General features: G+C 47.6%; 105 protein-coding genes, 1 tRNA gene, 8 pseudogenes and 1 CRISPR repeat array (2 of these 115 running past the window's edge). Of the genes and pseudogenes, 67 read left to right on the forward strand and 47 right to left on the reverse strand.

From position 1 onward, the window contains the following. Nucleotides 1–303, reverse strand: partial view of a diguanylate cyclase domain-containing protein gene (locus SPI9445_RS24715; protein ID WP_017304068.1) — the 5' portion only. Its footprint begins 4,827 nt before the window's first position; 303 of the gene's 5,130 nt are visible here — the first part of the coding sequence; the start codon lies at nt 301–303; its stop codon lies off the left edge, out of view. A 176-nt stretch (nt 304–479) separates the two neighbouring features. Next, nucleotides 480–596 (reverse strand): annotated as a pseudogene (locus SPI9445_RS31990) (transposase); the annotation flags it as partial. Nucleotides 597–706: 110 nt separating this feature from the next. On the opposite strand from SPI9445_RS31990, the gene SPI9445_RS0107230 reads away from it, so the two are divergent. Further along, nucleotides 707–2,281: an ArnT family glycosyltransferase gene (locus SPI9445_RS0107230; protein ID WP_017304070.1), complete on the forward strand. Its 1,575-nt coding sequence runs from the start codon at nt 707–709 to the stop codon at nt 2,279–2,281. A gap of 133 nt (nt 2,282–2,414) precedes the next feature. Here SPI9445_RS0107230 and SPI9445_RS31995 read toward each other — a convergent pair. Then, nucleotides 2,415–2,831, reverse strand: a pseudogene (locus SPI9445_RS31995) (RNA-guided endonuclease InsQ/TnpB family protein); the annotation flags it as partial. Between the two features lie 2 nt (nt 2,832–2,833). Between SPI9445_RS31995 and SPI9445_RS0107240 the strand changes: the two are divergent. Continuing rightward, a complete protein-coding gene (locus SPI9445_RS0107240) occupies nt 2,834–4,288 on the forward strand; it encodes a phosphoglucomutase/phosphomannomutase family protein (protein WP_017304072.1) in 1,455 nt (484 codons plus the stop codon). On the opposite strand, the gene SPI9445_RS28300 is transcribed toward SPI9445_RS0107240, so the two are convergent. Both SPI9445_RS28300 and SPI9445_RS0107245 read right to left on the reverse strand, forming a co-directional pair. Further along, nucleotides 4,226–4,546, reverse strand: a complete 321-nt coding sequence (locus tag SPI9445_RS28300) for a DUF2499 domain-containing protein (RefSeq protein WP_071525343.1) — start codon at nt 4,544–4,546, stop codon at nt 4,226–4,228. The two genes, SPI9445_RS0107240 and SPI9445_RS28300, sit on opposite strands and share 63 nt — an antisense overlap. 97 nt (nt 4,547–4,643) lie before the next feature. Next, a complete protein-coding gene (locus SPI9445_RS0107245; protein WP_017304073.1) occupies nt 4,644–5,534 on the reverse strand; it encodes a sigma-70 family RNA polymerase sigma factor in 891 nt (296 codons plus the stop codon). A gap of 856 nt (nt 5,535–6,390) precedes the next feature. On the opposite strand from SPI9445_RS0107245, the gene SPI9445_RS0107250 reads away from it, so the two are divergent. The 6 genes and pseudogenes from SPI9445_RS0107250 to SPI9445_RS0107270 form a co-directional block, all read left to right on the forward strand. After that, nucleotides 6,391–7,830 carry an ABC transporter substrate-binding protein gene (locus tag SPI9445_RS0107250; RefSeq protein WP_017304074.1) on the forward strand — a complete coding sequence of 480 codons (1,440 nt, stop codon included), beginning with the start codon at nt 6,391–6,393 and terminating at the stop codon, nt 7,828–7,830. A 47-nt stretch (nt 7,831–7,877) separates the two neighbouring features. Further along, the gene (locus tag SPI9445_RS0107255; RefSeq protein ID WP_017304075.1) at nt 7,878–8,786 is read left to right on the forward strand and encodes a carbohydrate ABC transporter permease; all 909 of its coding nucleotides are present in this window, start codon (nt 7,878–7,880) and stop codon (nt 8,784–8,786) included. A 2-nt stretch (nt 8,787–8,788) separates the two neighbouring features. After that, complete coding sequence (locus SPI9445_RS0107260) at nt 8,789–9,664, forward strand: carbohydrate ABC transporter permease (protein WP_017304076.1); 876 nt, start codon at nt 8,789–8,791, stop codon at nt 9,662–9,664. A 154-nt stretch (nt 9,665–9,818) separates the two neighbouring features. Next, nucleotides 9,819–10,142, forward strand: a pseudogene (locus SPI9445_RS32000) (ATP-binding cassette domain-containing protein); the annotation flags it as partial. Between the two features lie 291 nt (nt 10,143–10,433). After that, nucleotides 10,434–10,787: a TOBE domain-containing protein gene (locus tag SPI9445_RS32005; RefSeq protein ID WP_420329820.1), complete on the forward strand. Its 354-nt coding sequence runs from the start codon at nt 10,434–10,436 to the stop codon at nt 10,785–10,787. Nucleotides 10,788–10,812: 25 nt separating this feature from the next. Next, nucleotides 10,813–11,004: pseudogene (locus SPI9445_RS0107270) on the forward strand (RNA-guided endonuclease TnpB family protein); the annotation flags it as partial. 167 nt (nt 11,005–11,171) lie between these two features. Here SPI9445_RS0107270 and SPI9445_RS30380 read toward each other — a convergent pair. From SPI9445_RS30380 to SPI9445_RS31600, 3 genes are all read right to left on the reverse strand, one after another. Beyond that, complete coding sequence (locus SPI9445_RS30380) at nt 11,172–11,333, reverse strand: hypothetical protein (protein ID WP_017304079.1); 162 nt, start codon at nt 11,331–11,333, stop codon at nt 11,172–11,174. 154 nt (nt 11,334–11,487) lie between these two features. Next, nucleotides 11,488–11,775 (reverse strand): hypothetical protein, encoded by a 288-nt coding sequence (locus tag SPI9445_RS29805; protein ID WP_017304080.1) that lies wholly within the window; start codon nt 11,773–11,775, stop codon nt 11,488–11,490. A gap of 77 nt (nt 11,776–11,852) precedes the next feature. Beyond that, complete coding sequence (locus SPI9445_RS31600; protein ID WP_017304081.1) at nt 11,853–14,636, reverse strand: filamentous hemagglutinin N-terminal domain-containing protein; 2,784 nt, start codon at nt 14,634–14,636, stop codon at nt 11,853–11,855. Nucleotides 14,637–14,859: 223 nt separating this feature from the next. Between SPI9445_RS31600 and SPI9445_RS32010 the strand changes: the two are divergent. From SPI9445_RS32010 to SPI9445_RS0107295, 3 genes and pseudogenes are all read left to right on the forward strand, one after another. After that, nucleotides 14,860–14,943 (forward strand): annotated as a pseudogene (locus SPI9445_RS32010) (helix-turn-helix domain-containing protein); the annotation flags it as partial. Between the two features lie 87 nt (nt 14,944–15,030). Further along, complete coding sequence (gene gor, locus SPI9445_RS0107290; protein WP_017304082.1) at nt 15,031–16,380, forward strand: glutathione-disulfide reductase; 1,350 nt, start codon at nt 15,031–15,033, stop codon at nt 16,378–16,380. A 185-nt stretch (nt 16,381–16,565) separates the two neighbouring features. Further along, nucleotides 16,566–16,934, forward strand: a complete 369-nt coding sequence (locus SPI9445_RS0107295; protein WP_017304083.1) for a single-stranded DNA-binding protein — start codon at nt 16,566–16,568, stop codon at nt 16,932–16,934. Here the strand turns inward: SPI9445_RS0107295 and SPI9445_RS0107300 are convergent. Next, nucleotides 16,931–17,659 carry an SIMPL domain-containing protein gene (locus SPI9445_RS0107300; protein ID WP_017304084.1) on the reverse strand — a complete coding sequence of 243 codons (729 nt, stop codon included), beginning with the start codon at nt 17,657–17,659 and terminating at the stop codon, nt 16,931–16,933. The two genes, SPI9445_RS0107295 and SPI9445_RS0107300, sit on opposite strands and share 4 nt — an antisense overlap. A gap of 101 nt (nt 17,660–17,760) precedes the next feature. On the opposite strand from SPI9445_RS0107300, the gene surE reads away from it, so the two are divergent. The 3 genes from surE to SPI9445_RS0107315 all read left to right on the forward strand — a co-directional run bounded on the left by surE (nt 17,761) and on the right by SPI9445_RS0107315 (nt 19,543). Then, complete coding sequence (surE, locus tag SPI9445_RS0107305; RefSeq protein WP_026079599.1) at nt 17,761–18,438, forward strand: 5'/3'-nucleotidase SurE; 678 nt, start codon at nt 17,761–17,763, stop codon at nt 18,436–18,438. 92 nt (nt 18,439–18,530) lie between these two features. Further along, entirely contained in the window at nt 18,531–19,118 is a 588-nt protein-coding gene (locus tag SPI9445_RS0107310; protein ID WP_017304086.1) for a hypothetical protein, read from the forward strand. A 2-nt stretch (nt 19,119–19,120) separates the two neighbouring features. Further along, nucleotides 19,121–19,543, forward strand: coding sequence for a hypothetical protein (locus SPI9445_RS0107315; protein WP_017304087.1), 423 nt, complete (start codon nt 19,121–19,123; stop codon nt 19,541–19,543). 204 nt (nt 19,544–19,747) lie between these two features. Here the strand turns inward: SPI9445_RS0107315 and SPI9445_RS0107325 are convergent, their stop codons facing one another. Next, nucleotides 19,748–20,002 carry a Txe/YoeB family addiction module toxin gene (locus tag SPI9445_RS0107325; RefSeq protein WP_017304089.1) on the reverse strand — a complete coding sequence of 85 codons (255 nt, stop codon included), beginning with the start codon at nt 20,000–20,002 and terminating at the stop codon, nt 19,748–19,750. Next, the gene (locus tag SPI9445_RS0107330) at nt 19,999–20,250 is read right to left on the reverse strand and encodes a type II toxin-antitoxin system Phd/YefM family antitoxin (RefSeq protein WP_017304090.1); all 252 of its coding nucleotides are present in this window, start codon (nt 20,248–20,250) and stop codon (nt 19,999–20,001) included. The genes SPI9445_RS0107325 and SPI9445_RS0107330 overlap by 4 nt, the downstream gene beginning before the upstream one ends. A gap of 333 nt (nt 20,251–20,583) precedes the next feature. On the opposite strand from SPI9445_RS0107330, the gene SPI9445_RS27415 reads away from it, so the two are divergent. Further along, the gene (locus tag SPI9445_RS27415; protein ID WP_017304091.1) at nt 20,584–20,781 is read left to right on the forward strand and encodes a hypothetical protein; all 198 of its coding nucleotides are present in this window, start codon (nt 20,584–20,586) and stop codon (nt 20,779–20,781) included. Between the two features lie 69 nt (nt 20,782–20,850). On the opposite strand, the gene SPI9445_RS0107340 is transcribed toward SPI9445_RS27415, so the two are convergent. Beyond that, nucleotides 20,851–21,090, reverse strand: coding sequence for a type II toxin-antitoxin system RelE family toxin (locus SPI9445_RS0107340; protein ID WP_164674482.1), 240 nt, complete (start codon nt 21,088–21,090; stop codon nt 20,851–20,853). Nucleotides 21,091–21,340: 250 nt separating this feature from the next. On the opposite strand from SPI9445_RS0107340, the gene SPI9445_RS0107345 reads away from it, so the two are divergent. Both SPI9445_RS0107345 and SPI9445_RS31345 read left to right on the forward strand, forming a co-directional pair. Beyond that, complete coding sequence (locus SPI9445_RS0107345) at nt 21,341–22,438, forward strand: NACHT domain-containing protein (protein ID WP_017304093.1); 1,098 nt, start codon at nt 21,341–21,343, stop codon at nt 22,436–22,438. A 107-nt stretch (nt 22,439–22,545) separates the two neighbouring features. Then, a pseudogene (locus SPI9445_RS31345) lies at nt 22,546–22,653 on the forward strand (IS200/IS605 family transposase); the annotation flags it as partial. 226 nt (nt 22,654–22,879) lie between these two features. On the opposite strand, the gene SPI9445_RS0107355 reads toward SPI9445_RS31345, so the two are convergent. After that, nucleotides 22,880–23,617, reverse strand: coding sequence for a biliverdin-producing heme oxygenase (locus tag SPI9445_RS0107355; RefSeq protein ID WP_017304095.1), 738 nt, complete (start codon nt 23,615–23,617; stop codon nt 22,880–22,882). A 209-nt stretch (nt 23,618–23,826) separates the two neighbouring features. On the opposite strand from SPI9445_RS0107355, the gene SPI9445_RS0107360 reads away from it, so the two are divergent. From SPI9445_RS0107360 to SPI9445_RS0107380, 4 genes are all read left to right on the forward strand, one after another. Further along, a complete protein-coding gene (locus tag SPI9445_RS0107360; protein WP_017304096.1) occupies nt 23,827–24,150 on the forward strand; it encodes a phasin family protein in 324 nt (107 codons plus the stop codon). An 18-nt stretch (nt 24,151–24,168) separates the two neighbouring features. Further along, nucleotides 24,169–24,735 (forward strand): FKBP-type peptidyl-prolyl cis-trans isomerase, encoded by a 567-nt coding sequence (locus SPI9445_RS0107365; RefSeq protein ID WP_017304097.1) that lies wholly within the window; start codon nt 24,169–24,171, stop codon nt 24,733–24,735. 132 nt (nt 24,736–24,867) lie between these two features. Beyond that, nucleotides 24,868–25,185, forward strand: coding sequence for a 2Fe-2S iron-sulfur cluster-binding protein (locus SPI9445_RS0107375; protein WP_017304099.1), 318 nt, complete (start codon nt 24,868–24,870; stop codon nt 25,183–25,185). A gap of 96 nt (nt 25,186–25,281) precedes the next feature. Then, nucleotides 25,282–25,464: a hypothetical protein gene (locus tag SPI9445_RS0107380; RefSeq protein ID WP_017304100.1), complete on the forward strand. Its 183-nt coding sequence runs from the start codon at nt 25,282–25,284 to the stop codon at nt 25,462–25,464. A gap of 175 nt (nt 25,465–25,639) precedes the next feature. On the opposite strand, the gene SPI9445_RS0107385 is transcribed toward SPI9445_RS0107380, so the two are convergent. Further along, entirely contained in the window at nt 25,640–26,662 is a 1,023-nt protein-coding gene (locus tag SPI9445_RS0107385) for an alpha-E domain-containing protein (RefSeq protein WP_017304101.1), read from the reverse strand. Nucleotides 26,663–26,761: 99 nt separating this feature from the next. Further along, a complete protein-coding gene (locus tag SPI9445_RS0107390) occupies nt 26,762–28,204 on the reverse strand; it encodes a circularly permuted type 2 ATP-grasp protein (protein ID WP_017304102.1) in 1,443 nt (480 codons plus the stop codon). 170 nt (nt 28,205–28,374) lie between these two features. On the opposite strand from SPI9445_RS0107390, the gene SPI9445_RS0107395 reads away from it, so the two are divergent. The 7 genes from SPI9445_RS0107395 (at nt 28,375) to SPI9445_RS0107425 (ending at nt 34,926) form a co-directional block, all read left to right on the forward strand. Then, nucleotides 28,375–29,433, forward strand: a complete 1,059-nt coding sequence (locus SPI9445_RS0107395) for a YihY/virulence factor BrkB family protein (protein ID WP_017304103.1) — start codon at nt 28,375–28,377, stop codon at nt 29,431–29,433. Nucleotides 29,434–29,443: 10 nt separating this feature from the next. Beyond that, nucleotides 29,444–30,268 (forward strand): prolipoprotein diacylglyceryl transferase, encoded by an 825-nt coding sequence (lgt, locus tag SPI9445_RS0107400; RefSeq protein WP_017304104.1) that lies wholly within the window; start codon nt 29,444–29,446, stop codon nt 30,266–30,268. A 126-nt stretch (nt 30,269–30,394) separates the two neighbouring features. Next, nucleotides 30,395–31,558, forward strand: coding sequence for a magnesium/cobalt transporter CorA (gene corA / locus SPI9445_RS0107405; protein ID WP_202803653.1), 1,164 nt, complete (start codon nt 30,395–30,397; stop codon nt 31,556–31,558). Next, nucleotides 31,555–32,208 (forward strand): sulfite exporter TauE/SafE family protein, encoded by a 654-nt coding sequence (locus SPI9445_RS27420; RefSeq protein WP_017304106.1) that lies wholly within the window; start codon nt 31,555–31,557, stop codon nt 32,206–32,208. The genes corA and SPI9445_RS27420 overlap by 4 nt, the downstream gene beginning before the upstream one ends. Before the next feature lie 27 nt (nt 32,209–32,235). Then, on the forward strand, nt 32,236–33,492 hold the full coding sequence (locus SPI9445_RS0107415; protein WP_017304107.1) for an RNA-guided endonuclease InsQ/TnpB family protein: 1,257 nt from the start codon (nt 32,236–32,238) through the stop codon (nt 33,490–33,492). Nucleotides 33,493–33,539: 47 nt separating this feature from the next. Beyond that, nucleotides 33,540–33,890 (forward strand): TSUP family transporter, encoded by a 351-nt coding sequence (locus SPI9445_RS0107420; protein WP_017304108.1) that lies wholly within the window; start codon nt 33,540–33,542, stop codon nt 33,888–33,890. Nucleotides 33,891–33,906: 16 nt separating this feature from the next. After that, a complete protein-coding gene (locus SPI9445_RS0107425) occupies nt 33,907–34,926 on the forward strand; it encodes an ABC transporter permease (RefSeq protein ID WP_017304109.1) in 1,020 nt (339 codons plus the stop codon). Between the two features lie 124 nt (nt 34,927–35,050). Here the strand turns inward: SPI9445_RS0107425 and SPI9445_RS0107430 are convergent, their stop codons facing one another. Continuing rightward, on the reverse strand, nt 35,051–36,121 hold the full coding sequence (locus SPI9445_RS0107430) for a glycosyltransferase family 4 protein (protein ID WP_100227134.1): 1,071 nt from the start codon (nt 36,119–36,121) through the stop codon (nt 35,051–35,053). A 376-nt stretch (nt 36,122–36,497) separates the two neighbouring features. Between SPI9445_RS0107430 and yidD the strand changes: the two genes are divergently transcribed. From yidD to SPI9445_RS31605, 6 genes are all read left to right on the forward strand, one after another. Next, a complete protein-coding gene (gene yidD, locus SPI9445_RS28315) occupies nt 36,498–36,920 on the forward strand; it encodes a membrane protein insertion efficiency factor YidD (RefSeq protein WP_017304111.1) in 423 nt (140 codons plus the stop codon). A 144-nt stretch (nt 36,921–37,064) separates the two neighbouring features. Beyond that, a complete protein-coding gene (pds, locus tag SPI9445_RS0107440; RefSeq protein WP_017304112.1) occupies nt 37,065–38,480 on the forward strand; it encodes a 15-cis-phytoene desaturase in 1,416 nt (471 codons plus the stop codon). A 228-nt stretch (nt 38,481–38,708) separates the two neighbouring features. Beyond that, the gene (gene crtB / locus SPI9445_RS0107445; RefSeq protein ID WP_026079601.1) at nt 38,709–39,635 is read left to right on the forward strand and encodes a 15-cis-phytoene synthase CrtB; all 927 of its coding nucleotides are present in this window, start codon (nt 38,709–38,711) and stop codon (nt 39,633–39,635) included. 171 nt (nt 39,636–39,806) lie between these two features. After that, entirely contained in the window at nt 39,807–40,529 is a 723-nt protein-coding gene (locus SPI9445_RS0107450) for a pyridoxine 5'-phosphate synthase (protein WP_052646661.1), read from the forward strand. A 96-nt stretch (nt 40,530–40,625) separates the two neighbouring features. After that, a complete protein-coding gene (locus tag SPI9445_RS0107455; RefSeq protein WP_017304115.1) occupies nt 40,626–40,961 on the forward strand; it encodes an MgPME-cyclase complex family protein in 336 nt (111 codons plus the stop codon). A gap of 57 nt (nt 40,962–41,018) precedes the next feature. Beyond that, on the forward strand, nt 41,019–41,144 hold the full coding sequence (locus tag SPI9445_RS31605; protein WP_272943228.1) for a hypothetical protein: 126 nt from the start codon (nt 41,019–41,021) through the stop codon (nt 41,142–41,144). 130 nt (nt 41,145–41,274) lie between these two features. On the opposite strand, the gene SPI9445_RS0107460 is transcribed toward SPI9445_RS31605, so the two are convergent. The 4 genes from SPI9445_RS0107460 to SPI9445_RS0107475 all read right to left on the reverse strand — a co-directional run bounded on the left by SPI9445_RS0107460 (nt 41,275) and on the right by SPI9445_RS0107475 (nt 44,510). After that, the gene (locus tag SPI9445_RS0107460) at nt 41,275–42,432 is read right to left on the reverse strand and encodes a 1-acyl-sn-glycerol-3-phosphate acyltransferase (protein WP_017304116.1); all 1,158 of its coding nucleotides are present in this window, start codon (nt 42,430–42,432) and stop codon (nt 41,275–41,277) included. Between the two features lie 42 nt (nt 42,433–42,474). Further along, nucleotides 42,475–42,864 (reverse strand): ribonuclease H family protein, encoded by a 390-nt coding sequence (locus SPI9445_RS32015; RefSeq protein ID WP_026079603.1) that lies wholly within the window; start codon nt 42,862–42,864, stop codon nt 42,475–42,477. A 556-nt stretch (nt 42,865–43,420) separates the two neighbouring features. Continuing rightward, nucleotides 43,421–43,918 (reverse strand): GNAT family N-acetyltransferase, encoded by a 498-nt coding sequence (locus SPI9445_RS0107470; RefSeq protein ID WP_017304118.1) that lies wholly within the window; start codon nt 43,916–43,918, stop codon nt 43,421–43,423. Between the two features lie 130 nt (nt 43,919–44,048). Next, the gene (locus SPI9445_RS0107475; protein ID WP_017304119.1) at nt 44,049–44,510 is read right to left on the reverse strand and encodes a hypothetical protein; all 462 of its coding nucleotides are present in this window, start codon (nt 44,508–44,510) and stop codon (nt 44,049–44,051) included. A gap of 381 nt (nt 44,511–44,891) precedes the next feature. On the opposite strand from SPI9445_RS0107475, the gene hemC reads away from it, so the two are divergent. From hemC to SPI9445_RS0107530, 9 genes and pseudogenes are all read left to right on the forward strand, one after another. Next, nucleotides 44,892–45,854 carry a hydroxymethylbilane synthase gene (gene hemC, locus SPI9445_RS0107480; RefSeq protein WP_017304120.1) on the forward strand — a complete coding sequence of 321 codons (963 nt, stop codon included), beginning with the start codon at nt 44,892–44,894 and terminating at the stop codon, nt 45,852–45,854. A 134-nt stretch (nt 45,855–45,988) separates the two neighbouring features. After that, nucleotides 45,989–47,452 (forward strand): glycogen synthase GlgA, encoded by a 1,464-nt coding sequence (gene glgA, locus SPI9445_RS0107485; RefSeq protein ID WP_017304121.1) that lies wholly within the window; start codon nt 45,989–45,991, stop codon nt 47,450–47,452. A gap of 342 nt (nt 47,453–47,794) precedes the next feature. After that, nucleotides 47,795–48,484 (forward strand): two-component system response regulator RppA, encoded by a 690-nt coding sequence (rppA, locus tag SPI9445_RS0107490; protein WP_017304122.1) that lies wholly within the window; start codon nt 47,795–47,797, stop codon nt 48,482–48,484. Then, on the forward strand, nt 48,471–49,907 hold the full coding sequence (locus SPI9445_RS0107495) for a sensor histidine kinase (protein WP_017304123.1): 1,437 nt from the start codon (nt 48,471–48,473) through the stop codon (nt 49,905–49,907). The genes rppA and SPI9445_RS0107495 overlap by 14 nt, the downstream gene beginning before the upstream one ends. An 86-nt stretch (nt 49,908–49,993) precedes the next feature. Beyond that, complete coding sequence (locus SPI9445_RS24750; RefSeq protein WP_202803655.1) at nt 49,994–50,326, forward strand: hypothetical protein; 333 nt, start codon at nt 49,994–49,996, stop codon at nt 50,324–50,326. 332 nt (nt 50,327–50,658) lie between these two features. Next, a pseudogene (locus SPI9445_RS32020) lies at nt 50,659–50,854 on the forward strand (FAD-dependent oxidoreductase); the annotation flags it as partial. A 744-nt stretch (nt 50,855–51,598) separates the two neighbouring features. After that, nucleotides 51,599–51,829: a type II toxin-antitoxin system CcdA family antitoxin gene (locus tag SPI9445_RS0107520; RefSeq protein WP_017304128.1), complete on the forward strand. Its 231-nt coding sequence runs from the start codon at nt 51,599–51,601 to the stop codon at nt 51,827–51,829. 405 nt (nt 51,830–52,234) lie between these two features. Continuing rightward, entirely contained in the window at nt 52,235–53,947 is a 1,713-nt protein-coding gene (locus SPI9445_RS0107525; RefSeq protein ID WP_017304129.1) for an ATP-binding protein, read from the forward strand. A 159-nt stretch (nt 53,948–54,106) separates the two neighbouring features. Then, a complete protein-coding gene (locus tag SPI9445_RS0107530; RefSeq protein WP_017304130.1) occupies nt 54,107–54,343 on the forward strand; it encodes a NifU family protein in 237 nt (78 codons plus the stop codon). A gap of 120 nt (nt 54,344–54,463) precedes the next feature. On the opposite strand, the gene SPI9445_RS0107535 is transcribed toward SPI9445_RS0107530, so the two are convergent. Further along, entirely contained in the window at nt 54,464–55,762 is a 1,299-nt protein-coding gene (locus SPI9445_RS0107535; protein ID WP_017304131.1) for an ATP-binding protein, read from the reverse strand. A 276-nt stretch (nt 55,763–56,038) separates the two neighbouring features. Here SPI9445_RS0107535 and SPI9445_RS27425 point away from each other — a divergent pair, with 276 nt between their 5' ends. Genes SPI9445_RS27425 through SPI9445_RS0107550 form a run of 3 tightly spaced genes read left to right on the forward strand, consistent with a single transcriptional unit; the run spans nt 56,039 to nt 58,238 of the window. Continuing rightward, on the forward strand, nt 56,039–56,887 hold the full coding sequence (locus tag SPI9445_RS27425; RefSeq protein ID WP_017304132.1) for a hypothetical protein: 849 nt from the start codon (nt 56,039–56,041) through the stop codon (nt 56,885–56,887). Nucleotides 56,888–56,896: 9 nt separating this feature from the next. Beyond that, nucleotides 56,897–58,021, forward strand: a complete 1,125-nt coding sequence (locus tag SPI9445_RS0107545) for a THUMP domain-containing class I SAM-dependent RNA methyltransferase (RefSeq protein ID WP_017304133.1) — start codon at nt 56,897–56,899, stop codon at nt 58,019–58,021. Continuing rightward, entirely contained in the window at nt 58,008–58,238 is a 231-nt protein-coding gene (locus SPI9445_RS0107550) for a hypothetical protein (protein ID WP_017304134.1), read from the forward strand. Before SPI9445_RS0107545 ends, SPI9445_RS0107550 begins: the two co-directional genes overlap by 14 nt. 177 nt (nt 58,239–58,415) lie before the next feature. Here the strand turns inward: SPI9445_RS0107550 and SPI9445_RS0107555 are convergent, their stop codons facing one another. Further along, nucleotides 58,416–61,556 carry a type I restriction endonuclease subunit R gene (locus SPI9445_RS0107555; protein WP_017304135.1) on the reverse strand — a complete coding sequence of 1,047 codons (3,141 nt, stop codon included), beginning with the start codon at nt 61,554–61,556 and terminating at the stop codon, nt 58,416–58,418. A gap of 475 nt (nt 61,557–62,031) precedes the next feature. Then, nucleotides 62,032–63,174 (reverse strand): restriction endonuclease subunit S, encoded by a 1,143-nt coding sequence (locus SPI9445_RS27430; RefSeq protein ID WP_017304136.1) that lies wholly within the window; start codon nt 63,172–63,174, stop codon nt 62,032–62,034. 145 nt (nt 63,175–63,319) lie between these two features. On the opposite strand from SPI9445_RS27430, the gene SPI9445_RS0107570 reads away from it, so the two are divergent. Further along, nucleotides 63,320–63,553: a ribbon-helix-helix domain-containing protein gene (locus tag SPI9445_RS0107570; RefSeq protein WP_017304137.1), complete on the forward strand. Its 234-nt coding sequence runs from the start codon at nt 63,320–63,322 to the stop codon at nt 63,551–63,553. 188 nt (nt 63,554–63,741) lie between these two features. Here SPI9445_RS0107570 and SPI9445_RS0107575 read toward each other — a convergent pair whose 3' ends face one another. After that, nucleotides 63,742–64,089, reverse strand: a complete 348-nt coding sequence (locus SPI9445_RS0107575; RefSeq protein WP_017304138.1) for a type II toxin-antitoxin system RelE/ParE family toxin — start codon at nt 64,087–64,089, stop codon at nt 63,742–63,744. Continuing rightward, complete coding sequence (locus SPI9445_RS0107580; RefSeq protein ID WP_017304139.1) at nt 64,079–64,324, reverse strand: type II toxin-antitoxin system RelN family antitoxin; 246 nt, start codon at nt 64,322–64,324, stop codon at nt 64,079–64,081. The genes SPI9445_RS0107575 and SPI9445_RS0107580 overlap by 11 nt, the downstream gene beginning before the upstream one ends. Before the next feature lie 282 nt (nt 64,325–64,606). Between SPI9445_RS0107580 and SPI9445_RS0107585 the strand changes: the two genes are divergently transcribed. The 3 genes from SPI9445_RS0107585 to SPI9445_RS0107595 all read left to right on the forward strand — a co-directional run bounded on the left by SPI9445_RS0107585 (nt 64,607) and on the right by SPI9445_RS0107595 (nt 65,742). Next, nucleotides 64,607–65,134 (forward strand): hypothetical protein, encoded by a 528-nt coding sequence (locus SPI9445_RS0107585; RefSeq protein ID WP_026079604.1) that lies wholly within the window; start codon nt 64,607–64,609, stop codon nt 65,132–65,134. A gap of 81 nt (nt 65,135–65,215) precedes the next feature. Further along, nucleotides 65,216–65,560 carry a hypothetical protein gene (locus SPI9445_RS0107590; RefSeq protein WP_017304141.1) on the forward strand — a complete coding sequence of 115 codons (345 nt, stop codon included), beginning with the start codon at nt 65,216–65,218 and terminating at the stop codon, nt 65,558–65,560. Continuing rightward, nucleotides 65,557–65,742, forward strand: coding sequence for a hypothetical protein (locus SPI9445_RS0107595; protein ID WP_017304142.1), 186 nt, complete (start codon nt 65,557–65,559; stop codon nt 65,740–65,742). Before SPI9445_RS0107590 ends, SPI9445_RS0107595 begins: the two co-directional genes overlap by 4 nt. A gap of 228 nt (nt 65,743–65,970) precedes the next feature. On the opposite strand, the gene SPI9445_RS0107600 is transcribed toward SPI9445_RS0107595, so the two are convergent. The 7 genes from SPI9445_RS0107600 to SPI9445_RS0107630 form a co-directional block, all read right to left on the reverse strand. After that, nucleotides 65,971–66,192, reverse strand: a complete 222-nt coding sequence (locus SPI9445_RS0107600) for a hypothetical protein (RefSeq protein WP_017304143.1) — start codon at nt 66,190–66,192, stop codon at nt 65,971–65,973. 61 nt (nt 66,193–66,253) lie between these two features. Further along, complete coding sequence (locus tag SPI9445_RS0107605; protein ID WP_017304144.1) at nt 66,254–66,586, reverse strand: XisI protein; 333 nt, start codon at nt 66,584–66,586, stop codon at nt 66,254–66,256. 40 nt (nt 66,587–66,626) lie between these two features. Then, on the reverse strand, nt 66,627–66,962 hold the full coding sequence (locus SPI9445_RS0107610) for a XisI protein (RefSeq protein WP_017304145.1): 336 nt from the start codon (nt 66,960–66,962) through the stop codon (nt 66,627–66,629). Between the two features lie 40 nt (nt 66,963–67,002). Beyond that, nucleotides 67,003–67,338 carry a XisI protein gene (locus tag SPI9445_RS0107615; protein WP_017304146.1) on the reverse strand — a complete coding sequence of 112 codons (336 nt, stop codon included), beginning with the start codon at nt 67,336–67,338 and terminating at the stop codon, nt 67,003–67,005. After that, nucleotides 67,326–67,742 carry a XisH family protein gene (locus SPI9445_RS0107620; protein ID WP_017304147.1) on the reverse strand — a complete coding sequence of 139 codons (417 nt, stop codon included), beginning with the start codon at nt 67,740–67,742 and terminating at the stop codon, nt 67,326–67,328. The genes SPI9445_RS0107615 and SPI9445_RS0107620 overlap by 13 nt, the downstream gene beginning before the upstream one ends. Continuing rightward, nucleotides 67,742–69,358, reverse strand: a complete 1,617-nt coding sequence (locus tag SPI9445_RS0107625) for a class I SAM-dependent DNA methyltransferase (RefSeq protein WP_017304148.1) — start codon at nt 69,356–69,358, stop codon at nt 67,742–67,744. The genes SPI9445_RS0107620 and SPI9445_RS0107625 overlap by 1 nt, the downstream gene beginning before the upstream one ends. 125 nt (nt 69,359–69,483) lie before the next feature. Continuing rightward, nucleotides 69,484–71,379 (reverse strand): alpha/beta hydrolase, encoded by a 1,896-nt coding sequence (locus tag SPI9445_RS0107630; protein ID WP_164674483.1) that lies wholly within the window; start codon nt 71,377–71,379, stop codon nt 69,484–69,486. Between the two features lie 346 nt (nt 71,380–71,725). Here SPI9445_RS0107630 and SPI9445_RS27435 point away from each other — a divergent pair, with 346 nt between their 5' ends. From SPI9445_RS27435 to SPI9445_RS0107645, 3 genes are all read left to right on the forward strand, one after another. After that, on the forward strand, nt 71,726–75,151 hold the full coding sequence (locus SPI9445_RS27435) for a PAS domain S-box protein (protein WP_083883505.1): 3,426 nt from the start codon (nt 71,726–71,728) through the stop codon (nt 75,149–75,151). A 370-nt stretch (nt 75,152–75,521) separates the two neighbouring features. Continuing rightward, the gene (locus SPI9445_RS0107640; protein WP_033374331.1) at nt 75,522–76,898 is read left to right on the forward strand and encodes an ABC transporter substrate-binding protein; all 1,377 of its coding nucleotides are present in this window, start codon (nt 75,522–75,524) and stop codon (nt 76,896–76,898) included. Nucleotides 76,899–76,959: 61 nt separating this feature from the next. Then, on the forward strand, nt 76,960–79,101 hold the full coding sequence (locus SPI9445_RS0107645) for a sensor histidine kinase (RefSeq protein WP_100227071.1): 2,142 nt from the start codon (nt 76,960–76,962) through the stop codon (nt 79,099–79,101). A gap of 245 nt (nt 79,102–79,346) precedes the next feature. Beyond that, a CRISPR array of direct repeats spans nt 79,347–81,505; the repeat unit is 37 nt; unit sequence CTTGAAATGAGCTATAATGCCTATGAGGTATTGAAAC. Nucleotides 81,506–81,813: 308 nt separating this feature from the next. Here SPI9445_RS0107645 and clpS read toward each other — a convergent pair. The 8 genes from clpS to SPI9445_RS0107685 all read right to left on the reverse strand — a co-directional run bounded on the left by clpS (nt 81,814) and on the right by SPI9445_RS0107685 (nt 88,836). After that, nucleotides 81,814–82,113, reverse strand: coding sequence for an ATP-dependent Clp protease adapter ClpS (gene clpS / locus SPI9445_RS0107650; protein WP_017304153.1), 300 nt, complete (start codon nt 82,111–82,113; stop codon nt 81,814–81,816). A 164-nt stretch (nt 82,114–82,277) separates the two neighbouring features. Then, nucleotides 82,278–82,354: transfer RNA gene (locus tag SPI9445_RS0107655), tRNA-Met, on the reverse strand. A gap of 114 nt (nt 82,355–82,468) precedes the next feature. Continuing rightward, entirely contained in the window at nt 82,469–82,867 is a 399-nt protein-coding gene (locus SPI9445_RS0107660) for a hypothetical protein (protein WP_017304154.1), read from the reverse strand. Nucleotides 82,868–82,961: 94 nt separating this feature from the next. After that, complete coding sequence (locus tag SPI9445_RS0107665; RefSeq protein ID WP_017304155.1) at nt 82,962–83,756, reverse strand: Uma2 family endonuclease; 795 nt, start codon at nt 83,754–83,756, stop codon at nt 82,962–82,964. Between the two features lie 72 nt (nt 83,757–83,828). Next, complete coding sequence (locus SPI9445_RS0107670) at nt 83,829–84,707, reverse strand: Uma2 family endonuclease (RefSeq protein WP_017304156.1); 879 nt, start codon at nt 84,705–84,707, stop codon at nt 83,829–83,831. Between the two features lie 197 nt (nt 84,708–84,904). Continuing rightward, entirely contained in the window at nt 84,905–85,702 is a 798-nt protein-coding gene (locus tag SPI9445_RS0107675; RefSeq protein ID WP_017304157.1) for a DODA-type extradiol aromatic ring-opening family dioxygenase, read from the reverse strand. Between the two features lie 4 nt (nt 85,703–85,706). Beyond that, on the reverse strand, nt 85,707–86,297 hold the full coding sequence (locus SPI9445_RS0107680; protein ID WP_017304158.1) for a hypothetical protein: 591 nt from the start codon (nt 86,295–86,297) through the stop codon (nt 85,707–85,709). Nucleotides 86,298–86,322: 25 nt separating this feature from the next. After that, nucleotides 86,323–88,836: a phospholipid carrier-dependent glycosyltransferase gene (locus tag SPI9445_RS0107685; protein ID WP_017304159.1), complete on the reverse strand. Its 2,514-nt coding sequence runs from the start codon at nt 88,834–88,836 to the stop codon at nt 86,323–86,325. Between the two features lie 393 nt (nt 88,837–89,229). Here SPI9445_RS0107685 and SPI9445_RS24770 point away from each other — a divergent pair, with 393 nt between their 5' ends. Next, a complete protein-coding gene (locus SPI9445_RS24770; RefSeq protein ID WP_017304160.1) occupies nt 89,230–89,919 on the forward strand; it encodes a hypothetical protein in 690 nt (229 codons plus the stop codon). Between the two features lie 373 nt (nt 89,920–90,292). Here SPI9445_RS24770 and SPI9445_RS0107695 read toward each other — a convergent pair whose 3' ends face one another. Beyond that, nucleotides 90,293–91,735, reverse strand: coding sequence for a hypothetical protein (locus SPI9445_RS0107695; protein ID WP_164674484.1), 1,443 nt, complete (start codon nt 91,733–91,735; stop codon nt 90,293–90,295). 175 nt (nt 91,736–91,910) lie between these two features. Here SPI9445_RS0107695 and argS point away from each other — a divergent pair, with 175 nt between their 5' ends. Next, a complete protein-coding gene (gene argS / locus SPI9445_RS24775; protein WP_017304162.1) occupies nt 91,911–93,983 on the forward strand; it encodes an arginine--tRNA ligase in 2,073 nt (690 codons plus the stop codon). Nucleotides 93,984–94,143: 160 nt separating this feature from the next. After that, entirely contained in the window at nt 94,144–95,031 is an 888-nt protein-coding gene (locus SPI9445_RS24780) for a DNA adenine methylase (protein ID WP_017304163.1), read from the forward strand. Nucleotides 95,032–95,034: 3 nt separating this feature from the next. Here SPI9445_RS24780 and SPI9445_RS28320 read toward each other — a convergent pair whose 3' ends face one another. Beyond that, a complete protein-coding gene (locus tag SPI9445_RS28320) occupies nt 95,035–96,081 on the reverse strand; it encodes a helix-turn-helix domain-containing protein (protein WP_017304164.1) in 1,047 nt (348 codons plus the stop codon). Nucleotides 96,082–96,305: 224 nt separating this feature from the next. On the opposite strand from SPI9445_RS28320, the gene SPI9445_RS0107720 reads away from it, so the two are divergent. The 3 genes from SPI9445_RS0107720 to SPI9445_RS0107735 all read left to right on the forward strand — a co-directional run bounded on the left by SPI9445_RS0107720 (nt 96,306) and on the right by SPI9445_RS0107735 (nt 100,825). Further along, nucleotides 96,306–97,712 carry a coiled-coil domain-containing protein gene (locus SPI9445_RS0107720; protein WP_017304165.1) on the forward strand — a complete coding sequence of 469 codons (1,407 nt, stop codon included), beginning with the start codon at nt 96,306–96,308 and terminating at the stop codon, nt 97,710–97,712. Between the two features lie 220 nt (nt 97,713–97,932). Then, the gene (locus tag SPI9445_RS24790) at nt 97,933–100,239 is read left to right on the forward strand and encodes a substrate-binding domain-containing protein (protein WP_017304167.1); all 2,307 of its coding nucleotides are present in this window, start codon (nt 97,933–97,935) and stop codon (nt 100,237–100,239) included. A gap of 91 nt (nt 100,240–100,330) precedes the next feature. Beyond that, a complete protein-coding gene (locus tag SPI9445_RS0107735; protein ID WP_017304168.1) occupies nt 100,331–100,825 on the forward strand; it encodes a DUF427 domain-containing protein in 495 nt (164 codons plus the stop codon). 72 nt (nt 100,826–100,897) lie between these two features. Here the strand turns inward: SPI9445_RS0107735 and mutL are convergent, their stop codons facing one another. Next, on the reverse strand, nt 100,898–102,583 hold the full coding sequence (gene mutL, locus SPI9445_RS0107740) for a DNA mismatch repair endonuclease MutL (protein WP_017304169.1): 1,686 nt from the start codon (nt 102,581–102,583) through the stop codon (nt 100,898–100,900). 414 nt (nt 102,584–102,997) lie between these two features. Here mutL and argZ point away from each other — a divergent pair, with 414 nt between their 5' ends. Next, nucleotides 102,998–105,118: a bifunctional arginine dihydrolase/ornithine cyclodeaminase gene (gene argZ / locus SPI9445_RS0107745; protein ID WP_017304170.1), complete on the forward strand. Its 2,121-nt coding sequence runs from the start codon at nt 102,998–103,000 to the stop codon at nt 105,116–105,118. A 543-nt stretch (nt 105,119–105,661) separates the two neighbouring features. Here the strand turns inward: argZ and SPI9445_RS0107750 are convergent. Both SPI9445_RS0107750 and SPI9445_RS0107755 read right to left on the reverse strand, forming a co-directional pair. Beyond that, nucleotides 105,662–106,090 (reverse strand): pentapeptide repeat-containing protein, encoded by a 429-nt coding sequence (locus SPI9445_RS0107750; RefSeq protein ID WP_237747938.1) that lies wholly within the window; start codon nt 106,088–106,090, stop codon nt 105,662–105,664. A gap of 285 nt (nt 106,091–106,375) precedes the next feature. Then, nucleotides 106,376–107,533, reverse strand: a complete 1,158-nt coding sequence (locus SPI9445_RS0107755; RefSeq protein ID WP_017304172.1) for an FAD-dependent oxidoreductase — start codon at nt 107,531–107,533, stop codon at nt 106,376–106,378. A 189-nt stretch (nt 107,534–107,722) separates the two neighbouring features. Between SPI9445_RS0107755 and SPI9445_RS0107760 the strand changes: the two genes are divergently transcribed. The 7 genes and pseudogenes from SPI9445_RS0107760 (at nt 107,723) to SPI9445_RS0107790 (ending at nt 113,632) form a co-directional block, all read left to right on the forward strand. Further along, complete coding sequence (locus SPI9445_RS0107760) at nt 107,723–108,607, forward strand: endonuclease/exonuclease/phosphatase family protein (RefSeq protein ID WP_017304173.1); 885 nt, start codon at nt 107,723–107,725, stop codon at nt 108,605–108,607. Nucleotides 108,608–108,754: 147 nt separating this feature from the next. Then, nucleotides 108,755–109,348 (forward strand): annotated as a pseudogene (locus tag SPI9445_RS32030) (uracil-DNA glycosylase family protein); the annotation flags it as partial. A 114-nt stretch (nt 109,349–109,462) separates the two neighbouring features. After that, nucleotides 109,463–109,975: a uracil-DNA glycosylase gene (locus SPI9445_RS32035; RefSeq protein WP_083883595.1), complete on the forward strand. Its 513-nt coding sequence runs from the start codon at nt 109,463–109,465 to the stop codon at nt 109,973–109,975. 115 nt (nt 109,976–110,090) lie between these two features. Then, nucleotides 110,091–110,834, forward strand: a complete 744-nt coding sequence (locus SPI9445_RS0107775) for a hypothetical protein (RefSeq protein ID WP_017304175.1) — start codon at nt 110,091–110,093, stop codon at nt 110,832–110,834. Nucleotides 110,835–110,924: 90 nt separating this feature from the next. Continuing rightward, a complete protein-coding gene (locus SPI9445_RS0107780) occupies nt 110,925–111,656 on the forward strand; it encodes a hypothetical protein (RefSeq protein ID WP_017304176.1) in 732 nt (243 codons plus the stop codon). A gap of 91 nt (nt 111,657–111,747) precedes the next feature. Beyond that, a complete protein-coding gene (devC, locus tag SPI9445_RS0107785; RefSeq protein ID WP_017304177.1) occupies nt 111,748–112,911 on the forward strand; it encodes an ABC transporter permease DevC in 1,164 nt (387 codons plus the stop codon). 19 nt (nt 112,912–112,930) lie between these two features. After that, entirely contained in the window at nt 112,931–113,632 is a 702-nt protein-coding gene (locus SPI9445_RS0107790; RefSeq protein ID WP_017304178.1) for a DevA family ABC transporter ATP-binding protein, read from the forward strand. A 23-nt stretch (nt 113,633–113,655) separates the two neighbouring features. Here the strand turns inward: SPI9445_RS0107790 and cheB are convergent, their stop codons facing one another. Both cheB and SPI9445_RS31065 read right to left on the reverse strand, forming a co-directional pair. After that, the gene (gene cheB, locus SPI9445_RS0107795; RefSeq protein WP_017304179.1) at nt 113,656–114,798 is read right to left on the reverse strand and encodes a chemotaxis-specific protein-glutamate methyltransferase CheB; all 1,143 of its coding nucleotides are present in this window, start codon (nt 114,796–114,798) and stop codon (nt 113,656–113,658) included. 86 nt (nt 114,799–114,884) lie between these two features. After that, nucleotides 114,885–115,343, reverse strand: the end of a protein-coding gene (locus SPI9445_RS31065; RefSeq protein ID WP_202803656.1) for a hybrid sensor histidine kinase/response regulator. 957 nt of this gene lie beyond the right edge of the window; the window shows 459 of its 1,416 coding nt (coding positions 958–1,416); the start codon falls outside the window, past its right edge — the gene reads right to left on this strand; it ends in the stop codon at nt 114,885–114,887.

Here is a 115,343-nt window from a genome sequence, read left to right on the forward strand (position 1 = left end):
AGGCATCCCTTGTCCCTGATAGAGATCATGAAGCGATCGCGCCCCAAAATCTTCTAAAACCAACACATAACCATTACCATAGCGTTCTAAACCATACGCTTTGAGGATGCGCTCATGGTCTATCTGGTTCGAGAGGGTGTATTCTTGGCGTAAACCCGCTAATTCTTGAACCGTGGGGTATTGAGCCGTGAGAAATTTCAGGACGACAGGCCATTGGTCAGCTTCTCGGACACCGCGATAAATGAGGGTAGATGGGCTTTCATAGAGACGTTGACCCAGTGTGTATCCTGCAAGATTGGTCATGGTGGGTGAGTTCAGTTCATTACTGGTTTTTTCTCTTATTATTAACCCCGGATCAGGATCTCTGCGGTATTTTTCCAGACTTGTGGCTCCGTTGTTATTCTTCAGTCCGAGGAATTTCCGTTTCCCAACAAGGGCAAGCAATCTAGACCCGTGCAGAGTGCTGAAGCAATCAATGGGTTATCTATCCAGTAGCGCAAGCACTTGTTTTGAATGAATTGGCTAGTACGAATGGCTTCATCTAGGGCTTGATATTGCTTGTCTTTCTCTTTGAACTTGAACTCGTATACAATCATGGGATGAACCACTTAAAGGTACCTTATCTTAGAATACAAAGCATAAAGTCGTCCGAAAAGGACGAGGTTTTAGACCCAATTTTTTGATAATTTATAAGCTTTTTTCCAAATTGACAGGTTTCTCCTTAAAAACACTATTCCCTCGCTCTCCTTGGCAGTGGTGCCTAGGGCTCACCCTAGCAGCACTGTGTCTGTGGACAATTAACCTCGGAGGAGTTCCCTTCAGAGATTGGGATGAAGGCTACCATGCTTTTACAGCCCGGGAAGTTTACCGCACAGGCAACTGGTGGCATTTAACTAATTTTGGTCAACCCTATTTTGCCAAACCCCCTCTACCCTACTGGGTCATCACCCTGGGCTATCATTTAACGGGACAGATTAACGAATGGACTACTAGACTCCCCTTGGCCGTGGTGACAGCGTTGGGTGTGCCTCTGTTGTATGGGGTGGGGCGAGAACTGTTTAAACCCCCGGTTTATGGTCTATTCATCGGCGCCGTATATTTAACCTTGCTCCCGGTGGTGCGTCATGGCCGTTTAGTTATGTTAGATGGTTTGATTAATACCTGCCTCATCGGGGCGCTCTTTTGTTTGTTACGCGGGCGCTCCTCCCCACCCTGGGCGCTGGGGGTGGGCTTATTCTTGGCCTGCATTGCCCTAACTAAAGGGGTGTTAGTTTTCGCCTTGGGGGGCATTTTAATCCTATTTCTGCTCGTCTCCCGCCAGTGGGAAACCCTGAAAAACCCCTATCTCATGGTGGGGATTGTCCTAGGTTTAGTGCTAACGGGCATTTGGTACGACTCCCAGCTACAAAAGTATGGTCAGGTCTTTTTTGAGGTTCACATCCTCTCCCAGAACTTAGACCGCCTCTCAGATGCTGTAGAGGGCAATTCTGGACCGCCTTGGTATTATCTCATTGAGCTATTAAAGTATGGTTTTCCTTGGTTGCTGTTTCTCCCCGGTGGCCTCCAACAAGCTTGGCAAGAACGGCGAGAACTTTGGGCGGTGTTGGTGGGGGTGGGAACGGTGAGCTATTTGGGACTCATTAGCTTGATGGGAACTAAACTGCCTTGGTATATCTTGCCCTACTATCCTTTTTTTGCTTTGACGGTGGGGGTATATCTGACCCGACTTTGGCAGGAAAAACCTCGTTATTCCCGCTTTTGGTGGGGGTTCTTAGTTTTTTTGGCGGTGGATGGATTGGGAGGCATGGTGTACTTTTGGCTCGCTGATCCCCAAGTTCCCTTAATCCTCATGGCGGGGGTATTATCGGTTACGATGGGCGGGGTGGCTTGGCTGATGGGGCGACAGGATCGGCGGTTTCTGCCTGTGTTATTTGTGGGGATGTATGGTGTGTTAAGTCTGTTAATGCTCTCTAGGAGTTGGAACTGGGAGGTGAATGAACAGTTCCCGGTGAGGGGGATTGGGGCAATGATTCGGGAAAATACGCCCCCGGAACAGGTGGTGTATACCTCTTTTGCTTATCATCGCCCGAGTTTGGATTATTATAGCGATCGCTCAGTCCAACCTGCTGCACCGCCTCAACTGCAAGAATTCTGGGCTTCTGGTCATTATGTTTTACTGGATGCCCCCACCCTCGCCACCTTTGAACCGGAGGAGTCTGTCATAATTGATACGGTGGATGGCTTCACTCTCTTGGCCCCAAGGCTGAAGCATCGGGAATAGGCAAGGCTGACCTGTTAAGTCTTGGGTCTTCTCGTCAAGGGGGTTGTGAGGCCTAGAGTGTAGCCGTTAGCTAGGATGGACATGGAAAGGACTTGACTCCTCCCCGCTCTTGCATAGACGGGGATTCCCAGAATCACTTCTGAGAGTGCCTGCTTCGTAGCACCTGCCGTCCAAGCGATTGCTTTTCGGGTCTTACGTTTGCTCCACAGGCTAACACCGAAAGTCCTTTGCTACGCAACGTTTCACGAACGGCTAAATGGTTCTTTGCAGCATTCTCGTCCCGGTCATGGTGTGCCCCACAGGCAGGACAATCCCATTCACGGATAGACAAAGGAAGTTTATCAACCTTATGCCCACAGTCAGAACAAGTTTTAGAACCAGGGAACCAGCGCTCAAGCTGGACAAAGATGCGACCAGACCAACGGCTCTTGTAGTCCAATTGGCGCATCATCTCTCCCCATCCAGCGTCCGAGATAGCTTGACTCAGCTTCGGATTTTTGACCCTGTTTTTCACGGCCAACGACTCAGCGACGATACTCTCGGAGGTTCTTGATGAACAGGGGAGATCAGCCGGGAATTTGCTTTGGCACTGATGGATGGCGGGGGATTATTGCTGATGATTTTACTTTTGTGCGAGTTTGTCAGGTGACACGGGCGATCGCCACTTATTTGGCCAGTGTCTATCCTCTGGATCATCCCGTCTTCATTGGCTACGATACCCGATTTCTGGCGGCTGCGTTTGCCCAAACGGCGGCCGAGGTGTTGAGTGAGATGGGTCGCCGGGTTGGACAAGTGGATCGGGATTGTCCGACTCCGGTTTTAGCTTATTATGCCCGTTCTCAACCCTCAGCAGGGGCGCTGATGTTTACGGCGAGTCATAATCCGGCTATGTATTGCGGCCTCAAGTATATCCCCCACTGGGGCGCACCGGCTCCCCCTCACATTACCGATGCGATCGCCCATGCTTTATCTGAGGTGTCTGATGCCTTACCCCAAGGGACAAGAGGGGATCTCATTACCTCTTTTAATCCACAACCCGCCTATTTAGCTCAGTTAAAGGAACTGCTGGATGTGCCGCGTCTTCGTCAAGGGGGATTACGGGTTAAGTTTGATGCGCTCTATTCTGTCACCCGAGGTTATTTAGATCAGGCTTTAAGGGATTATGGGTGTGAGGTGGAAACCCTTCATTCTGAACCGGATGTTCTGTTTGGGGGGCGCTCCCCGGAACCTAGTCCGCCACAGTTGGAGAGTCTGCGAGAGGCAGTATTACGGGATGGGGCGGATTTAGGGGTGGCGACGGATGGGGATGGCGATCGCTTTGGGATTCTCGATGAACAGGGAAACTACTGTACCCCCAATGAAATCCTCCTGTTGCTCACTCGCCATCTCTACCAAAAAGGGGAACGGGGGGCGATTGTCCGCACCCTCGACACCACCCATGCTTTAGATCAACTGGCTCAAGTTTATGGTCTAGATTGTTATGAAACTCCAGTAGGGTTTAAATATATTGGGGAAATTATGGGAACGGTTCCGGTGTTGATCGGGGGGGAGTCCTCGGGGGGATTAAGTATTGGCCGCCATTTGCCCGAAAAGGACGGCATTTTAGCCAATTTGTTGGTGGTGGAGGCGATCGCTTTTGCTCAAAAACCTCTCTCGGTTTTGATTCAGGAGGCGATCGCAGAAGCGGGAGGAAAACGCTACAATCAACGTCTAGACTTCCCTCTGCCAATGGCTCAAATTCGTCCCTTTCTAGAGAATTTGCGCGCAACCCCCCCAAGGGATTTAGCAGGGATTCCCCTAGCTAAAATTAACAGCCAAGATGGTCTAAAATTCTACCTACAAGATGGCAGTTGGGTATTACTGCGCCCCTCCGGTACAGAACCTCTCCTGCGAGTTTCTCTGGAAACGGATACTCCCCAAAAACAAGAGGAACTCCAACAAGCATTACAAGCCATTCTCGCCCCTTTTGTCGGGACGAGTCGAACGCCAAATCCACCAAGCGGCTAAACAGAGGGTCATGTTGCCGAGGACTGTCATACTGGCTTGAAGGGTGACTAACCATTCTAAGCTGGGGAGATTGTCGAAAAAATGCCAGGTACAGGCACACATGGCACTGATGAGGGCGGGGAGCATTGCCCAAGATAAACTGCGCCAAGTGCGATCGCCTGTCACCTCACTATAAGTCCAAATCAACCAAATCGCAGCAATCCACTCAACAACACTCGACACATGAATGATCCAAGTGGGAATAGACAGGGCGTGCATAATGGAAATCACAAAAAAAGGAAACAGGTTTTTGGTTTTCGTGTAAGTTTGAGTAAATTTTCTGTTACTAGGAAGCACCTCCTATCCTAGCGGAAAATTAACCCGCAACTTCCCGCAAACGGAAGGCATTACGCTTGAGAGTTCGCAAGGCCTTATTTTGCAATTGCCGCACTCGTTCATGACTCATGCCGCAATGATTCCCAATTTCCTTAAAACTCATCTTTTTGCCCCCTTGGAAACCAAAACGTAAACTAATAATCTCTCGTTGTCGAGCAGGTAAACTGTCTAATAAATCTTGCACATGACTTTGTAACTCTTGATGACTGGCGAACTCACTCGGAGAAATTGAATCGTCGGCTAATAATTGCCCTAATTCCGTTTGGTCGTCATCCTTCACCGTGACATTCAAACTTTTAGGATTTGTTCGGTAAACGGCTTGGCAAATCTGCCGCAACTTAAAAATATCAACTTCTAATTCGGTGGCAATCTCTTCCTCGGTGGGTTTTCTCCCTAATTCTTGGGAAAGTTGACGGGTAATCCGCTTGATTTGATTGACCTGTTCGGTAATATGAATCGGGAGGCGAATGGTTCGGCTTTGTTCAGCTATGGCACGGGTAATCGCCTGACGCACCCACCAATAAGCATAGGTGGAAAATTTATAACCTCGGGTCGGATCAAATTTCTCAATCCCCCGCATAAGACCTAAACTTCCTTCTTGGATTAAATCCAGTAAAGATAACCCACGATGCTGATATTTTTTAGCAATAGATACCACTAATCTTAGGTTAGCTTGAGCCATTTTTTGGCGTGCATATTGCCCTTGTTGGACAATTTTTTCTTCCTGTGCTGTTCGCTCTGTCTTCTCCAGTAATGGTAACATTGCCTGGACTTTTGTTGCTAATTCCACTTCTTCGGCGCGACTAAGCAAAGGAGTCCGCCCAATTTCTTGCAGGTAGGCTTTAATGTTATCTGTAGCAACTTTGGCCATGTTTGAATTGTCCTCCTAGACAGATGCTAAACTGGTTAAGATCGCTGGCAACCGATGAACGTTGAATCGGTGAAAATCTCCTGATGAAATCTAGATTACAATTCAATCTAGATTAGAGCTAGTTTCAATGAGCTAGTTAAAAAGAGTGATTGACTTGGGGAAAAGTCCATAAACTGAACCATTTCAGTTAACTAAATAGTCCATTAATTACTGTGCAAGTTATTATTCCGCAATTTACCAGATTCTATTAACTCAATTCATCAATTTACTCGGATTTAAACTGAGCAGTCCCAGATCAGTCTAACATAGTTAACAAAATTTTGCAATTCTGCCGGAGCTTGAGAATCAGGCGACTCTCGACTTTGTGAGTGTTCACGCGTCTTGTGCTACAGGGTATCAAAACATTTCTTAATATTACTTTTTGTGTTTTTACCCGGTCGGATCAGTGCTGAAAACTTGGTAGTACCTGATTTATAGGGAGTTTCACAGAACACCTGTATAGACAATATGCAAACATAAGCATTGACAAATCAGAAAAAATATTGTAATGTTATTTATAATGTAAGGTAAAAATTTACCTAAAAAAATTTGCTGATTACAGACTCCACGCTAGTTAGAGCAGTTTGTGAAGGTGGGAGTTATTTAGATTTATCTCGTAGATTTATCTCTCAGTTTGAGCGGTGTTCGAGCTAAGGGTTGAGTTCATTGCAAGGATTCTAAATTGCAGGGATTTAGGTTTTAGTTCAAGCTTCTGGTTTCCGTGACTGCGAATCCCGATGATGTCCGCTCTAGATTAATAGCGGGGTGAGTGGAGTTGTGATCAGTCCTGACAAGTCCCATTGCTGATCATTGCCCTATGTCTCGATCTAATAATTCTCGATCTAATAATTCTCGATTATCTGAGTTTTGGAGTGCTTGGATAAAGATTCCTCTTTGGCAAAGGTGGGGGGAGTTTTATCAAAACTGGACAGAAAAAGGGCGGGAGAAACTCTGGTCGCTTTTTCCGGTTTTGAGGATCTGGCATTCCCGAGGGGTTAAAGTCCGATGGTTCAAGTTTGGGGCTTGGATTGTGGGGACTTTGGTCTTGTTGCAATGGCTGCTGGTGCCGGGTTTTACTCAGTCTCCGGTGAAAATTCAGGTGATGATGCAGGCGCTAGAGGCGAATCAGTGGCAAGACATGGAGGCAGCCTTTGAGGACGCGAATCCAGATATTGATTTAGAGTTAGTCGAAGCGCCCAATGCCACTAATTTAGTAGAGGATCTTTACACCTCGGCCTTTTTGTTGGGGGATTCGCCCTATGATTTGGTGTATTTAGATATTGTTTGGGTGCCCAAATTTGCGGCGGCTGGTTGGTTGATGGATTTAAGCGATCGCCTTTCCCCAGAAGATGAGGCCGATTTCCTCGCCGGAGACTTAGCTGGAGGGCGTTATCAAGAGGGTTTATATCGCATCCCCTTCCGTTCCGATGGCGGGATGTTATACTACCGCACCGACTTACTCGCCCAAGCCGGGTATGATCCCCCCCGCACCTTTGACGACTTAATCCAGATTTCCCAATCCGTGCAAGAACAAGGTTTAGCCCAGTGGGGGTACTTGTGGCAGGGGCAACAGTACGAAGGATTAGCGGCCATGTTTGTGGAAATTTTGCGGGGACATGGGGCGTTTTGGGTGGATCCTGATACCCTAGAAGTCGGCTTAGATCAACCCAATGCGATCGCCGCCGTAGAATTCCTGCGCAGTACCATAGACAAAGGCATTTCCCCCCCCGGTGTCACCACCTACGCCGAAGAAGAAACCCGCCGTCTCTTCCAAAACGGCAACACCCTATTTTTACGCAACTGGCCCTATGTCGCCGGATTAGCCGCCGACTCCCCCATTGCCGATAAATTCGCCATTCAGCCCATGGTACACCTTCCGGGCGAAGAAAGCGGCGCTTGTCAAGGGGGCTGGGGCTTAGGCATCTCTGCAACCACCCCCCACCCTGACGAAGCATGGCGCGTCATTGAATTTATCACCAGTCGAGAAGTGCAGAAACAATTTATTCTCGACACCCGCTATGTTCCCAGTCGGCGTTCCCTCTTTAACGATCCCGATATTGTGGCCGCCTATGACTACTATCCTCAACTGTTAGAAGTCGTCGAAAATTCCGTTTTGCGCCCCCCCATCGCCCAATATGCCCAAGCCTCGGACATTTTACAGCGTTATCTCAGCGCCGCCATTACCCGGCGAATGACTCCCGAAGCCGCCATGGAGGCCGCAGCGCGAGAGACGCGCAACGTATTAGGTACAACTTAATCTGTGCCATGTCCCAACATTCAAATTCAGTTTCAACTTCCTGAAAAATGACTCAAGATGTAATTCGCCAACGAGAACAACGCATCGGGTGGTTATTATTAACCCCCGCCTTACTCCTGCTGTTATTTGTCTTTGCCTATCCCATTGGGCGGGCTTTTTTCCTCAGCTTATTTACTGAAAACTTAGGCACTCAATTAAAGCCCGTTTTTTCCGGTCTGAGTAACTATCACCGCTTAATCGAAGATGGTCGCTTTTGGGAGAGTTTATGGAATACCAGCGTCTTTACAAGCGTTAGTATTCTCTGTGAATTAGTGTTAGGGATGGTGTTTGCTCTGATTCTCAATCAAAGCTTTCGCGGCCGAGGTTTAGTTCGCACCTCTGCCCTCTTACCTTGGGCCTTACCTACCGCCGTCATGGGTTTAGCGTGGGCGTGGATTTTTAATGATCAATATGGGGTAGTCAATGACATTTTAGCCCGCTTTCCCTTCTGGGAAACTAACATCACTTGGTTAGGAGATCCCACCCGGGCTATGTTAGCCTTAATTGTGGCCGATGTGTGGAAAACAACGCCCTTTATTGCCATTCTCTTATTAGCAGGCTTACAGTCCATTCCCGAAGACTTATATGAAGCCCATGCTATTGATGGGGCGACTCCTTGGCAGAGTTTTCGTCAGGTGACGTTACCCTTATTAACCCCCCAGATTGTGATTGCTTTATTATTCCGTTTTGCCCAATCCTTCGGGATTTTCGACTTAGTACAAGTGATGACAGGAGGGGGGCCAGCTGGGGCAACGGAAACGGTTTCTATTTATATCTACGCCACAGTAAGACGGTATTTAGACTTTGGTTATGGGGCGGCTTTGGTGGTTGTGACTTTTGTCCTATTAATTTTAGCCGTTTTCCTCGCCGGATTACTGCTTTCAAAAGCGCGCATTAATGTTTCAGGAGGTCGATAAACATGGCAGTTGCTCAAGAGTCACAAGCCCATTCTAGCGCTAAACTTAAGATTTCATCCCGGAGTATTTTACTCTGGGTTGGGGTGGTTTTTATGGTGGTTTTTTGCCTTGCTCCGGCACTATGGCAAGTTCTCACCTCGTTTAAAACCAATGCGGCTATTTCCGCCTTGCCTACGATTTATTTTCCTAGTTTTAGTGATTTAACGTGGGATCATTACAACAGTTTAGGGGCGGGATTTTGGCGGTATGTGTTTAATAGTGCCTTAGTGTCCTTGCTTTCAACGTTGTTATGTTTAGGCTTGGGCGCACCTGCGGCTTATACCTTGGCTCGGATTAAGTTACCGGGAGAGTCTTTTATTTTAGGGGGGATTTTAATTGTCAGTTTGTTTCCCTATGTGTTGTTATTTTTAGGACTGTTGGAAATTGTCAGATTTGTGGGCTTAGGGAATAATTATCTGGCCTTGATTGTGCCGTATAGCGCGATTAATTTACCGTTGACGATTTTGGTACTACGCAGCTTTTTCCAACAACTGCCAAGGGATTTAGAAGATTCTGCCAAAATGGATGGTTATAGTACGGTGCAAATGTTGTTAAAAATCATGATTCCTTTGACCATTCCGGCATTAGTGACAACGGGAATTTTAGCCTTTATTTTTGCGTGGAATGAGTTTATTTTTGCCCTAACATTTGTGACCCGAGATGCTATGAAAACCATTCCGGTAGCTGTGGCACAAATTGGCGGATCTTCCCTCTATGAAATCCCCTACGGCCCCATTGCGGCGGCGACGGTGGTAGGAACGTTACCGTTGCTGGTGTTGGTGTTATTCTTCCAGCGTCGGATTGTCCAAGGGATTACGGCTGGGGCTGTTAAGGGCTAGGTCTTTTAGTACGAAAAAACCGCAAAACTAACGATTACGAAATCAAGCAAAAATGGCAACTTTAACTTTAAAAGAATTACGCAAACAATTCACGCCGGAGGTGGTTCCGGTGAAAAATATTAGTCTCACGGTGGAAGATGGGGAGTTTCTCACGCTGTTGGGGCCGTCGGGGTGTGGTAAATCCACGCTGTTACGCTTGATTGCCGGATTGGAACAACCGACGGCTGGTACGGTTTGGGTGGGGGAGAAGAATCTAAATGCGGTGAATCCGGGCGATCGCAATATGGCGATGGTTTTCCAAAGTTACGCCCTCTATCCCCACATGACCGTAGCCGATAATATCTCAACCTCCCTCAAGTTGCGTCAAGTCCCCCCGGCCGAAATTACCCAACGGGTGCGCACCGTAGCCGATAAGTTGGACATTTCCCACCTACTGGGGCGAAAACCCCGCAGTCTCTCCGGGGGGCAACGGCAACGGGTGGCCTTAGCCCGGGCGCTGGTGCGCAAACCCGATGTATTTTTATTAGATGAACCCTTGAGTAATTTAGATGCTTTGTTACGGGAACAGGTGCGAGGGGAATTAAAACAGTTGTTTGAGTCCCAAAATCGCCCCGTCGTCTATGTGACCCACGACCAAATTGAGGCCATGACCCTTTCCAGCAAGGTGGCGGTATTATTGGAGGGTTTGGTCCAACAATTAGACCCCCCCAGTCGCATCTATACCCATCCGGCTAATAAATTTGTCGCAGGCTTTGTGGGCAGTCCCCAGATGAATCTGTTAACCCTAGACTGTCAGGGCAAGGTGGCGAAATTGGGTAATTGTGAGATTCCCTTACCCCCCTTAGCCCAAGTCCCCAAATTAATTGATTTAGGCATTCGTCCCGAAGCGTTATCTGTCAAAGGGTCTGAGGTTTCGGAGCAAGAGTTAGTGATTGCTGGAAAGGTCTTTCTCTCGGAAAACTTTGGCCGAGAAACCTTAGTCAGTTTGCGCGTGGAGGATTCTCAAGATGTCATTCGGGCTTTAATTCCACCGGATCAAACCTGGAACCCTGACTATACTAAATTGGTGGTTCCCTTCTCCAGTCTGCACTGGTTTGATGCGGAAACAGGCGATCGCCTTTAACAAAAATGTTGCGGAATTCCCCTTCCTCAACTTCTTTGAGAAACGGGCGCAGTTACCCCGTTTCAAGTCAAAGCATGGTCGGCAGACTCTGAGTTATCCGGCCAACGTTAAGTTTGAAGGGGACTATCTCAAAATACCGGGAAAGATTGGGTTAGTGTATTGCCGTCGTCATCGGGAATTTGAAGGGACAATCAAAACCGTTACTCTGGTCAAATCTATGCACCCTAGAGTAGAATAGGGCTTGCTGAATAAGTCCGAGAGTTGGGGAGTCGGGAGTCGGGAATAGGCAATCGTGCCAGTTTTAGATGATCTGTTCCCTGTTCCCTTGTTGAGTCTAGCGTAGGCGTGTTATTCAGCAGACCCTAGAATAACTGCGCAGAATTACTACATTGTGCGGGCGGGAATCTTCAGCCGACGGATCATCTCTAAGATGACCTCAGTTTTGGTTTTCCCCTTAGATAAACAATATTCTTCTAAGTGCGACAAATCCCCTTCGGGCAAGCGGATTGTCAGGACTTTATTTGAAGGGGGTTTGGTTCTGGACATAGTGAGTTCATATCCTGTGTGTAATAACAATATACTTCAATTGTATAGTAAAAATACTGCTTGCACTAGCCATGAAAAAAAAAGCCCAGATTTCCCAGAATGTTCTCAATTGTATCTGAACTAGACTGTTCTACAAGCCTATCTCCAGCCCGAGCTAATCTTGACTCGGTACACAAAGCGGAATCCCCCAAGCCGAAAACTCTAAAGCCTCTCCTAAATCCCCATCCTCTAACCCCCCCCGTGGAGCCATCCAACAATACAACAGTCCCTCCTCCTCCTCCTCCCAATCCACCCGAGAAGTAGTCACCCCCAAAGGGAGAACAGAAGAACCCACCGGATTAACCTCAACCCCTGCACCCTCACCCATCCCCCAACCATCCCCGCCACCCGTCACAACCTCACGCACCTCAACCCCACCCCGAACAACCAGACCAGAACTCACGCCAGCCCCCCGAGGTCGAGACGCACTAGACCCCCCTTGTGCCGCCTGAAAAACCCGACCCGGTTCTACCCAAACCCCTAGCCCCCCAGCACCACCGCGCCCCCCAGCGCCCCCGGCACCGCCGCCACCCCCCCCACACCGCGACCCCCGCCGCCGCCACCGCCCCCAGTGCCACCCTGGCCCCCTTGTCCCCCCGTACCCACTAACCGCAGCCCCCCCGGGGCTGTTTTGATTTCTGCCCCAGACAGCACAATCCCCACGCCACCAACACCCCCATCACCCCCGCGACCCCCCGCACCGCCGCCGCCACCGCCGGAATTTAAGCCCACTAACCCACTACTCCCGCCATCCCCATTAATCAAGCCATCCTCTCCATCCCGACCGCCCCCCGTGCCAGCCCCGCCTTGACCGCTTCCCGTTCCCCCATCTCCCCCATGCCCATTGGCCGTTCCGCCATCACCCCCAAGGCCGCCCCCATTGCCCCCACTGCCCCCGCTACCAAACAGATTAACCCCCCCAGCGCCGCCCCCTCGTCCGGCATCACCACCGCCCCCGCCGCCATTAGTCGCCGTTGCACCCCCACCACCACCAGCCCCGCCAGCGCCGCCAGCAGTCCCCAGAACGGGCATTCCATCCCCCACCGCGCCTAAACCGCCCATGCCCCCAAAACCGCCGCCCCCGCCGCCCCCTCCGGCACGGTTGACCCCCGACCCGCCGCCTCCATGTCCTCCCCCTACATCTCCCGCGAAACCGCCTCCTAGGCCTTGATTCGTGTTGGCACTTCCTCGCCCCCCGCGACCTCCAGCAAAACCCCCCTCACCGCCACTCAGGGCCACTGTGTTGGGATTACTCCCCCCACCCCCACCTCCGCCGCCCTGACCGCCTTGGCCTCCATTCCCACCGATTCCCGTTAACTGCACTAAGCCACTTGTGGAGACAAGGGAACTATTCATCAGGGCAATTCCCACCCCACCCGCACCCCCGGCCCCCCCCGGAAGTCCGGCCGCCCCTCCTTGTTCATTTTTCCCCCCCATCCCCCCATCCGGCTGATTCAAGCCTTGTCCTCCCTCACCCCCTACCCCCATCAGGGAAATATGGCCTTGGTTGGTGATTAAATGACTTTGATTGAGGGTGATTCCTGTGCCACCTGTGCCACCCGGAGCGCTGCCGGGGAGTCCCGTTCCTTTAAGGGTAATATCACCGCTTCCTGTGCGAATTGCGGCATTTTGCATGAGCAATTCTCCTCCGCCTAAATTATCACTATTGGCATCTAAAAACACTGCTCCATTTTGGGTTGTAATATCGGCATTTACTATAATTCCTTGATGAGCTAAGGCCTTTAAGCCTACATTGGGATTAATTAAGTTAACGGGAGCATTAAACGTAATAGTATTGGTGGCTTCTAAAATAATATTAGAGGTGGCTTGATTGAGAATAGAAGCCTCTAAACGGGAGAGTTGAGGTAAGTCAGTAAAGCTTAAAACGGTGCTGGTTGTATTGCCTCGGGTAGCGACAATTTCTAAGTCTACGGGGTCGAGGAATAAGGTGCCCGGTTGTCCATCTCGGGCGGTTGTATCTACTTGTCCTTGAAAATCTAGGATTTGTTGACCCGAAACTTCAACCCATCCCCCGTCCCCTTGTTGTTGTCCTCCCTGACTTTCAATTTTGCCGTGAAATTGGGTAGTTTCATCAGCCCAAATAATTACCTTTCCCCCATTGCCTTGTTGAATGGCATTGGCTTGAATAAGAGTTTCAGGAGTAATAATAGTATGTTGTGCGGTGAATAAATTTCCTTGACCTTGAATCTCTCCCCCGATGTAAATATTGCCGCCTCCTGTTCTGGCTGATGCGTTAATTTGGGCATCAATTAAGGCAATATTTTGTCCTAAGATTGTAATATTTTGTTGGGTAAAAGATAAATCATGGGAAACATCTATTTTGCCTGAAACTATGGCTGTTCCGGGAGTTAAAGCAAGGGCAATATTACTGCCATTTACTTGTATGTTTCCCGAGGAATCAACTTGGGTTTTGGTTTGGGCTTGTCGTTCTGGGTTCCCGGTGAGATAACGAGGAATATCTACGGCTTGAAAGGGAGTGACGGGATAATAATCCTCTTGAAAAGCGCTGGCGGGAAAGACTAAGCTTAACAGTGAACCGTCTTGAGAAATTTCAATTTCGTTGCGTTCAGGAATGGCGGTGATGGTAATATTGCCATTGGGGGCGTGCAGGGTTCCGGTACTAATAACGCTGTTACCAATTAGGTGTAAACTTTGACCCGGATTGACGCTTAAATCAGCACTATTGAGGATTGTTCCTGATGATTGGACTGGGAAAATTAAGCCGATGGGGTTTCCGGTTAGGTCAGGATAATGATTCACTTCAAAGGCATTGAATAAGCCCTGTGGAAAGGCGATATGGGAGGCAGTGGTTACGAGAAAACTGGCAGGAATATTGAGGCTGGCTTCTGGGGTAAAAAGCCAGCCTGCGGGATTCATTAGATACAGATTACTAGAGCCTCCGGTGAGTTGAATTAAGCCTTCAATGAGGGATAAATTACCTCCGGTTACTCGACCTAAGATGTTTTTTATATGGGGTTGGGAGAGAAAATGGGCGATGTGATTGGGGGGTAGGTTAAAGTCTTGAAAGCTATGGAATAGATTAGATTCTACGGTTGTTCCCCCTTGGATGAGGTAAGTATTATTCTGGGATTTAATGATTGTTCCGGTGCCATCATCTGAGGAGGTAATGGATTGAGCATAAAGGGGGAGATTTGACCAGAAAAAATAAGGGATTATACTGGAGTTGAGTAGAAGGAAAAATAAACTTTTTTTTTGAGTTAATAATGATTTGAATAGGTTCATGAAGACACCCCCTGTTAATGTGATCTGTTTTTTTGGTGAACTTTATGATCTGAACACATTACTTGGTTTGGTATTGTAGCGCATTGCCCTAATCTGCGATTAAATTAAGCTCTCCTCACGGGGATTTTCCCTACAAGTACAGGTCAACGTATCATCAGCGCTCCTGGGTTTGAAACCCCGTCCTTTTAGGACGGCTTGGCATTTGGCCTGTTAGAATGTGAACATGACTCAGAAGGCGTTCCGATATCGATTCTACCCCACTCCAGAGCAAGAGGACTTGCTGCGGAGAACATTGGGCTGCACCCGTGATCGTGAGGTCTGGGAATCTCCGCGCCTTTAGGTCGGAGAGGATGTCAAGGAGTAAAGAGTCAACCAGTTATGAGAGGGTAATACCATGAGCTACGACTATGATCTATTTGTTATTGGTGCAGGTTCTGGGGGGATTGCTACCGCGAGACGAGCGGCTGAATATGGGGCGAAGGTGGCTGTAGCCGAAGATGATCGCTTGGGGGGAACTTGTGTGAATCGTGGGTGTGTTCCGAAAAAACTCATGGTCTATGCTTCTCGCTTCCCCGATCAGTTTGAAGATGCCCAAGGCTACGGCTGGAGCGCGGTAGAAAGTCATCTAGACTGGTCTAAGATGATTCGGGTCGTGAATGATGAGGTGACACGACTGAATGGGATTTATCAACGGATGTTAGATAATTCTAAGGTGACGGTGTTCCGCCACCGGGCGACGTTTATTGACTCCCACACTCTACAAGTGGGAGAGGAGAAGATCACGGCCGAAAGAATTTTAATTGCGGTGGGGGGAAAACCTGTTAAACCGAATATTCCGGGTATTGAACACACGATTACCTCTAATGAAATTTTCCTGTTGTCGGAGCAACCGAAACGGATGTTAATTATTGGTGGGGGCTATATTGGCTGTGAGTTTGCCTGTGTGCTGCATGGTTTGGGAACTGAGGTGACGCAGGTTATTCGCAAGGACAAGATCCTGCGGGGGTTTGATGATGACTTGCGCACGACGATTCAGGAGGCTATGGTTCAACATGGTATTCGGATTTTAACTCAGACCAATCCGGTGGCGATTGAACGGACGGCTGAGGGGTTAAGGGTGACGCTGAAGGGCCCTAATGGGGAGGAGTTGGTCGAGACGGATGTAGTGGGTTTGTCGGCAACGGGACGGATTCCCAATATCCAGAATTTGGGGTTGGAAAATACGGTGGTTGAAGTGAATCAGGGGGCGATCGCGGTCAATGAAGAGAGTCAAACCGCAGAACCCCATATCTACGCGGTTGGAGACTGTACGGATCGGGTGAATTTAACCCCCGTAGCCATTAATGAGGGTCGGGTTTTTGCCGATACTATGTTTGGCGGCAAGTCTCGGACGATGAGTTATGAAAACATCCCCAGTGCAGTATTTACTACCCCAGAAGCAGCCACGGTGGGACTCACGGAGGCGGAAGCACGGGCAAAATATGGTGAGGCGGTGAAGGTCTATCGCACCAAGTTCCGCCCGATGTATTACACTCTGGCGGGAAAAGAGGAAAAAACCATGATGAAATTAATTGTGGATACGAATACGGATCGGGTGGTGGGCGCCCACATGGTCGGGGATCATGCGGCGGAAATTATTCAAGGGGTTGCGATCGCCCTCAAAACCGGAGCGACGAAAGCCAACTTTGACGCAACGATCGGCATTCACCCCAGTTCGGCGGAAGAGTTTGTCACTATGCGCTAACGGGCTGGAGTGGGGACGAAACGAACGCTAGACTCAACAGGGGAATAGGCACTCATGCAAGAGGGAATAATTCTCAATTCTCCCTCTCCCCTGTTCCCTGATTCTACAAGCCCTAAATACAGTTGATTTTCGGGTGCGGAAATGGCAAAATGGATGTACTACTTAGAGAAAGAAGATATTTAAGGATGACCAGTTTAAATGTAGTGAATTTAGTGGGGCGTGCTGGGGGAGATCCCGAAGTGCGTTATTTTGAGTCTGGATCGGTATTGTGTGAGTTGACTTTGGCAGTTAACCGGATGAAACGGGATGATAAGCCCGATTGGTTTAATTTAAAGATTTGGGGTAAAACGGCAGAAATTGCCGCTAATTATGTGAAAAAGGGGAGCTTAATTGGGATTCAAGGCTCCCTGACGATTGAAACGTGGAGCGATCGCAATACCGGAGCCAATCGCTCTAAACCTGTGATTCGCGTGGAGCGTCTGGATTTGTTAGGCTCCAAACGGGATAATGAAGCCTATGCTAACCAAAACACCTACAATGACGCGGAATTTTAATAGCGAATCTCCAGCGTCACAGAGGCCTGCACGTCCTGTTCTCCCCCAATAATCGGCGTAGCATCTGCGGTCATCGCTTCAGCGCGCTGCATCAGGGGGCGGGGGCTGGGTGGGGTGGCGCTATTGATGGAAATGCTAATAATTTCCTGCCGGGTGAGGTTTAAGGTGGCAAGGACAGCATCGGCTTGAGCTTTGGCGTCTTGGGTTGCGGCTTGTAGGGCGACCTTTTGGGCGGCGGAAATGGCACTGTCGCTGGCGGTTAAACGAATGCCATCAATGCGGGTGGCTCCGGCTTGGATGGCCGCATCAATGACGGCTCCGGCCTCGTTGCTGGGGGTGCGATAACTGACGGTGCTGGTGCCAATATAGCCGACGAGTCGCTGTTGATTGTTGTGATATTCGTAGTTCGGCTGTAGAGAAATGCCTGTAGTTTGGAGTTGTTCCACATTGCGCGATCGCAATACATTCACCACCCCATTCATCCGGCGAGCGACTTCCGCCTGTACTGCGGTGGCGCTACTTTCTCGCACTTCCACCCCCAGCGTCACATCCGCTAGGGTGGCGGCGATACTCTCCCGGCCTTGTCCCGTGACCGTGAGGGTGCGTAATAGGCGTTCTTGGGCGCGGGCGCTCATGGGCAGAGTGAGGGCAACGAGGGCTAAACTGAGGGCTAACCAGCGTGAGGGATGTTGGACGGGTAGCAGGGCAGATGGTAAAGATTTCATAGCGGGAATCAACTCCTCATGATATTGTTTCCATGCTAGAAAATCCTGACGCGGTTGTGTCTCAGGTTACAGTTTTGGCAACGAAAAATTTAACTAAAATTATGGTTCTGATTTTAACCAACGATGATGGAATTGATGCGCCGGGGATTCGGGCGCTAGAGCAAGCCATCGCCCAAGATGCCCTGATTTTCGCCCCTCAAGGTCAATTATCGGGCTGTGGGCATCAGGTGACGACGGGGGATCCCTTGCAGGTGGAACGGCGCTCTGAAACCGAATATGCGATCGCCGGAACCCCTGCCGATTGTACCCGCGTGGCTCTGTCCCACTACGGCAGCGAGATTGATTGGGTTCTCTCCGGGATTAATGCCGGGGGAAATTTGGGCATAGATGTCTACATCTCCGGCACCGTGGCCGCCGTGCGAGAAGCCGCCATCCACAATATCCCCGCCATTGCCATCTCCCACTGGATTAAGCGCCCCTTGGTGATTGACTGGGACATTACCACCCAAAGAGCCGCTAGGGTACTTGACAAATTGATGAACTTACCCTTACCCCCTAAAAGTTTTTGGAATGTCAACCTCCCCCACCTGCCCCCCGGCTCCCCGGAACCGGAACTGGTGTTCTGTGAACCTAGTACCGATCCCTTGCCCTTGAACTATCGTATAGAGGGGGAGTTGTATCACTACGAGGGGGTCTATGAAGAGCGCGATCGCACCCCCGGCAGCGATGTAGATGTGTGTTTTGGGGGCAATATTGCCATCACCCAGATTCGTTTATAAAAATTGGCGTTATCATGACAGCACAAGCCCGCGCCCTTGTCCTTCCCACAGGGGCGACGATAGGCTAAAACACCAGACTGTGGCAACGAATCATGACCTATACAACGGAGCAACTGATCGAGATTCTGGAGCAAGAACTCCGCGCCAGTTGGCAAGGGGAACGGGTATTATTATCCGCCGAACAACGGTTTAATGATCCCGTCCTCGCCCCCCTCCTCGGAAGTCACAAAATCGGCAAAGTCTACGCCTATCGAGAATTTCGTGAGCAAGTTCACCAGTACCAAAAAGACCAGCAAGTATCCGGTTTAGTCTGGCGAACTTGTCACTTTAAAGGGCAAAGTGTGCGTTATCCCGAACTACACAATCAACTGATTGCTTTGGAACAGGATAAAGACATCCTGCTACAAAGTAAGGCCAGCGTTTTAGAATTTTGGCATCAAACCACCCCCGGCCTAAAATTATGGTTAGCAGGGCATGATCCCCAAGCCATCACCCCGGAATTAGTAGAACAATTGGCACAGGATGCAGAATGGGCGGAAGTAGATGCCACCTTTACGGAACTCTATCTGGGTCTATGTTGGGGGAATCCTCAAGAGTGTCATTATCAGTGGGCTATGCCAGAATCAGGATGTCGGAGAATTGTTGCCGCTCCCAACCGTCCTAGTTTAATGAAAGTCTAGTCATGTGGAAAATTCGTTCTGGGTGGATCATGTTAAGTGCGATCGCCCTTTTGTCCCCTTCTCCTGCCCTACAAGCCCAAAGCTGCACCGCCGGAAGCAGTTGCCCCCCTCCCCCCCTACAAGTGATTCCCGGTCAATTAGTGCGCGTTGAAGTGATCAATCGTACCCCCATCCCCATTCAAATTGAACAACTCTACGCCACCGGCCCAATGTATCTCAATCCGGGTGAAATTTCTCCCCTCTTATTTGGCAACACCATCCGCAACTTTTCCCTCATTTTTTGGGAACCCACCGGGAGAAAATTGTTTGCCAATGTCTTCCAACCGGAGGAACAAGTTCTGCGCATTGAGATTTTACCCGGTGGAGAAATTGAAGGAGAAGGGGCCGTTTATTTGCGCAACGATGGGCGAATTGATGTGTTTTGATAGGCAGAATTGCCAATAGAATGGGAGAGCGGGATCCCTATCATGAATCATGTTTGATAATATTTGCAAATACATTGCCGAAGAATTCCCCCTAGACATTGCCACCTGGTTACTGGGGGAACCGCCGAGCCGATTAGCCTAGTTGAACAAAAATAGCGACGCAATCCCCCACCTCGCCCCAGGCAGGTGGGGAGAGATTCATCGTCAGTAGTGATAACGAAGTTGGGCAATTTGGATCGCATTATTTTCAACCTTGTAAACGATGCGATGCTCGTCTGTGATTCGCCGTGACCAATATCCAGACAAGCCATGTTTGAGTGGCTCTGGTTTGCCGATGCCAGTAAAGGGGTGTCGCTGAATATCTTTGATCAGGGCATTGATACGCTTGAGAATTTTACGATCGCACTCCTGCCAATATAAATAATCTGCCCACGCATTTTCAGCAAAAATCAGCGTCACCCGATCAACTCCCGTTCTTGGCCGCCGCCTGATTCTAGTTCTGCAATAGAATCGAGTAATCGTCGGGCATTCGTGGGACTACGGAATAAATAGGCCGTTTCCGTCAAAGATTCGTACTCTTCCCGTGAAAGCATTACTACCCCTCGACCATCAGGCCGAGTAATGGCGATCGCCCTGTGACTCTCACAAACCTTATCCAATGTTGCCGCTAAATCGGCATTGAGCATTTGATCCGTAATCTGTTCCATAAGACCACTAGCCTTCAAAAATCGTGGATCATCGTCCGATCACCATCCTAACGCAGTTCTCACCATGGACTCAAAAAAGCACAGGCCTGCATAGGGTACGGTATAAAAAAACTAATGCCACGAGAGTTACAAGTTTTTGGGGAGCCAGAAAACTAACACATTCCACAGAACTATTCTTCAACCAACCGGGTTTATTACCCTTTGCAATTCTAAGCCAAAACGAGGACAAAGCCGACGTACTGCGAGACGTTGCCCGCAGAATTGAGGAACTCCCCAACCGTCGAATCCGGGCAGACATTGCCTCTTCTACTTCCATCTTGGCTGGGCTAATATATGAAAGAATCTGTGATCTATCAAGACCTAATCCGAGAAGGAAGGGAGCAAGGGATTCAGCAAGGGAGGCAGGAAATAGCCATCCATTTACTGGAGTGTGGCATGAGTGTAGAACAGGTTGCCGATTTGAGCAAACTTTCTGTTGAGCAAGTGCAAGCACTTCGGGACAATCTGGAAAACGCTACTGAGTCGGAGTGAGGGGACGGATAGCCACAAGGAAGAGTGTCAAGGTTGTGCATTCTTCCTTGATAAGCTAAGACCCATTTTTTATCGGTAAATCTCCCGTCGGTGTCCAAGTTCCAACACCAAAATTCCCTCCTGATTACCTTGCAGTTCGTAGATCACGCGGTAATCTCCTACACGCAGTCTAAACAATCCTTTCACCCCTTTAAGGGCTTTAACATTGGATAAATTGACGGTTTCGGCTAACTCTTTTAGGCGACTCTCCAGACGCTTTTGTAAAGCTTCGGGCAACTTTTTGAGTTGTTTTTTTGCTTTTTTATTCATTTTAATTTCCATGTTTGAAATCACTTTTAAAGTGGATGATTTCAAACTAAAAGAAGCTAAATAGAGAATAAATTAGCGAAAAATAGAATTAAAATATAATCAAATAGAAAATCTCTATTTGTAGGTTGGGTGAAGCGATAGCGTAACCCAACAAATGGGTCAAGCAAAAAATACAAAACAATTAGTTACAATCTATTGTTTTTTGGGTAAATGTTTTACACTAGAATAAAAGGACTAGATTTTAGGTGAGATGAGTAACCCACAAATTTACAGCCAGTTTTTAGAAGAATTAGCCAACAAATATGGTTTTTATGGCGACACCCGAAAAGCCTTTTTAGTTCGCTTTGCCCATGAAAATGCGGTTAAACCTCATACAGAATTGCGAATTGATTGGACAAGAGATCCAGTTGAAAAAGAACAAAAGCTTCTAGATGAGTTAAAAAATAATATTTACCCTGTTTTACAAAAAGAAGGCTGTGATATCCCAGAAAACAATAAGCGAGGAAGAAGCAAAAAAGGTGAAAGTCCTTGGGAAAAAGCTCACCGTTGGTTATGGCAGATTAAGTTTACAGAATGGGAAAAAAGCCATAATTCATCTATAGTTCTAGAAAAATCAATTGACTGGCAAAAGATTTGTATAGATATTCTGAATGAGCTACCCAAGAGACATCAAGCGACAGGACGAGGAATGGGGCATGAAGTTAATATTGATGTACCTTTAGGATTAGTTAAGTCCGAAACAACATCCCGATGTAATTCTGACGCAGAGAATACAGACTCAGTGATGCAGCAAGGTCAATTGCCAGATAAGACAGAAATTGAAAAAAGCTATGAATATCAAGAGTTTTTAGATGAGATTATTAGGAAAACGAGTAATAATTTGGCAATTGTAGGAGAACCGGGGGCAGGTAAAACAACTTGGTTAGATAGAATTAGTCAGGAAATAAAACAGGATTTTTGTGTGATTTGGATTCCTTTAGAAAATTTAGGGGGATTAACTCTTGAGGAGTATTTATTGACAAAATGGCTTAAAGATACTTTGAAGGTTTTAGAGCCAACAGAACAGCAAAAACAAGCTCTAGTTGACTTATTTAGTAGTGATAGAGTGTGGTTATTGTTGGATGGAGTGGATGAGATGAAAACTGAAGTTTCTCCCCTCAGTAATATTAACAAATTTTTGACTGGATGGGTTAAAAAAGCGCGAGTTGTTTTAACCTGTCGTCTCAATATTTGGGAAGCTAATCCTAATGGGTTGCCTGAGTTTGAAACCTATCGCACTCTTGACTTTAATCAGGAACAGGTTAAGGATTTTATTGTTCAGTGGTTTGGTCAGAAACCGGGTTTTTAACAAGGGTTGGAGGCAGTTATGAGAGGATGAACGCAACCCGGTTTCTTGCTGGGGTTGGTTTAGGGGAGGTATTAGGGGACGGATTCCTCCAAATTTCTGAGAAATATTTCTATGGTCAGCCTCTCTTTTGGACTGGCGCTTCTTTTGTTGCCAGTTGTGGCGGTGTTAGCGTTGAACACTTAAAGCGTTGTATCGAGAACCAAGCTGAATTATAAGGATTCGCTGCGCTCAGTCTGAGTTGGTCGCGATTCATCTCACTGTTAGGCGGCGCTCTAACTGGAGTCCTCTTACAACATTTAAGATAGAACAATCCCCTTGAAGGTGTACTTTTTACCACTTCAACTCATACAGTAAGGGGAATTCATGAATTCCCCTTACTACAATCTATTGAGGATTGCTCTAGCACTAAAATAATCTAGTCCTAGACCAGAATTTTGGCTTCTACTCGGCGGTGGCTAATTCGCCGTCGGTACTGCCACGACTGCGACGACGAGTTAAAGAATTAAACAGCATTTGACCAATGGCTTTGATCAAATTCCCTTCTAATTCTCCGAACATTTTCATATTCATACCGAACGCGTCATTCGCTTCATCAACAATGGCTTCAGCCGTTTGTTGATCCACAGGTAAACTGTCCATAGCAGCGCGATAGTTGGTTTTGAATGCTTTCTCATCGGGAATCTGATCAAACTCATAAAAAGCAGTCCCTTCGCCATCAGAAAGATTCATCGCTGTCTGAGCAATTTTTTTCAGGATTTGTCCTCCGGAAAGATCTCCCAGGTAACGGGTGTAAAGGTGTGCTACCAATAGCTCCGGCTTCTCATTCGCCACATCATGAATCCGCTTAACATAGGCTTGACCTGTGGGAGAAAGTTCAATTTCTTCGCGCCAGTTTGCGCCGTAGTAATAGAACAAATCTCGCTCTAAATTGGCTTTCCGGTTTAATTCAGGGAAATAAACCTTAGACAAAACGGGATGATCCTTGAGGCGTTCCATTTCTTCTTCCATCGCCCCATAAACATAGTAGAGATTAGCCGCTAGTTTACGGTAAGAATTTTTCTCTACCACACCTTTGAGGAAGCATTTAATAAACCCCATGTTTTCCGCCATAGTATGGGATTTTTTCGTCCCTTCTCGTAGCATTGTGGCTAAATTAACTTCTGCTAAACTAACACTCATGTTATATATCCCGTTTTATGATCTTAAATGAATCGACATTAACAAACTGCCTAATTTGCTAGGTTAAACTGATTTGACAACGATTTGTGTTAAGAATCTTTACGAGCAAGGGCAACCAGAACCCAAATTTTGAGGGGAGAGTCCGGTTAACCCCCTAACCATTGCCGAGGGGATATGCCATCATAGAGGAGTTGTGAAGCAAGTGCAACATGGATAACAACAATTGGATTCAAGACCTGTTGATTGCCGGAGTGGGGACGACTTCCTTTGTCGCTGAGAAGTTGCGCGAAGTCGGGGATCAATTGGTAAAAGAGGGGAAAATTGACCCAGAACACGCCAAAACCATGGTTAATGATGTGATGGATCGCATCAAAAGCGATCAAGGGAATTTTGAAGAACAGATGCAGCGTCAAATTCGTAATGTACTACAGGATTTAGGGGTTTCCCGTCAGTCTGAGGTGGACGAATTACGGGGAAGGATTGATCGATTGGAGCGTCAGGTGAGAGATTTAGAGAATAAGATCTGGCGTTAAGCACCATCAGGAGAATGTATGAGAGAGATTTTACTTAGTTTTGGGGTTGTTGTTGTCTGTAGCTTGCTTCTAGTCCTGTCCCTCCTGTTTAATAGTGGTAAGGGCCAAGAGGCGATCGCCTCAGAAACACTGACCCCCTCTAACTTACCCCGTGCCGAAGTGCCTAGCGGAGTGTTGGCAACACCTCCCCTCGTGGCTTCTGCGGCGGATTTACTACCAGTAGAAAATAATAACGTGGAAAATATCGTAACGACCGACTCCGGTTTACAGTATGAAGAGATTGTTGAGGGTACCGGAGCCAGTCCGCAAAAAGGACAAACTGTTGTCGTTCATTACACCGGAACCCTAGAAAACGGTCAAAAATTTGATAGTTCTCGCGATCGCGGTCAACCCTTCTCCTTTAAAATTGGCGTTGGACAAGTGATCAAAGGTTGGGATGAAGGCGTTGGCTCCATGAAAGTGGGAGGACGACGTAAACTGATTATCCCCTCTGAACTCGGCTACGGAGCGCGGGGTGCAGGTGGGGTCATTCCCCCCAATGCAACCCTCATTTTCGATGTAGAATTATTGAAAATCGGGGCCTAAAGCCTTAGTGACACACCACCACTGTTAGAATCCCTCTAACCCTCGACTTTGAGGTTTAGGGGGTTCTCCTTGGCAAGGATCCCCATCTTCTTAAGCCTTGCCTTTTCCTCATTCTTCACCCTATTTTGCCCCATGACCGAAAGTTACACCGTAGAAATCACTCATCAGGGAACCACCTACACCCTGAAAGCTCCCGCCCATCAAACTATTTTACAAACGGCTTTAGATGAAGGGATCGAACTCCCGAACTCCTGCAATGCCGGGGTTTGCACCACCTGCGGCGCGAAAATTCTCTCAGGAGAAGTCGATCAAAGTGATGCAATGGGGGTATCTCCTGACTTACAAAAAGAAGGCTATGCCTTACTTTGTGTCGCCTATCCTCGTTCTGATCTCAAAATTATTTCTGACCAAGAGGAAGAAATTTATAAGCGTCAATTTGGAGCAGGTTAAACCCCTTTTGTTGGGGGAATTCATGAATCCCCCTGACCTTATTCTGAGTCTCTTTGATCATTAATTTACAACTCTTTAAACCCTTTAGCAATTGCCATGACTACTCATTTCATTACCGCCGAAATTGACCTCCAAGACAGTCCTGTTCAACTGCAAAAAGCCATTGAGGCTGAGTTAGAAAAACGGGGAGAACCCTTGCGTTGGGCGATTACAGACGTTAACACCGAACAAGAAACCGTGCAAGTTGAAGCCGTTGTCACCCAAGATGCGATCGCTTGAACTTCGTCTGTCACCTGTGGTATAGTAAGCCCAGAGAGAAAAGAAAAGAGAACAGAAAGAGGGGGAACTCACCCCCTCTTTCTGTGTAATGGGGGTTGGCTGAAAAAGTCAAGGAAGAGGCAAAAGGTAAAAGTTTTGACCCATTCCCATTACCTATTACCTATTCTCTATTCCCTTAAGTTAACCCATAGACTTTTTCTAGTAACAGTGTTTGACTTTGAGCTTGAGTGAGAGGTTCTTCCCGTTCCTCCTCCGGAACATCTTGACCAAAGAAACTAATAGCAATATTTCCCCCCACCTCATTCAAAGAACGCTGCATCTGGTCTAAAAACTCGTGTAAACCAATCTCAATGACATCTTCAATAGTGCAGTATCCCAAACGAGAACATAAACGACCGAGGGAGCGTTCAGCCGGATTTGACCAACTCCCGACTGGAGTATTCGTAATCTTATGCAGGGACTTTTCCGACCGAGAAACACAGAAATTAATCGAGCGGGGAAAATCATGATCTAAAATCAAAAACTCCGCCACCGCCGAGGGATTAATTCGATGTTGTTGTTTACGGTACATTTCATAGGCGCTCGCCGATTTTAACAACGCCATCCATTGGATTTGGTCTAAAGGCGTTCCCACCCATTGAGCAGATGGTAAGAGAATAAAATATTTAACATCTAAAATGCGCGTGGTTTTATCCGCCCGTTCTAATAAGCGTCCCACATAGCCAAAATGCCATCCTTCATTGTGAGTCATGGTGGCATCCATCACCCCGGCAAAACGATGACTCGCCCGCTTCACTTGTCGGTAAAAATCCGGTAACATATCGACGTGAATCTGAGAGGCGGCCTCTTTAACCATTAAGTAAAAATCATTCACTTCCTCCCACATTTCTGAGGAAATAATTTCTCGAATTGAGCGGGCATTTTCTCGGGCAATTTGCAGGGAAGACAAAATAGAATTGTCATATTTTGCGTCAAAGGTCAAAAAGTGAATGACATTATCGGCTGTAGCTTCTCCATAACGTTCCATAAATAGTTCATGGTCCCCGGTAGTGGTGACTAAGGGCAACCATTGCTGGGTTACTCCGGGCGGTAAATCTAACATCATATTGAGGTTCACATCAACAAACCGCGCAATATTATCCGCCCGTTCAATATAGCGATTTAACCAATAAATCGAATCAGCAACACGACTTAGCATTATTAGTGTATCAATTGAGTGTGGATAGAGGCTTTAGACGAATGTCTAGCAAGCCGAAAAAAAGACATCACCCTTGATAATTGATAGATGAAGAATCAATTATTGGGTTAAAACCCAAGTGTCTTTACTGCCACCTCCTTGGGAAGAATTAACAACTAAAGAACCTTTGCGTAAAGCCACACGAGTTAAGCCACCGGGATGAACATAAATTTCATCGCCGCGATGGAGAATATAGGGGCGTAAATCCACATGACGGCCTTCGATACGGTCTTCAATTAATGTGGGAACGCGGGATAAACAAAGGGTCGGTTGAGCAATATAGTTCCGGGGGTTGGCTTCAATTTTTTTGGCAAAGATTTCCCGTTCCGTTTCGCTGGCTTGGGTTCCCACTAACATCCCATATCCCCCAGCTTCATTGGCTGCCTTGACCACTAATTGGTCAAGGTTTTGTAACACATAGTCTCGGTCTTGGTCTTGCCAACAGAGATAGGTGGGGACATTGGCTAAAATGGGGTCTTCGTTGAGGTAATACCGAATCATTTCCGGGACGTAGGCATAGACCACTTTATCATCAGCCACTCCGGTTCCCGGGGCGTTGGCGAGGGCAACTCGTCCAGCGCGATAGACTTCCATTAGACCGGGAACTCCCAGTAAAGAGTCAGGTCGGAAGGCGAGGGGGTCAAGGAAGGTGTCATCCACTCGTCGGTAAAGGACATCGACCCGGCGTAGCCCTTTGGTGGTCTTCATTTGCAGGTAGCCATCGACCACGACCAAATCCCGACCTTCGACTAATTCCACGCCCATCTGTTGGGCTAAGAAAGAGTGTTCAAAGTAGGCGGAGTTATACATCCCTGGGGTGAGGACGGCGACAGTAGGGTTTTGTAGGTAGGGGGGAGCGAGATTGAGTAAGGTTTCCAGCAGGTGACTGGGGTAGTCGTCTACCGGTTGGATGGCGAGATTTTGGAAGATTTTGGGTAGGGTACTTTTCATCACCCGGCGATTTTCCAGAACGTAGGAAATGCCCGAGGGGACGCGCAGGTTATCTTCTAGAACATACCATTGACCCTGGCGATCGCGCACCAAATCCGTCCCCGTAATATGACACCATACCCCCGTTGGCGGCTCCAGTCCCTGACAAGGGGCTAAAAAACCCGGTGCTGATTGAATAATCTCAGCCGGGATTTTCCCATCCTGTACAATCTTCTGGTCGTGATAAATATCATGGAGAAACAGGTTTAAAGCCGTGATGCGTTGTTTAAGGCCTTGTTCCAACCATTGCCAATCCTCAGCCGAAATGATACGCGGAATAATATCAAAGGGTAGCACCCGTTCCACCCCTTGGGTATCACTATAGACATTAAACGTCACCCCCAGTTTAAATAAGGCAATCTGCGCCGTTTGATGATGTTGTTGCAGTTCCTTGGGATTTAACCCTTGCATCCACTCCAGTAGGGGGACAGCAGCCGGGCGAGGTTTGCCCATAGCCTCGAATAATTCATCATAGTATGTTGTGCTCTCAGGGTCATAGGTTTCTAGTTGCACGACGGTTTCCCTCCAACACCCTATATATATTTAAGCTTTGATTAAAGTTGTCCAAGCGACTGTAGCCTCAAATACATTCTCTCAGAAGGATGGGCGCAAGCAACGTTACAATAAGTAAATTTTCCTGACTTTTTCGGTAGTCTAGAAAGTGTCCAAATCCCAAACCTGTAATGCGAGTACCGCGTTTTTTCCGTTATTTGAACTGTTTTATTCTGCGCAAAACCCTGACGCGGAGTTTCCGGCAACGTCTCACAGGACTCTCGGCAGAAATTGCCTTTAACTCCATGTTGGCCGTTTTCCCGGCCATTCTCGCCATTATTACCGCCATTGGTCTATTTGAGGAAGCCATTGTCTCCAGTGTCCGTTCTTTGGTAGTGCAGTTTTTCCCCGAAGAAGAATCCATCCAAACGGCCTTACGGGAATTAGCTACCAAATTGAAAATTGTCGCACCGGATTTAGTTTGGGGTTTATTAAGTAATTTTGTCCAAGAAATTACACAAGTTAAAAGTAAAAGTCTGTTTTCTATTAGTTTTGGCGCAGCAATTTGGGTATCTTCTGCGGCCATTAATGCCGCCATGAACGCCCTCGACCAAATCCATTTAATTCCTCGCCGCAGACGACGACCTTTTTGGCAAGCTAAGTTAATTGCACTTCTCCTAACGTTAGGCAGTATCTTCCTATTATTAATTGCTTCTATCTCTGTTTTAATTGGTGATGCGTTAGTTCAATTTTCAGTTAACCTAATTCAAGCGATTCCGCTACAAGAATCAGATCAAGGAGCAGATTTAGTCTTGGAACTATGGAATCTGTTAAAATGGCCCGTTTCCTTAAGTATTGTTATCATTGCCTTTGCTTTAATTTATCGTCTCGGTCCCAGTCACTGGCGCAAGGGAACTCCCATATTACCTGGAGCCATTGTTGCAGCCTTATCTTGGGCGGGAATTTCCCTTTTATTTCGGGTTTATGTGAACAATTTCGCCAACTATAACAAAGTCTATGGGGCTTTAGGGGCAGTGATTGTCCTGATGTTGTGGTTGTATTTAAGCGCCCTAGTGATGTTGATTGGGGGGCAACTCAATGTTACTGTCGGAGAAGCAATGCGGGCGGATCATCGTCGTCGTCAGATCATAGCACAACCGCCCCATCCTAACCCCTTTCCCTCCTCCCTCCCATCTTCTCAACCCCTCACTCCTCCCTCCCCAGAGTCTGGGGATTCTCCCTCTAGTTAGTTGTAACGGTATGTTTTTACTCACTTTTCAATCTCCCGGCCCCATCTTATTTGAACTCGGTCCTTTAACCGTTCGTTGGTATGGTTTACTCATTGCCAGTGCGGTTTTAATTGGCGCGACACTCTCCCAATCTTTAGCCAACAAACGCCACCTAAAACCTGATATTATGTGGGATTTAGCCGTCTGGTTAGTTATTGCTGCGATTCCCTGCGCCCGGTTGTATTATGTGTTCTTTGAATGGGAACAATATGCCAATCGTCCGGGGGATATTATCGCCATTTGGCAAGGAGGAATTGCCATCCACGGCGCAATGATTGGGGCTATTTTAGCCACCCTTATATTTTCCCGAGTTAATCGCGTTTCAGTCTGGCAATTATTAGATTTAATCGCTCCCTCGGCCATCCTAGGTCAAGCCATTGGACGCTGGGGAAACTTCTTTAATTCTGAAGCCTTTGGTCGTCCAACGGATTTACCTTGGAAACTCTATATTCCCCTCTCCTCTCGCCCTCCTGGATGGCAACAATTTGAATATTTTCACCCGACTTTTCTCTATGAGTCTTTGTGGAATTTAGGAATTTTTGCCCTATTATTAACCCTCTTTTTCTGGGGAATGCGTCAAGGCAACCGCTTAAAAGTGGGGACATTATTTTTCGTCTATGCCTTGGGGTATAGTACCGGGCGCTTGTGGATTGAAGGCCTGCGCATGGATAGTTTAATGTTGGGTGGCTTACGAGTCGCTCAATTGGTGAGTTTAGGGGGAATTTTAATTGGGGCATTCGGTCTAATTTGGCTCTACATTCTCAAAGGTTCTCTCACCCGTGAAAATCGTTCCTAGTGCTGAATAAAACTGCGAAAAATGGTTAGAGTTCAAAAAATCCCATAGGGAAATCAACCCTACTATCAGCCATTTATAGCTGTCTATCTCACTCGTAAACCTGAACCTGAGTAACTGTTAAATATTATGACTAAATCATCCTTGGATCTTGACAAAATGACCCTAAAGATATCTACTCAAAATCCAGAAGAGGAAGAAGAAGATTATTTTGAGTATTTCTTTGATGAACCCGGAAGTGAACCCGGAACACTCAGTATAGATCCGGATGCCACCCCTTCCAGTATTGTTCTCATTGATTATTCCCCGAAACACGCCACTCGTCGCGCTAATCTTACCCCCCTTGATTGTGTTTCTTATCTAGAAAGTGAATCAGTTTCTTGGATTGATGTCCGGGGTTTAGGAAGTGAAGATATCCTCAACCAATTGGGTCAGGTGTGTAGAATTCACCCCCTCGTTTTAGAGGATGTGGTGAATGTTCCCCAACGACCAAAAGTGCAGGATTATGAACAGCAATTGCTGGTCATTTTACAGATGGTTTTACCTCTCCCGGATGAAGATGGGTTTGATTATGAACAAGTGGGTTTTGTGTTAGGTAAACACTATTTAATTACCTTTCAAGAAGAACCCGAAGAGGATTGTTTTGAGCCTGTACGGGTAAGGATTCGGGAGAATCGGGGTAAAGTTCGTCAAGCGGGGCCTGATTATTTAGCCTATGTGTTGATTGATTCGATTATTGACGGATTTTTCCCGGTTTTAGAGGACTATGGGGAGCGCATTGAGGCGTTAGAGGATGAAGTGGTGGACAATCCGACGCGGGAAACGGTGGAAAAAATTTATGAAATTCGGCGGGAGTTATTAGCCTTACGGCGTATGATTTGGCCTCAGCGCAGTGTGATTAATATTCTGATTCGGGGGGATAATGAGTTAATTAGTCAGGATGTGCAAATTTATTTTAGAGATTGTTATGATCATGTCATTCAATTATTAGATATTGTGGAGACTTATCGGGAACTGGCTTCCAGTATGATGGATTTATATATGTCTGCCCAGAGTAATAAAATGAATGAGGTGATTAACTTGTTAACGCTCATTTCGACTATTTTTATTCCCTTAACTTTTATTGCGGGAGTTTATGGGATGAACTTCAAATATATGCCTGAGTTAGAGTGGAAATGGGGCTATGGTTTAATTTGGGGAGCGATGTTAGCCATTGCGGGCAGTTTGATTTATTTTTTCCATAAAAAAGGCTGGTTCAATACCTTTTATTTTGTGAGCAAACGAGATAAATGATGAGTTTAGACTATTGGTTTATGTTTCCGGTGGCGATTGGAATTGCCACCGTTGCTATGGCTTCTGGAGTGGAGGGGGCTACTTTTTTCACGCCTTTATTTATTTTGGGCTTAAACCTGCCTACCGATGTGGCGATTGGTACGGGTTTAATGACGGAAGTTTTTGGTTTTGCTAGTGGTTTATTCGCCTATGGCTATCAGGGGTTAATTGATTTTAAGTTGGGGAAAATGTTGCTGGCTGTGACTATTCCGGTGGCCTTGTTGGGGACGGTATTAGCCCAATGGATTCCGGGGGGTATGTTAAAGATTGTATTAGGTTTAGGGTTGTTGGTTTTGGCGGTCAGTTTTTTGCGTTCTGGTCACACCTCGGCCGGAGAATCACCTGTTCTCGTTCCTTCCCCGGTTTCTGTCTCCTCCTTTACCCTGACCAGTCGCCGAGGGCAGGTGTTCCAGTACAGTATCACTCGCCCCCGAGAAGGGCGTATTTTAGTGAGTATTGGGGCATTATTTTTAGCTCATCGTCGGGAAGCCGAGCACTGTACAAATGTCAGTGTCGGGATGAAAGACGGTTCATTGAGGGGTTCGATGCCCCGAAAATTAACCAACAATTATTTACTAGGGATTGACGATTTATCCCTAGATATTGTATAATAGGTTCAGGTCAATAAGCTACTATTCGTGTTAAACCTCAACTATTGCTACAGAATTTATCCAGATGCCAGTCAAGAAAAAGAATTACTTGACTGGCTAGAAATCTGTCGAGGTGTATATAATTATGCCTTGGCAGAACGAAAAGAGTGGATAAATTCTCGCAAGTGTCAGGTTAACGCTTGTAGCCTTCATTCTGAGTACATTATACCTGCGGCTCAACCTTTTCCCGACTATTATAAACAGAAAAAAGCTTTAACTCAAGCCAAACAGCAATACCCAGAACTAAAACGGGTTCAGTCTCAGGTCTTGCAAGAGGTTATGGGGCGTTTAGACAAAGCGTTTAACTTTTTCTGGAAAAGAAGTTTTGGTTTTCCCCGGTTTAAGAAATACGGTCAGTTTCGGTCGATTAACTTTCCTCAATTCAGGGAAAACCCTGTAACTGGATATCAATTGAGACTCCCTAAGCTAGGCTCTGTGGTCATTAATCTACACAGACCTATACCGGATGGATTTGTAGTTAAACAAGTTCAGATCGTTAAAAAAGCTTCGGGTTGGTATGCTGTCCTTTATATTCAGTCGGATGTTAATATTCCTTCTCCAAAACCTCAAGGAAAATCTCTAGGGATTGATTTGGGACTTGAGAAGTTTATGGCAACATCTCAGGGGGAATTAATAGCTAGACCTAAGTTTTTCTTGGAACTTCAAAGTCAGCTTAAATGGCTACAAAGAAGATTATCGAAAAAACAGAAAGGGTCAAAAAACTGGCATAAAGCCCGGGGAAAAGTAGCTAAACTTCATGAACATATTTACAACACTCGCAAGAACTTTCATTATCAAGTCGCTCATCATCTTTGTGACCAAGCCAATATCATTTTTGCCGAAGATTTAAACGTCAAAGCCATGTCTAGAGGGATGTTGTGTAAACCTACCCTTGATGCTGGCTTTGGGGGGTTTCTAGAGGTATTAAAGCACGTGGCTTGGAAACGAGATGTTTATTTCGAGAAAGTTGATGCTAATTTCACTAGCCAAATTTGTCCGAATTGTGGTGTAGTGACTGGTAAGAAAGACTTGTCTCAACGAGTGCATAAATGTTCTCATTGTGGGTTTGTAACGGATAGGGACGTTGCTGCGGCGATGGTTGTTGAGCAACGTGGACTTGCAGCCCTTCCTGGGTCACGCTTCGCGAACGGACTGGGGGTCAAGCTGCCTGGGTCGGAAGAGGTTATTGGGGATGTCCCTAAAAAGACATCTAGAGCCTCCCGTAGAAGCAGGAAAGCCTCATAGTGATATGGGGAAGCCCGCACCGTACCCCTAGGGTCGGTGTCGGGAGGATGTCACGTCTGGTATCTACGGGATTGGGACAACTCAACGGGTTTTTCCTGCTGCAACGGTCCCGGGTGCCGAGTCCTGTTGCCATTGCTACCAGTGTGTTTATTGTGGCGATTACGGCCTTGATTGCCTCTTTTGGTCATCTTGTGCAGTTCAGCCAACAGGAAAACCCTCCCTTTGCCACGATTCTCAGCTTGATTAGCTTCACGGTTCCGGGTGTTCTGCTGGGGGCGCAACTGGGTTCAAGATTGGCGACACGGCTCTCTCAGCACATTCTAGAGCGGTGTATGGGGTTATTATTTATCATCGTGGGCTTATTGCTTACCTTGGAAAATTTTCTGCGTTCACCCTAGCTGATGGAACTCTTTTATGACCTTTGCCAAGTCTTTAGAATCTGTCTTAATTCCCCTGGGGGCGGTTCTTTTCGCCCTGGTGTTGTTCGGGCTATTTTGTGCCTTTGCGGGGGCGAATCCTTTTGAGGTGTACCATTCGATTTATCGGGGGGCTTTTGGACAGTGGAGTTCTTGGCAAAATACGCTGATTCGGGCTTCTCCTTTGATGTTAAGCGCTCTCTGTACGGCTTTACCTGCCCGTTTAGGTTTGGTGGTGATTGGTAATGAGGGGGCGTTAGTGTTGGGGGGTTTGGGGGCGATTATTGCGGGGTTATCGCTGGGGGAGGGTTTGCCACCTTGGGCGGTACAAATGGCGATGGCGTTGTTGGGGATGGTGTTTGGGGGGGTGTGGATTGCTTTGGTGGGATTCTTGCGTCATTACCGGGGGGTGAATGAGACGATTAGTAGCTTGTTGATGAATTATATTGCGATCGCCCTCCTCAATCATTTAGTCGAAGGCCCTATGCGGGACCCCTCCTCCCTCAATAAGCCCTCTACCTTCCCCCTCGCTGCCCTCAATCGTCTCCCAGACCTCCCCGGCACCCGTATCCACTACGGCCTGATTTATGGCATCCTGGCCTGTATCATCGCCTATATTCTCATTGAGCGTACCCCCTTCGGTTTCGCGGCTCGTACTACGGGGGGCAATATCCGCGCTGCTCAAATTGCGGGTTTACCCGTCGGGCGTTTAATCCTGATTATTTGCTTTTTAGCCGGGTCTTGTGCAGGATTAGCGGGTATGGTCGAAGTGGCTGCCGTTCACGGACGAGCTAATCAGTCCTTAAATGTGGGTTATGGTTATGGGGGGATTTTAGTGGCCTTTGTCGCCCGTCACAATCCCTTAGCGGCGGCTTTGGTGTCGGTTTTATTGGGGGGGATTCTCGCCAGTGGGGGCATTTTGCAGCGTGTCCATGATCTCCCCGATGCGACGGTTTTAGTCTTTCAGGGGTTGGTGTTTTTAGTGGTTTTGTTTAGTGAGTCTCTTTATAGACGGTAAAAACCATGTTAGAAGTCAAGGGAGCAGGGGAGCAGGGGAGATAAGGAATTAAGACTTATTATCTATCACCTATTCCCCATTCCCTATTCCCTATTCCCGACTTCCCCCGTTCCCCGTTCCCTAACTAAACAAACCGTTCTAAAACCGAAACCGTTTGTTGCCCAGTTTTCAGCCAACTAAACTCACTCGCCCGTAATAACCCCAGTTGGTGGAGAGTTTCGCGCAAATTGGGGTCTTGTAATACGGCATTCATCGCCCCGGCAATTTCTTGAGTATTGTAAGGGTCCACCAATAAGGCCGCTTCTCCGGCTACTTCAGGTAACGCGGAGAGATTAGAGGTAATCACCGGAGTCCCACAGGCCATTGCTTCGAGGATAGGTAAACCGAACCCTTCGCATAAACTGGGGAAAATAAGGGCGATCGCTTGATTGAATAAAATGGGCAACTTTTCATAGGGGACATACTCCATAAATTTTACGCGATCGCGAATTCCTAACTCCCGCGCCAAATCCTGCCATTGGGGCGTATAACGTTCGTCCGTCGGCCCTGCCAGCCATAATTCCACCTCTTCCCGAGGCGGTAAATGGGCAAAGGCTTCAATCAAGCGTTGAATATTTTTATAGGGATCCTGTCGTCCCACATAAAGAAAATAAGGGCGACCATGACGACGGGGTAAATTTAACTCTCGGAAATGGTTGTGATCGTAAGCTAAAGGAATGGGGCTAATTTTTTGGGGAGCAATGCCGAAAAAATCCGTTAAATCATTGGCCGTTGCCACAGAATTACAGATAATATGCTGCGCTTCTTCCAACACCCGAGGCAAACAATAGCGGTGATAATAACTTAAACGGGATTTGGCACTGGGGAAGCGTAGGGGTATGACATCATGCACCATTACCACAAATCGACAGCCCATATAAACAGGCGCTTCAGGGACTGGGGAGAAAATTAACGGAGAACCTAACTCGCGATAGATTTGGGGTAACTTAAACTGAGTCCACAACAACCGCAAGACATGGCCTTTCGTCCCAGCGGCCGGGGAGAGATTGCCGGGAATTTGATAACACCGATACCCCGGAATCGGGTCAGCCACCAGTAACGTGGGGTTTAGGCTGACTAAATGGGGGTAAATATTCAGTGCGTAGGTGGTGATGCCTGTCGGTTGGGAAAACAAAAAGGATAAATTAACTAACACAAACCACTCCCCGGGTGCCAAAGCGTCCTTTTCTAAGCATATAGCAGGGGAGAGGGCTAATCAATGAGCAGGGAACGGGGAATCGGGAATCGGGAATCGGGAATAGGTGATAGGGAATCGGGAGTTGGGAATCGGGAATCGGGAATCTTGACAAGTTAAGGTTCAACGTTAGAAGTCAAGTTCCTAAGACCCAAATTTTTTCTGGCAACACAGCCCTTTTTAGCTTGGTTTTCGCTTTGGGAGTTAGTGGTCAAGATATATTTATCTTATTATGGATTCGCTGTCGCTCAGTGTATTACTGGGTTGCTATCCATCCCCTCCCTGCAAGCGAGGAAGGGGAATTCCCCAACATTTTTGTTAAACGGCGTGCTAGCTTATGGTTAACGATCTCCCCAGTTCTCGCAATTCGCGCCCTTTGTCTGGGGCGGTTGATGCGATCGCCTTGTTGAGCATTCAGGGTTATCAACGGTATCTCTCCCCCCATAAGGGGTTTTCCTGTGCCTATCGCTGTTATCACGGGGGGGATTCCTGTTCAGAATATGTGAAAAAAGCGATCGCCTCCCACGGACTCCTAGGCGCTCTCCCCCTCATCCAGCAACGCTTTCAGGATTGCGAAACCGCCCAGGAAATTATGATGATCTACGGTGGTTCCGCCAAGGATGATGAGCGGAGTTATCGAGAATGGAAAAAAGGTCAATTCCGCCAACGCACTCGTCGCGAGATGTATCGGGAACGCCAATCCTGTTGTAGTCGCGGTTGTCGGCAAATTCCCCTAGTTTCTCGCTGTGGTTGGTTATAACCAATTTGCCGGGAATTCTCCATCCCGCCAGTGGAGTGGAGTAGTTCCCCCCTTGATCTCCCTCATCCAGAACGCTGAGGTTGTACGCCCTTGTTCTATAATGAATTGAAAACGTAAACAAATTTTAAGAATTTAGGATTTCTAATGCGAGTTGCGATCGCCGGAGCAGGTTTGGCAGGTCTATCCTGCGCGAAATACCTAACAGATGCAGGACACACCCCTATAGTGCTAGAACGTCGTGATGTTCTCGGGGGGAAAGTGGCCGCCTGGAAGGACGAAGACGGAGACTGGTATGAAACCGGACTGCATATCTTTTTCGGGGCCTATCCCAATATGTTGCAGTTATTCAAAGAGTTAGGCATTGAAGATCGTCTTCAGTGGAAAGAACACACGATGATCTTTAACCAACCGGAAAAACCCGGCACCTACTCCCGTTTTGATTTCCCTGACCTCCCCGCCCCCATTAATGGGGTGATGGCCATTCTCCGCAATAATGACCTGTTGACGTGGGAGGAAAAAATCCGTTTTGGTCTTGGTTTAATTCCCGCCATGTTGCGCGGCCAGTCCTATGTGGAGGAGATGGATCAATATACTTGGTCGGAGTGGATGGCCAAGCAAAACATCCCCCCTCGGGTAGAAAAAGAAGTATTTATTGCCATGTCCAAGGCCTTAAACTTCATCAACCCCGATGAAATTTCCGCCACCATTCTGTTAACCGCCTTAAACCGTTTCTTACAAGAGAAAAACGGCTCAAGAATGGCCTTTTTAGACGGATCCCCCACTGAGCGCCTTTGTCAGCCCATTGTGGACTACATCACCCAACGGGGAGGAGAAGTCCGTTTAAATGCCCCCCTCAAAGAAATTCAACTCAACGAGGACGAATCCGTTAAAGGCTTTTTAATGCGAGGTCTAGACGGGGCGGAGGATTGGCAATTTCAGGCCGATCTCTACGTGTCCGCCATGCCCGTAGACCCTTTAAAAGTGCTGCTTCCCACCCCTTGGAAAGCCCTAGACTACTTTAAACAACTCGACGGCCTCGAAGGCGTTCCGGTGATTAACCTCCATCTCTGGTTTGACCGGAAACTGACCGACATTGATCATCTGCTCTTTTCGCGATCGCCCCTGTTGAGCGTTTATGCCGACATGAGCAACACCTGCCGGGAATACGCCAACCCCGACCGCTCCATGTTAGAGTTAGTCCTCGCCCCGGCCGCCGATTGGATTAGTAAATCCGACGAGGAAATCATGGCCGCCACCCTAGAGGAACTCAAACAACTGTTCCCCCAACACTTTACAGGAGATAACCCCGCTCAACTCTTGAAATATCATGTGGTGAAAACACCCCGTTCCGTGTACAAAGCCACCCCCGGCCGTCAAGCTTGCCGCCCCTCCCAAACTACCCCCATTCCTAATTTCTATCTGACGGGGGATTACACCATGCAGCAATATCTGGGCAGTATGGAAGGCGCCGTTCTCTCGGGTAAATTAACCGCCCGTGCGATCGCCGAACAAGCCCCCCGTTCTGCCCCCACCTCCCCCTCCCTAGTGGGAAGTGCTTAGAACCTTCCAGGCGAGAGCGACATGATCCAGCCTCTCCCCTGCAAAAATTAGCCAAAATTTCTCAATTTTGCTGTTCAGATTGGACAACTCAATGCGACAATTCTATTGGCTAATGGATTCAGCAACTCAGGGATCAACCCCTTGGTCTTGCTCATAGAATCTGCGGTCTTGTTTCCCGTAGCACTCAGCAGACCCCTGAATCATGAACAACTTCTCAGCCTGCGATGAATGCTGCAACTGCCTAAACCACAAAGAATGAGACCCCTTGCCTCCCCAGCAGAGGCCTACGAATATTGCCGCCAAGTTACAGCAACCTACTCTAAAACGTTTTACCTTGGCACCCTGTTAATGCCACCCGAAAAACGTCAAGCCATCTGGGCCATTTACGAGTGGTGTCGGCGGACTGATGAGTTGGTCGATGGACCCAAAGCCTGTTTTACGACCCCTGAGACACTCGATCAATGGGAACGTCATCTAGAGTCAGTTTTTGCTGGAGAACCCCTTGAAGACCCGGATGTAGCCCTTGTGGACACCATCCAACGTTTCCCTATTGAGATCCAGCCCTTTCGGGACATGATTGCTGGGCAACGGATGGATTTATACCGCAGTCGCTACGAAACCTTTCAAGAATTAGAACTCTATTGTTATCGCGTCGCCGGAACCGTCGGCCTGATGACTAGCCCCGTGTTAGGGTTTGAAGAAGCCCAAGTTAGCCCCCCTTGGCAAGAACACAACCCGAAACAGGCCACAGAAGAGGCGATCGCCTTGGGCATAGCCAACCAACTCACCAACATCCTGCGCGACGTGGGAGAAGATGCCCAACGAGGGCGGATTTATCTTCCCTTAGAAGACCTCGCCCGCTTCAACTACAGCGAGGCGGATCTGATGAACGGCGTTGTAGATGAGCGTTGGCGGAACTTAATGCGCTTTGAAATCGAACGAGCGCGCCAGTTCTACCAGTCCGCCGCCAGAGGCATCAGCGCCCTAAATCCCGATGCACGCTGGCCCGTTTGGTCTGCCCTGATGCTTTATCAAGGCATCCTCAACGTGATTGAACGGAATCATTATGATGTCTTCCGTCAACGGGCTTACGTCCCAGCCTTCGAGAAATTTCTCTATCTCCCGGTAGCGTGGTTACGCGCTCAAGTTCTTTAATTTGAGTTGTGTGTAAAAGGGGAACAGGGGAAGGGAGAGGGGGAGCAGGGGAGCAGGGGAGAATTGATAATTATTCCCTATCACCTATTCCCTATTCCCTATTGCCGACTCCCGACTCCCAACTCCCGATTCCCCTGTTCCCTGTTCCCTGTTCCCTATTCCCTATTAACCGTGTTAACCCTTGGCGTAAATATTGACCATACTGCAACCATTCGTCAGGCTCGGCGCACCGTAGAACCGGATCCCGTGGCCGCGGCCGTTTTAGCCGAATTAGGCGGAGCCGATGGAATTACCGTTCATTTACGGGAAGATCGCCGCCATATTCAAGATCGGGATGTGCGACTCCTGCGCCAAACTGTGCGGACTCACCTCAACCTAGAAATGGCTCCCACCGAGGAAATGGTGGGGATTGCCCTAGAGATTAAGCCCGATTATGTGACCTTGGTTCCCGAACGACGAGAAGAAGTGACCACCGAGGGCGGCTTAAACCTACTGGGGGATTTTGACCGCTATTGTGGCGTTGTGGAACGGTTACAAGGGGCTGGAATTCCCGTCAGTTGGTTTATTGATGCCGATAGCGAGCAAATCCGGGCGGCCGCCAGCACTGAGGCGAAGTTTATTGAATTACACACCGGGAAATATGCTGAAGCCCACGGAGAAAGGGAACAGCAGGAGGAGTTAGAGGTTTTAAAACAGGGAACAGCCCAAGCGTTAGATTTAGGGCTGCGGGTGAATGCCGGACATGGGCTGACCTATTGGAATGTGTACCCTGTGGCCTGTATTGAGGGGATGGAAGAGTTAAACATTGGCCATACGATTATTAGTCGGGCGGTGTTGGTGGGACTGGAACGAGCGGTGCGGGAAATGAAACAGGCGATGTTCGGGAAGGTGTAGTTTTTTGAACAAATCCCCAAACTGCCTAGAGAAGGGGCAGGGAATGGGGGAAAATGGTGGATCGACGATAATTAATGATTGGGATTTAGAGTGACCATGCAAAGTTATTATTATGTGGTAGCCAGTAAAAAGTTCTTGATGGAACAGGAACCTTTTGAGGAAGTGCTACGGGAACGGACGCGCTATTATCAAGAACACAATAAAGAGATTGATTTCTGGTTAGTGGAAGAACCGGCTTTTCTCGAAGCCCCGGAATTAGCCCAAGTGAAGGAAAAATGCCCTCGTCCGGCGATCGCGGTTATTTCCACTAACCCCCAATTTATCACTTGGCTCAAGCTACGTTTAGAGTATGTGTCAAAAGGCGAATTTCAAGCCCCCTCGGAGAGTATCCCTGATCCCCTCGCCTCCCTAGCGGCTGGTATTAATCAATGACTAGGGGTTGCTGAATAAGGGAGCAGGGGAGAGGGAATAGGGAATCGGGAGTCGGGAATGGGGAATAGGGAGTCGGGAGTCGGGAGTCGGGAGTCGGGAATCGGGAGTCGGGAGTCCGGGAACTCTCCCCCCCTGTTCCCTGTTCCCTGTTCCCTGTTCCCTGTTCCCTGTTCCCTAAAATAAAAGAGTTTTAGCTATTCACTATTCCCCTGCCCTGTTCCCCGTTCCCTAGCCCAGTTATCCAGCAAGCCCTAATTACCCCACCCACAAGGATCTCTTAGGCACCCTAATTGATTTGCCGCTTGATCAACATTCACAAAACAGTCACGTTCTCTTGAACCGCTTGCTGGACTTGTCTTGTCAGTTGTTCAATAACGGTGGTGCGCTCCGCTTTATAAGCTGCCCAATAGTCCTTCAAATTGATGGGAGTCCCCAATTTTAGACGGACTTCCCGATGTCCTTTTGAGGGAGGTTGGTCAATTTGAAACACTTCTCGTTCCAAGCGGGTGATGGTGTCTAAAAATCTTTCTGGTGTCGGGTTTTCCGCCACATACCCGTCATAAATTGCATCAAAATTCAGCAGGCGAATTGTAGCACGATAAATGCTTTGATGGGCGGCCGTTTCTTGGGTTTCTGTTTCGAGGAGGGACTGGATCTTATAGACTTGTTCCCGCATCGGTAAATGAGCAGATCCGGTAATATTTAAGGCCTGCTCACAGTAATTGAGAACATGAGTTTTAATGGCTTGGATGCGCTGATTCCAGTCTAAATGGGGCGGTCTGGTGATTTGGTATTCTCTCTCTAGATTCTTCATGACCTGCTCCCCAATAGCCCGCAAACGAGGGTAAAAGTCCCGTTCAGGAGGAATTATGCCGAGGGTGCTTTCTAACTGATGCAAACTTTCGGCAATGGTGGATTGCATGGTGGAGGTGTAACGATATTTGAGACTGACGGGAATCAGGTAAAAATTGGGCAGGGTATCCCCTTGTTTCGCTAGCTTATTGAGGGCTTGCAAGGGCATTTGTACCGCTCCCGTGCGAAAGGGGATCACTATATCGTTTTGGAAGGAACAGCCCCCTTCTGGGAAGATCACGAGGTGACAAGCGGGTTGTTGTAATAAGTCGAGGGTATGGGCGATACTTTCGCGATCGCCTACTCCCCGCTTAATTGAATAGGCACCAATCCGGGGTAAAAATGCCCCTAACGCCCCCCGAAAGTTCTCGTGAGCCACTAAATAGTTAAACAGTTGACCCACTCGGGCAGACAGGAGGAACAGAACGATGCCGTCCTGAAAGTTAGAATGATTAGGCATCAGGATGTAGCGTTGGTCACTGAGCGATCGCAACAAAGCCACATCCTCCTCACTCACCTTCAAATGCAGACGATACAGCCCATAGGTGACAGGATAGGCAAGACTCTGCACCAAGCGCGTGAGGAGGGGATGAGTTTGGGAAGGGTAAAAATTGGGCATAATTCGACAGAATAACTAGAGCAAGAACTCCATTAACATAAGTCACAAATTAACCGATTTAGCCGCTTGGACGGCTAACTCATCCACCCGGTTATTAAACACATTATCCGCGTGTCCTTTCACCCAAATCCACTCGATTTGATGAATCTCGTTTAATTCCTCTAACTCTTGCCATAAATCTTGATTCACATTTTTTTTCCAGTTAAAATTCATCGTATTAATCAGTAACTGACTATCACTATATAACTGCACATTACAAGGTCGTTTTAAAGCCTTTAGACCCTCAATAGCTGCCTTCATCTCCATGCGATTATTGGTCGTAGGTGACGGTTCAGAACCCACAATTTCTTTAGTGCGTGAGCGATAAATTAACAACGCAGCCCATCCCCCCACTCCGGGATTTCCTAAACAAGCCCCATCAGTATAGATCATTACTTGGGAACGTTCAGAATGGGTGAGATCTGGATTAAATTCAGCCAGAGAGATCGGCTTAGGGTTTGATGTAACGCCGGACTGTTTGGGCTTTTCTGGCGGCTTGTCTTTAATATGTTTATCTTTGAGTGCAACAAATAACTTGGCGTTTTCTTCAGAAATATATTGACCCAATATCTTATTTTTCCAGCCCGATTTTAACGGATAAGAAATTCCTAACAATTCTAATTGTTTTTTAGACCAACTTCCTCGCTGACTCCTACCCTTTTCGAGGAGTTGTTCTGTAATTTTAATCATTCTGTTGCCTCGTGACTGAATACCTAACTTTGCAAGATTGACCAAAATTTGAACCCGTTTAAATCCGTAACCTAGCGTTTTACAATCTGATGAAGTAACCCCTTTTTTGAAGGATTTATTCCCCGATGCGATATCCTGTCCAATCCAGAAACCAAACCCCTAGGGGAATCGCTAGAAATCCTGCTCATTGAGAGGAAATGAATCTCAGAAATGATAGCGATGGGGAAGACACCATTCCCCGGATGATCCGCTTACACATCTAAGACCTTAAACGCCTTCCCATAATAACTAAATCTCGTTCCACTCCATCTAATTCAGCTACCCCCGGCAAATAACCCCACTCGGAAAAGTGAAACCGTTCAAAGAGTTTTAAGCTGGGTTCATTATGGGCGAAAATAAGACCGACTAGGGTTTTAATGCCTAGGGTCGGGGATTTCGCGATCGCGTGTTGTAACAACATCGTCCCCATCCCTTGTTGTTGGCACAAAGGAGACACATAAATACTTAACTCCGCCGTTGCCGCATAGGCAGGACGGGGATGAAAGCGTTGGATACTCAGCCAAGCGGCAATATGACCCTCTTTCTCCAAAACCCAAATCGGGTAAGACTGGGGCGTATGTTCATAAAACCAAGTCAAACGACTTTCAATGGAAATGGGATCTAAGTCTGCGGTTGCTTTGCGACCCACTACGGCTTCATTATAAATCTGGACAATGGCACTCAGGTCTGATTCTACTGCTTCGCGAATCATGGGCATTGGGGATGAGATCAAAACATGACAACTCATTTTGACACACTCCCCCTTAAACTTGGATTCGGAGTCCACTAAAACCCAAAAAACAGGCGGAATCTCGCCTGTTTTGTCCAAAAAGTACCGAAAAATCTCCTTAGAAATTCAATCCAACGGCAATCGTCCCGCGAGGATTATTGGCTAACGGTCGTCCCCTCATCCAAACTCCGACATTTTCTAAACGGGCAAACTGGTAATCAATTAACGTATCCTCATAGTTGTAGTCACTGACAATCCGCCATTGTTCCTCTGGGGCAATGGTTACGCGGTAGTCAGGATCTCCATAGCAACTCACCCGATCAAAATGGGTATCTGGGACACAAGACAAAGAACTAATCATGTGGGGGAGAATCCACTGTTTCCAAGACCGTTGAGGATAGTGTCTCCCTCCTGTGCCTAGGTCATCCGCCATCATCTCACCATAACCCACCGCCTCAAAGATTTCGCGGTTGGTCGGTTCCATTGGTTCTAAGATTTCAGCCGTTTGTCCATAAGCTTGGGGCGCGATGAAGACCATTCCCCCAACCACTATCCCCAATACGGAAAGTAAGCGTTTCATGTTAAGTAACCTCCTAGATGTTTTTGCACCCAGTTCCCATAGGTTTTAGGTGATGAATGTACAGTCGGTGATGGAGAAAGATGTCCCGGTGCAAATTCGGGATCTCAATCAGAAATCAGAAAGAGAGAGGTAAGGCAACCCGCATAAGACGGTCTGACGTAGGTTTTCACAACGACTTACGCTTAATTCAAGTATATCAATGGAACTTGAACCGCCCTCATGATATTAAGCTTTTCCCAAGATTGATGGGGCGATCGCTACAAAGATTGAGAAAGCGTCAAAAAACTTAATAAACCAACGGTCAGAAAACGTTCAGAAGTACCCGCCACTGCGATACTCTAGATCGAGTCCCTTAATTGGTATTTGTACAAAAATCGTTATATGACTTCCACTTCTAGTCCTCCTCGCACAATTCGCATCGCCTCCCGGAAAAGTCAATTAGCCCTAGTTCAGACTTACTGGGTACGGGATCAACTCCAGCAACAATTCCCCGATCACACCTTTGAGGTAGAAATGATGAGTACCCAAGGGGATAAAATTCTGGACGTGGCACTGTCTAAGATTGGCGATAAGGGGTTATTTACCAAGGAATTGGAAGTAGGACTACTCAACAAAACCGCCGATTTTGCCGTTCACTCCCTCAAAGACTTACCCACTCGTCTCCCCGAGGGGTTAATGTTAGGCTGTGTGACGGAACGGGTAGACCCAGCCGACGCTTTAGTAGTCGCCCAACAGCACAAGGATAAACAACTGGAGACATTACCCCCCGGAACCGTAGTGGGGACTTCATCCCTCCGTCGTTTAGCCCAACTGCGTTATCACTTCCCCCATTTGGAGTTTAAAGACATTCGGGGCAATCTCAACACCCGTTTAGCGAAACTGGACAATGGGGAATATGATGCCATTATTTTAGCCGTAGCAGGTTTAGAACGGTTGGGAATGGGCGATCGCATTCACCAAGTCATTCCCGCCGAGATTTCCCTCCATGCCGTCGGACAAGGGGCGTTAGGCATTGAGTGTCGGGAAGGCGATACCGAGATTCTGGCCATTTTACAAGCCATCTCCCACACCCCCACCACAGCGCGAGCCTTAGCAGAACGCGCTTTTCTCCGGGAACTAGAGGGCGGTTGTCAAGTCCCCATCGGAGTAAACACCGAAATCACCGGGGAAAACCTCACCCTCACCGGAATGGTAGCCAGTTTAGACGGCCAACGTTTAATTAAAGACGAGGTAACAGGCCTGGCGAGTGACGCGGAACAACTGGGGATTAATCTTGCCCATCAACTCAAAGAACAGGGCGCCCAGGAAATTCTCGCCGAAATCTTCGCCCAAATTGAGCGATAATCTCCGGCCCTGACGAGCCATAATCAATTATCAATTGTCAATAGTCAATTCCCCATTCCCTTAATCATTCCTATTGCCTTTTATCCCCTCATCCTTCATACTGCAAGCAATATTAAAGAAATATGAACTGAGCGATGAAGATTCTATTTGTGGCGGCAGAAGCAGTTCCTCTAGCAAAAGTGGGGGGGATGGGTGATGTGGTTGGTGCATTGCCCCAATTTTTGCGCAAAATGGGGCATGATGTGCGGGTCTTTATGCCCTACTACGGTTTTTTAGGGGATAAACTGGACATTCCCGAAGAGCCCGTTTGGTGGGGTAGCGCGATGTTCCAAGAATTCGCCGTGTATGAAACCTTCCTACCGGGTACCGATGTCCCCCTTTACCTGTTTGGACACCCCGTTTTTGATCCCCGTCGGATTTATTACGGAGAAGATGAAGATTGGCGATTCACCCTGTTTGCTAACGGGGCCTCGGAGTTTGCTTGGAACTATGAGGACTGGAAACCGGAAATCCTCCACTGTCATGACTGGCACACCGGGATGGTTCCGGTGTGGATGCAGGAAACCCCAGAAATTAAAACCATTTTCACCATTCATAACTTGGCCTATCAAGGGCCTTGGCGCTGGCGTTTAGACCAAATTACTTGGTGTCCTTGGTATATGCAAGGTCATAATACGATGGCCGCCGCCGTGCAGTCTGCGGATTTAGTGAGTACCGTTTCCCCCACCTATGCTAAACAAATTCAAACCTCAGCCTACGGGGAAAATTTGGATGGTTTGATGTCGTTTATTAGTGGGAAACTCTGGGGGATTCTCAACGGGGTAGATGTGGAACGCTATAACCCCGAAACCGACCGCTATATTGTAGAAAATTTTAACGCAGAAACCTTAGACCTCAGAGGCGCGAACAAAGCAGCCCTACAAGAAGAGTTAGGCCTAGAAATTAATGACGGGCGCTTTTTAATGGGGATGGTGACGCGCTTAGTGGAACAGAAGGGGATTGATTTGCTTTTGCAAATCCTCGATCGTTTTATGGCCTATACCGACGCGCAGTTTGTTTTGTTGGGAACAGGCGATCGCTACTATGAAACCCAAATGTGGCACATGGCCGCTCGTTATCCGGGGCGGATGTCGGTGCAAATTCTCCATAATGATGGGTTAGCCCGTCGGATTTATGCAGGTTGTGATGTGTTCCTCATGCCTTCCCGCTTTGAACCTTGCGGCATCACCCAAATGATGGCCATGCGCTACGGTTGTATTCCTATCGTCCGTCGTACTGGCGGTTTAGTGGATACGGTGAAACACCATGATCCTCTCAATCAAGACGGTTGGGGCTACTGTTTTGACCGTTACGAACCCTTAGATTTCTTTACCTGTATGGTGCGGACTTGGGAAAGTTTCCGCTATCCTCAATACTGGCGGGAAATGCAGAAGCGGGCGATGTCCCTTGATTTCAGTTGGGATAAATCGGCTCAAGAATATGTGCGGATGTACAAACAAGTTTTAGGCCTGTCTCAAACGGACTTATTACCCGAAGAAAAGCGGGCGTTAGGGCTTCCGGTGGATGAACCTAAAACCTCTACTGTGACCGCCTCCTAGGGCTGACGGGTTCGGAAATTTAACAAAAATGTTGCGGAATTCCCCTTCCTCGCTTGCAGGGAGGGGATGGACTTGACCACTAACTCCCAAAGCGAAAACCAAGCTAAAAAGGGCTGTGTTGCAAGAGAAAATTTGGGTCTTAGGAACTAGGACTTCTGCCTGGGGAGGGAAGATAAGACTCGCTATATTTCGGTATAGAAAGCACTTCCCATTGAATCAGGAAGCTCCATCCTCGCGCCTAGGCAGGGTGGGGTAGTTCACTCCAGCCAATTCAACGACTCTTTCTGTTGAGGAGAGAGTCGTTAATTGATCAAATAACTGCTCTTCGGTCAGAAGGACAAGATGCGAATTCTACTGGTGGAAGATGATCCAGAACAACGAGAACCCTTACAAACAGCCTTGATGCGTTCAGGGCATCTTGTGGATGGAGTGGGGGATGGGGCGATCGCCCAACAGTTACTCAGGGATCAAACCTACGACCTGCTGATTCTCGATTGGATGCTACCCGGTACCGATGGCATCACCCTTTGTCGTCAGGTGCGCCATGCCCAACAGGCCACGCCCATCCTCCTTTTGACCGCTAAAGATACCACCGCTGATAAAGTCCAGGGCTTGGATGCGGGGGCAGATGATTATCTGGTGAAACCCGTGGATGTGGCGGAACTGTTGGCGCGGGTGCGGGCTTTGCGGCGGCGATCGCCCCACTGGTGCGGGGATACCCTCCAAGTGGCCGCCCTTCAGTTACACCTCGATACGCTCCAACTGTGCTACCACGATGGTCAGGTACAACTTAAAAGCGCTGAATTCCAACTTTTAGAATATCTGATGCGTCACCCCCGCCAAGTATTAACCCATGGTCAGCTAGAGCAAGCCCTCTGGACTTGGGAGGCTGTTCCGGAAAGTAATGCGATCGCCTCCCGGATGCGGCGTTTACGCCAACGGTTGCGAGTCTTGGGCGTGGAAGATTGGATTACGACCGTTTACGGCATGGGCTATTGTTTCCAACCCCCTCAAAACCATGAAACCCTTTAAATTGACCCAATGGCAGCGGCTCCCGGTGCGGGTGCGGGGCGGGGCAATTATCGCCATCCCAATTGTTTGTCTGATCACCAGTTTGAGCGCCGTGGCTTGGCTCAAAATGAGCCTTACGGAAGATGAAATGTGGGTACAGCATACCCAAGTGGTGCGCCTCGAATCGAAACAATTACTCAACGCCCTCATTGATGCGGAAACCGGGATGCGGGGCTATGGCCTCACCCAACGGGAGGAATTTTTAGCCCCCTATCACGAGGCCCGCCGGGTGATTCCGCTCTCCCTCACCCGTTTAGAACAGTTGGTACAGGACAACCCCGCCCAAGTTGCTCAGATGGAGATTATCCGCAGCCAAGTCAGAGAAACCCTAACCCTGTTGGAACAAAAAGTGATGTTACAACAGGAACTCAAACAACAACAGGGGCAATCGGGGGAAATGGTGGTGGCGGTAGCGGAACTGTACGACTGGCTCAATGCAGGCCGTGCGATGGACAAGACACGCCAAGCGATTGATCAATTTGCCGCCGTGGAGGAACAACTGTTAGGCGATCGCCAACAGCATCAAGCCCAATACCGCCAAATCACTTGGCAAGTGCTATGGATTGCGGGGGGGTTAGGGTTAGTAGGAACAGCCTTAGCGGTGCATCTTTTTTGGCAACTAGAAGGGGAACTCACCACCCAAGCCACTCATTTACAGGTCGCTAATCGTCAACTGACGGCAGTTTGTACCCAGTTGGAGCGTTTCACCGCCAATGCTTCCCACGAACTCCGCACTCCCCTCGCAGCGATTCTCAGCAATGCCCAGGTAGCCCTGATGGACTTAGCCGACTGGACAGAAACAGATCCTCAACGGTCAGCAGTACATCAACGCCTGACAAAAATCGTTGCCCTCACGAAACGGATGAGTGAATTGGTGCAGCAATTGCTGTGGTTGGCACGGCAGGAGGGCAATCCTGCCAGCGCCCCCTTAACTGCCCTCGATTTGCGACCTTGGCTCCGACAATGGGCCAGCACCGGACAACAACAAGCCACGGATGCCGGTTTAATCTTCCAAGCCCATTGGCCCGATGAACCCCTGATCGTCTCTGGGGATGCGGTTTTGTTGGGACAGGCCGTGACCAATGTCCTCACCAATGCTTGCCGCTACAGTACTGCCCCCGCTACGGTGCGGTTAGAGGTGATCCCCACCACAGAACATCTCATTCTCCAGGTGAGCGATACGGGCATGGGGATTCCTGCCGAGGCATTGCCCCATATCTGTGAACAGTTTTATCGGGTGCAACCGGGGGCGAGTCATGGGTTTGGTTTGGGGTTAGCCATCACCCAGCACATTATTACGGTTCACGGGGGCAAGCTACGCATTACCAGTGAATTGGGACAGGGGACAACGGTGGCAATCGCCCTCCCTCGGATCAAAAATTAATGATTCTCCAACTGGGTCATTTTTTGGTCATAATCCCCCCCTACAGTAACAGTCAAGAACCAACAGACAATCATTGCAAGGAGTACATGATGATTAAATTATCCTTATCCCCCATCGCCCTGATCACCACCGGCTTATTAGGTACAGCCGCCCTCTCCATGGCGACTTTTGGCAATTTTCCCGCCGCCCACGCCAACAATCACACCTTTACCGGGGTTGTGGAACGGGTTTGGGAAGATGGGTTTCGTTTACGGGTGGGAAATCGCCGCATCACCACCGATACTTGGGATGTGTGCGGTGATTTCACGCCGGATCATGTCAGCGTAGGCGATCGCCTTACAGTTGTGGGGGAATTTGAAGGCGGCCAGTTTGATGTGTTTCGGATAACCAATACTGCTGGCGAACGGGTTTGCTCCTAGGCTTCTCGGCTTACTCACGAAAACCAGAAACCGGGTTCTTACATTTCCTCATCACCCCCCAACCCCCTCCGAGAAACCCCGGTTTCTTCGCCTCAATTTTCCCCAGTGGTAATAATGTGAATATCCACATGGGGCCAAAATCCCATCAGTCGTTGTACAATCGAGCCTTTGAACAATAAATACCAGCGCGATCGCACCCAAGCCGCCATCTTGGCCCTGCAAATGGGCCTTGTCCCCCGACCGAACCCAAACCCCTAAGGCGTGAGACTCAGCCAGCGAGGGGAAAATTTGCGACCTTGGAGAGGGCCGATTAGATCGAACTTGGAGGATTCATCAGCTACGATTATGACTGTTTGTGATTGGGGCAGGATCGGGGGGCATCGCCACCGCCCGCCGGGCTGCGGAATATGGGGCAAAAGTGGCGATCGCTGAATTTTGCCGCCTGGTGTGCCGAAAACACTAATGGTCTATGCCTCCCACTTTCCCGCCCATTTTGCAGAACGTCGCGGCTATGCCGGAAAAGCAGTAATTCTTACAGGGAGCGCGCAAACACTTGCCACATCACGAAAAAGGCAAAGGCGAGATAGCCTAAAACGGCGCATAAGTCAAGCCATTGGGGGTTAATTGCGATGATATTCATAGGGAGTCATCCTCCATTTTGCTTTGCAGATCACGAGCGGGAAAAGTAGCGAGGGAAAAATTCAAAGGATTTCAAACTTTCCTAGGCATCTCAACCCATTTCAAGGTGTTACAAGGTAGTTTTTGATGATTAACCACAACATCTAGGTTAAGTCTATCCCTTCTAGGGCAGATCCTAAAACTGACAACGTCCGTCGCGGGAGGCGAGGGATTCTTCCTTGATTGTTCAACACCTCACAAAAGCTATGCCTTTACTGGGTCTTACAAGTCTAAAAATTGCAAGGGAAAAATTACAAGTAGAATGCTCAAGCATTTGCCCTCTCCTAGTTGGATCGCAACCCAACCCGAGTATAAGGGTAACAAGGCAACTGTTCATTGTACCACGAGATGGGGTTTTTGATCCATCTACTCTTCAAGATACAACAGGGGAGGGCAAAGTTCCGGTTGTTTACAAAATTGTCGGTTTTCCTCGTATCCGCTCATGGGGGGTGGGAGAAAGAATCTTAAACCTCCCCCTGTATGGGAAGGAGGGGAAAGTGTTTAACGTGTCGTCAATGGCACAGGAGGAAAGCGTGAGCCGTCTTTCAAGATTAGAGGTAGAATTGAAGATAAGTACAAAGTAGGGCATGGGATATGAATGACAATGCAACCCCAACTCAGCGACTGGCTGAGAAGGTAGAAGTCTCGATCCAACTTGACTCCGACCTACTCGATCAGTTGAAACACTTAACCAATGACCCCAGTCGGGTGATTGAATCGGCGATTAAACAATGGCTCAGAGGGGAACGGGAACGGGATGATGAATTAACCCGAACGTTCCGTCGTAATCCTCCTGTGCCACCCCGTGGGGAATGGAATGATTAAGGGGGAGAGCCATTCCTAAAAAATTCCCTGTCCCATTACTGAGTTAGGATAGGTGAAGTTTGGAGGGGAGGCGATACCTCATTCACAATAGCAAGGAACAAGGATAGGATTCAAGACTTTGGGCAGGCAAGGCTTCATCTGGGTTCATTCATATTTGTTCATCGTAACTTATGATAACTGAATTAGAATGACCAAGCTGGAATCTGTGACGGTGACTCTGTACAATGTAAGTTTCAGAAACGTTACAACTGCCCAAAAAATGAATAGCCTAAAAATAGGAAGTTCAAGAATCATCAGGTGATTAAATTTGATCGGGTCTAGTTCAAACAAAGTTCTACAAAACCATCCTGTGGATTTTATCTTCATTTTAATCCTTCGAGCATAACCTTCTTCGGATCGACTGCTATGACATCTGCACCCGTATTTTCAGCGACAACGATCTGCTTATCAGACTTAGGACCTGAATTAGTTTACCTGCAAAATAACCAAGGTCAGTATCTTTCCTTTTACTGGAAGTATGCAGAAGAATACGGTTTTAATCCAGAAGATGTGGTCAGAAACGCCGAAAGTCCTACATTTGCTCCAGTGGAAATGAGCCAGTATCGGGAACATATTCAAAGGGTGATGGAGCGACGCATTCCTGAAACCTATCATTGTTTGTTCCAATACGGTGATTATACTGTTCCGATGGAGTTAGTTATCACTCCTGTTGTCAGTTCGGGGGAAGTGGTTTCTTCGGTGTTGGTGATGGGACATTGTTTAGATGAAAAGGTGATTTCTAAAACCAGTTATACAGCCCTCACCCCAGAACCGGACAGTTATCAGAATTTGGCACAGCAAATCATGCGGAATATTCGCCGCCATCCCTATCAAAATTTGCTGAGTGAGTTGTTACGAAATATTCGCAAAACTTTAGATTTAGATATTATTTGGCGGCAAACGGTGGATGGACTCGGGGAAACCTTGGAGGTTAGCCGTTGTTTAATTATTTCCTATGATATGGAAAATAAGGTGTTTCGGGTGGAGGCGGAATATTGCCAAAAACCCTATAAATCGATGTTAGGCGAGCGCCTGTATTTGGAGAATGAGCCGTATTTACAGCAAGCCTTGCAAAGTTCCGATCCTGTAGCACTCGATCAGTTAGCGCTGGAAACCTATGAGCAGAAATCGGTTTTAATTGCCTCTACGTTCTATCAAAATCAACGGAATGCGCTGATTTGTTTGCAACAGTGCGATCGCCATCGTTATTGGGGAGAAGCTGAAATTGAGTTACTGCGGGAGTTTGCCGCCCAAGTCGGAACAGCCATTGCTCACGCCACCCTCTACAAAGAGTTAGAAATTGCCAGCAAAAAAGCCGAAGAAGCCTCCCGTTTGAAAAGTGACTTCCTCGCCAGTACCTCCCACGAATTACGCACCCCCCTCAATGGGATTATTGGCTTTTTACGATTAATTCTAGACGGCATGGCGGATGATCCCCTAGAACAACGGGAATTTTTAGAAGAAGCCCATAAATCCGCCCTTCATTTGCTCAATTTAATCAATGATATTCTAGATGTTGCCAAGATTGAGGCCGGAAAACTAGATTTAGAACTCTCTGATTTTAGACTCGGATTATTGTTTGAAAATGTCGAAAACTTCACCCGCACTCAGGCACAACAGAAAAAACTGAGTTATGAGATCCAAACCCCATCAACCCGAGATCCCATCATGGTTTATGGGAACTATCAGCGCCTGTTACAGGTTATGTTGAATTTAGTGGGTAATGCTATTAAATTCACCCATGAGGGCGGCATTACTATCAGTGCAGATATCTTGAAAAAACCCCTCACCTTTAATGGTCAGAAGTTCCCCGGAAGTGTGCGGATTCGCGTAGCAGATACGGGAATTGGTGTGGCCTTAGAAGAACAGCCGCGCTTGTTCCAAAAGTTTAGTACCGTTGATGGGGGACGGACGAAAAAATACGGAGGAACGGGTTTAGGTTTGGCGATTTCCCAGAAGTTAATTGAAGCTATGGGCGGGACGATTAATTTCTTTAGTATGGGGGAAGATTTGGGGTCTACGGTAACGTTTACGGTGCCTCTCTTTCAAATGCCGATTATGAAAGTCAGTCAAGACTAGACCGCTTTAGGAGGTGGCTGGGTTTTGCTGGCCATCCCCCAGGGAAGAAAGGTGAAAATAAGAGGTTCTGTCTTTTGCCAGATGACAGAATGCCCCAAGGATTAGAGAATAAAGGGGTAGCCGTTGGGCTATCATATTAGCAAGAAAGGACAAAAAACGATGTCATTAGCACTAACCAACGAAAACGTAGAACAAGTTCTTGATGAAATGCGCCCTTATTTGATGGCGGATGGTGGAAATGTAGAATTAGTGGAAATTGATGGGCCGGTGGTGAAACTGCGTTTACAAGGCGCTTGTGGTTCTTGTCCTAGTTCTACCATGACGTTGAGAATGGGGATTGAACGGCGTTTGCGGGAGTTTATCCCGGAAATCGCGGAAGTTGAACAAGTGATCTAGTCTTGGCCTAGAGCCGCGAGTCTATTGGGGAATCGGCCCTCTTGCAATCGGCCAGGGTTTTGGTGATTCACTCTTCCCCCTGCTCCCCGTTCCCTAGCCCAGTTATTCAGCAAGCCCTAATTAATAGGGATTGGAGCCATTGTTGATCATGGCTAACTCGGCTTTTAACTGTTCGATGAACTGCTTGGCGGTTCGGCCAGAACGCCCATTATTGCGGGTTGCCCACTGTTTCGCTCGAAATTCTAAGTCGGCTGAGTTGATGTTAATTTGGGATTGTCGGGCGAGATGGTGAACGATTTGTAAGTAGGTGTCTTGGTTGGCGGGTTCAAAGGTAAGGGTCAGACCGAAGCGATCGCTAAATGAGAGTTTTTCCTGTACCGTGTCCCAGTAGTGGATTTCTGAGGCATCTTGAGGACGAGGGCGATCGCTAAAAAACTCCCGCACCAGATGACGACGGTTAGAAGTCGCATACACCACCACATTGGGAGCCTTTGCTGTTACACTGCCTTCAAGAACTACCTTCATAGATTTAAACGCCTCATCGTCTTCTTCAAAGGACAGATCATCAACAAAAATAATAAACTTTTGCGGCACCCCCCGCAGACGCTCCACAATTTCGGGCAACGCATTGAGATGAGACTTTTCCAACTCTACCAAGCGTAACCCACACTCTCCAAACTGATTGAGCAGCCCTTTCACCAAAGAGGATTTCCCCGTGCCGCGACTGCCATAGAGCAACACATGAAGGGCGGGATGACTGGCTAACAAAAACTCTGTATTGCGGATTAAAGCTCGTTTTTGGCTTTCATAACCAATAATTTCCTCAATTTGCACCGGATCCGGGTTAGGAATCCCGATAAATTCCCCATCTTGCCAGCGTAACGCCCGATAACGGGCAAAAAGGCCACAACCATACTGTTGATAGTACACCGCCAACTTAATCACCCCTTCCTCCCAGCGAGTTTGTTGATGGAGAAAAGCGCCCGGACAAATCAAGGGAATGTCTAGATTCCAAGGCACCGGGGCAACAATACTTTTCGAGAGATTCTGCACCCAATAACTTAATTGCTCTCCTGTACATTGATAAAGAGCTTGCAGGGCTTGTAAGTCGTGAGTCACGGCTTGAACTAAGACGGGGGGTAAGTCTTCGACAGAAGTCCGTTGAACCTGCTGGCTAAAGGGGTTGTCATCCCACAAGATGGAATTAACCAGATAATCTTGCCAACTTTGGTGAGTGGTGGCAAGTTGATGAAACCAATGGCTGTAAGCTTGGAGACAAAGGATGGGATTAGCGGTTTGTAGTGCATCAAGTAGGGAGAGAAAGGCTTCCCCAATGGGATGCCGTAGAACGCCTTGATAAAGCAAGAGTGAGGCGGCTTTTTGTTGGAGGACGTAGATGGATGGATTTGACGGAGACATACCCTAAATATAAAGAATGGAAATGGACGAGGATTGAAGACTGGCACTGGGTTGGTGGGGAGGAGTTTGTCTCCCTCGGGAAAAAACTCAGACCAGATTAAGAGGAGGGCGCACAGGTTTGGCTATGATATTGGGGAAGAAACTGTACAACTTCTCTCTCTGCTCCTACTATCTTGCACTGATTCTCGCCCTTTTCGGTAATATTACGGTGTCATGGCTCGGTGCTAAGAGCTTCTAGATCGGCTTTTTCTTCCTTTATCCCTCCTGATTGTTTCGATGACATCTTCCGATTTTTCAGCTTCAGGTTTCTCCCAAAAGTCAGCCGTTGTTCAAGCGGTGGTGTTGATGTCCTACTATGGTTTTGATACCAAGGGGGTCACGGCGGCTGAGTTGGTCTTGCAATGGTTAGAGGTTTATGAGGCAAGTTGGATTCGTTCGGCGGTGATTGAGGCTTTGTATCAGGGACGCTATAAGGGGGTGTCGGTTGAACAAATCCTGCGCTTGTGGTTGCGACGAGAACAGCCATTCCCCCGTTTTACGGCGGATTTTGAGCGGTTAATTTGTCGCAGGTTTCCGGATTATTTTGCGCTGGAGGCGGAACCAATTCCTGAGTATCTGGAATATCTTGATGATGAGGAGGATAAGGTGCAGGAGGAGAGGACTTTAGAGAGTCAGTTAGCGGTGACGAGAGAACAGGAACAACACCTCTCCGAGTTGTTGGAGTGGGAGGGGGAGGAGTTGGAGTTAGATAGTACACCCATCGCGCCTTTAACGGTGTTGCCTATTGTGTTGTCAGATGAGTGGTTTGGGGAGGATTTTTCCGGGGAAGGCGATCGCATCTCCAAGTCCCGAGAGCCTGAAACTCTCTCTCCTCCTGATTTAACCCCTCCCGACGAAACGCCGCAGGAAAGGCCCCTAGCTGCCCCCACAACGGCTGAAACCGCCCCCGAACCTCTGGAGTCCCCTAAACCGGAAAAAGGCAAGCCAGAACGCCCCACATTACCCTCTGTGAATGCCAACCCTACCCCCTATTACCCCAGCGCCATCCGTAAGTTTATCCCCCTGTTGGATAAGAAGTCCTCGGGTTTTTCTCGCAAGTTAGAAAAAATGGCCGTGGAGAGTTAGGGATTACTGATGACCCAATATTTTGCTACCGTTGCCCGAGGCCTAGAAGAAATAGCCGCCCAAGAATTAACCGAATTGGGCGCCGAAGAGGTTCAACCCGATTTTACAGGGGTTTATTTTCAAGGGAATCAAGAATTACTCTATCGCGTCAACCTGTGGAGTCGCTTACTGTTTCGGGTGTTTGTCCCGGTGAGAAACTTTCCCTGTCGGAATGGGGATCAATTGTATCGAGAAGTGCAGAAAATCGACTGGCGGGACTATCTCACCCCAGACCAAACCCTATCGGTTCACTGTACGGGAACGAATGCCCAGTTAAATCATACCCACTTCACGGCCTTACAGGTGAAAAATGCCATAGTAGACCAACAACGGGAGCAAATGGGACGGCGTTCTAGTGTGGACTCCCAAGAAGCGGACTTGATGTTAAACTTGCACATTCACCGAGACCGCGCCATCCTGAGTTTAGATAGTTCTGGCAGTAGTCTACACCGTCGCGGTTATCGTCCCGCAATGGGGGCTGCACCCCTCAAAGAGACGTTAGCGAGTGCTTTGTTACGATTAGCCCAATGGACCCCCGAAACGCCCCTCTATGACCCATTATGTGGCTCTGGGACTATTTTATTAGAGGCCGGCCTCCAAAGTTTAAACATTGCTCCGGGGTTAGTGCGGGGAGAATTTGCCTTTGAACGGTGGTCTGATTTTAACGCGGACCTTTGGCAAAGATTGCGTCAGGAGGCTTTAGAACAGCAACGGGATAAATTTCCAGCGCCCTTGTGGGGAGGCGATCGCAATGGTGAGATCATACAACAAGCGCGCACCAATGCCCAATACTGTGGTTTAGGCGACTCTATCCAGTTTCAAGTGCAAGAGATGGAGGACATTTATCCCCCCACAGAACCGGGGATTTTGATTTGTAATCCCCCCTATGGAAAACGCTTAGGAGAAGTGGAAGAATTGGGCAGTTTTTATAAATTATTAGGCGATTTATTTAAACAGCGTTTTACAGGTTGGACGGCTTATATTTTGTCGGGCAATAAAGAGTTAACTAAAAAAGTTGGGTTAAAAGCCTCCCGTCGTTTTCCGGTTTATAATGGTTCTTTACCTTGTACGCTGTTGAAATATGATTTGTATTAGTTCGGGCTTGCTGAATAAGTCCGAGAGTTGGGGAATCGGGAGTCGGGAGTCGGGAGTCGGGAGTCGGGAATCGGAATCGGGAGTCGGGAGTCGGGAGTCGGGAGTCGGGAGTCGGGAGTCGGGAGTCGGGAGTCGGGAGTCGGGAATCGGGAGTCGGGAATCGGGAATCGGGAGTCGGGAGTCGGGAGTCGGGAATAGGCAATCGTGCCAGTTTTAGATGATCTGTTCCCTGTTAAGAGTTCCCTGTTCCCTTGTTGAGCCTAGCATAGGCGTGTTATTCAGCAGACCCTATTTAATTTGGTATAAACGGCTAAAAGTCCTAGTAACACTGCTTAGAGAGATATTCAGCAGACCCTAATTCAAGCTCAATTGAGCCTTAACTTGTCAAGATTGCCTATTCCCTGTTCCCCTCCAACTCCGCCAACAGGGCCGCCTGTTCTAAAACTAATTCAACGGCCAGCGCCTGCATATCTGGGGGATAACCATAATGTCGCAAGAGACGTTTAACCATAACTTTCATTCTCGCCTGCACACTGCTTTTGAGATTCCAGTCAATACTGGCATTTTGGCGGATTCTCTGCACTAAGACAATCGCCAGTTCTCGGAGTTTATCTTTTCCCATCACCTCCCTGGCGCTGTTATTTTGGGCTAAGGCCTCATAAAAGGCGAGTTCGTAGGGTTCCAGTCCCAATTCTTCCCCCCGTTGTTGGGCGGCCTGGGTTTCTTTGGCGATCGCCAGTAACTCCTCAAGTACCTCTGCAACGCCGATCGCTTGGTTCTGATAGCGGCGTAGGGCTTCCTCCAGCATCGCCCAGAGGTGACGACTCTGGACTAATTGGGTGCGACTTTTCGCCCGGATCTCGTCCTTTAATAACCGCGTCAAGATTTCTACCGCTAGGTTCTGATGTTCCATCCCCCGCACTTCGGCCATGAATTCATCGGAAGTAATCGAAACATGGGAGTTTTTGATCCCGGCTTCGTCTAGGATGTTCACCACCGCATCGGAGACTAACGCTTGATCCACTACCTGACGAATGGCCATCTCGATCTCCCCATTGCTCAATCCGCCGTTGCGAGATTCCAGTTTTTTCAGACTCCCTTGGATAGCTTGGAAAAAGGACACCGCCTCCGCCCGACTCAAGGCTTCAGGATGGGGAACCGCGAGAGAATAGGCTTTAGACAGGGCGAGGACGGCATCTTGAAAGCGGCTTTTACGGGAGGGGTGGGCGACGTAGTTGGTGGCGGTTTTCAGCAGGTTTAGTTTTGCTCTCGTGTCGGCGGTGTAATAACTTTGGTAGTCACAATCTGCCATAATCTGCTCGACCACCTCCAGTTTAGCCAGAAACACCGCTAAGGCTTGGTCTTGGTCGAGGGTGAGGCTACCTTTGCCGCCACTTTGGGAGTAAAAGGCCAGGGCTTCTTTCAAATAGGCCGCTAAACCGAGATAGTCTACAATCAAGCCCCCGGTTTTCTCAAAGTAAACTCGGTTAATCCGTGCGATCGCCTGCATAAGATTATGACCTTTGAGGGGTTTGTCAATATACAGGGTATGGAGGCAGGGCGCATCAAACCCCGTTAGCCACATATCGCAGACAATCACCAACTCTAGGCCGTCCTCCGGGTCTTTCAGCCGTTGAGCCAGAATTTGCCGTTGGGTTTTGGTGGTATGGTGGCGGACGAGGGAGGCTTCATCGGCAGCAGAAGCGGTCATCACGACTTTAATTTTTCCCCCTTTGAGCGCGTCATCATGCCACTGGGGACGGAGTTTGACGATCTGTTCATAGAGATTAGCCGCTATAGCCCGACTCATGGTAACAATCATCCCTTTTCCTCGGTTGGCGGTTTGCCGTTGCTCAAAGTGGGTGACAATATCTTGGGCAATGATGGCGAGGCGTTGGGTAGAACCTACAATGGCATCCAGTTGAGTCTGTTTCGCCTTGGCTTTTTGGGTCTGGTCTAGGTCTTCAAAGGCTAGGTCTTCCTCCAGTTCATCGAGGAGTTGGCGGCCCGTTGCGTCTAAATCTACTTTCACCAGGCGGCTTTCATAGTAAATGGGAACCGTGGCCCCATCTTCCACCGCACGGGCGATATCGTAGATGTCGATATAGTCGCCGAAGATAGCCGGAGTGTTTTTATCCCCTTGTTCAATGGGAGTTCCCGTAAAGCCGACAAAAGTAGCATTAGGCAGGGCATCGCGGATATATTTAGCAAAGCCGTATTTAGTCTGTTTGCCGATTTCGTTTCCTGCTGCATCTTTGAGAGTGACTTGTCGGGCTTTAAAACCGTATTGGCTGCGGTGGGCTTCATCCGCAAGGACAACAATATTAGAACGGTTGCTAATTTGAGGATAGAGGGTTTCGTTGTCTTCCGGGGCGAATTTCTGAACCGTGGTAAAGACAATCCCCCCCGACCCCACATTCAGGAGTTCTCGCACTTGGGCGCGGTTGTTGGCCTGTTGGGGGTCTTGGCGCAGGAGTTGGCGGCATCCGGCGAAGGTATCAAACAGTTGGTCGTCTAGGTCGTTGCGATCGGTGAGAATAACCAAGGTGGGGTTATCGAGACTCAGGACTAATTTTCCCGCTAAAAAGACCATCGACAGGGATTTTCCGCTTCCTTGGGTATGCCAGAGAACGCCGCCCTTGCGATTTTTGGGGTCAGAGGCAGCCCGGTGGACGGAATCCAGGGCTTTATTAACGGCGTAATATTGGTGATAGGCGGCTATTTTTTTTATCGTTTGCACCCGGACAATTTCGGTTTCTGGGTTGATAGTTTTGGTTTGTTCAAAAACCGTAAAGTGGCGGATCAGGTCTAAGAGGGTGGCGGGGTTGAGAACTCGTTTAATCAGGGTTTCTAGTTCGTTTTCTGGGGAGTTGGGGGGGTCGGGGTCTTTCCAAGGGAGAAAGCGGTTATAGTCGGTGGAGAGGGACCCCAGGCGGGCGGTGAGGCCGTCGGAGACGATCAAGAGGGCGTTATAGGTGAAGAGGTTGGGGATTTCTTGTTTATAGGTTTGCAGTTGGTTAAAGGCACTTTTAACGGTAGCTTGGGGGTCGGCGGCGTTTTTGAGTTCAATCACCACCAGGGGCAGGCCGTTAATAAATAGGACGATATCGGGGCGGCGTGTGTGGTTATTTTCCCTGACGGTGAATTGGTTAACGGCGAGAAATTCGTTATTTTCTGGCTGTTTCCAGTCGATGACTTGCAGGGGTTCGCCTCTAGTTTCTCCCTCTTGTTGGAATTCTACGGTGATGCCTTCGGTGAGGTATTGGTGGCAGGTTTGGTTATTGTTGAGGAGGTCGGGGGTAGCGATGTTGAGGAGTTGTGTTAGGGCTTGTTGTTGGCTATCGGCGGGGATGTGGGGGTTTAAACGGTGGATGGCCTTTTTCAGTCGGTCTATCAGGACAACTTGATTCAAATTTTCCCGTTCCGAGTGGGGGCCATTGGGTTGGATATCGTAGCCGTTGCGGTATTCATAACCCAAGGTGGTTAGATGTTCGAGGGCATTTTGTTCTATAGAGTCTTCGCTAAGGTATGACATCGCTTTAGAAAAACTAGGTTCGTAGTTGCGCTTTATTGGGTGGAAAGGCTTACTTTCACTATAAACGAGATGAAAATGTTTGTCCGGTCAGCGTTGGGATTCATTCCCGAACCCCCCAAATTGTAGGGGCGTATTGCCTACGCCCAAAAGCTTTGTCCGGTAGATTAGGGCTTAAATTGAGTCCGAAAAACCCTAACTTATAGTCATTTCAACTAAGATTAATACAATTCTTTAGGGGCGCAAGCATTGCGCCCCTACGATATATTTTGATTTGCTGTAGGGGCGCAATGCTTGCGCCCCTGATGTTTTGTCTCAAGCACAATTGAAATGACTATATTTTCTCTGATGCAATCTAAAAATATCATTCGGGGACTCGGAGTTTTCCACTCATCAGTTCAGGGAGGAGGGTGTCGCGGGTTTTGGTTAGGGTTTGGATTTGTTCTTGAATATTACTCTTTTTATTTGACCAAATATCTTAAAAAATTTGAAATTTTTTAAGAGAATCATGACAAGGAACAAGACATTCAAAATCTTTTATTTGTTTACCACTAATGTGTGGAATTGATGTGCCAGTTTTTATGAAATCAACGTATTTTTCAAACTTTTTATTCATTAGTAATATATTTATATAGCCTTGATAAAAGGTACTTTTTTTAGCTCTCAATCCAGCCACTCTTTGCGCCAAAAGCAGAGGTAAGCTAGACTCAAAAATAATAGTCCTGTTTTTTCCAACTCTAGAACCATCCATACCAATTATATAGTCATTTTTTTGTAAAAAATAATTGTCATAAGAATCTATATCATGATTCCACCTTTTTTCTGTATCCCATCTTAAAAAACCTAAAGAAACATTTTCTCCTCTTACAACTCTAATTCCAGAATCAAAACTATATAAATCACTTTTAAATGGAAATCCTGTAAATACATCCACAACATCCCCCAACTTACCGACGCGCCAACCTGCGGGGATTGCGCCTAACTCGGAAGGCTGCATCGCCCCACCGGAGGAGCGATAGGGTTGGCCGTTCTCGTTGGGAAACTCAAAGTCAATAAACCAATGCTTAAACAGCGTCTGCGCGATTTTTTCTAGGGTTTCGTTTTGTTTTCTGAGGTTTTCGATTTTATCATCTAGACAGGATAAAACGGCAGCTATTCGTTTTTGTTCTTGAATGCCGGGAATAGGCAATATTGAATCGCTGATTATATCGGGATTAAATGAAGGATAAGTTGATGTATGACTATTGGCTATTGAAGTTAAATATTGAGTGTATTTTTGGCTAGTAAGTAAGCAATATAAGAAATAAGGGTCAGTTATTTCTTTAGGGGTGATAACAACAAATCCTGTTGATACAATAGTATTTTTACTACATTTTTTTATGAAGTAGTAATGTTCTAGATTTGGTCGAACTGATGAAATTAAAATGTCGTTTTTTTGTACTCTTCTTTTAGCTCTACTTGGGGCTTCTTTTAGTTTAAGTTTTTGAGTATTTAACAATCTTCCTTTCTCAACAGATGAGGTATCTATATATTCAATGAAATTAAACTTAAAGTCTTTATTTATTGAATTTACATTGAAATCTGCAATATCACTGATTTTTGTCTCCTTCCACTCACTCATAACTCAAACTCCACCTTACAAAAAAGAACCCAACCCTCTAAACCCTCAAACCCTGATTATCCCACAGTAATTGTAGGGTGGGCAATGCCCACCCTACTCCTGCGCGACTATAATCAAGGTAGTCCATAACGCTCCTACTGGTGCCATGAACCTATCACTCACCCCAGAAATAGAACAACGGATTGCGGATCAACTCAACTCAGGACATTATCAATCCGCCCATGAGGTCATCTTAGCCGCCCTAGAACTCCTAGATCAACGCCAGCAATACCTAACTGAACTGCGTCAGGAAATCGCGATCGGTGTCACTCAAATTGAACAGGGACAAGTGATAGATGGAGAACAGGTCTTCGATCGCATCTTCAACCGCTTACCTTAACCAGAAACCGGGTTGCGTTGATTGTCTAGTTTTCCCAGTAAACCCTAGCAAAAACCCGGTTTCTAAACTCCACCTTGAAACCGGGTTTCTGGCATCAATTAGGACGGCGACTATAACCTTTCTGAAACCCGGTTTCTGCCTCTTGAACCTTAAGCAAAAACCGGGGGTTTTCGTATAATGTAATTTTGTTACTCGTATTGATAAATTATTTCTTCAATAACTCGATTACTAATATCTGATAAATCAGACTTAGAATAAATGGTTGCTAGGATGATGTTTTGTTCGTTCTTGAGATAATAAATGACTCGATAGCCGCCACTTTTTCCTTTTTGAATATTGCTGTTTTTGAGACGAACTTTGAAGACTTGATATTGAAGCCCTGATATTCTATCTCCGGGAGTTTGACCCGCTTGTAGTTGCTCGATTAAAGGTTGGATATCCGTGCGGATTGACCGATAGCGTTTGACCAGTTCTCGGAGGTCGCGTTTAAAGCGAGGAGTTAAGGCGATTTGGATGGGTGATGGTTCACTCTGCATCAATACCCTCCCACATTTCTGAGAGGGGGAGAGTTTGTCCCGTGAAGGCTTCCTGTAGTCCTTGTTTAATGCCTTCTATGGCGATTTCAGTAGGTGTTTCGCTGGGGTCTTCTTCGTCTTCTTCTAGCATTAAGACAATGAGGCGGACTCGCTGAGGTTTGGTAATGCCTAGGGAGTAATCAAGGGTCAATTCTCCACTTTCGTTAATTGTGGCTGTAGTTTCAATGGCTTTCATTGTGTTTCGAGTTTAGGGGTTTGAGGAATTTTAAGGCTGATTAGCTGGATTTGCGTTTCTAATGTCCAGCTTCTGGGTTTGGGGGATTGTTGGGTTTCGCTGTCGCTGCACCCAACCTACAGATAACTACTAATAGGTCTAGCTTCTGATACAATAATCTAAGTTTGATAACTCTGCAACCAAAAAATCTACCCGTAAACCAGAACAAAAAATGAAATATGGCAAAACTTTACTATCGTGGTATGGCATTAGATATCTAAAAAAATTAGGAGACTATGCAAGATGTCATGGATATTTAGTTTGTCAGCAGAATGTGGTTCGGATGAGAGCAATGTTCATCAATTTGCGGGATATTTTGAGGGAATATCATACTTGCTTTCTAATGGTCATCAATGCAAATGTTGCACCGATATATTTCAAGATATAGAGGAAAACTGGTGGTGTCGGATTTCGTTCAATCATCTTAGTGAAGTGGGGATAGATAGTCCTGAAAGTGCCTATTTAATGACAGAGTTAGGAATTCTACTCTATCAGTCTTTACAGCTTGCTACAACTTTTCGTTATGCGTTGGTTGGTGTAGAAGTCGATGAGTTCAGGACTTACAGTGAACTGATGGAGGAATTATCTAGTTTATCTATCCCAGGGTTAGTTTTAGCAAAGTCTTTTGAACAAGAGTTAGGGAGTTTATCAGGATTTCGCGCTTTCAGTGCTAATTATATTTGGCAACCTTACGCGGGAGAGGTCTACAATCCATTAATGATGTCCCCAACGTTGAAAAATAAGCTTGATGAACTTTTGGCTGTGGGTTAACTGAAGGAAATTAAAGTGTTGGGTTTTGCTTTTCACGGTTAAGAGTTAAAATTGGTAAGGAGTGAGGCAAAAACAGCGAATATGGCACAATTTCCCCATGAGCTTGCAGAAACTATCTGGACTTTGAAACGCCAGTTATTAGAGATTATTGATGCAGCCACATTAACAGAATTAACGTTGTTTGAACGATTTGGAGAAACAAATGAGACGATCTCGTTGTTAGATGAACTCAAAAATGTATCAGAACGGGCTGCACCTTGGTTTTCTCGCTTGTCTAATTTTCAGTTACGCATCGCTGAGTCTCAACCAAGCATCTCGGCTGATATGTTAAACTTAATCCATCAGTCAATTGAGCGCATCCAGATAGAACTGCCCGCGATGGAGCGAAGTATTCAAGAAGTCAAAAGAGAGTGGAATTTACCATGACAGATCAATGTTCTTTTCCTAATCCTGAAGTTACTCAGAAGTTGTTAGTGAATTTGCGTCGTAGTCGTTTATCCATCGAAGCAGCAACGTTGGAATTAGAAAATATTACGATGCAGTTAGAGCAGGAAAATCGACAAAAACGGTTACGACGTTTACAGCAAACTATGGGATCTGATTTGTGAATGGTGGTTCGTTGGTCATTGGTAGTAATAAAGTGCTTACTCTCTCTTAATTTGGCTACAGTTGGGGGATTGTCGGGTTTTGCTATCACTGCATCCAACCTACAAAAAACCTTGTTTTTCAACTTACCCCACCACCAACCCGGTGTTCCGAAATAATGATTTTATGTCAAGCACAAGGTTTTATAAACTCCACCTTGAAACCCGGTTTCTGCCTCTTGAACCTTAAGCTCATAAATCTACCTCTCGTCCCACAGAGCGATCGCGCAAATTCTCGAACATCTCATCTTCAAAAACAATCCCCTCCTGTGCCATCCTTGCTCGATAATTTTGATAAACCGTCCAAAAACTTGGGACTTCTTTAATCTCTAAGAGAACCTCTCTTTCATCAGGAACATCAATTTCCTCTAATAATTCTATTGTTTTTCCTCGTTTAATTCCTTTGACCAACATAGAAAACTTCCTTAAACAACTTTGTAAAAACTAACGACTATCTTCTCCATTCTACCACCAATCAACCCACCGCAAACCCCGTATAAGGTCGTACCTCTGGAGGATGAAACCCCAAAACAATTTTCTCCGGGGGAATTCCTGCTCGTAATAAATCATCCGCTATCCCATCCTCTAAACCGTCCTCATGAATCCAAACTTTATCCCCCACAATCTCCAAATGAACAATACAAGCATGAACCCGCTTTCCATTCACATCTCCCACCGTCAATAACAAATAATTCTGATGGTCTTCTGCAATAACTAGCTTTCGCTGTAAATTGCCGTGAGCATAAGGTAATTTTGCATACTCTTCTAAAATTTCTTTGATTATTTGATAATAATTTAGGGAATCCATGACTCCACAACCTCCTGTTGTGCAGCAAAAACTCATAAATTCAACCCACCGCAAACCCCGTATGAGGTCGCACCTCTGGAGGATGAAACCCCAAAACAATTTTCTCTGGGGGAATTCCTGCTCGCAATAAATCATCCGCTATCCCATCCTCTAAACCGTCTCGATGAATCCAGATTTTATCCCCCACAATCTCCAAATGAACTAGACAGCCATGAACTTGTACATCATCATGCCATCCCTGAGTAATCAGTAAAAAATTATGCCCATCTTGGCTAACAATTAAACGACATTGTAAATCCCCGTAAGCATAAGGAATCTTTGTATATTCTAAGAGTATTTTTTCAAGAATCCCCCCAATATTGCCCAAAGAATCCATTGTAAAACCTCCTCTTTTTTAGCAGCAAAAACTCATAAATTCAACCCACCGCAAACCCCGTATGAGGTCGCACCTCTGGAGGATGAAACCCCAAAACAATTTTCTCCGGGGGAATTCCTGCTCGCAATAAATCATCCGCTATCCCATCCTCTAAACCGTCCTGATGAATCCAAACTTTATCCCCCACAATCTCCAAATGAACAATACAACCATGAATCCTAGTTCCTCGTTCCCATCCCCAAGTCATAAAAAAATAGTGAGTTTTATCATCACTCACAATCAAACGACGTTGAACTTCCCCGAAACGATAGGGAAGGTCTGCATATTCCTTTAAAATTGGATAAATAATTGAATAATATTGAGCTATTGTATCCATTCCAAAATCACCTCTCTTTTTTCGTCAAACACCAACAACTTAACAATATTTCGCCGCAAAAGTAACCGCCCAATAGGTTCCTCAAAAATATCTTCATAAGCTGATTTTTTAATCGCCAGATAGAGCATTCTATTCTCTTGCTTGTCCATCATAATCTCATCATAAAGAATATACTGCCCCAGTGCCTTTTCCAGATCGTCAATCCGCGATTTACCGATAAAACTTTTAATTTCTACAGCAATTTTTTGATGATCTTTCTCCGCCGTAATTAACTTTTCTGCCCCTAAATCTACAAATAAATCTCTTTTGCCAATCGACAAAATCAAAGGATCATCAGTAATAGTCCACCCTTCCTTAATTAAAGCATTTCTCACCGCATCATGGTAAATATCCTTAGCAGGCATTAATCCCCCTCCTCAATTTTAAACCCCACCTTTGCCAACTGCCGCTTAATTTCCTCATCCAAAATTGCCCCCTCCCGCATTTGTTCCCCTAACTCTTGGGTTAACTCCGCCATCTTCTCCTCAAACGGAATCCCATCATCCTCCTCATCAGGAATCCCCACATAACGCCCCGGAGTTAAAACAAAATTGTGCTTTTCAATCTCTGCCAACTTTGCCGACTTACAAAATCCCTTAATATCGTGATATTTGCCCCCCTTCCGTTTCCATTGATGATAAGTCTCGGCAACCTTGGCGATATCTTCATCGGAAAACGCCCGATTGCGGCGATTCACCATATACCCCAACTCCGAGGCATCGATAAATAAAACCTCTCCCCGACGTTCCCGGTTTTTATTGCCGTTTTTGTGACGACTCAGCAACCACAAACAGGCCGGAATCCCCGTATTAAAAAATAACTGGGTGGGTAACATAACAATACAATCGACTAAATCCGCCTCCACAATAGCGCGGCGAATTTCCCCCTCTCCTCCCGTATTAGAAGATAAGGACCCATTGGACAAAACAAACCCCGCGCTGCCTGTCGGTGCCAAATGATAAATAAAATGCTGTACCCAAGCAAAATTAGCATTTCCTTCTGGGGGAACTCCATACTGCCAGCGTCCATCTTTCCGCAACAGTTCCCCACTCCAATCACTATCATTAAAAGGCGGATTCGCTAAGATAAAATCAGCCTTTAAATCCGGGTGAGCATCATTGAGAAAAGACCCCTCCCCATTCCATTTAATCTGAGAGGTATCAATCCCCCGAATGGCTAAATTCATCTTGCACAGTCGCCAAGTTGTCTCGTTGCTCTCCTGGCCGTAAATGGAGATATTATCCATTCGTCCTTGATGGTGCTGGACAAATTTTTCACTCCAGACGAACATTCCCCCAGACCCACAGCAAGGGTCAAACACCCGCCCCTCGTAAGGTTCGACCATCTCCACCAATAATTTCACAATACTTTCTGGGGTGTAAAACTGTCCCCCTTTCTTCCCTTCTGCGAGGGCAAATTCTCCCAGAAAATATTCATAAACCTGGCCTAATATGTCCCCTTGGCTGAGTTTTTGCGCGTTTTGGTCTAGGTCTAGGTTCAGTTGTTCGGGGGTGGCTTTGTTGTCGCTGACTAATTTAGCACTACCGATGAGGTCGATTAATCCCCCCAAGGAACTTTTATCCAGTTTCTGCTGGGCGTAGACTTTGGGTAAAATCCCTTTCAGGTGGGGGTTTTCCCGTTCAATGGCGGTCATTGCCTCATCAACTAACTTGCCGATATCCGGCTGTTTTCCCTTCGCTTGAAGAGAAGACCAACGGGCCTCTAATGGCACAAAAAACACATTCTCGGCGAGATACTCGTCTTTGTCTTCCGGGTCTGCGCCTTGATAGTCTCCCTCCCCTAATATGAGTTTCTGATGCAGCACTTCAAAGGCATCCGAGATGTATTTGAGGAAAATTAAGCCTAAAACAATGTGCTTGTACTCTGCCGCGTCCATGTTTTTGCGCAGTTTGTCGGCAGACTTCCAGAGCTTTTGTTCTAGGGTTTCCTGGGTTTTGGGTTGAGCTTGTTTTTTCGGCATCTTTATTCCCTCTTGCCTATGTTTTTTCGGTTGGCCTTCAAGTCTGTTTAATTTGGTATAACTTGGAGTCTTAACTTGTCAAGATTACGAGGTATAGGAGAGGGGGGAGTGTCTAGGTTCAGGGTCTAGGCGGGATCATTACTGAGTAAACTGGTAAAAATCCGATTCAACTGACCTAGACAAGAATCCGGGCGGCGAATCATTCCCCAGAGATTATCCCATCCGTTCTGAACACGCGCTAAGAGGGAAGGGGAAGGGTTGGCTTCAGGATAATAGACTAATTGCTGATTCCCTCGGTCTATCATTTCTAGCCAGGTGCCCAGAGGTCGGGGAATGTCTTGGGTGAGACGGAATTCTAAGGCCCCGGTGGAGAGGGATTCTACATAGGTGGGGGTTAAAAAGTGACGGTAGGCGGGGCTTTGGGGGGTGTGTTGATTGACGAGGGCTAGAGTAATCCCTTTCATGGCTTCCCGGACGGGTTCTGCTTCGTCGCCCATGACTTCTCGGACCCAAGTGCTTTGGGCGATGGTGCTTTTACTGTGGGCTAAGTTGGTGGCGCTCATGTGGGTGGCTCCGGAGATGGTGAGGAGGTATTTTTCTGTGGTTAATTGTTGGAAGGGTCGCAGTTGATGGTCTAGGGCGGGGGTAATGGCATCTTCGGTGTGACTGAGGATGAAGGTGGGGGTTTCGACTTGTTCTAAGCCTTTTTCGCCGAATAAATGACCGACGACGGGGTTGAGTGCGATCGCCTTAACCACCCGACTATCCCGCAACCGTAATTTACTGTGGGGAAGCGCCCCCCCAGCACATTGTAACCAGTCGGCGGGCGCTCGTCCCAAGGGTTTCCGCCGTTGACAGTAAGACCGCAGGGCTTTTAAGTCTAATTCTCCCCCGGCCAAGGCCAAGGCGGTATAGCCCCCCAAGGAGTGACCAATCATGACCACTTCTTGGGTGTTGAATTTATCGCCTAAATAGCCCCAGGTTTCACGGAGGCGCTCTAATTCATCTAATACAAAACTCACGTCAGCCGGACGATCTCGAAATTCGGCGGCCGGAAGAACATCCGTCGGTTGGAGTTCTAAGCCAATTTGGGCGAGGTTGTCAATATTACTGCCGGGATGCTCTAGTGCGACGACACTAAAGCCGTAGGAGGCTAAATGGTGGGCAAGGTAACTGAGAAAACGACGATCGGCGGCAAAGCCATGAGATAGCACTACCACCGGGCCACGGGTGCGGGAGGAATAGTACAAATCTACGGGGATGCGACGGCGACGTTGGCGATCGTGGAGGCGTAGGGAACGCTGGCGCACTTGTTCGGGGCCGGGGAGGGTGGGATCAAAGGGAGGGGCAAAGGAGGCGAGATTTCCGGAGGTAGACTGGAGATGCTTGGCGAGAGCCGGGCCGAGGAGTTGACTTTGGATTCTGGAGGCATTTAATTGTAAGGCGATGGAGGTTGCGGCGATCGCATCAATGGTTAGGGTTTCGTAGGGGTAAGTCTGCAAAAACCCTAGGATACTAATATCTTCCGCCTGTCGTAGGGTCAAATACAAAGCGGCCTTAATCTCCGCCCCACTGCTACCGGGGAGGGCTTTCTGTAGGTCTTCTAATAACCGTCGGCCATCTTGGGATTGGAGAAATTTGTTCAGGAAACTATCAGCAATGTCAGGATTGACCGCCAAATGCTGCCCCAGTAACTCCCGGACTTGGGGGGTGAGGAGCGGGGTTAACCTTTCGAGGGAGGGACTCACTTCTCCGGTGCGGACAAATTGGCTTAACTCTTCGATGGAAACGGTCGTTTCCAACCAGCCCATTTTCAGCACCAACTGCTCGGCCGCGGCTCCTGGAGTGGCGGCGAGGGTCAAAAGGGCGATCGCTCCTAGACAGGTTTTAGTAATTCTAGAGGCCAGCCCAGTCTGGAGGGGACTGGGACGAAAACCACGCCAACGGTTGACGGTGAAGCGAAAGGGGCAAGGGTTGAGTACCTCCCCGTGCCTTGGGCGGAAACGTTCTCTTGTGATCATTATCCCATCGTGCATTAAGCGAAAATAGAATGCCTTTGATCCTACCAAACCTCAAGACTATTCATCGGGATGATTGGTTTCCCAAAAGATTTTCCCCGCCCTTGAGGTATCCTCAGTAGTAATACTGAAGACAGCGCCAAATACTAGCCGTTTTGGATAAAATAAGGTGATCCCTTGCCCGTTTGCTACGCAACGTTTCACGTTCGCGAAGCGTCACGAAGTGAACAACAAGTGGGTCAGTTCGTGGAATAATTGCCCTGAAACAACGGCCACGCCCCTATAAAGCCGTCTATCCGCCTTGCTCCAAGCGAGAGGAAAAGACGGGGTTGCTAACCTAAAGTTTTCGATGACCTTTCAACTTCTCCCCGGTCCGATAGCTTTCCTGTCCTTCAACAGGACGCTACAACTCTTCGGTTTCATGCAATGCTTCGCCATTGCCAGCGCCGTCACGCTCATGGCACTATTCTACGGGAACATGGGGACTCCTCCCCTGCTCAGTCTCCTGTTGTGGGGGGTCTTGTTCGGATCTACCACCGGATTGGGGTTAATTTTCCGCTATGGTCAACAACAACAGACCTTAGCCCACCAACAGGAAGCACTGTTACGCCATTATGAGCAACAACTGCACTACACCCTCTTGGGGAAAAAAATCAACCAAGAGATTCAAAGTCTGTTGAGTTTAGAGGAGATTTTAAACACCACAGCCCAAGAAATTGGCCGCCTTTTGGGTGTGAGTCGTGTCATCGTGCATTTATACCAGCCGAAAACCGACGAGGAAGCGCGCACAGTGGGAACCTTGATGATTCAAGGTCTTTATACTATTACCCCCTATGAAATCGATCCGGCGTTGGAAATTCCCGTCTGGAAAAATAGTTATGCTGAGTTTGTCCTGAGTCAGGAGCAGGCGATTACGTCAGTCAATCCGGCGGAGGATGCCCAACTGGGGGACTATCAAGCCCTGGCCGCCCAATTGCAGATCCAGTCCTTGTTACTGGTGCGAACGGCATTCCGGGGGGTAGCCAATGGGTTGATTGCCATTCATCAATGCGTTGACCAACGACCTTGGACTCCAGAAGAAATCGAACTGGTGGAATCCCTTGCCCTAACAGTGGGGATGGCCATTGCTCAGGTTTCCCGCTTCAAGGCGGAACAGGCCGAAAATCAACAACTGCAAAGGGAAATTACCCAACGGAAACAGATCACCCAAGCATTGCGCGCTTCCCAAGAACGTCTGACCTTTTTAGTCCAACAAAGTCCCCTCGGGGTGATTGAGTGGAGCAAAAACTGGGAAATTATCGCCTGGAACCCCGCCGCAGAAGGGATTTTTGGCTATAGTGCGGCTGAGGTGATCGGCAAACAGGGCATTGATTTATTAGTCCCCACCCAAGCCCGTTCCGAGGTTGATCACACCATTGGCAATCTAGCCGTTCATCAAGGAGGGACTTACTCGATTAATGAAAATATCACCAAGACGGGTGAAATTATTGTCTGTGAGTGGCATAACACCGTTCTGGTGAATGATCAGGGGGAATTGGTGGGGTTTGCCTCCATGGTGACAGATATTACCCAACGGCAAAAAGCCGAACAGGAATTACTGGAACGAGAGGAGCGCTTTCGAGCCATTTTTGAAAATGCGGGGATGGGGATTGGTTTAACGGGGTTAGATGGGGTGATTGTGGAAAGTAACCCGGCGCTGCAAAAATTATTAGGCTACAGTGCCGAGGAACTGAAGCATCTGCACTTTACCGATTACACCTACTCCGAAGATGTCAACGCTGATGTGAGTTTAGTGGAGGAAGTGTTTGCCGGGGTGCGGGAAAACTTCTCCATGGAAAAACGCTATGTCCGCAAGGATGGGGAGGTGGTTTGGGCGAGGATGACCCTCTGTGCTATCCGAGAACCGGATCGCACGGTGCGTTATACCTTCTGCATGACGGAGGATATTAACGACCGCAAACGGGCGGAGGCAGCACTACTCGAAAGTGAAACCCACAATCGCGCTATGTTGGCCGCTATCCCGGATTTAATCATTCGTTTAAATGGGGAGGGGATTTATTTAGGGTCGGCCGGGTCAAGTCACGTGCGGAATTTAGCCGATGAGAGCCAAGTGGGTCAGTCGATTAGGGTTTTTATGCCCCCGGACTTAGCCGACCAACAGATTAAGCGGCTCCAGCAGGCGATCGCCACAGGAGAACCCCAAATCTATGAACAAAAGCTGGACTTTGGGGATCAAATCCAATACGAAGAGGTGCGCATTGTGATCTGTGGGGAGAATGAAGTTTTGATGATGATTCGGGATATTAGCGATCGCAAACAAGCCGAACTCGCCCTACAAAAAGCCAAAGAACAAGCCGAAGCCGCCAACCGCGCTAAAAGCCAGTTCCTCGCCAGCATGAGCCACGAACTCCGCACCCCCCTTAACGCCATCCTCGGTTTTAGTCAAGTCGTCAGTCGCGACGACAACCTAAAACCTGAACACCGCGAAAGTCTCGCCATCATTAACCACAGTGGAGAACACCTCCTCAACTTAATCAACGACATCCTCGACCTCTCCAAAATTGAAGCCGGACGGATGCTCTTACAAGAAACCCACTTTGACCTACACAATCTCATCGCCAACTTAGAGGAAATGCTCTCCCTAAAAGCGCGCAGTCAAAACCTCACCCTCACCTGTGAACTCTCCCCCCATGTCCCCATTTATGTTCTCGGTGATGAAGGCCGACTGCGCCAAGTCTTAATTAATCTCCTGAGTAATGCCCTTAAATTCACCCCCCAAGGCACCATCCGTTTAACCGTCACCGTTCCCCCCTCCTACCAAGGGGAAGCAGAACAAACCGTTCCCATTACCTTCAGTGTCACCGATACCGGATTAGGCATTGCAGAACAGGAACTCCAGTATTTATTTAAAGCCTTTGAACAAACCGAAAGCGGACGACAATCCCAAACCGGAACTGGTTTAGGCCTCTCCATCAGTCAAAGCTTTGTTCAGTTAATGGGGGGAAAAATTACCGTCCAAAGCCAAGTCAATCAAGGCTCAACCTTCTCCTTTACCCTCCCCCTCCAAGCCGTCTCCTTTAGCCCCATCCTAGAGAATCATAATCCCAACAAAGTGATTCACCTCGCCCCCGGTCAACCCGCCTATCGGATATTAGTGGTCGATGACCGTTGGGAAAATCGCCAACTTCTCCTAAAATTATTGGAACCCGTGGGTTTTGACGTGGAAACTGCCGCCAATGGTCAAGAAGCCATCGACCTCTGGCAAACCTGGCAACCTCATCTGATTTGGATGGATATGCGGATGCCTGTGTTAGATGGCTATCGCGCGACCCAGAAAATTAAGGCAACCCTGCAAGGCCAGAAAACGGTGATTATTGCCCTCACCGCCAGCGCCTTTGAAGAACAACGCTCTATGATTTTAGAGATCGGTTGTGATGATTTTGTCCGCAAACCTTTCCCAGAGCAGATTATTTTTAATAAAATGGCTCAATATCTGGGGGCGGAATATATTTATGCAGAAACCTCTCCCGCTTCTGGGGCGCAATCTCTGACCCAAACTTGGACAACTGAGGAGTTATTTTCCCACATCAAGAGACTCCCAGAAGATTGGACAAAATCCCTTTATCGTTCTGCTTTAGAAGCCGATCCCAAGTCTGTTTATGAGTTGTGCGCACAGCTTCCCCCCTCGGAGCAACCCCTTCTCCAAACCCTTGAGGCTTGGGTGAATGACTTCCGTTTTGATTTAATTATAGAGTTGTTAGCTAATCGTCGGTAAGCCCCGCACTGTACGCAAAGCGTTGCGTAGCAAATGTCAGTGTCGGGAGGATGTCACAAGGTTACGAACGTTCGGGGGGGTTAACGTTGAATCAATGGGAGAATTAATGGCAGGATTTTTGCGTCTTTTTTCTTGAAAAAAAAATAATTAAGAACTGTAACTTTTTCTGGACAAAGTGCGCGGTTGTTGGGAGAATAATTTTAATTAAGTTTGCTTCATAATGGGAGTGGTGGCTTTCATCAAAAAACGTCACCACTCCCATTATCTAATAATACCTCTGTCAAGGTCAATAGTCAAGCCCTAACCCTGATTTTTTCGTCGATTTTTGGGGATCTATTTCCAATAAATGCCACACTACCTGAAAGTGCTGATGAAAACGAAACAGTTGTTGCTGATCCTACTATTTTGCTTGAGTTTAGGACTGGTGAATTGTTGGCCACAATCTCCCCCCCCTGCTGTGACAGACTCCGGGACGACTCAACCCATTACCATCTGGTGGACAAAGGGCTTTTATCCGGCCGAAGATGAGGCCTTATCCCGGGTTGTTCGTCAGTGGGAACGGCAGATTAATCAACCTGTAGAGTTAACATTTTACGACGATGATGAAAACTTGCAAAGAGTATTAAATGCGTTAGCCGAAGGGACTCCGCCGGACATTGCGTATAACCGTCGTGCAGAATTTGCGGTGAATCCCCGAGTAGCTTGGGAGGGGAAAGTTCCCGATCTCAGTGAGGTAATTCAGCCCGTGGAAAACCTCTATACAGAAAGCGCGGTGAAGTCCGCTTATTTGCTCAATAAAACGACTGGGGAACGGAGTTATTATGGCGTTCCCTTGCAACAGCAAACGGTTCACCTTCATTACTGGGGAGATTTATTAGAAGAGGCAGGATTTACCCCAGAGGATATTCCTAAGAATTGGGAGGATTTTTGGGCATTTTGGCAACAAGCCCAGGATAATTTACGTGCGAAGGGTTACGAGAATATCTATGGGGTAGGTTTGACCGTTTCTCCGATGAGTAATGACACCTTTTATGAGTTTGAACACTTTCTAGAAGCCTATGATGTGAGCTTATTAGATAGTGAGGGAAATCCTCGGGTCAGTGATCCAGAATTACGGCAGAATTTAGTGAGATTAATTGAATGGATTGTGGGGTTTTATCAAGAGGGTTATATTCATCCCGATGCCGTGAATTGGGGAGTACCGGATAACAATACAGCCTTTTTAAATCGTCAGTTATTGATGGTGTTCAACCCGACTCTTTCGATTCCGAGTTCTCAACAAACGGATCCGGAAGTGGCGCAAACTATTGTCACCCATCCCTTACCCAATGAACCAGATGGGGAGGTAGCAAAGACGTTAATTTCCGTCAAACAGGTTTTAACCTTTACGGATTCTCCTCATCCCGAGGCGGCTAAGGATTTTTTGCGTTATTTAAGTACACCGGAAAACTTGAGTCTGTATTTACAAGATTCGGGGGGGCGTTATTTTCCGGTGATGAAGCCGTTGTTAGAAGAACCGTTTTGGTCTGAATCGACGAATCCTCATATTGCGGTGGCGGCTGAACAGTTTAAAGAGGTGCGGCCATTGGAGTATATTACATCGCCTCCTTATTCTCAGATTTTTGCGGAGAATTTGTGGGGGAGAGCGTTAAGACGGGTAGCCGTGGATGGGGTATCGGCGACGGTGGCTGTGGAGGAGACTCTCGCCCGGATTGAGGAGATTTTCCGGGAATGGGGAGATAGTTAGACCTGCTTGTTGTAGGGCAATTCTACAATACAAGTAAAGTAGACAACAGACCACCTCCCTTATGAGACGATTCTTGAGGCGATCGCACCTTTTTCCCAGATTCCCCAAAACCCTCCCCCTCTTTGGGGCTGTTCAAAATCTTTGGCGTAAGCGTCTACTCGTCCAACTGGTGGGTTCTTTCCTCATCGTTTCTCTAACAATGGTGTCCTTGATGGGGTATTTAGCCTTTGTCCAGGCGAAAGAAGCCCTCAAAGCGTCGGTTTTTGCTCAACTCAATATTACGGCATCGTTGAAAGAGCGAGAATTAGGCCGTTGGCTGACGGATCAAGGTCAAGATTTACTGGCCTTTTCCCATCTTCCCTCGGTGGAGGAAAACGCTCAAATTCTCTTAACCACCCCCAGTCAGGATCCCCGTTATGTTGTCGCCCAACAGGCCTTACAGGAGAATTTAGAGCGTTTTGTGGAGTACCAAGATGGCTTAGAGGAGGTCTTTTTGCTCTCTCGGGGAGGACGGGTGTTAGGAGCAAGCGATCGCCAAATTATTGGACAATTCCAACCACTCTCCCAATACAGCGAGATCACCCGCGACGAAAACACCCCCCTCCTGTCCAACTTTTATCGATCGGCCAGCACAGGAAACCCCCAAATGACCCTAGCAACACCCAGCAAAAACGCTCAAGGGCAAACTCTGGGTTTGTTTGCCACCCACCTCAACTTAGACCGCATGGATCAGATTATCCGGCAACAAGTCAGCCTCGGAGCAACGGGAGAAACCTACTTAGTCAGTGATATTGGCAGCAGTTTAGCCGCTAAAAATGTCCTAGTTTCCGCTCAAGCTGGGGGGAAGCTAGAGGATCTGGACTCCATCGACAGTTACGGCATCCAACAGGCCTTAAAAGGACAACGGGGCCAGGGATTATATCTCAACTATCGCCAACAGCCCGTTATTGGGGTTTATGCCGCCCTACCGGGTAAAGGTTTAGCCCTGTTAGTGGAACAGTCCCAATGGGAAGCCTTCGCCCCGGCCCGTTCCCTAGCCATACTGCTCTTAGGTCTTGGAATCACCCTCTCCGCGCTGATGGCGGGGGGGATGGTCTTGTTAGGGCGGCAGATTATTCGTCCCATTCGTGCGATCGCCCAAACCGCCCGTCGAGTCAGTACAGGCGACCTCACCTGTCAAACCCCCATCCTGACGGACAACGAACTTGGGCAATTAGCCCAAGGGTTCAACCACATGATCGACCAACTGCAACAATCCTACCAAACCCTCTCCGACTACAACCACACCCTAGAAACCAACGTTTTTGAACGCACCCAAGCCCTTCAACTGAAAAATCAAGAACTCGAAAGCACCCTAGCAGAACTCACCAGAACCCAAACCCATCTCATCCAAAACGAGAAAATGGCCGGACTTGGGCAGTTAGTGGCCGGAGTAGCCCATGAGATCAACAATCCCGTCAACTTCATCCACGGCAACCTCTCCCACCTTGACCAATATAGCCAAGACCTTCTAGGATTCGTCGAACAATATCAACAGGTTTATCCCCACCCCCATCCGGATTTAGAACAGTACATTGAGGACATAGACCTAGACTTTTTACAAGAGGACTTACCCAAAGTCTTAACCTCCATGCGCATTGGAACCGAACGCATCCGAGAAATTGTCCTTTCCTTGCGCACCTTTTCCCGTCTCGACGAGTCCGAACAAAAGGCCGTCGATATTCACACTGGGTTAGAGAGTACCTTACTCATCCTGTACAATCGGTTTAAAGGAAAAGGGGACTCATCCCCAGTTGAACTGGTCAAACACTATGGGGATTTGCCCCTCGTAGACTGTTATCCGGGGCAATTGAACCAAGTCTTTGTCAACTTAATTAGCAATGCCTTAGATGCCCTAGAAGAGCAGGAAAACCGCCCCCCCAATTCCTCCCCCCAAATCACTATTACCACGGCCGTAGTAGGGGAAGATCGGGTGAGGATTGAGATTGCCGACAACGGCCCCGGAATGTCTGAGGAGGTACGGGGGAAACTGTTTGATCCCTTTTTTACCACGAAACCCATCGGTAAAGGGACGGGTTTAGGGATGTCGATTAGTTATTCTATCATTGTGGAACGCCACCAAGGCACTATTACCTGTGATTCTCGACTGGGAGAGGGGACAAGGTTTTGTCTGGAAATCCCCCTGCGGCAGGTGAGGGGGTAGGGATTGATTGCTGTGATTTGCGCGACGGGGTGGGTGTTTTTTTGACGGCATTCGGGAAAATGGCTGAAACTCAAAGAGGGTCTGGGTTTGAATGGCTTTGTCATTCGGAGACTGTCGCGCACCTTACAGGGCAAGGGTTTCAGCCTTTTCTTGTCTTTTCCCGGAGGCTGTGTTATAGTTTTGGGGTGGGTGTCGCGCAGGTCGGGCAGGAAAGTCCCACGGGGTCACGGCTTCAGAGTGCCGCTCTTGAAATGAGCTATAATGCCTATGAGGTATTGAAACCTAACAATAAATTGGCCAACCTTTCTCGCTGCTCGCGCTTGAAATGAGCTATAATGCCTATGAGGTATTGAAACACAACATCGCAACCGACATAGGATGGGGAAGCGCGAACTTGAAATGAGCTATAATGCCTATGAGGTATTGAAACAAGCATCTGACCAAGGGGATGGGTAAGGAAGGTAAGGCTGCGACTTGAAATGAGCTATAATGCCTATGAGGTATTGAAACTGGCAATATTGACATTTCAAAAGCAAAAGAAGCAGCCTTGAAATGAGCTATAATGCCTATGAGGTATTGAAACCGGCAACTCGTGGAGGAGGGGGAACACTCCCGAATTCTTGAAATGAGCTATAATGCCTATGAGGTATTGAAACCTCCGAAAGCTGTATCTGTGCCTGTGCCGCCGTAACTTGAAATGAGCTATAATGCCTATGAGGTATTGAAACACAGAATTGGTGAGGAATCGTAGCTCATGGTCTGCTTGAAATGAGCTATAATGCCTATGAGGTATTGAAACAGAAGTAACTGATTTTTTAGAAGAAGTAAAACTAACTTGAAATGAGCTATAATGCCTATGAGGTATTGAAACACACTGAGGGATGGCATGGATGCAGCGAAAGCCTTGAAATGAGCTATAATGCCTATGAGGTATTGAAACAATTATTTGGCTTCCTCCTAAGTCTAAAAAGCTTAGCTTGAAATGAGCTATAATGCCTATGAGGTATTGAAACATCAGCGAGGTTAACCACCGCTATGAGGAGCGGGCTTGAAATGAGCTATAATGCCTATGAGGTATTGAAACAAAAACGTTTAAGGAGTCAATTTCAACCCTATCTACTTGAAATGAGCTATAATGCCTATGAGGTATTGAAACCCTGTATCGTGACGAATACTACGACCCCGACAGCCTTCTTGAAATGAGCTATAATGCCTATGAGGTATTGAAACTGTTAGGGGGTGGGTGGGTGAAGTATCAGGTAAATCTTGAAATGAGCTATAATGCCTATGAGGTATTGAAACGCACAGATACGGAGCGACTGCCGCTCTGTATTGGCTTGAAATGAGCTATAATGCCTATGAGGTATTGAAACCCTTTATCGTATACCCGGTGGCGGTATACTGCCCCACTTGAAATGAGCTATAATGCCTATGAGGTATTGAAACGTAGCCATTGACTCTATCCCCTAGGCTAACTTCCACTTGAAATGAGCTATAATGCCTATGAGGTATTGAAACTTGAAAATTTTTCGGATTTACCGTAACCACTCTTGAAATGAGCTATAATGCCTATGAGGTATTGAAACGAAAGAGTAGGGAAAAGCTTCCGCGAGAATGTGACTTGAAATGAGCTATAATGCCTATGAGGTATTGAAACTGGTGATTTGCATGATATTTTTGAGATTCTTATTGACTTGAAATGAGCTATAATGCCTATGAGGTATTGAAACGAGCCTCCCGTAAGCGTTCCAGACCCGTGGGCGGAACACTTCTTGAAATGAGCTATAATGCCTATGAGGTATTGAAACGCCCGTAAGCCTCGGCTTTGGTCACAATTTGGTTACTTGAAATGAGCTATAATGCCTATGAGGTATTGAAACGTCAAATTCTAACCACCGCTCAATTTCCTCTTCGGAGAGGTGTTCCTTGAAATGAGCTATAATGCCTATGAGGTATTGAAACTAGAATGCTGTATTCATGCAGCATTACGGCTAACTTGAAATGAGCTATAATGCCTATGAGGTATTGAAACTGAGCTATTTTAGTGAGTTGCTTGGAGTCGCGCCATACACTTGAAATGAGCTATAATGCCTATGAGGTATTGAAACGATTTACGGCTTGAGATGGCACGGGCAAGGGAACGGGAGAGCTTGAAATGAGCTATAATGCCTATGAGGTATTGAAACTCAATGATCCCGGTGAAGTCCTCGGGGACTTCACCTTGAAATGAGCTATAATGCCTATGAGGTATTGAAACCTTGGAGGCCGGCGGCGATTGAGTCTCGCCCGTCTTGAAATGAGCTATAATGCCTATGAGGTATTGAAACCACCCTCGCTTGCACCACCTTCTCATCCTTCACGGCGGAACTTGAAATGAGCTATAATGCCTATGAGGTATTGAAACTCTAACCTCAAACAACCTCGGTTTTCCCATTCCCTATTAACGATTAGACATCTCCCCTAATTAGACTGAAACGCCTATGCTGCCATTCCGAAAAGGGGGTTTTAGGAGATGTCTACTACCTAGGATCTGCTGAATATCCCTCTAAGCGCTGTAATATGGCTTTTATCGACTTGGAAGCGAGAAAGTGCAAGGTTTTAGGGACAAAGAATCAAAAAGGCTTGCCTTTTTCTGACTCCCCTCTGTTCCCTGTTCCCTTGACTTCTCACTTTGAGTCTTAACTTGTCAAGATTGCCAATTGCCGAACAAACCTACTCATCCGGCTCAATCGTACTGGTTAAGCCATGATTTTTAAGCGTTTCACAATAGAACTCCGCGTGTTCTAAAGCACAAGTAATGACCAAAGCTAAACCATTCGTATGGGCTTCCATCATAATACTAACCGCTTGAGGTTGAGTGAGTCCGGCTACCGTACTCATCAAAGTTTGCACCACATATTCCATGCTGTTGAAATCATCATTGTGCAGTAAAACACGATAGCGGGGGGCGTGTTTACGGGCAGTCGAAGACTTTTCCCCTAAAGATGGCTTATCAATGACTTCTGTAGACATGGTAAATCAACCTCCTGTTCCTTCTATTTAATATTTCCGTATTAACTCTCAGTGGGTCATTGTTAGCATTTAATTATACCCAAAACCTAACAATCACCCTGCAAACCATTAAAAACCCCAGATTCTGGAGAATCTAGGGTTTTCACTGGCTTTTGTATCCTATTTGGTGGCGGGAGGCGGATTTGAACCACCGACCTTCGGGTTATGAGCCCGACGAGCTACCAGACTGCTCTATCCCGCGTTGCTTCTTTCAACTATAGCGCACTTGGCGCACAATTTACAAGTATATCAAAAAATTTTTTTGATTCCTAGGGTTAAGGGGGAAAAATTGAGAATTATTCATGACCTCTTCATTCTACTGTGGGGCGTTGGTGGCATTGGTTTGAGCATATTCTAGATAGCCTTGATATTCCGTGACCTTCTCTTGAGCCGTGGCATAGTTAGGATCATCGGCCGAGACTTGCTGCATAAGTGCGATCGCCTCCTGCCAAGTTTGCGCCACCTCTTGCCACTCCGCCTGAGTTTGAGCCGTTTGCACCGCGTTAGCCGCCGCCATTGCCTTATTCACCGCATCTCGGAAAGGCGTAGGAGAAGTCGGCACCGCAGGAGCTTCCTCTGTAGGTGGGGTTTCTTCCTCCACCCAAGTTTCCTCCTCCGAGGCAAAAGGATTAATCGAGTTAATCATCTCACAACCGCCCAGAAAAGTCAGGACGGTTAAACTGACAAAGATTACAGTTAAACGGTTCAACATCATAGATTCTGCCTTAACAGTCGGTCACTGAAAAAAGTATAGCGGTAGGCTGCATCAGATAGTAAAATCCACGCAGGAAAGCTCACGCTCTATGCGGTCAGAACTCATCAGGGTTAATCCCTTGGGAACGGAGTAACTCCGCCAGTCGTTCCGCTCGTTGCCGTTCTTCTTGTAACGCCAACTCCGCTTGTTCTGCCCGTTGTCGTTCAATAACAGCCCGTTCCTCCCCCGTGAGCAACAAATTCCCCTCACTATCCCACCAGCGCAACCAAGGCAACTCCACATTGCCATAGCGTCCGTGCCATATCCCCAACTCTACCCCCATTGGCTCTATAGGATAATGTCCCCGCTCATTTGCCTCCATTAACTCATAACGATTCACCATGAAGCGGTACACCTCAACACTAGCTCTCTGCACTTCGTAGATCGCATAAAAACCCGGTCGAATCACCTGTTCATAAACCCAGAATTTCCCCGGTTTTTGGAGCGCTTGACTGTCGGGAGACAAAGGGGTTCTATCTCGCTCTTCTGACCCATCCCCAGAGACAAATTCAATGGCAATCAGGGGAGGAATAAACTCTTGCCACAACACATAAGAACGCCTAAATTGTCCATCGAGACTAGGAGGAACATTAGCGACATAGAACCAATCGGGACATTCCGCTCCCCTCTGGGGGGGGTCTGTAAGTCGCCAGTAAATGCCACAATCCTGACCGATGGCATACTGTCCATCGGGATGGAGTTGTTCTAGGGTGGGTTTAATCGAATCAGTGAGGAGGATACTTTGGGGATGCTCCTGAAAGTTTTTCACAAAGGTATCGTCAGAGTCCGGGAGTTGGGTATGGTCGGGGAGGGGGGGAATTTTTGGGGGAGATGATTTGGCGATGGTCATGGTGCAATAGTTCTCATCCCAGAGTACAAGTAGGATTATAACACTCAGATGGGAATAATTGTTCTAATCCCCTCACAACTCATCTGGGTTAATACCTTGGGAGCGCAACAATTCCGCTAGTCGTTCCGCTCGTTGGCGTTCTTGCTCTAAATCTAACTCTGCTTGTTCGGCTCGTTGGCGTTCAACTTCTGCCCTTTGCCGTTCAATTGCTGCTTGCTGACGCTCCGTTTCGACCACTTGCCGTTCTACCTGCAATTCTAATTCTGCCCGTGCCGCCCGTTCCTCCCCCGTGAGCAACAAATTCCCCTCACTATCCCACCAGCGCAACCAAGGCAACTCCACATTGCCATATCGCCCTTGCCATATCCCCAACTCTACCCCCATTGGCTCTATAGGATAATGTCCCCGCTCATTTGCCTCCATTAACTCATAACGATTCACCATGAAGCGGTACACCTCAACACTAGCTCTCTGCACTTCGTAGATCGCATAAAAACCCGGTCGAATCACCTGTTCATAAACCCAGAATTTCCCCGGTTTTTGGAGCGCTTGACTGTCGGGAGACAAAGGGGTTCTATCCCGCTCTTCTGACCCATCCCCAGAGACAAATTCAATGGCAATCAGGGGAGGAATAAACTCTTGCCACAACACATAAGAACGCCTAAATTGTCCATCGAGACTAGGAGGAACATTAGCGACATAAAACCAATCGGGACATTCCGCTCCCCTCTGGGGGGGGTCTGTTAAACGCCAGTAAATGCCACAATCCTGACCGATGGCATACTGTCCATCGGGATGGAGTTGTTCTAGGGTGGGTTTAATCGAATCAGTGAGGAGGATACTTTGGGGATGCTCCTGAAAGTTTTTCACAAAGGTATCGTCAGAGTCCGGGAGTTGGGTATGGTCGGGGAGGGGGGGAATTTTTGGGGGAGATGATTTGGCGATGGTCATGGTGCAATAGTTCTCATCGCAAGGGATGGAAACAGTATAGCATTTTCTTGAGTTTGTATTTCGTAGGTTGGGTGGAACGAAGTGTAACTCAACACCCCCCGCTAAAAATCTAGAAACCGGGAAGTTGTAGTAGTTTGGGGGTGATTGTTGGGTTTCGCGATCGCTGCACCCAACCTACAGATAGCACTAAGTTCATTTCACCAGACATACATACTCGACCTTTTCTTGAGGATCGTGAGAGTGAACTGTTCTGAACTGGGACTTTGAGCCACCCCATAACAGACATGGAGAGGCAAAAGATGTTCTTCTCTAGGATGGCAATACCTTGCACCCTGAACGACACTCCATTCAATTAGCATCTGGCTTCTTTGCTCCTCCGTATACTCACGGTTTGAACAAACGTCCATTAACCATTGCTCAAAAGAGTGATTGAGTTGACAAGACTCAGGGGTATCGGGTGAAAAAAATGCGTTTAAATTATGAAACGAAAACCCTGAGCCAATTAATAAGACATTTTCTTGACTCAGCCCCTTAAGCGCACGCCCAATTTTGATGTGATGGGACGAATCTAGGGTATTGACGAGAGACATCTGAACGCAGGGAATGTTTGCCTCTGGATACATAATTTTGAGTGGTACAAAAACACCATGATCAAACCCTCTCGTTGGATCTAGGTTTGCCTCAATCCCTGAATTGTTTAGCCTCTTCTGAATTTCGCCCGCTAAAGACGGCTCACCAACGCAGGGATATTGAATTTCGTAGGATTCTGCGGGAAACCCATAGTAGTCGTAGATCAAGGGGGGATTTAGTCCGCTAGTAACAGTAGGAGTTCGTTCTTCCCAATGGGCGCTGACTACTATAAGCGCGTCGGGTTGGGGGATAATCGCAGCAAGGCTTTCCAGACATGAAACCATTTCCTGATGATTTGATTCCCCAAGCAACGGTAGAGGCCCGCCACCGTGGGAGATAAATAGAGCTTTAGGTATATACTTCATCTGATTATTGCCAACTTTGCAATTCTAAAGTCAGTTTATCGAGATCGGCTTTTAAAAAGATGGTCATTTTCCCACTGTGGGAATTGCCCTCTTGATCTCTATTAAGCTCGACCCAGTAGGCATAACGCACCCCCACGCGCAGTTCTCCTTGTTTGGCATAAACGCCCGGTAAGTTGAGGCGGCGGGACATCTCTAGGGCTTCGCTGGTGGGGTAATATAGCACGGTGTCAGCCCGGTCATAATCCCGGTAAATATTCACGCCGTAAATGTCACGCAAACTCTGTTCTAATCGTTCGATAGAAACGCCATTGATTTGGTCATAAATGAAGAAGGATTGACTGCGAATGATGCCGGGATTGCCTAGGGCGGTGAGGCGGCCGGGGGGGAAGACGGAGGCGCGGAAGAGGAAGCGCTGGGCGGCGGTATCGGTGCGTTGAACGGTGAGTCCATCGCTGAGGATAGGACGGAGGGCGGGATTAGCCGCAATCCAAGCGGCGACGGCTTCGGTGCGTTCTCCGGGGAGGGCGTAACTAGGACGCAGGGGAAGCAGCCAGAGGAGGGAACCCAAGGTTAGGAGGGAGAGCGCTTGTTTCATCTTGATGTTCTCAAAGGGATTATTTTTATTGTAGGGCGGAAAAAACCTGCCAAGCTTTGATGAATTGTCCCTGCATGGCGGCTGCTGCGCCCTGTAGGGCTTGGATCTCCCATAAATCGGGGTTGAGGGCGGCGGCTTGATTGAGGGCTTGTTGAGCGGCTCTGGGCTGCCAACGGTAGAGGTGGACGACGGCGAGGTAGGCGTGGGCGTAGGGGTTGTTGGGGTCGAGTTGGACGACTTTTTCTAGGGCGGCGATCGCACCTACTGCATCTTCCTGTAAAGCACGGGCGAGGGTCAAGCCATAGGCCCAGTCCAATCGGTCAGGATTTTGGCTTAAGCGGTAGGCTAAGGTTAACTCAGCTTGCCTTGTGTAGTCCTGTATGGGGTCATATTGGTTCATTTGACCAATTTGGTCAAAAATGGGGTCGAGGGCTTCTCGTCCCTCTGGGAGGTCACGGGCGAGGTGTCGCAGTTGGGTAACGAAATCCAGCGCAGGGGCGGGGAGGGGAGGACGGGTGGGGTCTAGGGTAATGGTGACAGGGGGGAAGGGGATAGGATGGGCTTCTCCGGTATCTGGGTTTAAATAGGCGACGGAGAGGCGATAATCTCCGGGGGGTAAGTCTTCTGGGGGGAACATGGCTAAGGTTTCCCGCACTTGAAAACTCTGGTCAGCCCACTGGGGGGAAGGGTGTAACATCCCGTTGCCAATGGCGCGGTCTTGGAGCCATTGCTGGCTGGGGTTTTCAAGGGCGGCCCAGGTGACTAGGACTAATCCCGATTGGAGACTTTGCCAGTCTCCTGACCATTGATAGGTGATGGGGACGGGATATCCGGGGGGGACAACGGGGGGGACTAGGACTTCATCAAGACGGAGGGAGTCTAGGGGGGAGTCTAGGGGGGTGAGGGTAATGGGGGCGGGGAGTTTATGATAGAGTTCAATCACGCTATTATCGGGGAGAGTCCAGCGTTGTTGAACCTGAAAGTTGGGGTCTTGTTGGAGTTGTTGGACGATTTGAAAACGGGGATGGTCGGGGGGATAGGTGGGGTTTTGTTGGGCGATTAACCAATCTAGCGATCGCAAATCTTGTTCTAGATGCCGTTGTCGTTTCCCCACCTCACGAGCATAGACCTGAAAATCCGCCACAGCCCCATAGTAATTCATCGTATTATGATTAATTGCTGGCGTGTCCATTAACATCCCCAAATTGCCCTTTTGATAGGGGGTTGTTTGGGTAATTTCGGCAATAATTTCTTCATTGGGGAACAATGGCCCCCGATAGGGATGATACCGGGCATTAGGACTCAACCATTGGGCAAAACTTTCCCCTCCCACGGGGAATAAATTCAAGATCATCAACAGCAACGTTAGCCCCCAAGTTGTCCAAGGAATCCACCGCCAACGGTTTTGAAACGCCACTAAACCATAGGCTAACATAATCGCCAATACGGGATAATAGGGCATGACATAGCGTGAGTCTTTATTCACCAGTGCAGAACACAAGAAATAAGACCCGACCCAATACCATCCTAACCACATTAAGGGATGAGCAACCCGCAACGTAAAGGGATGAGAAAAGGCTTCTTTTTGTGGGCTTCTCACTGAGCGAATGCCTCGCAAAATTAACCCAGCAACACCGACTAATAAAAACACCCAAGTTAAGACAAAGGGCAATTCAAAAAAGTAGTGTGTCCAAGCTTCTAAGGTATCTAGAGGGGGATCTCCTTCATTAATTGCTCCTTGGGCAAAAGCCCCGGTATAAGCCCCAATGAAAAAGATCCAGTTCGTTTGATACCAAGGATAAAATAAGGCAATGGCAACCAAAAAACTCACCAATAATTGTAAGAGTCGCCCCCAACGTCGTCGCCATAGAATTTTAATCCCAATCCAAAGCAACGGAAAAAAGAGGAAAAATACCCCATTTTGTTTGGTGAGCAAATTTGCCCCTAATGTCACCCCAAACAGCAAGCCCCATCCCCATTGTTTTTTTAACGTTTGGGCATCACACCATCTAGTTAAAGCATAAAAGCCAATTAACACAATAGCCGTCAGGGGATAGTCTAGTAAATAATCAACCCTTGTTCTATAAAGTCCGGGAATGACCACACAGAAAGCGGCCGCCCACAGTCCAACTCTGGGACTAAATAAATGTTTCCCCAGTTGATACACTGAGAACAAGAGCAAGGCAATAAACAAGATATTAACTAGGGTTGCTTGGGCTTCTCCTCGTCCAAAAAGTTGTAAAAAGGGAGCAGTGACAATATAAGTAAGCGGGGGATCTTTAGAGGTAAGTGACCAAAAATCATCCCACCATTTTAAGGAAAAAATCTGCATATTTTGCAGCGCATTGAGATAATTTAACGCCCCGGTTAAACGATGGGCTTGATCCCAAGCGGGAGGGGAATGGTCTAAATTAATCCAAATCCAATCAATGACGAGATTGAGCAGGAAAATTAAGCCCCAAACTATACCAACTTTTTGCAAAATGCCAATAAAATCAGGTTTATTTTTTTCGAGGTCTTGACTGTTAGTTAAGGTCATGGTTCAGGATATAATGATCTAGGATATAGCAAGAGTTTTTGAGCAGAAATAATATTTTCAGTCAAGATTTTTAGTTAAGATTTTTAGTTAAGGCGTAGGGTGCGTCAGAAGGAATAACTTCGGTAACAAACGAATCCCTAAAATCCTGACGCACCATCTTTCACAACAAATTAGACAAGACCATTTATGGGGTAGTCAGTTGTGGATACAACCGCATTTTCCCTATTACCCGACCTTAACGAGAAAACCAAGGGCTTAACTTGTCAAGATTAGGTGTTAACAGGCTAGAGTCTCCCGGTTCATTTTAACGACAACCTTACCCTATAGCAAGGTTCCAGCATTCGTCAACCCATTACAATGGAGTTGGGAGATTCAAGAGGAGTTAAGTCTAGCATGATTGATCTAGAGCTACCCCCATCCAATGAGGTCAATGTTGAAGCACTGTCTGAGATATTCAAGAGTACAACCAATTCCTACAAGTATTTATTCTTTTTGTCAATTCTAGATATTTTGAAACGAGAGCAGTTTAGGGGTGTCTCTCCCCTAAGCTTTGAGGATATTTTTGTAGAAATGCTGGTCAATGCTTGGTATCCTCATCATTATTTTACACTTTCTTTGGGGATACGGGATACCATAGGGCGAAAATTAGACGCTCTGAAATTGGGGAGGATTGAACGGATTGCAAATTTTACAACGTCGGATAAGTCTCAGTTAAGGCAAGCCATTCGGGAGAATGATCTGGAGCCAATTATTACAGATTTAAAGAAAAACGTACCGTTTCGACTGATTCGACCCTTTTTAATTGAAAAGTTACGCCAATTTGATGTTAATTATCAAGTTGTCCAAGAAACGCCCAGAATTGCAGACCTGTATTTTGAAACCTATAAGCCTTTGTATAAATTTAATGGGATAACGTTTCAAGAATGTGATGCTATTCTGTTTCATCCCGCTTGGCTCAATTATTTAAGGGTGAATTATACCATTATTCGAGGCTGGGCTGATTGGGAATGGTTGGATTATATGCAGAGGCAAAACCCAACTGTTCATAATTTAGCGGGCAAACTATTTGTACCAGAATCCTAAGCTAGTTAGGGTCTGCTGAATATCCATCTAATCACTGTTAGTAGGACTTTTAGCCGTTTATACCAAATTAAATAGACTTGAGGGCAAAAACCTGAATTTCCCCTGTTCCTTCCCGTTCCCTGTTCCCTTGACTTCTAACAGCGAGAAACTACAAGGTTTTAGTAATAAATCATCAAAAAGGCTTGCCTTTTTCCGATTCCCCCTGTTCCCTGTGGTCAGTGTATCTCGACTTCGCTTGCTACGCAACGCTACGCGAACGATATCCGCTTAGTCAAACTATTCCTCGTTCCCTGTTTCTCACGCGGAGTAAAATTATATTGCTACGCAACGCTTTGCGTTCGCGGAGCGTCACGAAGTGAACAGCAAGCCCTAGTTAATTAACAGAAAATAACCAGAGATAAACTTGTGCTAGATTTCTCATCATATCATGAGGATAAGCCTGCAATACATACCCTAACCATAGATAAAAATTGAGCAAAATTAATAATCCTAGGATGGCATATCCTTGTTTAACTTGTGTCAACGAGGGGGAGTAGGATTGGAAAGTTAAGGCTGCACCAAATCCCAATAAGGGTAAAGTTTCAATAAAGGCACGGTGTCCAAAGGAGTCGCCAAAATTGCCCCAACTGCCATTGATGGCAACTAAGGCAAAAAAGGCGATTAAGATTGTTATAAAATAGCCTCGGTATGGTTTTAGTTTAACCAAACCCATTATGTTAATGGTAACTAGGAGTAAGTAAAGGGGATGGTACAGGAATAAACCGTAGCTATTGCCCCAGAGAACTAAAAATAGTCCCTCAATTCCTTGTTTAAATTCTTCATTTTTATAAGGATAAATTACCCATTCTCCCCAGAGTAACCAGAGCGCGATTTTTTGCAGAGAGACGGTCATTAAAAAAGTGAGACTAGCGCAGATAAAATTTAACTTTGATTTCAGTAGTTTTAGGTTAAAAAATAAGATAAACGGCAAGAAAACGACATGGGTATTGCGCACTAAAACGAGTAATCCTGAAAGTAAGCCTAAGACGATTGCTTGTAAAAAACGGGTTTTATCCTTGCCCAGTTTCAATAACTCTGGCGAGAGATTATTCTCAGATGGCTTTATCTGTTCACTAGGGAAAGGTTGACCTTCCTCCGATGGCATCTGGGGGATAGGTTGACGAGTCCCTAACCAGAGTAGGAGATTTAAAACGGCTACCCCTGCCCCATGCGCCATTGTAGATTGTTTGGCGTAATAGTGAATTAAGTTAGTGCTTAAAAGTAAGGCAATGGAGACAGTAGCCGCAAGGGATTCATTCACCCCAAAACGTCGCAAACTGTGATAAAATAAAGCAAAACTGCCAATAACAAAGGCGGTGAGAGAAATGGCGACGGATAGCTGATAGGGGGAACTAATTCCATCGGCGGGGAAGGGGGTTAGGACGGCGATAAAATGACCAAGCAAGAAGCCCGGAATTTCTATAATAGCTAGACCAATGGGGTACTTATTATGAACCAATCCTTTGGGGGTAATAATCAGTTCTGGGGCGGGGTCTGGGTCATAGAGTAAGGGGAAATCATTGCTAAAATCTAAATCGCCATCGATAAAAAGCGATCGCACCCAAGAATAATATCCATTGCCATCACTGACAATCAGATGAGGAGAGTCGCCCAATTGGGTGGTTAAAAACAGCAAGCCCACAGACCCCAGAAAAATTAGCCCCAAAATCCCATAGAATAGATTGCGCCTCATGGCTATAGTGTTGGTGTGGTTCATCACTGATTCCGGTGTATTGCTGGTGTATCTGCCCAACTCACGGGAACGGGCGAAGGTCATTCCCCTGAATCCAGATGTAAGATAGAGTATCCTAGAAGTTCTCCAAGTCGCTCGTTTAAGTCGCTGGTTGTGCGCTTCCTGAGTCACGCTGACCGTTAGCGAAGACTGACCTAGGCAGCACACCCGAACAGCCCCCTAACCTAGATAAACCCCCCAAGCTTCTAACGTCAAGACCATGACCTCCATCCTCGAACAACTCAAAACCCAATTTACACAAGCCCTCGTGGCCGCCTTTGGTGAGGAAATGGTCACACAAGACCCCCTCATTGCCCCCACCAATAACCCCAAATTCGGCGACTATCAATGTAACGTCGCCCTCACCCTCGCCAAACCCCTCCAACAAAAACCCCGGGACATCGCCCAAACCCTCATCAACCATCTCCAACTACAAGAGATGTGTGAACCCCCCGAAATAGCCGGCCCGGGGTTTATTAACCTCACCCTCAAACCCCAATACCTCGCCCAACACCTCACCACCCTCCAACAAGACCCCCGTCTAGGCGTAGAAACTGCCAAACACCCCCAGAAAGTCATCGTAGACTTTTCTAGCCCCAACATCGCCAAAGAAATGCACGTCGGGCATCTCCGGTCTACCATCATCGGCGACAGCATCGCCCGCATCCTTGAATTTCGCGGTCACGACGTTCTCCGTCTTAACCATGTCGGCGACTGGGGAACTCAATTCGGGATGCTGATTGCTTACCTGCGGGAAGCCTATCCCGAAGCCCTCACCACCGCCAACGCCCTTGATTTAGGGGATTTAGTCACCCTCTACCGCCAAGCCAAACAACGGTTTGACGAAGACGAAGACTTCCGAGAAATCGCCCGCCAAGAGGTGGTAAACCTCCAAGCGGGGGCAGAAGATAGCCGCCACGCTTGGCAACTGCTTTGTAACCAATCCCGCAAAGAATTTCAAGCCATTTACGACGCACTCGACATTAAACTCCAAGAACGGGGGGAATCCTTCTATAATCCCCTCCTCCCCGGCGTTGTAGAAACCCTCGAAACCTCTGGCATCCTCGCCGAAGACCAGGGGGCAAAATGCGTCTTTCTCGACGGTTTCAGTAACAAAGAAGGGAATCCCCTCCCCCTCATTGTCCAGAAATCCGACGGAGGCTACAACTACGCCACCACCGACCTAGCCGCCCTCCAGTACCGCATCCGCCAAGACGAAGCCGAACGGATTATTTACGTCACCGATGCCGGACAGGCCAACCACTTCACCCAAGTTTTCCAAGTGGCCAAAAAAGCGGGAATCTTGCCGGAACAGGTGGAAGTGGTTCATGTTCCCTTCGGTTTAGTCCAAGGAGAAGACGGGAAAAAACTCAAAACCCGTTCCGGTGAAACGGTGCGTCTGCGCGACCTCCTCGACGAAGCCGTAGACCGCGCCTATCAAGACCTTGACCAACGTCTAGAAACGGAAAACCGCCCCGAGGACGAAGACTTTAAGCATCATGTCGCCCAGGTGATTGGTTTAAGTGCGGTGAAATATGCCGACCTCAGCCAAAACCGCACCAGTAACTATGTGTTTAGTTACAACAAAATGCTTGCCCTCCAAGGCAATACTTCCCCTTATCTTCTCTATGCCTACGTTCGCATTCAAGGCATTAGTCGCAAAGGGAACATTGATTTTAGCCAGTTGAGTGGGGCGCGCAAGATAAGCAAACCTCTGACCCAACTCAATTGGAAACCGCTTCTTTGGGCATTTCTCGCCCTGTTGGTGGGTTTTCTAGGCGTTGATATCACCGTGCGGATTTACCGGGAACTCCATTCGATTCCTCTCCTCCCTTCTATTTTCCAACTGACGGGCTTTTTCTATACGCTTTGGTTTATTTATAACCGTTTGTTGTTCCAGAAAGACCGGAAAAAACTGTGGCAGGATGTTCAGGAAACGAAAGAAATCGTTTTAGGAGAACCCCAACCTCCGGCGCTTCCGGTGGTTGCGGTGGTTGATAAACCCACGCCGGGGGGGATTCTCTTAGAGGCTGAAGCGGAATTAAATTTGGCTAAACATTTGCTGCAACTGAGCGATATTTTGCAAGAAGTTGAGCGGGATTTATTACCAAATCGGTTATGTCAATATCTCTATGAATTGAGCCAAAAATTTAATCAATTCTTTGAACAATGTCCGGTGTTAAAAGCGGAAGAACCGGTGCGGACTTCTCGTTTAATGCTGTGTAATTTGACGGCAGAAACGTTACGGTTAGGGTTATCGTTGTTAGGAATTCCGGTTTTAGAACGGATGTAGTCTGAAGGATTGCTGGGCGACCGAAGTGGCATTAATCTTTAAAGCTGCTAAAGCTCGCAATCCTCAATTCTTTTGTTCTCTATAGTCTGAGCTAAAACGGCTATTTATTTCTTGAATAGTCTAAGGCTCAGTCTAATGTCCACCTAAAAAGGCTCGACTAATGACCATTGGAATGCACTCCCCCTTTCGTTATCCCGGAGGAAAGTTTTATGCTAGAAAACTTATTCTAGAACATATTCCAGAGCATGAAAATTATGTAGAGCCTTTTGCTGGAGGAGCTTCGATCTTTTTTGCCAAAGACAAGGTTAAATACAATTGGCTTAATGATATTGACGAGGAATTAATCAATTGTTTTCTGATGATTCGAGATTATCCAGAGGAGTTAATCGAAAAGTTACAGGGAGAAAAGGCTACGAAGGAGCGTCACTATTTTTATAAACATGACTATTCGGCACAAAATGATTTAGAGCGTGCTACCCGTTGGTATTATCTCAACAGAACATCCTATTCAGGCATTATGAAAGCAGAAAGCTGTTACTGGGGATATGGGGAAAAATATAGTATGCGACCGGAGAATTGGGGTAGAAATATCCTGAGAACTTCTGAAAAGTTACAAGGTGTTAAACTCACTCATCTTGATTTTGAAAAAGTTTTTGAAAATTTACCTAAAAATACCTTTTTATTTGTCGATCCCCCTTATTTTAGCGCGAGACAAGATAATTTTTATACTCACTTTTTTTGTCAAGAAGATCATATCCGTTTATGCCAAACTTTAAAAAAATATAGTGATCAGGTAAGGTTTTTACTGACCTACGATAATGTGCCTGAGATTCGGGGTTTATATCAGTGGACGGACAATATATATGACAGAGAATGGAATTATACCATTGGCAGGACAGATGATCAAAAAAAGATAACACGAGCAAAATCTAGACTTGAAAATAATAAAGGCAGTCGATACAAAGGCAAGGAGGTTTTTATAACAAATTATTCACATAAAATAACTGAAAAAAACGTCGAGTTTGTTCAGCTATGTCTACCTTTATAAACGCTAGAGAAAACTTTCGAGCAATGGCAAACAGTCTGACAGCTTAAACCAAGGCGGCAAAACATTACCAGTGGCTAAATCAAAGGAAATGATGGGATAGTTGGGAATAAAACCACAATTATAAGGATTTTGGCATTTTCTACGAGTGCAGACAATGCCGTTGTTGGCGCAAGTCGTAATATCTTGGGAACGTGCTATATAAATTTGTTGAAAGGCAAGATTGCGCTGAATTTCTGCTTGTTCTATGTTTAATTCATTGGCACTGAACAGGATGTTAAAAAACTCTGTGGCACTCGTTTTAGGCTGCCACTCATATAAACCTGTGTTGGAATCGGTCACATAAAAAGCATTCGCAATAGATGTTACAACAATGTCAAAATCTGTCTGTCTATACTGATCATTATGGATTTTTAGACTGTCTTCAGAAACCCCAAGCTTTGGGGCTAAAACTGTAACTTTTTTCTCTCCTAGTGTTCTGCTTCTCATGCACTTTACATCAATTTGAAAATAACGTTTATTATTTTCTCTAACAACTCTATATCTACCCTTTGCCGCTAATTTACATTCAATGGTGATTTTGGTTTTGGTAGGGAGATGAGTCATGGTAATATCTTCATCGAGATGTCCAAATTGAGGATTTAATACGAGCTTATTGACCTGCCATTGTGTGCCTGCTAAAAAATCTAAAAATTGGGCTAAAGTTGAAAATTCAAAGGATTTTCCTCGAATCATTGGTAGCACTTTAGGATCTTGAAGGATTGCAGGAAGATTAGTTACTTCAATATTATATTTGTGACAAATCCTAATTAATTCTTCTGCCCAATCCTCTGCTAATTCACTATGACTGAATAAATGAGCAATGCTAATATTTAAAGCATTCGCTATTTTAGCTATATTCAACAAAGTAATATTTTTTTCAGCCCGTTCAACCATGCCAATATAGGTTCTATGAACATTGGCTTTTTCTGCTAATTCTTCTTGAGACAAACCTTGCTCTAATCGTTTGGCTCTCACCTTTTCCCCAAACTGTATGAGGATTAACTTATTCACGCTGGGCAAAACTTGATGTATGGACGGTAGAAAGATAGCGTTTTACAGACTATAGTTCTACATACTATAGTTAGCATCTGGGCTGGGGTCATCCCGGAACCACTGTCCTGACTCAAAAGATTTCAAGTCTGCGAAGATGTCAGGTACACTAATCCGTAGAATGAAGACTGGCCTTTGTATCGTCTTGGTTCAAGACGCTGTGAATCCTGCTATCTGAAAGTGTTATGACTCCAGTAGACCCCCCGAATCAATCCCCCCTTGATGATGAGATGTTAACCCCTCCGCCTCCTGCGGTTGAGTCGTTGGGTGGGTCAGTGGAAAGCCCGTCAACAGGAGAGCCGGGGGATGATCCTGTTCTGGAGGCTCTTGCAAGGGCAAGGGACGAATTATCAACCGAGGAAGTAACGCTTAATGAGGCTCTACCGGATAGCGGTAGTCCTTGGGATGATCCCCTGCCGGAGTCGGGGGGGGATTTGCCGGAGTCTCAAGCGTCTAGGGTGTTGGATCAACTGTCGGGAACTGAGGAAATGGTTCTGGATCGGGCGCAATCGTTACAGGAGGCGGACTGGTTTGCTTTGGCGCGGAAATTGCGCCAACGAAATCGGGATTTATTAAAGCGGGTGGCGACGCTGGAACAGTCTTTAGCCCAAACTCAGGAGGAGTTACAGGGGTATAAACGGCGTGTCTCGTTGCAAGAGGGTTCGCGATCGCGAGGCGTTGAGCCGCAATCGCACCTCTTGGCCAGCCAAAATGAGGATCTACAAACCGCCCAAGCCCAAGTTAATCTACTCTTTGAAGAACTAGAAGCCTCCCACCGAGTCGCCCAACGGCAACACTTCCTGATTGAAACCCTCACCGCCCAACTGGAGGCCGCCCAGAGTCAGATTGTCCATTTAGAACAGGAGTATCAACGGGCGCAACAACGCTATCAGGTGCAAGGGTCGGTATTACTGGAAGCGGCGGAAAATTCTCAGGAACTGCGCGATCGCCTTACCCGCCAACAACAGCACACCCGCCAATTCAAAGCCGTCCTAGACCGTTATCTGAGTCCCTTAGAAGAACTAGAAACCGAAAACCTCGCCTCAGCTTGGTCCGAGGACAATGATGAGGATGTCGAAGATCTCACCCAACCCCCCACCCTAGAAGCCTCGGAAACCACCCTAGAAGCCCTGTCTCGCCCCGTTGAACCCCAAAGCGAGGAAATCATCCCCCCCCGTCCCTCCCCCCGCCCGGAAGACACCCTAAACCCCCCAACCCCAGCTTCTCGCTTCTTCAATCCCCCGCCCAGTACAAGCGGGATCAAACAACCGATCCGCCCCTGGTCTGCCCAAACCACTAGCCCAGAGTCCATCGTGGGAGAACCCCCCAGTTGGGTCAGTCGGATGATCGGTCAGACCCTGCCAGACCCTCAACCCCAACTCGAACCCGCCCCCGTACTGGAACAACCCCCTACCCCAGAACCTCCCCCCAAACCCTCACCCTTTATTAATCTCTCCTTACCCGACTTTAAAAAACGTTCTGGCATTCAACCCCACCCCCCCGCCCCAGACCCCACTGGCCGAAGAGTTGGATCTCTCGGCGGAGCATCTATCCAGCGCCCTCCGTCAGGAGTTAAACCAACGGATTACTAGCCCCTCCCCCAGTTCCAAGTTCATCAGTCCCGAATCCACCCAATCCCCCTCCCCCACCTTGAACCCCCAACCGCCCAAAAAGCGGAAATCCCTCGCGTCCATTGATTTACCCAACTTCCCCCGCTATCGTTCGGCTCAAAACTAATCTTTTGGCTAATACAACAAAGGGCGATCGCTCTGCCACAATCAAAGGGCAGACAGGAGAGCAGGAGCAGGGAACGTGGTACGCAACAGACGCAAGCTGAACAAAATCGGCCGAGAAATTGCTCAACGGGAACAAGGCCGGGTCGCGGGTCGCCTCGGCTTCTTTTCCAGCACCTTCCTCTATCACCTCTATATGCTCGTTCCCGTGCGGTTTCGCTGGTTAGTACCATTTCTAGAGGAGTTAGTCCGAGATACGGGCAAAGAGGAAGGGGAAGAAGAGGAAGAAGAAACCGCCGAAGCCATCAGCCCCGTTGCCGTACTGCCCTCTCGTCCGGGGGTAGACTATCTCCTGATTCCCCCCCTAGCTGAACAATCGGACATTATGGGGGTACGGGGCCGTTATCGCATTCTCAGGGTGTTAGGGGTGCGGGGCAAAGGTCGCCTCTATCAAGGGGTACAGATGGGCAATGATCAACCTGTGATCATTCGGGAGTATGTGTTACCCCCTCAAGGGTTTAGCGCCCTCGAAATTCGCCAACGGAAAGAGGTGTTTATGTTGCGAGGGGGGCTAAAACTAGCCGATGGTCGTATTCATAATTTACGCTTAGTGGAGCCTTGGGACACCATTAGCGACCACAACGAGGCACGCTGTTATTTAGTCAGTCAGGGGGAAATTGAAGCCTACCCCACCCTGTTGGATTATCTCAAAGAACGGGGTCCCCTCCCCCCAGCCCAAGTGCGGCACATTTTAAGCCAAGTTCTGCAAACCTTAGCCTCTCTCCATGGTCAAAAATTCACCCTCCCCTCGGGACAAATTCAACAGGGTTTAGTTCATGGGCAGTTAAGTTTAGAGACATTGCTGATTTCCCCGTTACAAGGGGGAGTCTTGCCCGAAGAACAGAGATTTTATATTTATGTTTGTGATCTCACCCTCTGGGAGGATTTATTTTTACCCCCGACTACCCCGCCGGGGAACTACTCTCCCGCCAAGGATTTAGTGGCTTTAGGCTATGTGGGCTTTTATCTCCTCGCTGGGCGCACCGTGGATAAAAATGGCAAGCCCTTAGACCCTCGGCAAGGGGAAAACTGGCTGCCTCGCGATCGCCCCCTCCAACAAATTATTCGCCGTCTCTTGGGGCTAGAAAGTCCTTTTCCCAACGCTTTAGAAGCCCGCAAAGCCTTGTTAAATCTGCCCCCAGAACCCGATATTTTAAGCGAAGTGGAAGACCGAGAAGGAGAAGAAGAAGACACCCCCTCCTCGGGACGCTGGAAAGGATTACTCTTGGTGTTGATTTTAGCCGCCTTGGGGGGGTGGGGGCTGTGGTGGTGGTTAGGACGCAGACCCCAAAGCCAAAGCCCTGTTCCCTTGCCCTGTTGTATTGGGGAAGTAACGGCAGTACCTCGGGGGCGTTTTCGTTATACTACAGCCCCCCAAAGTATTGGCCACTACCTGATGCGTCAGCCCAATTTAGTCCTACGACGGAACAGTTTTCAGGAGGAGATCCAAATTCAACAGCCGAACATCCAGTTAGAGCATCAAGAAGTAGACAGTTGGGAACGAACTCTCACACTCTTACAACGGGACAGCCTCGATTTTGCCGTGAGTAGTGTGGTGGGAGAAAATGCTCCTGTTGCTTTACCCTCCAACCTGAGAGCGGATGTCATTGCCTATGATGGGTTAGCGCTTATTGTACCGTTTAGTTATGCGCAACGCGCCCAAAGTTTACCCAATGCCTTGGGGGGACGGATTACCTTTGCTCAATTGCGACAATTATATTTAGGGGAAATTGACAACTGGCAACAGTTAGGGGGGCCGCGCTTGCCCGTGCGTTTGTATGTTCCCGAAGACCCGGAAGCCTTGCGTCTGTTTGAAGAGCGGGTTTTACAAACCCCAGATGCGATCGCCCAATTCCGCGCCCTCACCAGACAAGAGCGCACCCCCAACGCTGATAGTTTTACCGCCCTAGCCAGTCCCATCCAAACCCGCCCCACCTTTACCATGTTACGGGAGATTCTCCAAGACTTTGAGGATTCAGGAATTGGGGCGATTGGTTTTGCCAGCTTAAGCCAAGTCTTTGGGCAGTGTTCCGTCTATCCCCTCGCCCTAGTTGGTGATACGGGTCGCACCTCCAGCGTTTCTCCCCTCGTCCAGAATGACGGCACCCCCATCACACCCAACATTGATCTCTGCAATGACAAAGGCAGTTACCGTTTAAACATGGCCGCCCTACGGGGGGGAGACTATCCTCTAGCCTACTCCATCTCGATTATCTACCCCTTAGATAATAGTCGCCCTCCCATTGGAGATCGGTTAGCAGAAATGTTCAGAACTCAGGAAGCCCAAAAGTTATTAGAAAGGGCGGGATTCACGCCAAAACACTGATCTACTCTCCAAAACTCAAGAAATCACCCAAGCCTTGAGTTTGCCTCTCGAATCAGTGCAAAATAGAATCTAGTCAATCTAAACCTGAATCATGAAACCTCGTCCTATTCCCCCCGAACCCGGTCAAGAGTCTGTTTGGGACTATCCCCGTCCTGCTCGCTGGGAAGATACATCTAAACACCTGAAAATCATCTGTCAGGGGATTATTTTAGCCGAAACCACAAGAGGTAAAAGGGTTTTAGAAACCAGTCACCCCCCGACTTATTATTTCCCCCCAGAAGATATTAAGCTGGAGTATCTGATGGGGAACGCGAAAAAAGGATTTTGTGAATGGAAAGGCTATTATCAATATATTGATGTCAGGATTGGAGAAAAACTGATTCAAAATGCAGGATGGCAATGTTATCAAACCAGTCCCCCTTTTATAGCTCTCCAAGGATACTATAGTTTTTTCGCGGGTTTAATGGATGCTTGTTATGTTAATGATGAATTAGTTACACCTCAAGCCGGGGGATTTTATGGCGGTTGGATTACCTCGGATATTGTAGGACCCTTCAAAGGAGAACCCGGAACTTGGGGTTGGTAGCGGAGTTGGCAAGAGGCCATCTTGAAGGTCAATTACATATCCCTGTATCGGGGAGTGCGTCGCTCTTTTTGTTCAAATACCGTGACTCTTGCCAATCACCCAATGACGACGGAAAAAACGGGCGAGGGAAGACTCTTCTAAAGCCAGAAAAATAGGACGACCATGGGGACAAGTGCGAGGATTACGGGTTACTTTCCACTGGTCAATGAGGGCCTGCATCTCCGAAAGACTTAAGGGGGTACCGTTACGGATAGCACTGCGGCAAGCGGTGGCGACTTGGGCGGTTTCTAAATCTCCTCCCCAACTCAGTTCTAACAGTGCCTCCCGACAGTCCCCACGATGCAGTAGGGGAGCCGGTACTGTCCGCACAGCCCACATCTGCTCCCCAAAGGCCTCTACTTCTAAACCAATGCGCTCTAATTGCTCGATCTGCTTGGTTTGCAGATTGTTTAAAATCACTGGACTTTCTGGATCAATCAGTTGCCAAGTGTCCTGTAATTGCTCATATAACACTCGCTCATGGGCGATATGTTGTTCAATCAACCACACTCCATGAGGATGTTCGGCCACAATATAGGTTTGATTCACTTGGGCGACAACGGTTAAGGGGATGAGGTGAATGGCGGCCCTGGAGGCGGTTGGGGGGGGGATTTCCCGGTTGAGATGGTAGGGGGTGGTGCTTTCTGCGGCTTTTAAGAGTTGCCCCAGACGCTGGTTTTCTGCGGTTTGCCCTAATTCGGCTGGACTAATCCGCAAGGCCTGTTCTACTCCTTGGCTAACTTGTTCTCGCCAAAAGTCGAGATGATGGAGGTAGATTTCAGTTTTGGCAGGATGACGGTTCCAGTCGATGTGCTGGGGATTGAGGCGCAGATGAAGAAAACAGAGGGGATAGCGATCGCGGGGTAGGGTACGATTGAAGGCGGTGATCAGGGTTTGTTCCAGTTGAGGCGATCGCACAAAACGACCATTCACGGCCACTTTCACCCAATCAGGACGTTGACGGTGACAACGATCGGGTAAACCCAGCAGGAGGTCAAAATGTGCCTTTTCCGAGTCCTCTGGAGAGTCTACCGTTAAGCGGAGAAATTGTAGATCACTGGGTTGGATCCGTCGCAAGAGTTGGGGGAGAATTTCCTGGGTATTTACCCCCGGACTAATTTTGAACCACAGTTTCTCCCCCTGCCACACTTGCCAATGAATCCCCGGATGACAGAGTGCCATTTGTTGTAACAGGGTTTGCACCTCCGCCAGTTGTTGGGGGGGGGAAGGTAAACCCCGACGACGGACGGGTACATTGCCAAACAGATTCGACACTGTGACCACGGTTCCCGGAGCAAGGGCTACCACTTCCTCGGCTACCCCCTCCCCCTGCTGATTATAGGTCATCTGCCAGCCTACATCGTCCTCCTCCTGCACCCGACTTAAAATCACCAACTCCGACAGTTGGGCAATACTATGTAAAGCCTCCCCGCGAAAGCCCAAACTGGTGATTTTCCACAAATCCTCACAGGTGAAAATCTTGCTGGTACTGTGGGGATGAGCGCACAACCGCAAATTCTCCCGAGTCATCCCCTGACCATTGTCCGCTACTTGTACCCGCCACAAATCGGGATCGACTTTCACCACTAAACGAGTCGCCCCCGCATCAATGGCATTTTCCACTAATTCCCGCACGACGGCCGTTAGAGAGTCGATGACTTCTCCTGCTGCAATAATATCAATAACTTCAGGGGGCAGAGGTTGAATAGAAAAGTGCATAAATCAATTATTTGCCATTGGTCATCAATTCTTCACGTTTGTCAGGTCTTTTTTTGAAAAAAATCTGAATTAATATAATTCCATTATACAACAAATTATTAGAAATATTTTTAAAAAAACTACCGTTATTTCTGCGCTCTATTTTGTTATTAAAGCCGCCTTGACTTCTCTCAGGAGTGACAACCCAAACCCCAAGGATTCATAATAGATTGCCTTGATTGCCTACTCACAATTAAACGAACAAACAGGAATTCATTCGGGAGCATGAATCATTGACTAAAGCCCAATAAACAATCTATAATGAAAAGTTGCTTTGACAGTATTTAGCAGCCTAATTCATCTTAGAGTTAGGCTGCTTGTCTTGCGCGTATACAAGCTATCTAGAGTGTGGCACACCCTCTTACATTGTAAATTATGACCGATTTGCTCCGCTTCCTCATGTGTTCTCCTCGCCACTATGACGTAGATTACGTCATTAATCCTTGGATGGAGGGGAATATTCATAAATCGTCCCGCGATCGCGCTAACGAACAATGGGATAAACTCTATCATCTGATTAAAGATCATGCCATTGTTGACCTGGTGGATCCCGTGCAAGGGTGGCCGGATATGGTGTTCACGGCCAATGCGGGCTTAGTTTTGGGTGATAAGGTGGTTTTGAGCCGCTTTCTGCACAAAGAACGGCAAGGGGAAGAACCCCATTTCAAACAATGGTTTGAAGACAATGGTTATAAGGTCTTTGAATTGCCGGCGGACTTACCTTTTGAAGGGGCTGGGGATGCTTTATTAGACCGTGAGGGTCGTTGGTTATGGGCGGGCTATGGCTTCCGCACGGAATTGGATTCCCACCCCCTGATTGCCGAATGGTTGGATATTGAAGTTCTCTCCCTGCGTTTAATTGACAGTCGGTTCTACCATTTAGATACTTGCTTCTGCCCCTTAACGGGGGGTTATTTACTGTACTATCCTCCGGCCTTTGATGCCTATTCCAATTTGTTAATCGAGCGTCGAGTCCCGGCGGATAAACGGATTGCGATCGCAGAACCGGACGCGGTGAATTTTGCCTGTAATGCGGTCAATATCCACCAGGTCGTTATTTTAAACAAAGCCAGTGAGGATTTAAAACAACGACTCGGCCAGGTCGGATACACCGTCATGGAAACCCCCTTAACGGAATTCCTTAAAGCAGGGGGCGCGTCCAAGTGCCTCACCCTCCGCACGACGGAACCGGTACGGGAAGAACTCCACGCCCGCGTTACCGTGGAAAGTCGCAATATCCACCTCGAAGGCCATCTCCTCGATGCCGGGATTATGAACCGGGTGTTAGATACGGTAGTGGAAAAAGGCGGCAGTTTCAAGGTCTTAAACTTTAATCTCGGGGCCGAACGCCAAAGCACCTCCCGGGCGGAAGTGCGCGTCACAGCACCGGATCATGAGGTCATGGAAGAAATCATGACCCAGTTGATTGAATTGGGGGCTGTAGATGTCCCGACTGAGGAACGGAACGCGATTTTAGAAGATGTCATCCAGTCGGGTGTGGCACCTGATGATTTCTATGTGACGACGATCTATCCGACAGAAGTCCGCATTGACGGCCAGTGGGTGCGAGTGGAGAATCAACGCATGGATGGTGCGATCGCCATTCGCCAAACCCCCGACGGTTTAACCGCCCGTTGTAAGATTCTGCGCGATTTAGAAGTAGGGGAAAAAGTCGTTGTCGGAGTGGAAGGCATTCGCATTGTCCGCAAACCCGAAAGCCGAGATCAACGGGGGACTAAAGAAGAATTCACCTTTATGGGATCTGGGGTATCCAGTGAGCGCCGGGTGGAATTGTTGGTGGAACAAATCGCTTGGGAAATGCGCCATATCCGCGACCAAGGCGGTAAAGTCGTAGTTACAGCTGGCCCGGTGGTCATTCATACCGGGGGCAGTGAACACCTCGCCCGCTTGATTCGGGAGGGCTATGTGCAGGCTTTATTAGCGGGAAATGCGATCGCTGTTCATGACATGGAACAATCCCTCATGGGGACTTCCTTGGGCGTAGACATGAAAAAAGGCGTTCCCGTCCACGGAGGACACCGCCACCACCTGAAAGTGATTAACGCCATTCGTCGCTATGGCAACATCCCCAACGCCGTAGAACAAGGGTTCTTAACTCAGGGCATTATGTATGAATGCGTGAAAAATAACGTCCCCTTCTGTTTAGCGGGATCGATTCGGGATGATGGCCCCCTGCCCGACACCCACATGGACTTACTGAAAGCTCAAGCGGAGTATGCCCGGTTAATTGAAGGGGCGGACATGATCCTGATGCTGTCTACCATGCTCCATTCTATTGGGGTAGGGAACATGACTCCGGCCGGGGTGAAAATGGTCTGCGTTGATATTAACCCCGCCGTTGTGACCAAATTAAGCGATCGCGGTTCTGTGGAATCCGTCGGCATTGTCACCGATGTGGGCTTATTCCTCAGCCTGTTAGTCAAACAGTTAGATCAACTCACCAACCCCTATCCCCTGTCTCAAACGGTACAATAGATAGGGCTTGCTGTTCACTTCGTGACGCTTCGCGTTCACTTCGTGACGCTCCGCGAACGCGAAGCGTTGCGTAGCAAACGCGAAGCGTTGCGTAGCAATATAACTCTACTCTGGGTGGAAAACAGGGAACGGGGAACAGGAAGGGGAATCGGAAAAAGGCAAGCCTTTTTGATGATTTATCCCTAAAACCTTACAGTTTCTTGCTCTTAAAACGGCTAAAAGTCCTAGTAACACTGCTTAGAGGGATATTCAGCAGACCCTAGATAGGGTCTGCTGAATAACACCAGATGCTAGGCTCAACAAGGGAACAGGGAACTCTTAACAGGGAACAGATCATCTAAAACTGGCACGATTGCCTATTCCCGACTCCCGACTCCCGACTCCCGATTCCCCAACTCTCGGACTTATTCAGCAGACCCTAGATAGTCTTCACGGTGAAAAGAACCAGTGAAAAGAACAACCCGGTGGCTGAGGGCATACCACCCAACAGCAACCGGGTTTTTTGATTGTTCTCTCATCCCGTGAAGCGTAAAAACTAGCCCCTTATCGGTTATACGGCACTTGTTCAGGATCCACTTGTTCAATATCCCCACCAATCCCTAGGGGAATATCCGTGTTAAAAATTTGAGCATCCGTGACAATCATATTATCCATGATTGCACCGTTGACATCCACATTGTAAAGAATAGCTTGGGTAAAATCAGCCCCACTCAAATCAGTTGCCACTAAACTGGCATCCGTTAAAAAAGCTTGATTGAGAGTAGCCCCTTTTAAATTTGCACCAGTGAGGTCAGCCCCTTCTAAATTCGTTTCAATGAGGATTGCACCTTCTAAATTAGCCCCTCTTAAATCAGCCCCTATGAGATGGGCTTGAGAAAGATTTGCACCGGATAAATCACACCCCGGACAGATATTTGTTAATAACAAAGTTTGCACGTCATGAGGATCATAAGCCCTAGTCGGACTTGCCATAGCAACAGTTGCAGCCAATGTGAGGGGAGCGATGATCCAGGACAGTTTGCGAGTTAGCATAATAGGTATCTCCCTTACTTTTCAACAATCGGCACTCATTGGCACCCTCAATTTAATGATACCGATTTTCTTAATGAACCTCAAATCTATGACTCAGCTTGTAACAATAGTTATTCTGAGCAGAACGAGCATTCCTTTACCCCTACAAAAACAACAGGGGCGATTTCGGACAGGATGAAAAAAATTTGGGAATCCCCTTGATCCCCTCTGATCTCTAGTGTCCTCTCAGGGGGAGTCTGGGATAAATTGCGCCATAAATTGACGGTCAATGTAATCCTTCCAACGCCAGAGTAGGGGGTGATGCCAGCCTAATGGACCCCAAGAGGCGATCGCGCAATAATCCCCCGTCCCCAACAACGCCAGATAGTGCCGTTGGGGACGAAACGGCTTTAACGGACGTTCCCCCAGCCAACGCCCCACATTCTCAAACAACGGCCTCCCCTGACGCACCGCCAACACCCCCGCCTTCGGACGCGGATAATTGACCATCGTCGCAATATCCCCCGCCCCAAACACAAAAGGATGAGACACCGACTGCAACGTATCCCCCACCAGCATAAAACCCGCCCCATCTGTCGCCAAACCCCCATCCCTCAACCAAGAGGGCGCAGAGGCCTGAGTCACCCAAAACACAAAATCGTAGGCAATCCTCAACCCCGAATCACACCGCAATTCATCCCCCGTCACCTCCCCCACCCTTTCCCCTAAATGTAACTGCACCTGACGCGCCCCCAATAGCTGCGTCACCCGTTGACTCACCCAAGAATTATGTCCCCCCATCAACCTCTGGCCCCCATGGACAAGGTGAAACCTGCAACCGCCCGCCCCGGCCGCCTTCACCCTCCCTTGCAGATTAAACGCCAACTCCACCCCTCCCGCCCCCCCGCCCACAATCGCCACTTGCCAATCTCGCCCCCCATCCCCTTGGATTTGTTCTAAAATCTGCTCCCACCGGGTCAGAAATTGCGGCACAGGCTTGACAGGAACGCCATATTGTGCTGCGCCCCGCACCTGATTAGCTGCTGGCGTGCTACCAATATCAAGGGAAAGGCAGTCAAAAGCAAGAGTTTCAGCCTGCCCGTCTGGGGCTATATTGGGGGCATGGACTGACCTCACGAGAACCTGTTTTTGGGCTAAATCCAAGCCCACCGCTTCCCCTAAGCGGAATTCCACCCCAGCCCACCCACATAAACGCGGCAGATTAATATGAGTTTCATCGTAGCGATAGAATCCGGCAACATGACCGGGTAACATCCCAGAATAGGGAGTATAGACTACATTACTGATCAGGATAACCCGGAGATTCGGCAGAGGGGTTTTAACCCATTGTTTCAGAAAAATTACCTGACTATGACCTCCGCCAATTAAAAGCAGTTGTTTCATTAATTTAACGCCTATCTGTGAACTTTAACCCATATTGTATGGGGGAACTCATTATAATTGTTAGGTCATTTATTAATTATTCTTACCTGAATCTAAGGGTCGGGGTCATTTATGAAATAGCTCCACCATAAGTTACTGAGAATTGTTATAGTAGAGCCGAAACTCGTTTAAGGATTCAGGAGGAGCAAAATGACCTTAAAAATCATGAGCTTTAATATTCGGGGCAGTTGCAAAGACGACGGGGTTAATATTTGGGCAAATCGTGCGCCACTTAACATCAAGACCTTGCAAAAATATAACCCAGATATTATTGCTTTTCAAGAACTGCAACAGGGCAACCTAGAAACCTATCAACGGGAATTAAACGACTATCAATATTTTCTAGGTCTGCCCTATAATCGTCCGGGACGAGAACTGTATAATGCTATTTTCTGGAAGTTGGAGCAGTTTATTCTCAGAAGCCAAGGTAGTTTTTATCTCAGTGAAACACCAGAGGTTTGGTCAGCCAGTTGGGATACAGCCAGAGTCAGAACCGCCAATTGGGTTTTATTGGAACACGTCAAAAATCAACAGATATTTTTCTGTTTTAATACCCATTTAGATCATGAAAGTATCTTAGCTCGTCAACAGGGCATTAAACTAATTTTACAGCAAATTGTTATCTTAAATAACAATAATCTACCTGTGATTTTAACGGGAGATTTTAATAGTTATTTGCAACTGCCCCAAGCCGGAGAAACCTTAACCTCCCAAGACGGAGTTTATGAGACAATTGGGCAAGCGGGCTTTATTGATAGTTATTTAGTGGCGGGGAATAAAGATAGAGCGGGTCAGCACTCCGTACATAATTTTCTCGGGGCAGAATATCGGGTGGAAAATTCCGATCTAGTCCATCGGATTGATTGGATTTGGTTACAGGAGAATCAGGGAAAATTTGCCGTTAAACAGTGCCAAATTTTAAAGGATTCTGAACCGCCTGTTTACCCCAGTGATCATTATCCGATTTTAGCGGAAGTTGCCCTGCTCTCGAAGGCAGGAACAAGAGGCGGAAAGTCAAGGCTTCACCCACTTTAACAAGTTAGGGTTGACATTTTTCCTTAGAATTGTCCTACGAACCTAACAGGAGAACAGCGCGAGGCAAAATATCCCCCTTTTTGGGCATCCTGTTAGACTGTACATCCGTCCTTTCCTTGCTGGACGGGGTTTTTACTCACTTTTCCCATGACTCACGAAGAACAACTTGATCTCTTTAGTAGCACCAACATTACCCCCCCTACTCCCCCCGTGCAATGGGACTTAATCCCCACCGATGCCAATATTCCTATCCCCAGTGGACTTTATAGCACCCTAGGGGAAATTGGGGCAGATTGTGACCAGTGTCAACGCTGTGAATTGAGTCAATCCCGCACCCATGCTGTCCTCGGACGGGGCAATCCTCGCGGGGATATTATGATTATTGGAGAAGGCCCTGGACAGAATGAAGATGAGCAAGGTTTACCCTTTGTGGGGAAATCGGGACAATTGCTAGAAAAAATTCTCGCCTCGGTTCATCTTGACTCAGAAACAGATGTTTATATTGCCAATATGGTCAAATGTTTGACCGGAGATACTCCTGTTCTCACAAGGCAGGGGTTTCAATCCTTGCAATGGATTGTAGAACACCGTTGGGAGGGGGAAGTGCTGAGTGTAACCCCGAGGAAACAGTTAGTCTGGCGTAAGATTACCTACTGGTACGAATCCCGTTTAGGCGATCGCACCCTCTATCGTGTCACCCTACCCGGTCACAGCTTAGGGTATACTGCCACCGGAGATCATCCCATCCTCACCCGTCGGGGATGGATTCCCGTCGAAGACCTCCATTTGCGGGATTTAGTCGCCACAGGAACCCCCCAACGTACCTTAGCCTCTATTACGACAGAAACCGCCCTAGTGAGGAGTTCTGCCTCCCCCTATCCTCTCTGGGACACCAGCAACAACCTAGGAGAAATCACCGACTGGCAACCTGTAATCAAACATCCCCTCCCCCCCCAACATCCGGATACTGTAGTCTATTGTTTGGATGTGGAAGAAACCGCCAATTTTGTCACCCCGGCCGGAGTCGTCCATAACTGCCGTCCTCCGGGAAATCGTACCCCCACCCCCGAAGAAATTGCGGCCTGTAAACCCTATTTACTTGAACAAATTCGCCTCGTTAACCCGAAAATTATCCTGTTTACCGGAGCCACTGCCTATCGGGGTTTAACGGGGCAAAAACAGGGCATTACCAAGATTCGAGGGCAATGGATAGAATGGGAAGGAAGACCCTGTATGGCGATTTTTCATCCAGCCTACTTGTTACGCAACCCTTCCAAAGAACCCGGAAAACCCAAGTGGTTAATGTGGCAGGATATTCAGGCTGTCCGGCAAAAACTTGATGAATTGCGTTCACGAAGCGTTCCGTAAGGAAATCGCCATCTTCTCAATCCCCCTCTCTTAAACCTGTCTCATGTTGTCCTGAGACAGTTCTGAACTATTGTCAGAGTTCTTCCGTTATTACTGCCTACCCTTAAGGATTTTCATGGTCAACATTCTCGATCGACTGCCCCAAGAAGCCAGAGAATGGGCTGAACAATTGCATTGGAAAGAAAGACGATATCTCTTATCTTTATGTCACCTCCTTTGTGCCGTTCCCCCGGAAACCCAAGCCCAATTTTTAGATGAATATACTGCCGATGGTTTAATTAACAAAATCCTCCAAGACTACGACACCCAAACCAAAGTTCAAGCCCATCTCGATAGTTTCCGCATCCCCACCCAACTGGATAAAGAACTACTCCGACACTATATTAAGCAATTCTATGTCCACTCTGCCCAAGATGTGCGACGAGAACCAGAACGCTATTTAGAATCGGCTCTCCGTCTGGTCTTAAGTCCCGAAGAAAAAAATTATGTCCTCAACTATATCCTGGGCTTTGAACTGTTACAAACTGTTTTTAAAATGAGTTGGTTACAACAAGAACGGTTTTATCTCCTACAACCGAATCAAGAGGACTTTTTTAATAGTTACATCAAACCCATTCGCAATACTCACCGCATTAACGGCATTGTTAACCCAAAAGATGAGAAAGTGTTTTTTTCTCGCCGAGATTACTTTGTGAAAACACCGAATATTTCTGAACAGAAATTAGTCGCTCTCGTCATGGCTACCTTTGTCACCGATGAAGTCAGCAACTTAGGTTTTATTATTGTCCGTAATACCCAACCTGTTCCTTTTGATTATGACTATATTTACAAGCCCGATGAAGAAAACATTTTTGGTTAATCTTGCCTCAATTACGCCTAAATTCAGCCAAGATTGTAGACTTTACCCAGGACTTTCTTAGTATCCATTAATTGACATCAGGGTGATTTTATGCTAGAAAAAGTTCCACAAGAAGCAAAAGAATGGGCGGAAGGTTTAGACTGGCAAAGACGGCGTTATTTACTCTCGCTTTGTCATTTATTATGTGGGGCATCCCCAGACATTCAAGCTAGTTTTTTGGATCAATATACGGCTGACGGACTTTTGGCCAAAATTATCCAAGATTATGATACTTATTATAAAGTTCAGCGCCATCTAGATGGATTTCACATTCAAACGAATTTGAATGATAAAGTGTTGCGTCAATATATCAAACAATTTTATATTCATTCTGCCCAAGATGTCCGGCGAGAACCTCAAAAGTATTTAGAAGCAGCTTTAAGATTGGTTTTAAGTCCTGAAGAAAAAAGTTATGTTCTCAATTATATTTTAGGATTTGAATTGATTAAGTTATTATTTCAAATGAGTTGGTTGCAACAGGAAAGATTTTATTCTTTACAAAATAATCAAGAAGATTTTTATAATACTTATATTAAGCCTGTTCAGTATTCGCAAAGGGTGAATGGTTTAGTTGTCCCTAAAGATGAAAACACTTTTTTCTCTCAACGGGAATTTTACGTTAAACCGCCTAAAATCAGCGGTAAACGTTTAGAAGAATTGGTTATGGTGACATTTACCACGGATGCCGTTAGTACCCTAGGCTTTTCGATTGTACGGAATATTCGTCCTGTCCCATTTGATTATGACTATATTTATCAACCTGCACAAGAGCGGATTTTTTAGAGTGCCTATGGCTGCTCTCCCCCGTTCCCCGTTCCCTAGCCCAGTTATTCAGCAAACCCTATAATAGGACTAAAACACCCCACGGATTTCTATGAACGTCCTGCGTCGTCGAACATGGTTAGGCTGGCTGCAACTGAGCCATGAACCAAGTCGCTTACTGGTTGCCCTAGCGGGGATTGCCTTTGCAGATGTCCTGATGTTTATGCAGCTAGGCTTTCAAGCGTCTCTGTTTGATAGTAATACTCGTTTGGCTCGCACGCTCAATGCTGATGTGATTCTTGTTAGTCCGAAAGCCAAAAATAGCCAAAATCTCTCTACCTTTAGCCGTCGTCGCCTCTATCAAGCGCTAGATGTTCCGGGTGTTACTCAAGGCACTGGCCTTTATTCTAATCTGTTGACTTGGAAAAACCCCCAAACTCGTCAAGATACGGTGATTCAACTGATCGGTTTTGATCCGGATCATACTCCTTTTGATCTCCCAGACCTCAAGACAAAACAGGATTTGCTCAAACTCCCGGATGTGGTGCTTTTTGACCGACGATCTCGGGGGAGGTATGGGGAGGTGATTAGCCAGTTGGAAGCGGGGCAAGTGGTGACGACGGAGGCTGAGGGGCGCACCCTGTCGATTCAAGGTATTTTTAGCTTGGGGGCTTCTTTCGGGGCGGATGGGACGTTGTTGGCCAGTGATCAAACGTTTCTTAGGATCTTACCTCGTCGCAATTCGGGCAGTATTAGCCTCGGATTGTTACAGTTAGCCCCAGAGGCAGATCCGGAGGAGGTGGTGGCACAACTGCGCGCTAGGTTGCCGGAGGATGTAAATGTTTTGACTCAAGGGGAATTTATGGCGGCGGAAAAGCGGTATTGGCAGACGGAAAGCCCCATTGGGTTTATTTTCACGATGGGAACGGCGATGGCGTTTGTGGTGGGGGTGGTGATTGTCTATCAGGTGTTGTCTACGGATGTGAATGCCCATTTACAGGAGTATGCGACGTTTAAGGCGATGGGCTATCGCCATCGGTATCTGTTGGGGGTGATTTTTGAGGAGGCGGTGATTTTAGCGCTGTTGGGGTTTATTCCGGGGTTTATTCTGCCGATGGGTCTTTATCGGGTGGCGGCGAGGGCTACGGCGTTACCTATTGCGATGACGGTTCAACGGGCGTTAATGGTGTTAGGTTTGACGCTGTTGATGTGTTTGTTATCTGGTGCGATCGCCACTCGTCGATTACAAGGGGCCGATCCGGCGGATATGTTCTAATGTGCTGGAAGTGAATCTGATGTCAAACCCTAACTCGGTCGTAATTACCATTGCTCACCTTGACCATGCTTTTGGGGTGGGGGAGTTGCGGAAACAGGTTCTTTTTGATATCCACCTGACTCTACAAGGGGGGGAAATTGTGATTATGACCGGACCTTCAGGATCGGGGAAAACCACGCTGTTAACGCTGATAGGGGGCTTACGTTCGGTTCAGAAGGGCAGCTTACAGTTTTTGGGCTTAGAACTCTGTGGGGCGACGGAACGGCAACGGGTGGAGGTGCGCCGTCATATTGGCTATATTTTCCAAGCCCATAATCTCCACGGGAGTTTAACGGCGTTACAAAATGTGCGGATGGGTTTGGAGCTTCATCGGCAATACTCGGTGGCTGAAATGGAACAACGGGCGAGTCAGGCGTTGGAAGCGGTGGGGTTAGGCGATCGCCTTTCCTACTACCCCGCCAACCTTTCCGGTGGTCAACGGCAACGAGTGGCGATCGCCCGCGCCCTCGTCAGTCAGCCCAAACTCTTGCTGGCCGACGAACCCACCGCCGCCCTGGATCGTCAATCGGGGCGGGATGTCGTGACTCTCATGCAGCACCTCGCCCAGGAACAAGGCTGTACAATCCTCCTCGTCACCCATGACAATCGCATTTTAGATGTAGCGGATCGGATTATTGAAATGGAAGATGGTCGTCTACTGTCCTCCGGGAGGTTAGATTGATGGGGCGTTAATTAACTAGATAGCTAAACAAACACCTTCATGAGCGTTAACGGAATGACCTCAATGGGCAGAACCTCCCTCGCGGCTCCGAGTGCGATCGCCTCCTTGGGCATTCCAAACACCACACAACTCTGTTCATTTTGAGCAATGGTATAGCCCCCGGCCTGATGAATCGCTAACATCCCATCCGCCCCATCCCGCCCCATCCCCGTCAACAAAACCCCCACCGTCGCCCCCCGATAAACCCGCGCCACCGCCTGAAACGTCACCGTCACCGAAGGACGATGCCCCCCCACCCGCATCCCATTGGAATAGTGAAAACGCCCCAAAGCATCTAACTCCAAATGAAACTGTTCCCTAGGGAAATAAATCACCCCAGCCCTTGGTGTTTCCCCTTGTTCAGCAATGCGAATCGGTAAATGACATTGATGCCCCAACCAATCTAATAATCCTTGTAAAAAACCCTCACTGATATGCTGCACACAAAGCACCGGAGCGGGAAAATCATTGGGTAACGGGCTTAACACCGTCCGCAACGCTTGAGGCCCCCCAGTAGAAGCCCCCACCGCTAAAACTTTCGGTTTCGTTGGTAAGCTATAACGGCGACTGGGGGGAGGGGTTTGGATGACCGGAAGAGTCGGAGGGTGCAAAGAACGGGGGGGAGGAATCCGGGATGCAGTCGGGAGACTCGGTGGACTCGGTGAAGGTGATACCTCGTGACTCGGTACAGCACCAGGATCGGAGCGCCGTCTACGGGTAAACACCCGTACCCCAGACAATACCTGAATTTTATTAATCAGTTGGTGTTTAACGGCCTCATATTCTGTCGTTCCCCCCACCCGAGGTTTCGGAAAAATATCCACCGCCCCCGCATCCAACAGTTCAAAAACATTTTCGGTGTCTTCTTCCTGCACCGAGGCACTGATCACTAAAATGGGACGGGGTTTCGTGGCCATTACCTCCATCGTGAACTCTAGCCCGTTCATGCGGGGCATATGTAAGTCAGTACAAATTACGTCCGGTTGGAGCTTGTTTAACAATTCCAAGCCTTGTATTCCCGTTTCTGCCATCCCCACGACTTCAATATTGGGAGCAGAGTCTAACATTCGTTTGAGAATGGAACGGGCGATGGGGGAATCTTCCACAATCAGGACTTTAATCGCCATAAGTCATACAAAATCAAGGTAAAGGAAGTGAAACGCGAACCGCAAGCACTACGGTTCGCGCCGTTGGCTCAAAATCACAGGAGAGTTCAGACTAATCGTTGCAAGGTTTCTAATAAAATATCTTGACTAAAAGAGTCTTTTGTGATATAGGCATTAGCCCCTGCTTCAACCCCTCTTCTTCTATCTTCCTCCGAAGCGAGAGAAGTCACTAAAATAATCGGCAGTTCGTTATATTCCTTATTTTGACGGATGCGAGTGGTGAGTTCCAAGCCATTTAAGTTGGGCATTTGGATATCGGAAACAATGGCATCAAAGGGACGAGATTTAAGCTTATTCCAGCCATCGAGTCCATCTACGGCTGTCACTACCTCATATCCGGCTCCCTCTAGGATGCGCTTCTCTTGGGTCCGAATGGTAATTGAGTCTTCAGCTAACAGAATCACCTGTTTTTTTCTCGCTTTATCTTTTGGGTTGTTCACTGGGGCAACCGTAGCCCTTCTAGTGCTTTTCTGAATGGATTTCATTAAGTCTACGGGGTTCACAAT

It is taken from the genome of Spirulina subsalsa PCC 9445 (assembly GCF_000314005.1).
GTDB lineage: Bacteria > Cyanobacteriota > Cyanobacteriia > Cyanobacteriales > Spirulinaceae > Spirulina_A > Spirulina_A subsalsa.

Coding starts and splice junctions, on each gene's coding strand:
- SPI9445_RS0107585 (WP_026079604.1), top strand. CDS start 64,607: ATGTCATGGATATTTAGTTTGTCAGCAGAATGTGGTTCGGATGAGAGC.
- argS (WP_017304162.1), top strand. CDS start 91,911: ATGACCTCCATCCTCGAACAACTCAAAACCCAATTTACACAAGCCCTC.
- surE (WP_026079599.1), top strand. CDS start 17,761: ATGGTTCTGATTTTAACCAACGATGATGGAATTGATGCGCCGGGGATT.
- SPI9445_RS0107295 (WP_017304083.1), top strand. CDS start 16,566: ATGACCAGTTTAAATGTAGTGAATTTAGTGGGGCGTGCTGGGGGAGAT.
- SPI9445_RS0107380 (WP_017304100.1), top strand. CDS start 25,282: ATGACTACTCATTTCATTACCGCCGAAATTGACCTCCAAGACAGTCCT.
- SPI9445_RS0107660 (WP_017304154.1), bottom strand. CDS start 82,867: ATGATGTTGAACCGTTTAACTGTAATCTTTGTCAGTTTAACCGTCCTG.
- SPI9445_RS0107535 (WP_017304131.1), bottom strand. CDS start 55,762: ATGTCTCCGTCAAATCCATCCATCTACGTCCTCCAACAAAAAGCCGCC.
- SPI9445_RS0107755 (WP_017304172.1), bottom strand. CDS start 107,533: ATGAAACAACTGCTTTTAATTGGCGGAGGTCATAGTCAGGTAATTTTT.
- SPI9445_RS0107330 (WP_017304090.1), bottom strand. CDS start 20,250: ATGGAACAGATTACGGATCAAATGCTCAATGCCGATTTAGCGGCAACA.
- corA (WP_202803653.1), top strand. CDS start 30,395: ATGACTAAATCATCCTTGGATCTTGACAAAATGACCCTAAAGATATCT.
- SPI9445_RS0107300 (WP_017304084.1), bottom strand. CDS start 17,659: ATGAAATCTTTACCATCTGCCCTGCTACCCGTCCAACATCCCTCACGC.
- crtB (WP_026079601.1), top strand. CDS start 38,709: ATGCTGCAACTGCCTAAACCACAAAGAATGAGACCCCTTGCCTCCCCA.
- SPI9445_RS0107750 (WP_237747938.1), bottom strand. CDS start 106,090: ATGGCAAGTCCGACTAGGGCTTATGATCCTCATGACGTGCAAACTTTG.
- SPI9445_RS0107680 (WP_017304158.1), bottom strand. CDS start 86,297: ATGAAACAAGCGCTCTCCCTCCTAACCTTGGGTTCCCTCCTCTGGCTG.
- SPI9445_RS0107545 (WP_017304133.1), top strand. CDS start 56,897: ATGACCCAATATTTTGCTACCGTTGCCCGAGGCCTAGAAGAAATAGCC.
- mutL (WP_017304169.1), bottom strand. CDS start 102,583: ATGCACTTTTCTATTCAACCTCTGCCCCCTGAAGTTATTGATATTATT.
- glgA (WP_017304121.1), top strand. CDS start 45,989: ATGAAGATTCTATTTGTGGCGGCAGAAGCAGTTCCTCTAGCAAAAGTG.
- SPI9445_RS0107630 (WP_164674483.1), bottom strand. CDS start 71,379: ATGATCACAAGAGAACGTTTCCGCCCAAGGCACGGGGAGGTACTCAAC.
- SPI9445_RS32005 (WP_420329820.1), top strand. CDS start 10,434: ATGAATCTGTTAACCCTAGACTGTCAGGGCAAGGTGGCGAAATTGGGT.
- SPI9445_RS0107615 (WP_017304146.1), bottom strand. CDS start 67,338: ATGGATACAATAGCTCAATATTATTCAATTATTTATCCAATTTTAAAG.
- SPI9445_RS0107685 (WP_017304159.1), bottom strand. CDS start 88,836: ATGACCTTAACTAACAGTCAAGACCTCGAAAAAAATAAACCTGATTTT.
- SPI9445_RS0107250 (WP_017304074.1), top strand. CDS start 6,391: ATGTCTCGATCTAATAATTCTCGATCTAATAATTCTCGATTATCTGAG.
- SPI9445_RS0107580 (WP_017304139.1), bottom strand. CDS start 64,324: ATGAAAGCCATTGAAACTACAGCCACAATTAACGAAAGTGGAGAATTG.
- SPI9445_RS24750 (WP_202803655.1), top strand. CDS start 49,994: ATGATGATTAAATTATCCTTATCCCCCATCGCCCTGATCACCACCGGC.
- SPI9445_RS0107600 (WP_017304143.1), bottom strand. CDS start 66,192: ATGTTGGTCAAAGGAATTAAACGAGGAAAAACAATAGAATTATTAGAG.
- SPI9445_RS24780 (WP_017304163.1), top strand. CDS start 94,144: ATGACCATTGGAATGCACTCCCCCTTTCGTTATCCCGGAGGAAAGTTT.
- SPI9445_RS0107425 (WP_017304109.1), top strand. CDS start 33,907: ATGACCTTTGCCAAGTCTTTAGAATCTGTCTTAATTCCCCTGGGGGCG.
- SPI9445_RS0107355 (WP_017304095.1), bottom strand. CDS start 23,617: ATGAGTGTTAGTTTAGCAGAAGTTAATTTAGCCACAATGCTACGAGAA.
- SPI9445_RS0107775 (WP_017304175.1), top strand. CDS start 110,091: ATGGTCAACATTCTCGATCGACTGCCCCAAGAAGCCAGAGAATGGGCT.
- cheB (WP_017304179.1), bottom strand. CDS start 114,798: ATGGCGATTAAAGTCCTGATTGTGGAAGATTCCCCCATCGCCCGTTCC.
- SPI9445_RS0107790 (WP_017304178.1), top strand. CDS start 112,931: ATGTCAAACCCTAACTCGGTCGTAATTACCATTGCTCACCTTGACCAT.
- SPI9445_RS0107455 (WP_017304115.1), top strand. CDS start 40,626: ATGCAAAGTTATTATTATGTGGTAGCCAGTAAAAAGTTCTTGATGGAA.
- SPI9445_RS0107720 (WP_017304165.1), top strand. CDS start 96,306: ATGACTCCAGTAGACCCCCCGAATCAATCCCCCCTTGATGATGAGATG.
- argZ (WP_017304170.1), top strand. CDS start 102,998: ATGACCGATTTGCTCCGCTTCCTCATGTGTTCTCCTCGCCACTATGAC.
- rppA (WP_017304122.1), top strand. CDS start 47,795: ATGCGAATTCTACTGGTGGAAGATGATCCAGAACAACGAGAACCCTTA.
- SPI9445_RS0107360 (WP_017304096.1), top strand. CDS start 23,827: ATGGATAACAACAATTGGATTCAAGACCTGTTGATTGCCGGAGTGGGG.
- SPI9445_RS0107780 (WP_017304176.1), top strand. CDS start 110,925: ATGCTAGAAAAAGTTCCACAAGAAGCAAAAGAATGGGCGGAAGGTTTA.
- SPI9445_RS0107310 (WP_017304086.1), top strand. CDS start 18,531: ATGACCTATACAACGGAGCAACTGATCGAGATTCTGGAGCAAGAACTC.
- SPI9445_RS0107240 (WP_017304072.1), top strand. CDS start 2,834: ATGAACAGGGGAGATCAGCCGGGAATTTGCTTTGGCACTGATGGATGG.
- yidD (WP_017304111.1), top strand. CDS start 36,498: ATGGTTAACGATCTCCCCAGTTCTCGCAATTCGCGCCCTTTGTCTGGG.
- SPI9445_RS0107345 (WP_017304093.1), top strand. CDS start 21,341: ATGAGTAACCCACAAATTTACAGCCAGTTTTTAGAAGAATTAGCCAAC.
- SPI9445_RS32015 (WP_026079603.1), bottom strand. CDS start 42,864: ATGATCTATACTGATGGGGCTTGTTTAGGAAATCCCGGAGTGGGGGGA.
- SPI9445_RS0107675 (WP_017304157.1), bottom strand. CDS start 85,702: ATGAAGTATATACCTAAAGCTCTATTTATCTCCCACGGTGGCGGGCCT.
- SPI9445_RS0107470 (WP_017304118.1), bottom strand. CDS start 43,918: ATGCCCATGATTCGCGAAGCAGTAGAATCAGACCTGAGTGCCATTGTC.
- SPI9445_RS0107640 (WP_033374331.1), top strand. CDS start 75,522: ATGAAAACGAAACAGTTGTTGCTGATCCTACTATTTTGCTTGAGTTTA.
- SPI9445_RS0107695 (WP_164674484.1), bottom strand. CDS start 91,735: ATGACCTTCGCCCGTTCCCGTGAGTTGGGCAGATACACCAGCAATACA.
- SPI9445_RS24770 (WP_017304160.1), top strand. CDS start 89,230: ATGATTGATCTAGAGCTACCCCCATCCAATGAGGTCAATGTTGAAGCA.
- SPI9445_RS0107625 (WP_017304148.1), bottom strand. CDS start 69,358: ATGCCGAAAAAACAAGCTCAACCCAAAACCCAGGAAACCCTAGAACAA.
- SPI9445_RS27415 (WP_017304091.1), top strand. CDS start 20,584: ATGAAAGAATCTGTGATCTATCAAGACCTAATCCGAGAAGGAAGGGAG.
- SPI9445_RS0107365 (WP_017304097.1), top strand. CDS start 24,169: ATGAGAGAGATTTTACTTAGTTTTGGGGTTGTTGTTGTCTGTAGCTTG.
- SPI9445_RS30380 (WP_017304079.1), bottom strand. CDS start 11,333: ATGTCCAGAACCAAACCCCCTTCAAATAAAGTCCTGACAATCCGCTTG.
- SPI9445_RS0107375 (WP_017304099.1), top strand. CDS start 24,868: ATGACCGAAAGTTACACCGTAGAAATCACTCATCAGGGAACCACCTAC.
- devC (WP_017304177.1), top strand. CDS start 111,748: ATGAACGTCCTGCGTCGTCGAACATGGTTAGGCTGGCTGCAACTGAGC.
- SPI9445_RS0107670 (WP_017304156.1), bottom strand. CDS start 84,707: ATGACCATCGCCAAATCATCTCCCCCAAAAATTCCCCCCCTCCCCGAC.
- SPI9445_RS0107550 (WP_017304134.1), top strand. CDS start 58,008: ATGATTTGTATTAGTTCGGGCTTGCTGAATAAGTCCGAGAGTTGGGGA.
- SPI9445_RS0107645 (WP_100227071.1), top strand. CDS start 76,960: ATGAGACGATTCTTGAGGCGATCGCACCTTTTTCCCAGATTCCCCAAA.
- SPI9445_RS0107525 (WP_017304129.1), top strand. CDS start 52,235: ATGACATCTGCACCCGTATTTTCAGCGACAACGATCTGCTTATCAGAC.
- SPI9445_RS0107340 (WP_164674482.1), bottom strand. CDS start 21,090: ATGAATAAAAAAGCAAAAAAACAACTCAAAAAGTTGCCCGAAGCTTTA.
- SPI9445_RS27430 (WP_017304136.1), bottom strand. CDS start 63,174: ATGAGTGAGTGGAAGGAGACAAAAATCAGTGATATTGCAGATTTCAAT.
- SPI9445_RS0107665 (WP_017304155.1), bottom strand. CDS start 83,756: ATGACCATCGCCAAATCATCTCCCCCAAAAATTCCCCCCCTCCCCGAC.
- SPI9445_RS0107395 (WP_017304103.1), top strand. CDS start 28,375: ATGCGAGTACCGCGTTTTTTCCGTTATTTGAACTGTTTTATTCTGCGC.
- SPI9445_RS31605 (WP_272943228.1), top strand. CDS start 41,019: ATGGGGAATAGGGAGTCGGGAGTCGGGAGTCGGGAGTCGGGAATCGGG.
- lgt (WP_017304104.1), top strand. CDS start 29,444: ATGTTTTTACTCACTTTTCAATCTCCCGGCCCCATCTTATTTGAACTC.
- SPI9445_RS27425 (WP_017304132.1), top strand. CDS start 56,039: ATGACATCTTCCGATTTTTCAGCTTCAGGTTTCTCCCAAAAGTCAGCC.
- SPI9445_RS31600 (WP_017304081.1), bottom strand. CDS start 14,636: ATGAACCTATTCAAATCATTATTAACTCAAAAAAAAAGTTTATTTTTC.
- SPI9445_RS0107555 (WP_017304135.1), bottom strand. CDS start 61,556: ATGTCATACCTTAGCGAAGACTCTATAGAACAAAATGCCCTCGAACAT.
- SPI9445_RS0107760 (WP_017304173.1), top strand. CDS start 107,723: ATGACCTTAAAAATCATGAGCTTTAATATTCGGGGCAGTTGCAAAGAC.
- SPI9445_RS0107385 (WP_017304101.1), bottom strand. CDS start 26,662: ATGCTAAGTCGTGTTGCTGATTCGATTTATTGGTTAAATCGCTATATT.
- clpS (WP_017304153.1), bottom strand. CDS start 82,113: ATGTCTACAGAAGTCATTGATAAGCCATCTTTAGGGGAAAAGTCTTCG.
- SPI9445_RS27420 (WP_017304106.1), top strand. CDS start 31,555: ATGATGAGTTTAGACTATTGGTTTATGTTTCCGGTGGCGATTGGAATT.
- gor (WP_017304082.1), top strand. CDS start 15,031: ATGAGCTACGACTATGATCTATTTGTTATTGGTGCAGGTTCTGGGGGG.
- hemC (WP_017304120.1), top strand. CDS start 44,892: ATGACTTCCACTTCTAGTCCTCCTCGCACAATTCGCATCGCCTCCCGG.
- SPI9445_RS0107620 (WP_017304147.1), bottom strand. CDS start 67,742: ATGCCTGCTAAGGATATTTACCATGATGCGGTGAGAAATGCTTTAATT.
- SPI9445_RS0107420 (WP_017304108.1), top strand. CDS start 33,540: ATGTCACGTCTGGTATCTACGGGATTGGGACAACTCAACGGGTTTTTC.
- SPI9445_RS28300 (WP_071525343.1), bottom strand. CDS start 4,546: ATGCACGCCCTGTCTATTCCCACTTGGATCATTCATGTGTCGAGTGTT.
- SPI9445_RS0107575 (WP_017304138.1), bottom strand. CDS start 64,089: ATGCAGAGTGAACCATCACCCATCCAAATCGCCTTAACTCCTCGCTTT.
- SPI9445_RS0107260 (WP_017304076.1), top strand. CDS start 8,789: ATGGCAGTTGCTCAAGAGTCACAAGCCCATTCTAGCGCTAAACTTAAG.
- SPI9445_RS0107520 (WP_017304128.1), top strand. CDS start 51,599: ATGAATGACAATGCAACCCCAACTCAGCGACTGGCTGAGAAGGTAGAA.
- SPI9445_RS0107590 (WP_017304141.1), top strand. CDS start 65,216: ATGGCACAATTTCCCCATGAGCTTGCAGAAACTATCTGGACTTTGAAA.
- SPI9445_RS0107460 (WP_017304116.1), bottom strand. CDS start 42,432: ATGCCCAATTTTTACCCTTCCCAAACTCATCCCCTCCTCACGCGCTTG.
- SPI9445_RS0107595 (WP_017304142.1), top strand. CDS start 65,557: ATGACAGATCAATGTTCTTTTCCTAATCCTGAAGTTACTCAGAAGTTG.
- SPI9445_RS0107530 (WP_017304130.1), top strand. CDS start 54,107: ATGTCATTAGCACTAACCAACGAAAACGTAGAACAAGTTCTTGATGAA.
- SPI9445_RS0107315 (WP_017304087.1), top strand. CDS start 19,121: ATGTGGAAAATTCGTTCTGGGTGGATCATGTTAAGTGCGATCGCCCTT.
- SPI9445_RS0107570 (WP_017304137.1), top strand. CDS start 63,320: ATGAACCTATCACTCACCCCAGAAATAGAACAACGGATTGCGGATCAA.
- SPI9445_RS0107610 (WP_017304145.1), bottom strand. CDS start 66,962: ATGGATTCTTTGGGCAATATTGGGGGGATTCTTGAAAAAATACTCTTA.
- pds (WP_017304112.1), top strand. CDS start 37,065: ATGCGAGTTGCGATCGCCGGAGCAGGTTTGGCAGGTCTATCCTGCGCG.
- SPI9445_RS0107475 (WP_017304119.1), bottom strand. CDS start 44,510: ATGAAACGCTTACTTTCCGTATTGGGGATAGTGGTTGGGGGAATGGTC.
- SPI9445_RS0107495 (WP_017304123.1), top strand. CDS start 48,471: ATGAAACCCTTTAAATTGACCCAATGGCAGCGGCTCCCGGTGCGGGTG.
- SPI9445_RS0107735 (WP_017304168.1), top strand. CDS start 100,331: ATGAAACCTCGTCCTATTCCCCCCGAACCCGGTCAAGAGTCTGTTTGG.
- SPI9445_RS27435 (WP_083883505.1), top strand. CDS start 71,726: ATGACCTTTCAACTTCTCCCCGGTCCGATAGCTTTCCTGTCCTTCAAC.
- SPI9445_RS0107605 (WP_017304144.1), bottom strand. CDS start 66,586: ATGGATTCCCTAAATTATTATCAAATAATCAAAGAAATTTTAGAAGAG.
- SPI9445_RS0107245 (WP_017304073.1), bottom strand. CDS start 5,534: ATGGCCAAAGTTGCTACAGATAACATTAAAGCCTACCTGCAAGAAATT.
- SPI9445_RS0107255 (WP_017304075.1), top strand. CDS start 7,878: ATGACTCAAGATGTAATTCGCCAACGAGAACAACGCATCGGGTGGTTA.